Below are 115343 nucleotides of genomic sequence, written 5' to 3' on the forward strand. Positions count from 1 at the left end.
TATTTCTCCTTGTACAAGGTCACCACCCGTTCCTTGATTTCATCCGCCAGCGCATGGCTCGGTTTCCGACCCCGGTTTCCATGGGCAAGTTTTTGTGCGCCTCCTGTCTGGTAGTTTTTCTTCAACCGGATGACCTGGCGCTGCGTCATCCCCAAGGCTGCCGCTCCCTCCGCATTCGTCATATGTCCCTCAAGAATCTTCTCCACTACGTGTACCTTCTTCAGTTCGGCTTTTGTCAACGTAATTGTCTCCTGTCCCATAGTGACATTATCTCAGAACAGTTATGGGATGACATTATCACAGACGAATAACATAAAAACGTGAAAAAGTATTGACAGAAAAGCAATACGGGTATATATTGAAAACAAAATGTTTCCCTAGGTAAAAACTTTAGTACAACTTCATATTTATTTTCTTTGGGAAAATAAATTGTTGTAACGACAAAAAAAGAGGCGATCCATTTATGATACAAGTGAGAAATTTGAATGTCGATTATTTTGGCAATTCTGCTCTCCAACAACTCGATATCGATATCCCGCTCGGATATTCCGTTGGAATTATCGGGCCTAACGGAGCAGGCAAATCCACCTTTATCAAAGCACTGCTGGGAGTCATTCCAAGACGGAGCGGAACTATTCTTGTCAACGGGACGGACATCTCGCAAGTCAAAAAAGACATTGCGTATGTTCCCCAAAAAAGCGATGTCGATCTTACATTCCCGATCACTGTAAGGGACACCGTGCTGACCGGAACCTATCCAAAGCTGAGGCTGTTCCGCAGACCCGGCAAAAAGGAAAAAGAACATGTCGAGCGCTGCATGGAAATGGTGGACATTCGCGACCTTGCCCACAAACAAATCAGCAACTTGTCGGGCGGCCAGCTTCAACGGGTATTTATTGCCCGGGCGCTTGCCCAGCAGGCCAGTATCTTTTTTCTGGACGAACCGTTTGTAGGTATTGACCTGGTTAGTGAGAGAATTATTGTTGATCTTCTCAAGAAGTTACGCAAGGAGGGAAAAACCATTCTTGTCGTTCATCACGACTTGCATGAGGTCGAAGAATACTTTGACAAAACCATCATTCTAAATAAGAAGTTAATTGCGTTTGGCGATGTCGATACCACGTTTACAAGCCACAATATTCAATCGGCATATGGCGCTTCTCTGGGGAATGTGCAGATTAAAGGTTTGGGGGGTGTCCAGGCATGATTGAATGGATGGCAAATATGTTGAATGTGCCGATTTACGCCCTGAATGCCGGTCTGTCCGCCATCATTTTGGGTGTCGTATCCGGGGTGCTGGGAAGCTTCATTGTATTGCGCAAAATGTCCTTGATGGGCGATGCCCTCTCCCATGCAGTTTTGCCCGGCGTGGCGATTTCATACATTCTGGGAATCAACCTGCTGCTCGGGGCGTCCATATTCGGGCTGCTGGCTGCCGTATTGATTCAATTTATTACGAATCGCAGCACGATTAAAAGTGACACGTCAATCGGCATCATTTTAAGTTCATTTTTTGCACTCGGCATTGTCCTGATTACGTTTGCCCACAGCGGACTTGATCTGACCCATATCCTGTTTGGCAATATTCTCGCGGTTCCCAAATCGGAATTGCTGCAATCCTTTATCATTATGCTTATCGTCATTGCTGTCGTCAGCTTATTTTACAAGGAGCTTCTGATCAGTTCATTCGATCCGGTTGTTTCCAAAGCCTACGGACTAAAGACCAACTTTTATCACTACCTGTTAATGATGCTCTTATCCGTTGTGACGGTCTCCTCACTGTCCCAGGTCGGCATCGTGCTTGTTATAGCCATGCTGGTTATACCAGCCGCGACGTCTTATCTATGGACCAATAAACTGCTGCACATGATAATATTGGCCTCTGTTTATGGCGCAGCATGCGGTGTGGCAGGAGTCCTGATCAGCTTTACTTATAATTTGCCGACAAGTGCTACCATCGTTCTCGTCGGTGTAACGGGCTTTGGTATTTCCTTTATCATTTCGCCCAAAAACAACTTTTTTAAGAAGGGATTGAAAGTACATTGAAGAAAAATGCAATCTGGATCATCGCCTTGATGGCAGTATTCGTATCCGCATGCTCCAGTGGAAACAATGCACCCGCAGCCTCGGACGGAAAATTGAAAATTGTGGCAACCTATTCGATTATCGCCGATATGGTGGAGAATATCGCCGGAGACAAGGCTGAAGTATACAGCATGGTTCCTATTGGCACAGACCCGCATATGTATGACCCACTGCCTAAGGATACCCAGAAAGTTTCACAGGCTGATCTGGTCTTCTACAACGGTCTTAACCTCGAAACGGGGAAAGGCTGGTTCCAAAACCTGCTGGAGGTTACGAACAAAAAAGACGTTGCCTTTGTCGTATCGGAAGAAGTCACACCGATGCACCTGACTGAAAAAGGCCAGGAATCAGAGGAAGATCCGCATGCCTGGCTCGACATTCAAAATGGGATCAAGTATGTCGATGTCATAGCCAAAAGGATTATCGAAGCGGACCCGGACAATAAGGACTATTACCTGAAGAATCAAGCCGATTATGTAGCCAAACTTGAAGAAACCGATCAGTACGCCAAACAGGAAATTCAGAAAGTACCCGAAAACAAACGGATATTGGTTACCAGTGAAGGCGCATTTAAATACTTTTCCAAAGCCTACGGGTTTCAAGCCGCTTATATCTGGGAAATCAACACCGATAACCAGGGAACTCCGGACCAAATGAACCGGATCGTTGACATTATTAAAAGCAAACAGGTTCCTGCCTTGTTCGTGGAAACAAGCATAAACCCAAAGACGATGGAAACCGTCTCCACTGAAACCGGCGTTCCGATTCATTCAAAAATCTTTACGGACTCCCTGGCCAAAAAAGGCGAGCAAGGGGACACTTATATCACAATGGTCAAATGGAATATTGATAAGGTTATTGAAGGTCTGACACAATAAATTTCGAGGAACAGAGCAGCTTTTAACAGCGGCTCTGTTTTTTAGTAACTAAATACGAAGCCCAGCCGCGGAGTCTCAAAAAGATAATCACGGATTAATAATTGTCAGGCGGAGCACTTAATCTTGTTTCCGGCCTAAAGTATTTGATGTAGTTATGATAAAATGCCGTTTCTTTAAACCCGAGACTTTCATATAAGTTTTTTGCGAAATTACCTTTTACTACTTCCAGTACGGCCTTATCTTCCCCCCTGCCAACAATTTCATTAACAAGAAATTGAACAAAAGGTCTTCCATACCCTCGTGATTGATGTTCAATTGAAACCGCAACGATGCTTATTTTATTTCCATCGATTTTTCCTATGGCTACGATTGTATCATCAACAGTCATGACAAACATATTATCTTTATTCTTGGCAAACTGTTCCCGCTCCCATTCTACAGGGGTATAGAAATACGACGGGTACATACCTACACGCTGCCGCATATGGTAAAATGCCAATTCGCAAATCCGATCCCACGCCAAGTAATCCTCATCATCATAATTTCTGACCCTGATGTCAGCCTGAGGAAATAATTCTCCGGTACGTTCCATAATGTAGGATGAGAAATACAAGCGGTACCCCTGGTTCTCCAGAAGCTTAATAGAATCATCCGAACAATTAATAAATAGGGTATGCTCTACTTGTTCATTATGTATAAGCATTTTTTCATATTCTGTTACAAGTATGGAGCCGATGTTCATTGCATCATGCTCTTTGCTCACATAAAGCGTTGCCTGTGGTTTTCTGCCGAAGCCGTTAAAGGACAGAAATCCTGCAAGCACCGTATTTACAGAGGCTACCAAAATATTGTCCTTATTGCTTGCTTCATCCTTATAAAAATTAGTCAATAGATCTTTGCGGTTGAGCAACATATGTTCAATTCGTTCTCTATCTCGTGGAGGCTGATATTTTTCTATTAAAATTCCGTTCATTCGCTCCCTCCTTTTACTTCCATTATTAACAGGTTCTCTAGAATACCAATTTTATAAGGAAAAGTCCAGCACCTTCAGGATAAATTCCTTCCGAATCTGTCTGCCTGTTTCTTCAATAAATGTGGTACAGTACAATATTTAGGGAAACAATTGATATCACCTCAAAAAAACTTTTCAGCCGCTTGTGGCTTTTTACCCTTCTGCGGTGTCTAATCCTATGCAAGATCAAGAGGAGGTTCAGATATGTCCGGCGCCTATGACAACCGCCCTGTTTATCCGGATGAACAGAGCAGCATCCAACGATTTGAAAACAACTGCGAGCAATACCGCAGCAGAATCCGCAGCTATATTGCGCTAAAATTAAATGCAGCGGCAGCGGAGGACTTGACGCAGCAGGTGTTCCTGAAAGCCTTCGAAAACCTGCATACGTTTAAGGAAAACTCGAGTTTCTTTACATGGATTTTTAAAATCGCCGAAAACACGGTGAAAAACGAATATCGAAGCTTAGCTCGAAAAAAAGAAATGCCTTATGATTTTACAAGCTATGATTCATGGTCCGTCTCCCTTGATTTTGCCAAGTATATCGAAATTCGTATAGATATCAGCTCGGCGTTAAACAAGCTCAGCGAACTGGATCAGCAGATTATATCGCTCCGTTTTTTTCTGGACTGCACCTTGCAGGATATTGCACGTATCGTCAGCATGCGTGAAAGTGCCGTAAAAAACAGGCTGTACCGTTCGCTTGAGAAACTAAGAAAAGAACTGAAAGAGTGGGGTGACCTTGCCGTTATGTCAATACTGGATATGATTTCTATTGTGAGCAAAAATGAGGGCAAAGACTCGAAAGAGCATCAGGATCAGGTGCATCAGGATCTGTTCAATGTTCTGAAAGAAAATGTGGAACGGATTTCGTCCAAATTCAAGCATCGTCCTTCCAATAAAATTATTATTGAAATGTACCCGGATCTTCCGACCTTCCATCAAGCGGTTGGTGAGGCCGACGCACCGAATTGGTTCATGGGGACGATCGAGGGCAACCGCCTAAAAATCGTATCTCCCCTTAATCCTGGGCCGGAGCATACGTATCAATCGATTATCAATTCGACCTTGCACCTGTATACGATGTGGCTGATTGAAGATATTAATGCCCAGGCGCCGAAATGGGTGCGTCAAGGGATTGGCGGCTACGAAGCGAAGCAAATGACAGAAGCGTTCATCGCAAATACGACAACAGAAGCCGTTCGCCGCGGGAATATCCCGGCCTTCCATGAATTCAATAATGATACGTGGGATTTCGAGACGATGCTGGGCTTCCAATATTCCTATTTAATCGTGGAATTCATCATGGAAAATTACGGACTGGATGCGCTGAATCAAATTATCCGGGCGCCTCATGATTTCACTGGTGTCTTCAATCGTTCAGAGTCCGAGCTGCATGAGCAATGGGTTTCGTATATGAAAACCAAATTCAATATTTAATTGAAAAGAGCTGTCTTCCTTGTAGCAAATAAATCTGCTTGGGGGAGACAGCTTTCCTCTATTTATTCAGTACGCTAGTAATGGAGCAGGCGTTCGTTATCATGCCACTAATCCATCATGGTATCCCCGCCCGGTGTTTCAATTCGTTGCTTTGGAACATTATAGCATAAGAAGCTGTTCAACAACTTCCTCAAGCTTCAATCCCCTGGAGCCCTTAACCAATACAATTGAATTTGGTTGTATGATTAATTCTATTGCTTTCGCAATTTCTTCTTTCTGCCGGAATGCTGTCACATGCCCTTTTGGAAAAACTCCACTTGCCTCCAGTGCTATGAATTCAGCAAGTTTTCCGACTGTGAAAACGTAATCTACACATCTGGGGTCTAACAATCGCCCAATTTCCTGATGGAACCTGGTTTCGTTTTCCCCTAATTCCAACATGTCGCCTAAAACTACAATTTTTTGATTGTATTCGGAAAGTTTCTGAAAGGTTTCAATTGCACTTCTCATTGAAGTCGGACTAGCATTCCACGCGTCATTTATAATAGTGAAGCCGGATTTTGCTTTAGACTTTTCCATTCTCATACCCGTTATTTCGAGTTCTTTCAGACCCTTTGTTATGTTATCGCTGGTTACTCCCAAATGCTGGGCTACTGCAATAGATGCAAGTGCATTATTAACATGATGTGCCCCTAATAAAGGAAAACTATAGGGATGATCATTTAACACGAAGGTTGTTCTGTCAGACAAAACAGAAATTGAATCTGCAAAATAATCGTTCTGATTGGCCGTTCCAAAACGAATGAACTTAACGGATTCATGGAAGTGAAGCTTTTTCACACCCTCCTCCAACAACTCCTCGTCACCGTTGAAGACAAGTACACTATTTTCAGGCAAACCATTTGTGATTTGCAATTTTGCTTGGGCAATGTTTTCCCTTGATCCGAAATTGGATATGTGAGATTCACCTATCATCGTCAACACTACAACATCCGGCCCGGCGATGCCTGCTAATCGTTCCATTTCTCCGGGGTAACTAATCCCCATTTCCAAAACAACCACTTCAGCGTCTTGACTCGTTTCAAGTAACGTTAGAGGCAATCCGTATTGTCCATTCAGATTCCCTTTTGTCTTGTGTACTTTAAAAGTAGTGCTCAGTATGGAACTCATCATATCTTTCGTTGTTGTTTTTCCATTGCTTCCGGTTATTCCGATTATGATGGCGTTTAATTCCGTGCGGTATGCTTTAGCTAAAGCTTGTAATGCAATGAAAGTATCCTCGACAATAATTAAGGGAATTTTCGGAGGAGGATTTGGATGATTGCTTTGCCACAAAGAAGCAACTGCACCATTGCCTATTGCGTGTAAAATATATTTATGCCCATCATCATTCCTGATAATGGGTATAAAAAGATTACCTTGTTGTGTTGTTTTGGAATCAATGGACACGCCATTAATGATTATCGTTTGAGAATCGGGAAGCCATACTTTTCCTGATACCATCTTTGCAATATCATTCAAGTTTTTTTGTATCAAAATATATCCCCTCTCTATGTAATTCAACAAAAAAAGTGGATCGTCCATTTTGCACCTTGAATTCATTGATTACGGCTGAACTATAAATCATCCAGCATCAAATTGTATGATGCGTTATCGTTGGCCTGTAGTTATAAGTGGCGCTTATAATACATTTCAAAAGATGCTTTGGTCTCCTCGTACGGAGGAATATTCAAAAATTCAACTTGTTCAATATTCAAATGAAAGAAGTCTTTTGCTAATATTTTTATAATGTCTTCAATACTATTCATATCCCAATCCCTTGATAACTTTGACCAGACATAAATATAAATTGGCTTGTGCCCTTTGGAATTTATTGGAGCAAGATGAGGCACTTGGTCTGAAAGATCTTCCTCATCCCTTGGGTATATATAACTATATCCTACATCCAAGTCACTATTTAAAAACTCTTCAATTTCATCACAGAATTCTTTGTTCTCATTTCTATCAAGTTCGTGGTTTAACACATAGGTAAGAGAGGCCTGTGTATTTAAATCAAAGTATCCTAAAAAGGTATGTTTCTCCTTGTCTGAATATAAGGTGATTTCATCATTACGACTTTTGTCACAAAATCCATATACGCCATACCAAAATAGGGAGTGGCGGACATGTACATATATCGTTTTCATAGTATTCCACTAGCCTCATGTTCCGTTATTCGGAAAATTGAGTGAACAATCCTTTAAAAACCAGGATCAAGGAGCAAAGACCTCCGGATTATCGTTTCGCCAAGCCCCGATACAACCGATTAAACAGGCGGTGTAGCTTCTCATTCTCATTTGGGTCTCACTGTAAGCATATTCAATTGCGATATTGATTCCCGGCTTACGCCATGCTAGAAGACGACCGGAAAATCCAGGCCATTCACATTCTTCATCCAATTCAGGTTGCCCATATGCTTTTACCGACTCAATCGGTGTTGAACTCATCATAATTCCTGCGGGAAGGTTCCCGGGAAATGGAGATTTAATTCTGTCATCTGACCCGGGCGCCAGAAAGTGTATGGCTCCAATAATCCATTCATCCTGATTCGTATATCGGAGTCCGGTTAAATCATTTATTTTTGGCATGCGATAAATATCGATGCGGATCGATGATTTTACAGACCATATAATATCGTCGTTGAAATAACTGTTCGGGGCTGGCATTCTCTTGACACCAAAGGATTGCAGCACAGATTGGACATTCTTAGCGATATATGGATGTCCAAGCATTTCAATGAGCTGTTCAGATGCTTCGTTCATTCTTATAACCGTTCCTTTCAATCGCTCAAGGTGCGCAACGAGTTAAAGTCATTGCTGCCTTCAGCGAACTTTATTAGATCCTCAGTGCGCCGCGGAAGCCTCTTGCAGCATAGTAGGATTCTGCTCCATTGTGGTACACAAAGACTGTGTCATAGCGGCGGTCGCAAAAAATGGCCCCGCCGAGTTTGCGGATATTAGCAGGCGTGATGACCCAGCTCGATGTTTTTGTATCAAAATTGCCAAGCTTCTGCAGCTCCCGGTATTGTTCTTCAGTCAGAAGCTCAATGCCCATTTCAGCTGCCATTTCAATCGCATCATTTTTGGGTTTATGTTCTTTCCTGGACTCCAGCGCTTCACGGTCGTAACAAATACTTCTGCGCCCTTTAGGACTTTCCGCTGAACAATCATAAAAGATATATTCACCCGTCTTACTGTCATGGCCAACAACATCCGGCTCTCCGGAAGTTATTTCCATTTGATGAAGCGACCATAGCTTTTCAGAATTTGCTGCGAGCTTTGCCTGTACATCAGCCCATTCAAGACCTTCATGACGGTTCATGTTTTTCTCAAAACGGGCTTTCAATGACTTAAGTAGTTTTTCATGCTCTTCCGGTAACAGCTCCTTGCCGCTATCGCTTTTTTTACTCATGTTCATTTCTCCTTTCAAGATTTGTTGTTATCTAATTCTATCATTAAGACTACTGCTTTCAAAGAAGTGTCTTCTTGTTGCTTTTCGTGAAGCGGATTCAAATCGGGCAACAAGCTTTTTCCAAAAATAAGATAGAATTTCTGATCACAGTTCAAAAAGACACGGAAAAACAATTCCGCGCCTTTCAGAAGCAATTACGTTGTTGTAGTTACTTTCTCTTGTTATCCAAAATACAGATATTCACCTCTAGGGAGCACTTTATATGAATATGAATCAAAATTAACCTAAGAAAGCAATAGACCGTTTCACTTTCCTTGCAAATGCAATGGGATTATCGATCGACTCCCAGTGAATATACATAAGACGCGGGTTCTCAAACAGCCAATGATTATGGACTGCTGTTACTTTGATCCCGTTCTTACGAAGGTTTGACAGCAATTGATTAACTTGATTCTGGAAGAGGGCGGTTTCCCCTAAACAGAGTGCGCGGCCTGAACTGTCCAGTGATTCAAACGAGAACAGCTGATAACGAACTAATGGTGATGTGGTACGTCTTCCTAAAATTGTCGCGTTTATCTTTCTATTTCTGGAAACAAAACAAACTGGACCTTTTGTAATTTCATGTTCTGTTCCACCTAAAATCGTTGAGAATTGGTTACATAGTTTTTTAAAACGAGGACTTGCTTTCACTTGAGCTACCATAAGATATCATCCTTTCGTAATATGATATGAATACTGTTTCATCGCTTAGCCCCATTAACCCAAAAATGCAATGGATTCCTTCGTTTTTCTAGCAAAAACAATAGGATTCTCAATGGCTTCCCAGTGCAAATACATTAAACGAGGAGTTTCATTTAGCCAGTGATTGTGAAGCGCAGTCACTTTTATCCCACGTTTACGGAGATTCGATACCAATCGATTAACTTGATTTTGATGTACGGCAGTCTCGCCCAAACAAAGTGCGCGACCCGACTTATCAAGAGATTCAAACGAAAACATTTGCATTTGAACCAAAGGGGAATGCGTTCTTCTTCCCAGGATCGTCGCCTTTAAGTTTGTCATTCGCATGACAAAACAAACCGGACCTTCATCAATTTCCGATTCACCGCCAAGAATTTTTCCGAATTGGGTACAAAGTCTTTTAAATCGAGGACTAACGCTCACTTTTGCCGCCATATAAAGCCTCCTCTAATTATTTTCGAATAGTTTATGATCAGAGAAGTAAAGGTGTATGGGTAAAACACCATGGTACAAGTATAAGGTGTAACTTTAGGCTCCAATCACGCCATTAACTAAGTCAGTCCGTCCGCTTGCTCCGTTTGCAGCCTCCTCTAAAAATCTAAGTGTTATTGCTGTCTCTCGTTTCTCCAAAAAAGAAAAAGCCGAGGGGAAATCAGGTCAAACCTGAATTTCGTCGGCTTTGTGGTAATCCACTTAAATGTCCATTCGCACCGCAGTATTAGAGGAATATTCCCGGTCTAATCAAACACTCTCATCATACGCTAATAACCTGAAGTGGATAAATAGGGAACAAAAATATAATCATATTGATACCGTTGAAGAATGGATTCTGTCATCGAACGGGCAACCTCGAAAACGGCGTACATTACTCAATGAAATCAACCCTTTAAACTCCGATATTCTTTAGGCGTCTTATTATAATGTTTTTTAAAAGACTGAATGAAGTGATTAACATGATTGAAACCGACTCTATTAGCTACTTCTGTTATTGTAAATTCAGCAGAGTTTAATAACTCAGCACTTTTTTTGATCCGGTACTTAATTAAATAGTCATAAGGAGTCATATGAAGTGTTTTCTTAAAACTTCGGGTGCACTCCGAAACACTAAGATGTGCAGCATCAGCTATTTCTTGTAAAGACAAGTTATTCGCATAGTTTTGATGGATATAACTGATGATTAGTTGAATACGTTCTTGCTGCTGTTTGATGTGTTTAGGCGATTCCACCGTATCCAGGGAAATATTTGTTATCATAATCAACCATAACTGTACGGTCATAATAGAAACCTCATATTCCCAGCCCCAGTGTCCTTTAACGTTGAACTTATCCTTTAGCCCCCAGAGGATCTCCAACATCTTACTTTCCCATTCTGTCCCCGGTCTGATTATTAGCGGCAAAAATAAAGAGTTCGTATAAGGAAGCACATAATTTTTTTCCATATTACTGTCTGAATAAAAAGCAAGTAGCTTCTCCGGAAAATTAAAGCTTACATATTCACTATTTTTAACAACTTGTTTGGATACGTGCAATGCTCCTTTATTTATAAAAATAGCATGTCCAGCTTCCAGCTCATGAGTTACACCATTGACTTGCATAACAATCTTCCCTTCAGTAACCAAAGTAAACTGAAGTTCTTCATGCCAGTGTAATTCATTAAAGCCTCTCCCCTGTGGAATGCACGTTAATGAGGTTATGGTATACATGGCATAAGGAAAAGACATATCGGGATAATGATTGATCTCATGCAGTTTATTAGCCAAATAGATCCCCCTTTCAAATATGACGATATATCTATACTTTATAAGGATATTCTTGCAGAATTATAGTAATGATGATGGTATTATTATATCCTGTTAAGTGTTCCAAATGATATAGGCCTACACAGAAACCAAACATATAAGAAAGAGGTAACCATGAAATTAAATCATTCCAACACGGTAGTCCATCCATATATTTTGCTATTTATAAGTATTCTTGCTATTGCCATTTCATCAATTATGATTAAATCATCAAATACGCCCCCGTCCGTTGCAGGAATGTATAGATTATATATAACTGTACTAATCATGCTTCCTTTTGTGTCATGGAAAAGGCTTAGATTATCGCGATTAACTCTGAGTGACTGGAGCCTTGTTTTATCGGCAGGATTTTTTCTCGGATTGCATTTTTTATTTTGGATGGAATCTTTATCTTACACATCGGTAGCAAGCTCAATGGTTATTTTGACCCTACAACCCCTGTTTGTAATGATTGGGTCCTATTATATGTTTAAAGAACGAGTAAATAAACGAATGGTGTTAAGCATGATAGCGGCCGTATTCGGTTCTATCATTATAGCTTGGGGAGATATAGGAGTCTCAAGAGAAGCATTGATCGGAGATGCACTTTCATTATTGGGGACTGTTTCGATTGCTGCTTATATGCTGGCAGGACAAAAAGTGAGCCATAAAATACCGGCTAATGTATACAGCGTTATTGTATTTTTCATTGGTGGCAGCGTCATGCTGATATACAGCCTCATGAACAATGCTTCTTTGACAGATTATAGTTCCTCTGACTGGATGTATTTCGTTTTACTTGCCATAATTCCCACTATATTTGGACATTTTATATTTAATATGCTGCTAAAATCAATCGGTGCAACTACTGTTTCTGTTGGCGTTATAGGTGAACCTGTGCTTGCAATCATTCTTGCATACTTTATCTTGGGCGAAGCTGTCACCGCTTCTCAAATCATTGGAGGATTTTTGGCGATAGCGGGAATGGGATTTTATTTTTGGGTTAAGTCTAAAGATCACTCTCGCTCATTTTAATAAGCCCAGGGCAGCCAATTATTAGGCTGCCTTCTGTTGTAAAATTCATTGGGGGCAATTAAGTTTCAATGATTCTAAAGAAAAAGTTGTTTGTTTTTTATAACGTACTAAGCCGGAGTTCATAAAAATACTGCACAATGGGATGCTTTAACTTCATCTTATCGGACATGCTTAAAATTCGCTTTTTCCCAACTCGTCTATCTACCAAAGCTAGAATATTCAACAAAATATCCTTGCTCTCTATACTTTCCTCTATCGAGGCAGATAAAAACTTGGTAGCTACAACTGCAAAGTTCGATTTACTAAGTGTTGACTGTGCTGACAAGAGCTCCTTTGCCAATTCAGATCGTTTTTTACTTGCAGCCATTACTTTTAGACGATCCTCAGGAACTTTCCCATTCATAGCTGTTCTGACGGCTTCGATTTCTTCATCGCTGACAGGAATCTGAATTTCGGAATCTGTCTTAACTTCCTGCTCCGTCTGATACCATTTGATCAAGGTGGTTGCATCACTCATATTAAGTATGTTTTTTTTGTCTAGCGAAATATAACAAATCCCCGCTTTATCAGGTAAGTAACGGTAGCTGGTTGAACGATATTCCACCCTTCCATATAACGCAGGACTAAGAAAACTCTCCAGATTTTGCTTCATTTTGCTCCAGGACATGTAATCCTCCTCGTTTATTTTTATCGGCTCAAAACCGAAATTAGCAGTTGACGAATGCAAGTGAACGTAGAATGTAGTAGATAAAATGGAAAAACATCTGTAAATCCAGTATTGTTGTAAGTCCTACCCCACAACAAAATAGGGATTAACAGATGCCAATCCAGTATACCAACGAACTGCCCGGATTACCAGAGCTACAACTTGATAAATTTGTCGTCGTAAATGAGCAAGAGGTTCATCAAGTTCGACTGTTGTCAATGTGATGATCTCATGTCGTAATAGCAGTTGGGTTGACAATCTCAATAACGGTAATGTCACATATATTAATGTAGGCGTAGATGGCTATGCTGATACCAGAAGTGATATGATTTATGCGGGAGTTTAAGCAGTATTAACCTGCACCTCGTATGGAAAGTGTACAGTTGACAATTTACTTAAACATTCAACATGATAAACAAAATAAGCGAGGTATTGAAGGATGGTTAAAAAAAATCTTTTTACTGGTTTCACAACTACACTATTCCTTATTATCCTGATCATTAATTGTGTCATTGGCTACTATTCGAACGCTATTAACTCACAATTAATCATTATTTCGTTTTTTGCTACCTGTGTAATTACATATGTGAACGTAATATTATTCAAAAAGACGCTTAGATATCAGATGTCCGCTCTACTTACAAGTTTATTAGCGCTAATCATTTTAGTGATGATTACATTTTCTCAGTCACCAAGATATACATACATTGAAGCAAAAGATATTGTAGTAAATGATTTAACTGACGATAGCACCTTTAAATACATAGATTCAAGCACTAAAACAATCCGGTCTGCCCAAAACTTAAATTTCTTCATCAACAAAGGATATGTCATTCATTTACTTGTAAATGAGGAAAGTAAATCTTTCTTTTTCAATCCGATTAACGGCAATTATATAGAAATATTAGAGAATGTAAATATTACATTCTCTAATCAGAGTGTCGAGAAACCCCCGTTTTTTTAAAACGTTGGGTTTCTCTTTTGTTTTTTGAGCGTTCAGGAGGCGAACGAGAGGTGGGACATCCCCTTCATCCTCCCTTCTCGAGGTGGAGGGCGGTCTTTCGCTTGAATATGCACACGATAAAGCAACGCCACAACTGCTGCCATAATACATGGCGATCGGATCCAGATTCTGCTTCATTTTACTCCAGGACATGTAATCCTCCTTAACGCTACAATACCATTGGTGAACATACCGGCAATCAGCTCCACCTTGTTCGGATAGGTAACAAAATCACCTGCCGCGTGGATACCCGGAATATTGGTAAGCATTTGGTCATCTACCTGCATGTTCCACTCGTGCATATTAAGCCCCCAATTACGGATCGGACTGTAATCGCACCTCATCCCGTGACTGACGACCACCAACAACGGTAACATGCTCATTCTGCTTAAGTTATGCGAAACATTAAATCGCCACAAAAGTGGTGATTTTTGATGACTCGTGCACCTATGTAACTCATTGGATTGAATTCATTAACTCATAGAAATATTTGGATTCATTAGTTTTATTGAGACAATACCAGGCATCTAATGTTTTTGAAGAAAACACATCCAAAGCTTTTAAGACATGTACAGAAAATTCTAAGGGAGCTATTCCGGATGCAGTGATCAAATTTCCATCAGTTACAGCAGACTGCTTTTGGTAATACTTTTCACCTGTGTAAGTCGGACAGATCATTTTAAGATATTCCAGATCATTACTTGTATGCCCACATGAATTCAGCAACCCTGCCTGGGCAAGTCCCACTGTAGCACCGCAAATCGCTGCAACTAATTTATCTTCCTGCAAACATCTCTCAGCAATTTTTAAAATGGGCTGATGTATGGTTTCCGTCCATGTATCTCCACCGGGTAAAATCAATGCATCGACGCTTCTAATATTGCACTCATCCAGTTTGATGTCAGGCAGTATTTTCAACCCGCCCATTGTTGTTACCAGAGATTTTTCAATTCCTACGGTAACTATTTTTGATGGAGCCAGCCCCTGTTTATAATATCTCCCAGAGTTCAGTTCGGCAGTTACGTAACCTGTTTCCCAATCGGACATAGCATCAAACACATAAAGATATACCGTATTATTCATTTGTCAGTTCTCCTTATATACATCATCAAGTAACAGCAACCATCCATTAGTAATGAATGGTTATCATGATAATAAAACAACTTCACTGACATCTGTTGTCAGTGAAGTTGTTTTATTTGGTCGTATTCCTCGGCGTACGCACCACTTTTTTCAGTGTCAGCTCTGATTCACGCTTCATTAGCAAGATGTTCGATATCACCGATCCCGATGTTTCTTTAACCGGATTTTCTTTCGCTGTAATATGACTGGGCTCGACCCGGTACACCTGTACCGGTCCACATGCCGTGAAACAACCTCCGGGTCAGCACTCATGACCCGATTCCGTCTTCCCCCTGTTGCACCATGAAAATACAGCTTGTCATTGAACCAAACGAAATTAAGGGAGCAACATAAGGCATTTGACCATCAACCATTCCAAGATTCCCAATTCGGGCTTACTTCAGAAAAGCCTCGATTTTGCTTTTTCTAAGTTAGTATAACAATTAATGGAGTGAACTAAAAATCCATAATTATGGATTGATAGCAATCCAAAAAAAGAGATTATCATGAGGTCTGTTTTGATGTAAGCCACCCCGCATTCAACTTTTCATTACAAATTTCTCAATTGCCACCGCGACTCCATCATTATCATTTGAATCGGTTACGTGGGCTGCACAGTTCTTTAGTTCAATTATCGCGTTGTCCATTGCGACCGGAAATCCGGACATATGGAAAAGGCCTAAATCGTTAAAGTCATCCCCGAATACCATTACATTTTCTGATTTCACCCCGATATCGCTTAACACCCGTTGTACAGCTTTTTCCTTTGAAGCTGACTTATGCATAATTTGGACCAATACGCCTTCATCAGTTGCGATTACGTTTACATGATCACTGAACTGCTCGCAAATATCCCTCCATGTGCTGCATTCCAGAACCAATATTTTAGTCGGGGAAAGAGTATGAATATAATCTTTATCAACAACCTGGGGTTTCGGATCGTTCGGGCGAATACCCAATTGAGCGCATTGGGAGTCGGGAACTGGCCTACACGTATACCATAAATCATTAACCTCATATGAAATGATCGACTGGGGCATGCGTAACTCGATAAAGGCGTTAATCTGTTGACTAATCTCCATGGGAATACTGATGTGCCGCTCATTTTGTGCAGATTTGCATGTAACTAAAGCACCGTTGTAATAAACCATGTAGTCTACAAAAGGGAACATCTTCAAAAATTGATTAGCCGCTCTAGGCGGCCGCGCCGTGGCAATAATAATATGAATGCCAGAATCAAAACATCTTTTAACAGCTTGATAATTTCTGGGAGAGATCGCTTTATCACTACTGAGCAAAGTTCCGTCCAAGTCCAGTACAATGGCCTGAATATTTGACATCCATATTCTCCTAACAAAATAAGTTAAATTGGAGAAATAATACTACTTAATTAAGATGTCGTCAACAAAAAGTTGTATTTTCCTGCCTGCTAGCTTAATAACGGAACCTAAGTGTACACAAACATAAAAACCATGTATATTACCAGCTGTCCTTTTGCCAAATTAACTTACGTTCTCCAGATCTTTGATTTACCTCCTGAGAATAATTGCAGCTATTCATTTGGTATTGCTATATCTAAATTTCAAGTAGGAAAATGAAACCTTTAATTTCCGGTTAGAACAACTAAAAGCTTGAGCCGCACCGGCTCAAGCTTTTTTTTATTTCGAAGGTAAATATGACTTTCCATAATCATTGCCTTTCCAGCAACATACAGTACTCCTCCCCCCCTTTCGAGCCTTCAAAACAGGGGGGATACCCATGCTATTTTCGTTGACTGAAGTGATGATGTCCGACATCTTCTTGCTATCTTCGTTCTACCCAAAAGAACTAATGATCTTATGCAGCGCTACTCCCTCAGGCATCACCTCATCAAAAATAGCTTGATAGTTTTTATATGATCTTGCGACCGTACCTTTATCGATTCTTGAATATCGACCTTCTCAAATAATTGACTGGATGGAGCATTGCCGAGACGGCTTTCATGGGCAAATACATACAAGCCACGACATGCCATTCGGCCGCGTGCTGCCGAGTGGTCTAAATCCCACAGATTGTCTTTCTCCTCCCTCGGGTGCATTTAAGCAGATGAATCCTACCTGAAATAATCATTAATAGGACTGACTCCACATCGTTTGAGTAGTGGTGGCCGACATAAAGATGTATGGGTAGTCCCACCCTATTTTGCGAGGTGTGCATCCGCGCTTGGCAAGCTACTCCTGCAATGTACCTATGTCCAATGCTCCTTGAAATACACAATTTTCGGGTGTTACAGTTAGATCATATTTAAAAATGGAAGGAAGGCTCATCATATGGGAATATACGGATATTACTTTGCTATGGATGACAAGCTGGTGCAGCAAATCGCTGCAGGCGACATTGCATTGAAGACTTTGAAAATAGACGATTATCCGGGACTGGACATTGATCGGTCTTGGGAGGCGATTCACTACCTGCTTTGTGGAGATATTTCCGATGGAGAGCCCCCTCTTGGCTATGTTGTTCCATTGACATCAGATAAAGGCATTGATTTCGGTTCATTTGGGGCGTTTTCCTTGCGCGCCGGACAAGTTGCAGAAGCGCTCCAGGCCATCACCGAGCTGGATGAAGCGCAGCTTCGCTTGCGGTATAATTTCCCGGCCATGGTCAAGGAAGAGGTATATCCTCTTGAGCCTGGCACGGTTTCGGACGAGGACGAAGAAGCATTCTTTGCCTTTTTTCTGCAGCATTTTAACGAAATCCGGCGTTTCTACAGCCAAACCGCAGCCGAAGGCAAAGGTCTCATCTTCTATCTTTTCTGAAATTACACAGACTAATGGGAGCCTCACCTGACATGGCAATCACTTGGGTATATAGGGCAAATGGCTACAAAATGAAAACGTTAAGCAATAAATGAAGAGGGGCAATTGCCCCTCTTCATTGTATATGCCAATACATCTCCGATTTAATTGTCCTTCCGCACTTACAGTGAACAGCACTCCACATTTAAGGGTCTATCCTATTTCTCACTTCTAAACTCATTGATCAGTTCACGCACTTCACGGGTTGATTTGGCGTTCATTAAGCAGTTTCGGAGTTCACTTGCCCCTCGAAATCCGCGGACATAGATTTTGAAAAATCGGGTAAGAGAGCTGAACGAACGCAGTTCCATTGCTGAATACTGATCATGGAGATTTAAGTGCAACTGCAGCAAATCAAGCAATTCCTCACTGCTATGCTCCTTCGCTTCCTTTTCAAAAGCAAATGGATTCTGGAAAATGCCTCGTCCGATCATAATACCATCCACACCATATTGCTCTGCGAGTTTGAGTCCAGTCTGACGGTCAGGGATATCCCCGTTAATGGTCAGCAGGGTATGGGGTGCCACCTCATCACGAAGTTTCTTGATCTCCGGAATCAGTTCCCAGTGCGCATCCACTTTGCTCATTTCCTCTCTCGTCCGCAAATGAATGGACAGATTCACAATGTCCTGTTGCAAAATATGGGTCAACCAGTCGCGCCATTCGTCTACTTCAGTGAAACCAAGTCTTGTTTTCACACTCACGGGCAGTCCCCCGGCTTTAGCTGCCTGGATGATCTCTGCTGCAATAGCGGGACGGCAGATCAGGCCGCTTCCTTTTCCGTTTTCCGCTACATTGGGTACAGGACAGCCCATATTAATGTCGATGCCCTTGAAGCCTTCTTTGGCCATGCCGATACTCATCTCACGGAAATATTCCGGCTTATCACCCCAAATATGGGCCACAATAGGCTGTTCATCCGCAGTAAAAGTCAAGCGTCCGCGCACACTTTTGTTCCCCTCCGGGTGACAATAACTCTCTGTGTTTACAAACTCGGTAAAAAACACATCCGGTCTGCCAGCTTCACTTACGACATGGCGAAACACAACATCCGTCACATCTTCCATTGGCGCCAGTACAAAAAATGGCCGTGGCAAATCACGCCAAAAGTTCTCTTTCATCATTCAAAACCCCTTTATACCTGTCAGAACAATCATTGTCCGGAATTTAGTTGAACTTGTCCATGGAACATTGCTCAAACATCAGTATATATTAACCACGGATACATCTTAAAGTATATCACAAGCCCGAGAGTAGCAGCATACTCACCCGCGTTAATTCAATTAAAATAGAAGACAGTGAGATCACTCCTTCTCCTCTGTTCCTCTCATTCCTTATGCCAGACTGATAATTGTTCCGCCCGTTGGCGAGGGCTAGGCTTGGAGAGTTATTCCGGCAGATAATACCCCATATGCAAGAAAAGCCTAAGTGGGGCATCCACCTAGGCTTCATCATCTTACTATCTTGCTCATGAAAAAGTTCGGGCTTTCGACTAATTGAGGACATTGAAAGCTCTTTCAGTCATCAAAAGATGTCCGGCTGTATTTCACTTTTTACCATTACAATAACGATCTTAATTTTTCTTTAATACGATTTATAATCATTTGTCCCGTGTTTACTTCTGTAAGTGCTATATCCCACATCACGGCATTTGTAGCCGGACTTGGGTCATCATTCATTAATTTAATGGTAAGTTCATTTACTCCGTTTAAAGGGATTTGAAAGGCAAGCTGATTCGATCCGATTTCAGCTGATAAACCCAATGAATAAATTTCTGTGCCATCTGCAATAAAAATGATGTCACTTTTCCCATTGCTTGCAGTGTTGATTACATCATCCGGTATAGCGGCATTGCCTGCTATTCTTGTATATTTGCCATTTAAAAGATACGTAAACTCGTTAGTTCTTGTATTTTTTCTACTGTATACATTGATTTGAGGCTCAACCTTTTTCCCGACTGAAGTAAAACTTAAGAGGGTTTCATCCCACAGTACAGACCCGTCTTTTAATGTAAGTTCATTCAGGGCTGCGACTTCGCCGCCTCCATTATCTAAATAATTATTGATGCCGCCAACAATAGCAATAACTCCTATCGAAAGTACAATGGCTGTTAAAATGATTCGACAGATCCCTTTAAATTTATCCCGGTCACGTCGCACTAACCGCTGTGACCAAAATCCTACCGCCGCCCCTAATGTATTAATTATGATATCGTCAATATCAAAGGATCCTAAACGAGAAAGCATTTGTAAGATTTCAAGGATCGTAATAGACAGAATAAATAAGGTTATAAATCGAATGAAATGACAACGAAACAGAAGCGGGATGACAATTCCAAAAGGTATAAATGCGACAAAGTTGCCCAACTCAAAAAACCAAATTTGAAAGTTCCTTCCCATTGGAAAGTGTAAAGGAATCCCTTCAGGTATTAGACTATATCGCATACCAGAATCTTGAAGAAAAGAAGCTCTGCCGAAACCTAGATACAAAAAATATAAGGTCAAAATGGTGTATACTGCTAACATTATGATGGTAATTTTTCGCAACTTTCCTTGATACATAATTACATCCTTTCTTTTTTGCAAAACGACAGATGTACGTCCAATTCATTTTTGAGTCGTTGCTGCTTAGTTAGCGTACAATTTCTATACATGTACAAAGACGTAATGATACCATTTTAGAGAACAAAACAAAAAAAGATGTTAATCTTCTCTTAATTTATTTTAATGATTTCTTTGCCCTTCTCATTGTGATGGTGTTTTTACAGAGTTTCCCCCATTGAAACTGCTTGCTTGGCGCTGTCCATTCTGGCCAAGGCTGCCGCGGCAACAAAATCCCCTCCCAAGGTATATTGTTGCGAACCTGGCACCTCTCATTTTCTAACCATCAATATGACCGACTCTACATGGCTCGAGAGGACAGAACGAATGTCTAACTAATGTTCGATGGAACATGTCAGCTATCAGCATGCCAATTAAAGTTAATGAGATTTACAATACAAATAACATATGTTATTGTTAACCTATATTATTTGTATAAGAGGATAGTTATGTCAATTCAATTAGCAATATTAGGCATACTGAATTGAGTCCGTGAAATACGTCAGAAGTTGTTTGAAAATGCAGTTATGAAAGAAAAAGAGAAACTGAACTATCAAATTAGAGAAATAGAAAGAGAGGCGAATTATAATGGAAAACATATATAAGTCAGAAGTAGGCAAACAAGAAGTTTTAGGACAGTACCGAAAAATACTTGCTAGCTGGCCAGTGGAAAACCACCAATACGAAGTTGAGACAAGTCTTGGACCGACTTTTATCATAGAATCTGGATCAAAAAACAATCCCCCTCTGATCCTCCTGCATGGAAGCGTATCGAATTCTTACACTTGGTACAGCGATATAGCTTCCCTTTCTAAAACCCACAATGTCTATGCAATCGACATTATTGGAGAAGCAGGATTATCAGCGACAAGCCGACCAAGCTACAAAAGTGGTAAATATGCTCTATGGTTGAACGAAACAATAAATGCACTTAGATTAAGCTCCTGTACAATCGTAGCTATGTCATTAGGTGGTTGGATGGCATTGAGCTTCGCTACCACCTATCCGGATAAGGTTGACAATTTGATTTTGCTTTGTCCCGGAGGGCTTGCACATGAAAAAGCCAGTTTCCTATGGAAAGCAATGTTTTTCTCACTACTTGGAAAATGGGGTCAGCTACAAACACTCAAATTAGTGGGTGGTAATGTTTCTTCATCATCGTTATCCGGATTGGGAGAAGGTCTTACATTCGCATCGCTTACATTCAAATATTTCAAACCTCGAACGGCAAAAATGCCACTAATTCATGATCAGTCACTTTATCGATTGACTATGCCGATTTTAATGCTTTTTGGCGATTCTGATCAATTAATACCTGCAAGCAAGAGCATTAAGCGACTTCAACAATTTGCACAACAAGCTAGGATCGAGTTGCTGCCTGATACGGGACACCTAATTGTCAACCAAGCAGATAGGATACTAAAATTTTTGAAAAATAATGAGTAGTACACTCGCCGATTAGGGTTCTCTACTCCTTGATCAGCGGCTATTTTTCACTTGCAATTCTGTATCCATCTCAACACCCGATTTGAATTCAACGGTCAGCTTATCATCAACTACCGTAACTTATTCAAGAAGCCGCCTTACAGGCTGTTCATCATATTCCTCCAGCTTGTATGACTGTACCTGCATATTTCCAGTCCACATGTGTGGAGCATTTACGCTATATGCAGGTTGAGCATCGCTGCATCCACATTCAACTCAACTTTCTGCTTTACTACTATCGATGATACGATTCACCGTACCTGGTCTTTTGGCAAAAAAATGTGTTAAACTACTAAAAAGAGAACCTCCTATATACAATAAAGCAAGCTTCAAAAACGGATGCAGGCAGGTATTACGCCAAGCATGGTTAGAAAGGAACCACGATGAATAGTTTCCTGAGGCAAATGATGAAATCATGGATAGTACCGGTGATTCCCGGTGGAATCATTACCATCCTTATATTTTATCTGGATTACTTCCAATTCGAACTTGTTGAAAAATTCCTGCTGTTTGCGGCTTTCGTCATTGTACCTCTTGTGATTTTACTTTTGAACCATGACGAAAAGAATACACATCAAAGGATGATTTATGCTGCTATTAAGCTGCTTCAGTTTCCCGCAGCGCTTCTTGCCTTAGCCTCCGTAATGAGCAGTAAGATGTGGGGGTTAGGAAGCACGGCAATACCAGGTACTCTCTCCCTTGGGTGGCTGCTGTTAACATTTCTGATTTGCATCTATGGCTTGACCACTATTATTAATCATGAGGGAAGAACAGCGGAAATAGCGATCGGCGCGGGGCTCGTTTATTTTTTTATCGGAGGCATTTGGTTCACCTTATATCAGTATCAATTTAACCTCTTCCAAGCTAATCCTGCAACGCACGCACTAAGTTCAGTCCACTTTCATTTTTCATCTGCTATCGTTCCGATTTTTATTGGTGTACTGGGACGGATTATGACGAAGAAAACCTGGTATCCCTGGGTCGTAGCCATCGATATCATCGGCCCCATTCTGATCGCTATCGGTATGATTTTCTCCAAGCCGATTGAGTATATTGGTGTCACTTTGTTCGCCTGTAATATTGTGATTTACACCACTTATCTCCTAACTTACTTGAGGAGAAACTCTTTACACAATAAGGCAACCTTCTTTTTAGTCCTTTCTTGCATTGCCTTTTACTCAGTTGTCGTCCTTTCCATTTTCTATCCGTTACTGAAAAACAAGTTTTCCTTAACAATACTCGATTTCATTCCAATTTACGGAACGCTGCATGCGTTTGGTTTTGTTTTATGTGGACTAATCGGATGGGTGTACATGGCAGAATTTCTTAAGAAAAAAACGCTTGCCTATGAGAATATCTGAGTGGGCAGCAGTTCACCCGATTATCCTTTAACATACTAGAATTTATACCATTTGAGGGTGAAGCGGGCTTCACCCTCAAATCCGGCCAAGATAACCATGCGGCGGAGCGCCCGGCAATGCACTCGCAATCAAGCTGACAAAGATGGATTACAGCAGTTAGAAAGATCGGCGATCGCATGCTGTTCAGTTTCAATTATGTTCATCAAAATCCTCCTGATAATAGCATGATCGCCGTTTTCATGCTTATCCCTCCTTTAATTAGTGATTAATCAATCATTAAACAGCTTAATCTGGGATATTCCCGGATAGCGTACCTACTGTATAGGGGGTGGTTATCCCATAGTAATTGACCATCATGGTCATCCCGCTTGCTGCATGGTTCAGGTTGTGGCAGTGCTTCATCCAGAGACCGGGATTGTCGGCGACAAACGCAATCTCAAACGTCTCCCCTCCCTCAATGGGCAAGGTATCCATATAAATGTCGCTGGTTAATGGTATTCCGTTTTTACTAAGCACTTTAAAAATATGACCGTGCAGATGCATAGGATGCGTGCCTCCCCCATTATTCGTCATGGAGATTTTGACCAGATCGCCCTCCTCCACCATAATAGGCGGGATATGATGAAAGATTTCTCCGTTGATCGTATACGCCGCAAAAGCCTTTTGACTTAAAGACAGATGCTCCACCACATCAAACTCGGAGTCCAGTGAAAGCCCATCCGGCTTGGACGAGCCGTACGCAGTGAAATCAAACTTGCCTTTCGCCTGTCCACGCTCCGGCATGCTCCCCTGTCCGATATGGATATCAGGTAAACTCCGACTGTCTGCGGACGAGCTCTGCAACAGAATCCTTTGATCCGAAGGCACTTGAAACAGCAGGTCGTAGCGCTGTCCTGCTCCGATAAGCAGGGTTTGATCCTGAATGACTCCCGGACCCGGGATATCACTCCCATCAATGGAAACGACCTTAAATGAGCCCCCATACACATCCACATTTTGGGTGCGGCTATCGGCGTTCACCATCCTCGTGAGCTATGCAAATGCATCTCGCCCATGTTTACGGACTCAGGCTTATGGGCCTGATTGACTTGAATTGTCCAATACGCAAAAAACAAGAGAAATACACCGAGAGGAATGACGGTGAACATGCCGAATCCCATCCACCTTTTCTGCCGCTTACTCCATTTTTTCTTCACTAATCAATTACTTTTTCGCAAAAAATAAATAACCTCAGGCGGTTATTTATTTTCGTTGAACGCAAACAGCTCGGGAAGATCCAAAAAGTAAGAAATGTTGCACATCATGCCCATGGCGATAAAAATCGTTGCGTTTCTTTCTGCATCAGGCATGCCTGCTGCTTTATACTGTTCCAGGACATAGTTTCTGATGCGGGATAACCCCTCTTTGGTTACCGCCCGGATTGCTTCATCGGTGATGCCAATGCCGATCACCTGTAAAGCAATCTCATTGGGATATTGGGCCGACAATTGTTCATAGGCTTTGAGCATGTCGTTGTCCAACTGCTCCGGACTCGACTCGACATTTTTAAACGTTTGGAGTATCCGGTCGAACGCCCGATTCAAAACAGTGATGAACAGTTCCTCCTTCGTCGGAAAGAAACGAAACACATAAGGTTGAGAGATCCCGGCTTTCTCTGCGATAAGGGCTGTCGTAGTGTTATAGTATCCGCGCTCCGCGAATACCTCCAAACCTGCCTCAAGGATTTCCTCCTTGCGATCCTGTCCTTTCGACCTAGCCATAACAAGCCCCTTTCGTTAGTGATTGATTAATCGCATTATATCTGTCATTCAGCACCAACGCAAGGGGTGAGCTTAATTTTTTAAATCCCGATCCTCCACTTGGACTTTCGTGAGGACTCCATGATCCGTCAAAAAAGCACAGCCTCTTCAACTTTCTTGAAGAACTGTGCCTTTTTCTATGAGATTGAATTCCCAGTGGCCTTCAATCTTACTTTCTAAACGACACCCGATCTACCCTGCTGCTCTTTCCCGTTACTCATTCAAATACGTTGTCACCCGGTTCTGAATCAGCTTGCTGACTTCTTCTGCAGATTTCTGTCCGCTTTTAAAGCTTTCGAACTCCTCCAAAGTGATCGTTAACACTTTCATATCACTGGATTTTCGGACGCCCGCCTCTGAAATCAGCTTCTGTACCTCTGTAATCCGTTTTTTCGTCGTTTCTGCATCCGGCAAGTCTTCCGGGAACGGAGCATCCATCGTTCCGTTCTCGATTTGTTGCAAAACTTCATTCAATTTCTTATCAGTGGCGGCTTTATTTATCGGCAATCCAGAGAGATCCGGCGAAGCTTGCATTTCATCGGAAAGCAAAAACTTGATGAATTCCCATGCTTCCGGCTGAACCTCGGATTTGCTGTTCACCCCAAAACTGTACATGGACTTGAACGGCACGCCTTCCTGTTTTCCGCTCGCGTTCGGCTTCTGGTAATATTCAAAGTTTGAGGACATCGTCAGCGCTGCCGCAGGGTGGAATATGCCCACCATTTGAAATACCGCTTTACCCGGATCGGACGTAAAACCTTCGCTGAGCAAGCCTTCGTCGTATATCGACTTGATTTCCTTCATCATGTTGCGGAACAGATCCGAGTCGAAATTCGGCTTGCCCTGTCCGACAAGCTCCGCGTAGTTGTCCTCGATATAATCGTAGAGCAGCGGTGACATAATCAGGTTGTAGTATCCTTCGCGATTCCCTTGTTCCTTCAACTTCATGGCAACATCCTTAAATTGGCTCCAGCTCCAGGGTTTGTTTTTATCGACTGAAATATTCTCCTTCTTCAATACCCCGGTATTTCCCTGAACCATTTCGAGCGAAAAGGAGAGCGGCGTGACATACAGGCCATCCCCGTCTTGGGATGCCTTCAAAATATTGGCGTATAACGCGTTTTGATCAAGCGAGCTGTCTTTGGCCATAAGGTCGTATAAGTTGACCAACAGTTTATTGGCGACGAATTTGTTTTGGGGCAAGTTGTTCATGAGGATAAGATCGGACCCTTTGCCGGAAATAACCTGCGTCGTCACCGCTTGAACGTACTTTTCCAAGTCCGCCGCCTCCATGGCCTGGCCGCTTTGGGCGCCAGCAATAGCGCGCCACCACTCTGCTGCATCTGATTAAATGCTACAACACCAGCATTTTAAGCATCTTCAATAATGACTCGCCCTGTGGCCCGAATGTAATTACCCACTGCGCGATTGCCTCATCGTCAATCTTTTTAATGTTAGCGGATTGGACATAAGCCTTGATGCCTTCCAGCAGCGTAAGCCGAACGGGAGCCGGAACCAGACACTGAACTGCAAAATACGCCTCTCTCCCTTGCTCTGTCCATTCCTCGCCAAGCCCTAAGTCTGCCTCGTAAATCCGCCGACGCGTTTCCTTCTCCAAATGCAGGGTAGCTTGCCCGACAACTCCGTCCACCGGAATTCCAATACGCTCGAACTGCTCCAATGGCGCATCATTCTCCCTCATGATTTCGGCCATCAGCTTAATCATGCGGGCTTCTACCCGCTCATCCACGATCGGCGTTTGCTGGCGAGGGTCTAGCACCAAATCAAATAAGAGCGTCCCGTGCAAGTACGGATTCAAAAACGTATGCGCCTCAATCTCCAACGTACGGCAGCCCTTCGTGAAGGCAAACGGCTCCCGCAAGCGGAGATCGTTAAGCTCCTTGACCCCAAAACGATTGTGCATATGGGTCGGCATTAACGTATATTCTCGAAGCGGCCCATTATCGAAGTGCTGCGGTGCTCTCATATAGACATATCTGCCATCAGTCACATTGATATGACCGCCATGTATGCCAAAAATAGCTGCTTCCCGCAGCTTCGGATTGCCATCGCCATCTTTACCGTCAACAAGCCGGCTAAGCGGATTGCCCTGCATGTCGGGTGGAATAGGCGCACCGAAAAATTCGAGCAGTGTTGGCGCAATATCGATCGTTTGGACTAGCGCTTCCGTTCGCGAGCCTTTCTCTTGATGACGCGGGTCCCAGATGAAGAGCGGAAGATTGACAATTTCATTGTAGAAGGGCTGAATATTCTTTCCCCACCATCGGTGTTCCCCCAGTAGGAAACCATGATCCGTGTTGACGATTAACATTGTATCCTGCCATAGATTATATCTGTCGAAGATGTCCAGCACCTTGCCCAGATAGGTGTCGCACATGCTAAGTAAAGCCGCATACTCATAAATCGCATGCTGAATTTCTTCAGGCTTCTGCGTGGCTTTTCCATAATCAGGCCAATCGAAATGCTTGCCATCATAGAGATGTGGATACAAATCCTTATACTTCTGCTGCGTGAAAAATGGTTCATGTGGATCAAATGCTTCAATCTGTAGAAACCAATTATCCTCCAACCGGTTAGTCTCGATAAATTCGATGCCACTGCCGAAGGTTAAGGCAATCGGCTGCTTCTCCTCCGTATCCAGGTAAGCGCGATTCACCCAATCCTGACGCCATAAGCTGCCAATCTTAGGTCCCGATAACGAGTCGGGAATATGAGGGTCTTGGACATTGCCCTTCCATGGATCGCCCTCCTGCCCCCTTGCATACTCCCAGCTGTTAAAGCGGGGATGGTAAGTAGCGCCTCCGTCTTCGAAATAATGCGTGTGGTCTGTAGACAGATGTGTATACACACCGTTTTGGCGCAGCACGTCAATTACAGAGTCGTCGAACGGCTCCAGCGGCCCCCAACTGCGATGTAAAAAATTATGCCGTCCTGTATGCAGCTCCCTGCGAGCAGGCATGCACGGCAAACTGCCCGCATAGCAGCTGTCGAATGTTACAGTCGCCTCGGATAGCCTTTCAAAATTAGGGGCCTTGATCCATTCGCAGCCATAGTTCGGCAGCATATGCTTGTTCAAGGAATCAAACATGACCATTACAGCTTTCATTTCCCATTGCTCCCCTCTACTTGAATTCGAAAGATAAGAATAAGTCCGATACTGACATTATTACTGAAAGGTCGCTCCAACCCGAAACCCCATATTTCCGGCTGAACTGTCCGGGCTGTTCGAGCTTCGAGCCGCAACGCGGTACCGGTTGCAGTATGATTTGTGGCATAGATACGAGCCACCGCGCGTCGATCTTGCCTTTCCAGAGCTTGGTCCTTGCGGATTAATGCGCACATCCTGCACAGGCGAATACGGGCTGAACCAATCTGAACACCATTCCCATACATTACCGACCATATTGTATAGACCATAGCCATTAGGCGAAAAGGCATCCACAGGAGCTGTTGTTTCATAACCATCGGAGGCATTATTCTTATATGGGAACTTGCCCTGCCATATGTTGCATCTATGCTCGCCGTCCGGTTTGAGCAGATCTCCCCACGGATAGCGCTTCTGCACAAGCCCACCGCGGGCGGCGAATTCCCACTCCGCTTCGCTCAGCAAGCGTGTACCTGACCATGTGCAATACGCAGCCGCATCGTTCCATGAGATATGGACGACCGGATGGTTCATCCTTTCTCCAATATGTGAGCCGCTCCCTTCAGGGCAGCGCCAATTTGCGCCCTCGACTACCCACCACCAAGGGGTATTGCGGGCTGCACTGCGTACATCCTTCTCTGATTCTTTTGTCACATATAGATGAAATACGTACGACCAGCCCCATTGCTCGGCATCCGTCCGATAGCCTGTATCGGTAACAAAGGCTGCAAATTCCGCATTGGTCACAGCGTATGGCGAGATATAAAAAGGATCGACCCCCACCTCGCGAACAGGACCTTCCCCGTCTGCAGGAAATCCTTCACGATCTTCTGTCCCCATCAGAAAAGCGCCGCCACTGAGCAGCACCATTCCTTCATAAACGGTCCCCGGCTTCTTAGCAAGTACGCTTGGGCTTGTCTCGATTGCGTTCGTGATCGCTTCTGAGCCTCGGCCGACTTGACAGCAGCAACCGCCTGCTTTGTCTTTGACGACCGCTCCATGCATTCCTCGCTTAATCTGGTTGTTCATGTTTCTCCCTCTTGACGCCTGACTTCATCGTACCAAGCGGTAACAGCCTGCTGCAGCTCACGTACCTTATCTGGATATTGGTCGTGAACGTTAATGCGTTCCCCCGGATCATGCTCCAAATTGGACAGATGAACCGCCTCGGGCGCTCGGCGGCCAAAATCAAGCTTGCCGTTCATCACTAGCTTCCAATTGCCTTCGCGAACGGCAAGCTGTCCCTCATAAGCCCAGAACAGGCGCTCGTGATGCGGGTTAACAGGCTCACTTGCACCCTCTCGCAGCAAAGGCACGACGCTCTTCCCATCCACAACCCGCTCCGGCAGCTCGATTCCCGCCAGCTCCAGAAGCGTCGGAACAACGTCCATCATGGCACAAGGCTCGTGCCGGACAATTCCCCTGTTTCCCAGCAGCTCCGGATAGCTTAGAATAGCGGGTTCCCGAATCCCTCCGTCGAATAGACTCCCTTTGTGCCCGCGGAATATACCCGCTGAACCGCCATAAAATAAATCCTCTGTACCATCCAGGTAATTGCGCGACTCCGTTGACGGTCCATTATCGCTAGAGAAAAAAATAATGGTATTGTCGTATTGCCCTGTTCTGCGCAATGCATCCACGATCTCGCCGACACCATCATCCACAGCCGAGATCATCGCTGCCATAATCCGCTTATCAGGAGCCAGACCCTGATAGCGATCCACGTATTTCTGCGGTGCATGCATCGGATAATGCGGCGCGTTATAAGGCACATAAGCGAAGAACGGCTTCTCCTCTCCCTGCCCCCCGCCAGCTTCAATGAATGCTACAGCTTTAGCTGTAATCAGCTCGGTCATGTATTCACCGTCACTCCATACTTCCTTGCCGTTATGCCATAGGTCATGAACGGGGTTTACACCGCTCTGCTGCTCCCAATAGAAAATATGCGAGTAATAATCCACGCAGCCCGCGAGGAATCCGAACGACTCATCGAAGCCGTGGGCATTCGGATTCTGCTCCGGTGTTACGCCCAGATGCCACTTCCCGAACAGTCCAGTTCGATAGCCATGCGGCTTCAGCAGCGACGCCAATGTCTGCTCATCCAACGACAGTCCGACAGTGCCGCGCTTGCCGCTTAATATACGCTCAACACCCGTACGAGCTGGATAGCGGCCAGTCAATAACGATGCGCGCGACGGAGAACAGACAGGGGAGTTGGAGTACCAGTTCGTGAAGCGGACTCCCACATCTGCCAACCTATCCAGATGTGGTGTCTGGATATACTCAGAGCCATAACAGCCAAGATCCCCGTATCCCAAGTCGTCGCAATAAATAACGATCATGTTTGGTCTGCTCGTGCCCATTACTCCTCCCTCCTGCGCCACGGATTAGGCGACGCATCCAACAAGGTCTGCGTGTAAGCATGCTGCGGATTGGCAATAATCTGCTCCGTATCCCCTCTTTCAACGACTTGCCCGCCGTACATGATTAAAATATTGTCAGACATATATCTTGCACTTCCCAGGTTATGAGTGATCCATATCAAGGAAAGCTCATAGTCATTTTTTAAATCCAGCATTAAATTCATGATATCGATTCCTATGGATACATCCAGCATGGACGTTGGCTCGTCGGCGACTAGCACGCGCGGATTAATGCCAAGTGCCCTGGCGATCATGACCCGCTGCTTCTGGCCACCCGACAGCTGGGAGGCATATTTATCAATATAATCCTCTGCTGGCGCCAGGCCTACCTTCTGAAGCAATTCGAGCACACGCTTTCGAATATCCTCTCTCTCTCCGTGCAGCTGCAGCGGTCGGCCGATGACGTCTAGAATACGATGATTGGGATTCATAGTCTCGAACGGGTCCTGAAAAATCATTTGGATTTCCTTGGCTACTGCCTTACGATCCCTTGGTTTTCTGCTTATCGCACGACCATCCAGCAGAATCTCGCCGCTTGTAGGATCGACCAGGTTCACGATCATTCTCGCTAGTGTACTTTTACCGCAGCCGGACTCGCCAACAATTGCCAATACTTCACCCTTATGAAGCGTGAAGGAGACGTCCTTGACGGCATTGTGCCTGGTCTTTTTTAGAAAAGATCCTGATTCGAACGCTTTGCTAACGTGATTGACTTGCAGTAACGGCTTCATAGCTGTCCTCCCTGAAACCATATAGATGGCAAGCGACCATCCCTTTATCATCGTTGATTATGCTTGGCTCGATTCGCGAGCATGCATCGGCCGCGTGCTGGCAACGTGATTCGAAGCGACAGCCTGCCGGCGGCATAATGAGATTCGGAGGCGAGCCTGGAATGCCATCAATTCGCACCCTCGGACCGGTCAAGGATGGAAAAGAACGAAGAAGGCCTTGCGTGTAAGGATGGCGTGCCCCATACAGCAGCTGCTCGGCACTGGCAACCTCCGCCATTCGGCCCGCATACATAATACCGATCCGGTCACATATCTCAAGCATAAGAGGCAAATCATGGGTGATGAACAAGATAGAAAAACCAAGCTCCTTCTGCAGCTCGATAATCCGGTTCACGATCCCTTTCTGCGTGACGACATCCAGCGCGGTTGTCGGCTCATCCATAATAATGAGCTCCGGGCGGAGCGCCATCGCCATCGCGATAACGACGCGCTGCCGCATCCCGCCGGACAGCTCATGTGGATAGCTGGACAGCTTTGCTGCTGGTATCTCCACCAGGGCAAGCAATTGCTCGGCTCGGCTCTGCGCACCGCGGGCCGTTATGCCTCTTTCATGCGCAAGAATAACATCGGCCAGCTGACTGCTAATTCGCATTACGGGGTTGAGATTATTCATCGCACTTTGCAGTACAACCGAAATTCTCGACCAGCGGTAAGACTGAAACTCATGCTCTTGAAGCTTCGTTAATTCTTTACCGTCAAAAACAATACGGCCTCCAACCAGTCTCGCGGGCGGGCGCAGCAGCCTGCTGATGGCATAGGCGGTAGTCGACTTCCCGCAGCCGGACTCACCTGCCAGCCCGAAAATTTCTCCTCGCTCGATGGAGAAGCTGACTCCGTCGACCGCTTTGAACATTCCATTCGGTGCAGCATATTCTACTTGCAAATCTATTACGTCCAATAACCCCATCTATACCGCCTCCCTTGCCTTTCATTTCAAGAAAAATGCTGCTGCGCACCACGCTTCGCCCGGAACCTCTCTAGCGTCCCGTTGCCGAGCAGTACGAAGCCATAGCAAAAAAGTGCAATCGCTATGCCTGGCGGAATGATCCACCACCATGCATCGTACATAATCGCGTTGTTCGTATGCGCCAGGGTAAGAATCGTTCCCCAGCTCACGCTTCGCGGATCGCCGATGCCCAGAAAGCTCAGCCCCGCCTCCGCCAGAACGGCCTGCGTTGTCACGCTGACCAGATTGGCCGCGATGATCGGAAACAAATTCGGCAATATTTCTTTGGTCATAATTTCAAAATTGCTCATCCCGACGACCCGTGCCGCCTCCACATACCCGCGCTGCTTTTCTGATAATGTCTGGCTGCGAATGCTTCGAGCCATATAGAGCCAGCTCAACAGGCCAATGACGAGAATGATACTCGTGAGTCCCATCGACGGCAGGAAGGAAGCCAAGATGATCATGAGCGCGATAACCGGAATGATGAGCAGCAAATCAACGATGAACATCAATGCATCGCTTACCCATTTACGGTAAAAGCCAGCCGTAAGACCGACGAGAACACCGATAATCGTCGTAATAAAACCCGCTATAACGCCGACTAGAAACGAGGTTTGCGTACCATAGATGAGCTGCGAGAACACATCCTGTCCATAGCTGTCCGTACCAAGCAGATGCTTCATGGAGGGTGTCAGCCACGCCTCGAATTCAATATCGTTTTTGGGATAAGGAGCAATCAGCGGACCGATGAACGCCGCAGCTGCAAAAAAAGCAAGAATTGCGCCCCCTGCCAGCTGCTTGCCGTTCCATCTGCGGGAACCGTCCAGGGGTAGGTTGACCTTCTTCATTTCCGTTCCACTCCTAATTCAAATTGACACGAGGATCAATAAAGGGGTAAATCAAATCAGCAATCAAATTGACAGCAATGATGGACACTGCGATGACTAGAAATGCACCTTGAATTAGAGGATAGTCATGATTCAATATCGCATTATTGATCAACATGCCGATCCCCGGATAGGAAAATACAATTTCCATCGTAATCGCTCCTCCAACTACATGGCCTAGCGACAGCATGAAGCCTGTGAACGAGGGCAGGAATGCATTTCGTATACCGTAGTGGAACACACGCCTTCTGGCTGAGAGTCCCTTGGCCCGCGCGAGCACCATATAATCCTCCGACAATACCCGAATCAAGTTGTTGCGCAGCACGAGGATATGGCTCGCTACCGATGCCAAAGCAAGAGAGAGGACAGGCAGCACGGCATGATGGACAATGGAGCCAACCTTTCCCATTGGACTCAGCGTGTCGTAATCAACAGATATCGCTTGCCCCAAAGGAAACCAATCCAGCTTATAGGCAAAAATAACAATAAGCATAATGCCGATCCAAAAGTACGGAACGGAGTTAATAAAAAAACTGACGCCGAGCGCTGAATTGTCGAACCAGGAGCCTGGCTTCAAAGCCCCCTTGATACCGATCAGCCAGCCAATTGCATAGCTTAGCAAAGTAGCGATAACCACAGTTCCGAGTGTCCATGGTAAGGCGTTCCAGAGAACGTCCTTAACCGGCACCGGGTAATTAAAATATGAAATGCCTAAGTTACCTTGAAGCAATTGGGTGATATACTTACCGAACTGATGGATCAGGCTCGGATTATCGAGCCCAAACTGCTTTCTCAGCCCCTCTGCGACCTCGGCAGAACCGAGTGCCGTCTGTGAAGCGATCATTTCCGCAGGGTCACCGCCGATGAGTCGCGGCAGCAGAAAGTTCATGATGATCGCGGCGATGAGAGTCGCAATTGCGAATACGACTCTCCGAACGACGTAAGACAATTGAATCTTCATCGGTGCAGCTCCTCTTTATTTCTTCGTGACCTTCACTAACGAGAGCACTGAGGTTGCCGGAACATTAGTATCGTAATTTGTGAATGACGTCTCACTGTATGGCGTTTTGCCCGAGCTGTACAGCGTAACGACAGGAGCGAGCTCTGCAATTCTCGCCTGCACCTTCTTGTAGAGCTCCGTACGCTGCTCAGCATTAGCTGCTGAGCCCTCATCCAGCCATTCATCCACTTGCGAATCCCTGAATCTCGCCCAGTTCAGGCCCGAGGTATTCTCGCCAATAGGCGCCGTCATTTTGCTATGAAACACTTCAAGCGCTGCCTGCGGATCTGCAGGAACCGTGATCCCATTTTGGATCAGATCGTAGGAACCGGACATCGCAAGGCTAGTGAGCTCCGGCCAGGTAACCATCTTAATAGTTGTAGCGATCCCCGCCTGATTCAGCCAGCCGGTGATCATTGCTCCTTCTTTGTTCTGTGCCGGAGCATTAGCCGCCATATAGTACACAAAGGATAATTTGACTCCATCCTTCTCATAAATCCCTTTGCTGTTCTTCACATAGCCAGCATTTTCCAGCGTCTTGTTTGCTTGTTCAATGCTGAACTGCAGAGAAGGATCATCTGCAAGCTTCTCATTCACAAGACTGCCGAAAACTTGGGATAAGAAGCCATGGTTCCCGACAGTGGCTGCCCCCATCTCGCCTTTCTCTACCACTTCCTCACGGTTAATTGCCTGCTGAATCGCCTTCCGTACGGCAACATCGTTCAAGCCAGGCTTATCGTTATTAATAATGACTGCGAAGGTTGAAAGTCCTGGGAATTGCTGCAGCTTGTTGTCCTTGTTTTCGAGCAGCTTAGGCAGACTCGGCATTGCAATAGTGCCAGTCGTTCCTTGAATTTCTCCTTTTTGCAATGCGAGTGTGATCGCAGGAGAATCCTTGAAGCGTTGGAGCACAAGCTCTGTAATTTGCGGAGCACCTAAGTAAGACTCTGGATTCGCATCGAGCAGAATCGCACTTTCATTAATATTCCTGAACTTGAAAGCTCCTGTTCCAATCGGCGTCTTGTTTAGAAAGGTCTCCGGGTCTTCTTTCTCAAACAAATGCTTGGGCACGATATAGACCGTAGTCAGGTAGTTTGTAAGCGAAGGAAACGGATTGTTTAATTGAAAAACGACCGTATCGGAACTACTTGCCCTCACGCTGTTTAGACGAGTATCGCTCCACAAATGGTAGGAATCGAGCACAGGATGATCCTTCAGTACTTGGAAGGTATACACAACATCGTCCGCCGTAAAGGCTTCTCCGTCATGCCACTTCGCGGTGGTATTCAGCTTGACGGTCAATGTCTTCTGATCCTCAGACCATGTGCCGCTATCTGCTGCAAGCCGATTAATGAGTTCTCCCTTGACCGGATTGAAGTAATAGAGCGCATCATACACATAATCAAACAATGGACGATAATTGCCTGTATTTAAATAAGGATTAAAGTTATTGACCTGCTCCGTATTGATAATATCACCAATACGGTACGAGATTTTCTCAGCCTTGGCCGGCTCAGCTGACATAGATGAATTCGTTCCTTCACCTTTGTTCCCGGCAGGCTGAACGTTGCTAACATTACTGCTGCATCCTGTGAATAAGACGACCGACAATAATGCTGCGATACCTAATGGAACATACCTTTTGAACAGATTTACTCTCGATTTGCGAATACTCATACATAACCCTCCACTATTTGTGGTCTGCCGTCTCGTTTTCGATTGGCCAGCCAAATAAAAAACACAATACAAAGCTATCGCCGTCACGGAAACGCTGCTCGCATTGTGTCTCCGGTTGTCCGGTAGACTAATATTCTATAAGAATACTAGGTTATAAAACACTTCATCATCAGTAATTACTTAGGTCTCCCATAAAATTCGGAAGATTTTTTGCATGAAAATAAGGAATTCCGCGATGGAGTGTTTGATCTACCGGCCCCGCGCATCAAGGTGACCGAGCATCGCGCATAGAAAAAATGCTGCTGTGCTTGCGGACTGCATCAACAGGCGGCATTCCCAGAACAAGTAACCGCTCCGACGCAGTACGGGGAGGGATTAGCCGCATGGACAACCTAGAGACCAGTGAGAGCGGACGAAAAAGCAAAAGCAAAGCCGCCAACCTAGGCGCTCGTATGGCGTTTCACAAACCGGCCATTCTCCGGTTTCTTTGGGAGGTCCACCTCTCATTTGACAACAACCAGGCTGAACGCGATCTTCTAAGCGATTTGCCCGTATGCGCAGCTTCATTTCCACGCTGCTCAAATAGCATCGTCCCGTTCTTTCCTCCCTCACTGACGCGTTAAAAAGCCAATTTAGCTTCTAATGAACCTAAGTAGTTACCATAATTATACATTCGAATTAACAGACTGTAAATACCTATTTATATTTTGTTAACTTTTTTTCGCAAAATGGCTTATAATAAAATACAGAAGAGGCATTGGCAGTGAATGAACGATTTTGTAATACTATAAAACGTCGTAGAAATGAGGCTAGAGCGCTTTGAAAACATGGGATGAGGAATTAGATGACCTGCGTCTGAAACGCCGTCAGCAGATTCTTGAGGTAGCCAGAGAAATATTTTTGGAGAAGGATATATCCCAAATTACGATGGTGGATATCGCGGCGAAGGCGGGGATCAGCAGGGTTACGATGTATAAATACTTTAATTCAATACATGAAATTGTGTTTGAAATACAGATTAAAATCATGAAGGAAATTTCTCATTATTTTCAGGTGGACGGCGAATCCGGCAAGACTGGCGCGGATAAGCTGGGTATCATGCTAAATGGGTGGCTGCTGCTCTATCATGAGCAGCCCGATCATCTGCGCTTTATCGGGCTGTTCGATCACTACTACCGTAATTCTTTTCCCTCAGAGGAACTGCGCAAGCGCTACAAAAACTCGATGGAGGATCGCAGCGAGCGGTTTATAGCTGCCATTAGAGAAGGAATTCGCGATGGTTCGATTCAGCCTTCGTTTGATCCCATTGTTCTTGAGACCATGGTGCAAAATACGATTATCAGCATGATGCTGCGTATGGCCATGAGGGGGCACTTAATTCAGAAGCAGTGGGATGTGGACCCCGAGCAAATCCTGATTTATTTAATGAACTTCTTATCCCAGTTCGTTCGTACGAAACCGGATCCCAGTGTGTTCGAGCTAGGTCCTAGTCCCGTAACTGAGGGGTAGCTGTACTTCCCTTTGACGATTACCGAAGAATATTCGTCCAAACACTGTGCCGAAGAATCACTCCGATTATCCTACAGAATGGGATAGCCCGGATGAATCCTGGGATACTTTCATTCATACGTCACGGGAAGATGTGGCTCTTATTTAGTCACTCTGCTTCTGTCGTTGTTTATTAAGCAATCGAAGCCTTCGGGTACAGCTATAGAAGAGTGAGCATTCTGTGCAACCTTCGTTAATCGTCAGTTCAACCGCTTTAACGATGAATACGCTCGTATTGTGCAGGGAAATCATAATATCCTGCCTGTGCGAGCGTATTCTTTTTTACCCTCAGACTTTACTTCGACCTCCTGTCGTTACAGACAGCGCATCCCATATACTCATTAGCTACGTTATAGCGGCATTAATTGTCTCAAGCGAAACCACCTACTACTTGCATCTCATACAACGTCTCCACCATAGTTGCCAGTTTGGAATATGTTGCAAAATAGTAAAGCCCGAACGGTAATATGTTCGGACTCTAACAGGTAAATGCTGCCGCTCACCGTATTTTTTTCATTGTCAGTAATAGGAGTGTTGTTCGATCATGTGTTCAGTTAAAATCAAGGCCGTATTGCCCTGTTTATCAAGAATGCGCCAATGATGCCCGCCAAATGGCAAGATGAGCCGATATTAAAGTCCCTCATTCTCCTTCTCCTCGTCCCCTTACTTTTTATTCAAATCAGGGCGCCGCGGATTGACCTTGCCAAAGATATGATACGGTGTTATCCCATTTGCAAATAGGCTATCTACCAACTTGACCAATTCTTCCGACGATAGATCTTTGCCGTTGCGTATCCAAAGGCGAAACATAGATATTAATGTTGATATGTAAAACTCAATTATGTATGGTGCTAAGACATCATTTGTTGGAAAGTCAACAATCAATCTCTCAAAGGGAATTTCTCTTTTCAGGCGTTCAACAAAATGAACAGAACCATAGTCGCCCAAGAGGGCTTTAAGAACTGAAATTTCCTCTGCACTTTCCAAGCATTGAAGTGCATCTTGGAAAGTATGTGTAGAAAACTCTCTGCCTGCCATTTCCTCGTTAATGGATTTCAAAACACGCTCTTCAACGCAGTCCAACAACTCATAGATATCCGTAAAGTATTGATAAAATGTACTGCGATTATATCCTGATTGGTTAGCAATCTCTTGAATGGATATTTTTTCAATTGGTTTTTGGCTATATAAATCACAGAATACATTTATAAATGTTTGCCTTGTTTTGTCCGTAATTTCAGGTTGCTTTTTCATTATTTGCCTCCATTTTTCTGTTCAATCGATTATACGACAGATATTAAAAATCTGATGGTTGATGACCGTATAGTGAATCTATACAATAACATTATACAACACGTTGTTTGATCATCAACAAGGATTTATATATATTTTTTTGGGAGGCTAATATGAGAATTTTATTCTTCGGTAGAGGTGTAATATCGACCCAATATGCTTGGGCTTTTGAAAAGGCAGGGCATACAGTTGAGTTTTACGTTAGAAAAGGGAGAAAAGAAACCTTCGGAAGCAATATAGAGCTTGAAATGTGGGACGCACGAAGAGGGAAACAACTAATAAAAGAAAGCTGGAACGTCAACCTGCATGAGGAGCTGAGCCCGAATTATGATCTCATTATTGTGAGTGTCAACACGGAACAGCTTCCAGCAGCAGCCCAATTACTATCGACTGCTGCTGGAAACACCCCTGTCCTAATATTCAATAATGTTTGGCAAGATTTGAAATCATCGATCTCACCATTGTCTATGAACAATGTTGTCTTTGGGTTCCCAGGAGGAGGAGGAGGCATCGCGGACAATAGGCTTAGAGGCGGCTTTTTGAAAATGCTATTTCTGGAAAAACCACGGGGAGGCACTGAACAAATTAACAACAAGGTTAAAGAACTATTTGAAAGTGCCCATTTTAAAATTAGTTGGATAAAGGATATGCAAAACTGGCTATGGGGTCACTTTGCCATGAATGCGGCTATAGAGACCGAGGTGTTAAAACTGGGAAGTTTTCCAGCACTCATGAATCATAGTGACTCATTCGCAAATGTTGGTAAGAATATGAGGGAAATTATTCCTGTACTTAAAGCAAGAGGTGCAAAGATTGATACGATTTCTCTACTGTTAACTAAGATTCCACCAGCACTTCTCGGTACGCTTTTTAACAAGGTTATTTTTGCAAAGGGCAGCTTACCACGACTTTTCATCGAATACAATAATAGTAAAGCAGGTTTTGCGGTACTTGAAGTTGTGAGAGAAGCAAAAAAATTAGGTATACCTTTACCACGTCTTACTGTGGCATTTGAAAACAATGAACAACACAAAGCTATTGAAAATTCCATATCATAAAAATTTGCAGGATTCTCTGTCATCATGCGGATAATTTTGGCCTTAGATTTCTTAATGTGATATGCTCCCCATACGGTAGACAGGTGAAATAATGCAACCCTGTTACTGTATGGGGAGTTTTTTCATAAAAATGACTAACAATAACAAGAACAGGCTCGTACGAAAGAGTCTCATCAGCTATTGTTCCGCGTTCTGGAAATATTTATCAATTACTCCTTTAATCCTTCTAACTCCAGCAGAAGAAGATTGTTCTTTTTTAATACTGAACTTTCCTAAGTTTGTTGTATCTTCTACATGAGGACCTCCACATACTTCTCTACTCCAAACTTTCCCTTCGTTATCTTTGATTGTATAAACCTTAACGATATCCGGATATTTATCCCAAAAATTCCCTACAACATTACTTTCTTTCGCTTCAGTTTTAGGCAGCTCTGAAATATAGGTAATTGCTTTTGACGAAATCGCATCATTCACATACTTCTCCACCTCAGCTATTTGCTCTGGCGTAAGTTTTTCATCATGGTTGAAGTCAAACCTTAATCGTTCTGAAGTAATATTACTTCCTTGTTGATGAACATGATCACCTAAAACTTCCCTTAAACCAGCAAGTAATAAATGAGATACCGTGTGCAGCGCTGTTGTTTCCGTTGAATGTTCAGCTAATCCACCTTTAAATTTACCCGCAGAAGCAGTTCTGCTCTTTTCAGCATGTTTCTTTGCCGCCTCTACATAAGACGCCTTGTCCTCCATGCTATATCCACTTTCAGTTAGGAACTCTTCCGTCAATTCCAAGGGAAACCCATATGTTTCGTAAAAATAAAAGGCGTCTGCACCTGTAACTTTACCTTTATTCTTAAGATGTTTTTGTATTTCAATTTCTCCTTGCTGTAAAGTTCTATAGAAAAGATTTTCTTCCTTATTTACTATTTCGATAACTTTCTTTTTATTACTGATCAAATCTTCATAAGCTGTTGCTTCATCTATATAAACTTCAGACAACTCACCCACAAAACTTCCTCGTATACCGATTTTTTTACCTGCACGAATCGCCCTTCTTAATAACCTTCTTGTTATATACCCTGCATCACTATTAGCTGGCTCCGCACCATCATTAATTAGAAAAGTAGCAGCCCTCACATGATCAAGTATGATTCTAAACGACTTTAATTCATCAGTATATTGTTTACCACTTAACTCCATCAATTTTTTCTTGGGATTAAGGAAGAAAGCCGTATTATAAATATCCTTGTCACCATTAAGGGCTGTTGCAACCCTTTCTAATCCGCCTCCATAATCAATATTGGGATTTTGCATTTTTACAAATCCTGTGTCTTCTTTTTTGTAACACATAAATACGTTGTTCCCAATTTCTAAAAACCTCTCGCTTACAGAAGCAGGATGATCCAGTGAATCACCGCCTGGTTCAAGATCATAGAACATTTCACTATCAGGCCCACCTGGTTCACCAACAGGCATATCTAAGGGACTTCCGGCTCTACTCCACCAATTTTCTTTTTCATCGTATAAGAATATTTTCCCACCTCTAGATGTCCCATATTTATATGGATCATCCTCAATAATAGGTTCTATACCAACTGATTTGAATTTTTCTGACCAGATTTGAATGGCTTCCGTATCTTTCTGTATATTCAAATCATCACTTCCTATAAAAGCACTGATATACAGCCTGCCAGGATCAATTCCTAATTCGATAATATGCCAATTCCAAATGGCATCGATTTGCTTTTTCTTATAGTTATTTTCATTTGCTTTAAACTCCCATCGACCTATCATTTCAAAAAATGTTAGATGCGACGTATCTCCTACTTCATCAATATCCACTGTCCTTAAACACTTCTGAATATTAGTTATCTCATTACCTATCGGATGCTTTTCCCCCAATAAATAGGGAACCATAGGTTGCATTCCACTTCCCGTAAACAACGTTGAGGGATCATTTTCTGGTAACAAGCTAGAAGAGGGTACTTGGCTAGCCCCTATTCCTTTCATAAAATCAATATATGATTTTCTTAACTCATCTGGTGTCATTTTCACCATGCTCAATACCTCCATTTTAATTATTATTTATTCTTGGAAAATCCAAAAGTTTTTATTCTGCGAATATTCAAACGAAAAGAAATAAAACAAAAAAAGCCCTGAGCTGACATATTTCTTGTCAACTTAGGGCGAACTATTATGTCCGTGTTACCACCTAATTTCAGATTTCTCTGCACTCTATCAATACGGGATATCTCCGATATTGTTTCCTGAATAACGGTGGAACTCCGTTGAAGCCTACTAAGATTCCTCTGTTCGGTTCACAGCTCCGAGACTGCTTCACTATTAGATCAATGAAGATTCGCACCAACCATCTTCTCTCTGTGAGATCCCTAATACCTACTATTTCTCATCATAGCCTTTTCATTTTAAATTAAAGCGATTCTAACACACTCAACTTGCTCTGTCAATTTAATTCCACTATTTTTTATAAGGTATAAGTCTATCGATTCTACCATCAGCTTTGGCAATTCGGTTGCTTCGCATCCTCTGACTTCCCCGTTCGGAGGTGATGCTTATGCAATTTTCGCAGCTGCTTGAAATTCACGATTCATTACGTTCTCAGCGATATGTGTTTCCGAGGCTCTCACGTAGTTTGGACGCTTCCTGCGAATGACCGCCTTTAAACCGAGAGCTCTCATGATCCGGTAGTATCGCTTTTTGTTGTAACTCTTTTTAAGCTTACGGTTCAATTGGACGCGCATTTGACGATAACCCAGTATCCCTTTTCGCTTGTCATAGTGAAGCTTCACTTCTTTTGCTAGTGCAAGACGTTCAAGCTCTCGTTTGGACGGCTTCCACTTTAGCCATTTATAATAGGCAGATCTGGCGACTTTAGCAAGCTTGCATAGCGCTATGATGGCATAGCCCTTCTCCGCATGTAGTTCTTGAATTGCTTGATACAAGTCTACATGTCGAACAAAGGTTAGCGTGTAGGTCTTCGCCGGATCTCTGCTAACTTTTTTTCGAAGGCATTCTCCATTTCTAAATAAGCGTTGCGCGCTTCTAGCTCCTTGACCCGAAGTTTAAGACGCTCGTTCTCATCCAGTTCTTCCACTGGTTTATTGCGACCACGATGATCCCTAAGAGCCTCCTCACTGCCCGATTGATATTTACGAACCCATGCATACACCTGTTGGTAGGACACATCGTATTTCTTCATAGCTTTCTGATAATCCAACTGATTTGCAAGGGTATACTGTACAATTTCTACGCGTTCTTCAAATGTAGTTTTACGTCCTTTATTCATCCCGGATTTTCCTTTACGAGTCGGTTTAAGTTCTTCCCTACTAGTATACTTGGAAATCCATTTCTTCAAAACGCTTTTATCTGAAATGTGGTACTGCTTGGTCGCTTCTCGTATGGAATACGTTCCGGATAGAACATCTCTAATCGCGGCTTGTTTGAGCTCTCTCGAGTATACTTTCCAGGCCCTGGATTCCTTTAATCCTTCATAACCCTCTGCTTCATATTTCCTTATCCAATCCTTGACGGTTTCGTTGTCGATCCCCAGTTGTTTCGCTTCATAATGAGGATTTGAATCATGTTGCAGGCATCTTTTTACAACGTCTAGTTTTACATCTAATGAAATTGGACTCCTTTTCGACATCAAAAAAACTCCCATCATGGTAGTAGTAGAAGTTTTGTTTTTTCTACTGTCTACTATGTTGGGAGCATATCATTAGCGCCAAGGGAACGGGTTATTTTCTAAAGTCTCGCTGGGAGGCTTCCCACCCAAAATGTTGTGCAGAGAGTCGGATGGCCGTCCGGCTCCTTTTTCTATCCTAATCTTTTCTATCCTAATCATAATATGGCTATTTCATTCATGCGATTTATCTTCATCTCTATCCGCCAATACATCTCGCACTATTAGTTTTACTTCCTGACCAACAGTGAGCAACACTCAACATGTGCCGTCTTCGGAAACATATATCCGCTGCGATTCCGAACATGGTTTCTGATTTAAAAAGACAGATATCCTCGTCAACAGTTAATTTGAGGCAGAAGAAGGTTGTCGAAAAGGATTAAGAAACGGCTTGGGGATGTCTGTTTCAAAACGCAAGAGATCACCTTTTGTAGGATGTATAAAAGCTAACACACGAGCATGGAGACCGAGTCGTTTAATTACATTTAACTTCGAACCATATTTTTTATCCCCCACAATGGGATGTCCTATGTCTTGCATGTGGACGCGTATTTGATTTTTTCGCCCTGTTTCGAGTCGGACCTCCGCTAAGGTAAAGTTACTATTGGACTGAATAATTTTGTAATGTGTCACAGCGTGTTGACCGTCATTCGGACGATGACTGGAATACATTTTTAGTGTGCTGCTTTCTTTCAACCAAGACGAAATCGTGCCTTCCGTTTTCTTGATCTTTCCTTCAACCAAGGCAACGTATGTACGCTCCTTTACAGTGTCCTGCCAGGAGTTCTGAAGCAATTGCTGAACCCTCTCGCTCTTGGCGAACATCATCACACCGGAAGTATCTCGATCCAGACGATGAACAACAAAAACCCTGCTTCCAGGATCTTTAATTCGAACATGGGCCGTTAGCTGCCGGTAGGCTGTCATTTCGTTTTCTTGGGAAGAAGCGATCGACAGCAAACCGGCATTTTTCTGAATGACGATGATATCCTCGTCCTCATGCAGGATAGATAGCCCGACGAGCAGCGGTTCTTCAACAGGCTTATCCTTTCGAATGGTAACCGTTTGTCCAGGCACAAGAGGACAATTATATTCTGTCACGACCCGATCGTTGACCGTTACTTGTCCGCGGGCTAGTATGGCTTTAACGGAGTTCCGGCCGAGTTTGGATAGTTTTTGCAATAAAAAAAGCAGCAGTTCCGTCGGTTCTTTGACGGTATACTGACTGTAATTGGGACGGCTGACTTTAGGGTAGTTCGTTTTTTTCTTATGCATAATCGGAACCTCCTGCTTTAATTGGTTAGTGAACAGTACTCAACATGATTCGTCTGAGGGAACACATCCACCGGCTGCACGCTCTCCAGGCAAACCCGTTTTCCAACAAGTACTTGCAATCCTTCGCAAGTGCCGACGGGTTGCACGATACATATACGAGCCGCTTGGGCTTCGCCTGGACCAGCGCCTCAAGCAATGGGCGCTCGCAGCCGGTGCGCGGCGGATCGACAACAACGACATCAGGCCGAATGTCCCTCCCGATCCACTCCGGCAGTAGCATCTCTGCACGTCCTTCATAGAACAGCGCATTGCCCACTTCGCTCTCCCGCGCATTATCTCTGGCGTCTTGCACCGCCTCCGGGATCATCTCAATCCCCTGGACCTCCCGCCCATGCGGAGCCAGCCACAAGCCAATTGTTCCCGTGTGCTTCACGTACGCGCTGGATCAGCCTGCGAGAATCCGGCATACGGTCAATTTTCGTAATGCTTTCCCCGCTCCGTTTCCAACTGTAATCTACTTAATATATCATAAACATTACCCTTTGCCCAACCACAATTCATGTTCGTCACGAGGTCGAAATCCCTTCAAGCGACGTCCAAATTTCTTCCATTTTACGAACACCATAAATAATCTGCTCCTCAGTCAAATGAGGGAATCTGAAATAAGCGCCATAACGGATAGAACCCCAATCCTCTTTTTGAACGCTCGTCTCCGGCCAACAAATCCCGCTCTCCAGACAGGCCTGCCGGTATTTTACATAGTCTTCCGCGCTGCCCCGCCACCAGCCGAACAGGTTCAATCCCGCATCCCCTTCCACCCAGTTGAACAGGCCGGACAGACGGCTGTCCAGCTGCTCGCGCAGCAGCTTGAACTTCTTGCCGTGCACGCGCTTCATTCTCCGCAAGTGGCGCTCATACTCACCGCTTTGCATCCAGGCCGCCAACGCCCGCTGTTCCAGCAGATTGCATGGATGCGGATCGAACAATGCTTTTGCTCTTGCATAGAGGCGAACCAGAGAAGCAGGCAATACTGCATAGCCGATTCTCACATGTGACAGCAGCGTGTTACTGAAGCTCCCGACATAAATCACCCGTTCCTCCCTGTCCAGCACCTTGAGCGGCTCCAGAGATTTGCCGCGGTGGCGGAATTCACTGTCATAATCATCTTCTATAATAAGCGCATTATGCCGTGACGCCCATGCCAACAGTTCATGTCTGCGTTCCAATGACAGCACCGCACCCGTTGGGAACTGCCGGTTGGGAGTGACAAACAACAGCTTCGCATCCCAATCTTCCGGTATAATCCCCTCACTGTCTACAGGAGCGTGCAAGCATATGCCGCCCAAAGCCTGAAAAGCCCGGAGTGCTCCTCCATAACCGGGATTTTCGACAACGACCCTCTCTCCAGGGTTAATGAACAATTGAGCTGTCAAAGCCAACGCCTGCATGGAGCCATTAAATACAGCGATTTGCTGCGCATCCACGGCAATGCCTCTGGCACGGCGCACATATTGGGCGATGCTTTCCCTCAAGCCATCGTCACCCAATGTTGAAATCCGTGATCGGCTCCGCAGTCCATTCCCCTCAGCAAGTTGTCTGGACTCCGCATAGAGGAAACGATGCCATTCCTTGTCCGGGAACTCTGTCTCCGACCCCCATGCACCAAAATTAATGGTCTGTTTCTCGTTGCTCTGCACATTCGAAGCTTCTTCTTCCTTCCATCCCTGCAGCTCATGGATACGCTGGCCCCAATCTGCAAGCAAATATTCACTTCTCCCAGGTGATTCACCTGTCCTATGCTTGGGTGGCTGAAACGAGACAAAGGTTCCTTTCCCCACCCCGCCCGTGATATAGCCTTCAGAGGAAAGCATATCATATACCTGGCTGACGGTACCCCGTGACACATCATACATTGCAGCCAACTCACGGCTGGATGGCAGCCGGGTGCCGGCCTCCAGCACCCCCGAAACAATAGAGTCATATAGCGCATGATACAACGCAAGCCGTTTCTTCGAAAACTTCTCCGTATATACATGATATGGGATGTGAAATTGCATAGCATTCCCGCCTCAATTTAAATGGTCTAATAAAGTTAATGTAAATTGGATCTTTTTAATTGTCAATAACTACAGTAAGCTGGGACTCAAATATATTGTTCTATGGATTGAGGAGGGGCTTGTCTATGAGAAGAAAAGAATTTGAATTGATGGATGCTGCTGAAACCGGACAATTCCTGCAGGAGATGACATTCGGTGTGCTGGGGACGATTCATGAGGATGGCTGGCCGGAACTGACTCCGCTGAATTTTGTCTATTTCAATGACTATATTTATTTCCACGGCAGCGTCGCCGGACGCAAAATTAAAAATATAAAAGCCAATCAGAAGGTCACCTTTTCGGTAGCCAAGGAGTATTCGATCATCCCTTCATATTTTACAGATCCGAAGCTTGCCTGTCCGGCGACCGCCTTTTTCAAATCGGTCATTATTAAGGGCGAGGCTGAACTATTAACCGACCTTGAAGAAAAAGCGGCTGCTTTGGGGGCGTTTATGCGGAAGCTTCAACCAGAGGGAGGGTACGCTCCAATTGATCCCGCAGATCCGGACTATACCGGACAATTAAAAAGCACCTCGGTCGTGCGCATAACCGTCCGCGAGCTTTCAGCCAAGTATAAATTCGGACAAAACAAAAAAGCTCCGGAATTTGAACATATCCAAGAGCAGCTTGTGCAGCGCAATACTGAGCTTGATGCCCAGACGATTGCCATGATGGAAGCCTTCTGTCCCCATCACCAGAAAAAGGATGACAATCAGGCTTAATAATGGACAGACAAGCTGGCTGGTAAAGGAATGCCTTACTCACCAGCCAGAACCTAGTTTTTTCTAAACTTACTTAAATATCCAGTCTTTATGTATGCAAAAAAATGCGCACCTTCCGTTAACCTCTATGTTTCACCAGGCTTAACGGGAAGTGCGCGCTTTAACTTCTATTTAACGTTTCACTAGAATTGCATGGTCAGCCTTAGTGTGCATGAACCTGCTGCATTTCGCCTCCACTCTCAGGCTGAGTGCGTTTGAGGAAGAATAAGGCAAGTACGAGTGCGATCGCGACAAGACCCAGAGCAAGCAGGAATGCCTGTCTCATACCCGCAGCCAGTGATAGTGCCGGCAGATCTGCTGCTGCAACAGTTGCCGCAGCATCAGAAGCATATTGAGCTGCTCCTGTTGTCATAATCGTAACCAGCAGGGCCATGCCGACTGCTCCACCAACCTGTTGAATGGTACCAACAATTGCAGTTCCATGCGGGTACAGAGCTGGTTTCAAACCATTAAGCCCATTGGTCATAACTGGCATCATCAGCATGGAAATACCAAGCATAAACAAGGTGTTCAGCAGCATGATCGTGATATACGAAATGGACAGCGTCATGAACGCAAAGCCGACCAGACCGCCTGACAGCAGCAGCAATCCGACCAGCGCCAATCCTCTAGCTCCAAAACGGTCAAACAGCCTTCCGGTGATTGGTGACATAATTCCCATAACAACCCCGCCCGGAAGCATGGCAAGTCCTGCTTCAAGCGGCGAGTAATGAAGGGCATTCTGCAGGAAGATTGGAACAAGCATCATCGTTGAGAACATCGCCATCATGACAATCAGCATGATAATAACGGACAGGCTGAATGTAAATGATTTGAATGCGCGCAGATCAAGCATCGGCTGCTTCAAGGAAAGCTGACGCAAAACAAACCACAACAGAGCCACGCCACCCACCAGAATCGGAATCAGTACACCGGGACTGGACCAGTCCCCATGGCCCTCTCCTGCACTGCTGAAGCCATATACAATACCGCCGAAGCCAAATGCCGACAAAATTACCGATAGCGGATCAAGCTTCGTCGGATTGGATTCGGAGACGTTTTTCAATCTGAAAAATGCAAACAAAATGACGAAAATAGCAACCGGAAGAACGCTATAGAACAGCATCCGCCAGTTATAATGCGCAACAATAAAACCGGACAGCGTCGGTCCGATCGCCGGAGCGAACGTAATGACGATCCCAATCGTCCCCATTGCTGCCCCGCGCTTGGACATCGGAACAAGTGCGAACACGACATTCGTCAAAAGCGGGAACATTAGCGCAGTACCGCTAGCCTGAATAATTCTGCCTACAAACAGCGGCGGAAATCCGGAAGCAAGAGCAGCTATTAATGTCCCTGCCGTAAATAGCCCCATAGCCGTCAGGAACAAGCCTCTTGTCGTAAAGCGTTGAATCAAAAATGCGGTCGCCGGAATCAATACGGCGATAACCAGCAAATATCCCGTTGACAGCCATTGTGCGGTATTTGGTGATACACCCAGGTCTGCCATAATCGGAGTGAGTGCGACGTTAAGCAGGGTTTCGTTCAGAATCGCAACGAACACGCCCAGTACCATCACAAGCACAATCAAACGATTGCTCTTGCTGCCAAAGGCGGACTGCTTTTCTTGTTTGTGAGCAGATGAAGCCAATATGATTACCCCTCTCCATGATCCGGCAAGCCCGCAACATGCGGACATTCCATGCCGGAATGATTAATCTCGGCTGCTCGCAGCTTAAAACTGCATGTTTATCTCTAGCAGCAACTGTAAGTTTACCGTATAAATAATAAATTAGCTATCCATTTCTGTTAACGCACGAACAAATTAAATTTTGACAATTCGTACGTAAAATGGTTGGCGCTGTTCAACAACCTCTCAGGGAATAGCTTGTTCAACTTAGTGCTATTTTAGCATGATGCAGCCAGCTGCATTTCTCACAGATTGCTAAAACTACTGACCGATGAGCACGAACACATTTCCATCGGGAGCCTCTATCACGGCCACATGCCCCGATTCGGTCTCAAAGGGAGTTTTAATCCACTTCACCTCTCCATTTTGGCTCAAATGATGGTACACCTGCTGCACATCTTCAACCAGAATTTCTGCTTCCGTAAATTTATTCTGGGGATGATTGCTGAGCACAAGCTCGGAGCTGTCTGCTTGAGGAAATTTCAGGCCGATTAGCGTCCAGACAAATCCATTGTCCATCGTCCGTTCAATCCGCCAATTTTCCGTTAAGCCCATTGCCGTGTAAAAGCCAAGCGATTTTTCCAAATCCTCTGCGTACATACAAACACATTCCAGCTTCTTGAACATCTGATGCCGCCCCTTTTATGTATGAAGAACAAATGTTTGCATTATGGATTTTACTACCTTCTTCTCTGAAAAGCAATCTAATTTTTATCCCATCCTTTTTGGCCGCATTTATAGATTTTTATAAAAAAAGAACCGTCCGGGATATACCGGATGGTTCTCATGTCCTCATTAAAATATGGTATTAATCAGGTAAGACTGTTGACCAGCTTCATGACTGCCTGTCTCGTCAATTTATTGCCGCCCGCGGCAATCAGATTCAACGTCGCATGAGCCAGCTTCAACGGTATTTTGCAAAATTCCAGCGCCGGACCGCCGTTGAGCTCTTCATTATACGCATCGCCAAGCTTCAGATTATTACGGGTATACTGGATCATCTCCTTGGAGCTCCAGCCCTCAGGAAAGAAATCCACGCCCCGCTTCAAATCCTCATCCCGGTTGCGCAAAATATTAACCGCTTGCAATCCGCGCCCGAAAGCAACCGCTTTTAAAGGATCTGTTTGCGTCCCGTCATACCAATGCCAGATTTCGGACAGCATCTCGCCGACCATACCTGCCACACTATACGTGTACGCATCTAAATCCTCTACAGTACGAATGCTCCAGCTCCGCTCGACCCAGTCAGCCATTTGGCCCGCCATCTTGGACGTATAACGGAATACAACCTCAGAGACGGTATCCGGACACAGCTCTGCCCACTCCTGAAGCCTCCAGCTTACCTCCGGCAAAACCTCACGGTGAGGGGCCAGGTAGCGTTCAATTTCACCTGCTCCACCTTGCTCTGTTAGGATATGCTGTACGCCGCGCAGCAGCTCAATCTTCAATTCGTCCGCAATCGATTCATGATCTTCAATTTCATCTATAGCTCTCATGCACAAATAAGCAGAGGCTACAGCTTCCTTCAAACCTGGCACCAACCGATTAATAGGAATATAGAAGGTCCGGCTTGTTTCTTTCAGCACCATCATTGCGTCTTTCAAGAAAAATAATACCTCCATCGCGATACGCTGCTTTTTTATTTTCTACTTTTTATCATATCACATTTTGATAGGCACATGAAAATCGAATCCCCCGGGATTTGTGAAATACTATTGAAAATCGCATATTTTTAAACACTAGAGACATTTGAAATGTCGCAATGTGTAGAAAGAGGGTCAAAATGGAAGTGAAGCTTCATTCCCCTTCCCCAAATTCAGGAGCCCCGGCGTTCATCATTCCTCCCTTATTTAGCTTTTCTGCCATACACCAGATACAAAGTAAGCGACGAAATGATCATCAGGATGACAGAGTATACGAATACCATAGCCTTGGCATCCACACTGACCTGATCAGTGCTGCTGTTTTTAATCACGATGCCTAGCGGTTCAAATAATGGATGGTATAAAAATACTGCCAAATCGTAATCTGCCAGATGCCCGTTAAAGTTAAGCGCCAACACAGCCATAATCGAGGGAAATATAATGGGAAGCAGAACTCTTCTTAGTGTATAAAATGTCCCGGCCCCAAGATTTTTCGACGCATCCTCCAAGGAATGATCGATCGAGAAGAAAGCGGCTCTGAGCAGCCTTAATGTAAACGGGATTTGCACAATGACATAGCCGATTAACAGAATCCATACGGTCCCCGTCAGTACGTTGTTCAAAATGATAAGCTTCGGCGAATCATAGGTGATAATCAGACCAAGCGCAATCAGCGTTGACGGCAATAACCAGGGAATGAGCATCGCATACTCTAATACCGTGGACAGTTTGTGATTGTATTTATGAAGAATTCGCGCTACAACGAGCGTCAGAATCACTACGATGACGGCTGAAACCGCTGAATATACGATACTAACCAGGTATGGCTTGAAATCACTGGCCTGCGTGAACAGCTTGGCATAATTATCGAATGTAAAATGGTTCCAGGATAAGGTCGATGTCGTAATGCTGTAGCTGTCTGAAAATGAGAATAATACAATAATAATAACCGGCATGACATATATCAAAAATAACAAGTATGCGATGGCGTGCACGATTGCATTGGCCAGCTTGTTATTAATTTTCTGCTTTTTAAGCTCCGACTTCACCTTGGAAATGGATACATAATGGCCGCCCTTTTCGATTTTTCTCATGACCGTAAGTAACAGAAGTGTAAAGACACCTAAAATAATGGCTAACAGGGCAGCCATGTCCCTGGAGGTCACGCTTTGGCCAAAGGATAAAATCATCGGATTAATCGTCTGAAAATCTCTTCCTCCTAAAACGATCGGTGCCGAAACAGCACCCAGGCCTGTAAGGAACAGCAGGATCGTAACAGCGAATATCGTGGGCTTCAATACAGGGAATACGACTCTTCTTAATATGTAAAAGGTCGATGCCCCCATATTTCTGGCGGATTCAATGGTTTGATAATCCACTTTTTGAATCGCATTGGATAAGAAAATCACATGATTGGAGGTAACGGCGAAGGTCATGACGAACAACACAGCCCAATACCCTTTGAACCAGGTGACATCCAGGGACGGGAAGAGCTGTACGAGAAAATTCGTAATGACGCCGTGATCCCCATAAATGAATTTATACCCGGAGACCAGGACAATGCCGCTGTAAATCAAAGTCGTCATATAGCCTAAACGTAGCAGCTTTGCCCCTCTAATATCAAAATAATCGGTTACCAGCACCAAAAAGATGCCCACAATATTGACAGTGACAACTAGCGAAACCGCGAGCACGACACTGTGAAGCAGACTTTTCAATGCACGTGAAGAATGGAGCAATTTTTGAAAGGGCTCCAATGACAACCGGCCATCTGCAAAAAAGGTCAGCTTGAGCAAATTCAGATTCGGATATACGAGGAAGGCAACAATGAACCAGGTCAGAAAAATACCTATGATTATGCCGATCAGCTTTTTGGAGGATAATTGTCCTTTAATCTTATCTACTACATTCATCGCAGGTTGTTCCTCCTAAAATTGCATGATGTCACTAGAATGAAGATACAGATCGAGCTCATCACCTATTGAATAGATGGTCATGCCGTCCTCTTTTTCAATATTTTTAATGACAGCCCCATCGATATCAAACGCATACTTTGTATAGAGGCCAAAATATTCAATGTCCACGACTTTGGCTTTTAACTGAATAAAGTCCTTGCCCGTATCTTTAAGAGCTGTATGCACTCTCTCCGTTCTCACGTATGCAGCCTTCTTCAAATCAAACGGTTTGGCGGATTGAAGGTTTATTTTCTCCAAAACAGGCTGCGCCAGTTTATTGATGTCCCCGATGAAGTTGCATACAAATTCAGTAGCCGAATAATTGTAGATGTCATAAGGCGTACCTGCCTGTTCCACAATTCCTTTATTAAAAACAGCAATTCGATCCGACAGCGTCAGCGCTTCTTCCTGATCATGCGTAACATAGATCGTCGTAATTCCGAATGCCTTTTGAATTCGTTTCAGCTCTTTCCTCAATTGAACACGCAGGCTTGCATCCAGATTGGACAGCGGCTCATCCATGACCAGAATACTTGGCTTTAATACCAGTGCTCTTGCAATGGCCACACGCTGCTGCTGCCCGCCTGATAATTCAGAAACCTTCTTCATTAATTGCTCATCGTTTAAATCAACCTTGTCGGCAATATCTCTTACTTCATCATCGATTTGTTTTTTGGTCATTTTTTTCACTCGTAATCCGAACGCAATATTCTCATACACATTCATCGTTGGAAACAAGGCATAATTTTGAAACACCATGCTGATTTCTCTTTTTTCCACGGGTACGTTCGTAATATCCGCGCCTTTAACAAAGATTGAACCGCTTGTAGGCGTGACGAATCCGACCAAACTTCTTAGCGTTGTTGTTTTGCCGCATCCGGAGGGTCCCAATAACGTGAAAAACTCGCCTTCCTTTACCTCAAGATTCAAATTTCTAATCGCTGCAAAATTCCCGTAGTTAATTTCTATGTTTTTAAATTCAATCATGGTTCCCACTCCTTGCGTCCTTTGCATACGAATTCGAATAAAATAACACTCGTGCAGGCGGGTTCCGCTCTGCTTGTCCGTTATAGAACTTGTCCATAATCAGAACCCGCTGCATGAATGTCCTTTATAAAAATCTACGGCAGCAGCTCAAGCTCAATTTTTTCGATCCATTTATCCATATTTTTCGCAACAAACTGCCAGTCTATTTGCTGTGTTTTCAATGAAGCATCCAAATCCTTAATATCTTTAGGGGCGGCTTCCAGAGCCTTTTCATTGGCTGGCAGACTGGAGAACTTTTTGGCCCATTCCCCTTGAACCTCAGCGCTTCCGAACCAGTCAACAAATTGTTTGGCTGTATCCAAATTTTTGCTTCCTTTAACAATTGCAACGTGCTCTACAATATAAGGAACACCGATTTCCGGCTTAACAACTCCAGCTTTGACGCCATACTGTTCCTCACGGGATTGAATGCCGCTTGACCACATCGGGCCAAACGGGGTTTTTCCGCTGGCCAGATTCGCATAGAAATCTTCACCTTCGGCCTGATGGTAGCCGAATTTCAAATAATCCCGGATTTCATCCCAGCCCTCCTGGGAAATGCCGTACTGGCCGTTCGGATCCTGATAGCGTACCAGAATACCTGCAAGCACCGCTCTTGTAGTTCCGCCTCCAAATGTCGAAGGGGCATCATATTTCCCGTGGTATTCGGCCTTTTTCCAGAGATCGGTCCAATCCTTGGGCGCCGTTTTTTCATCGAACAGCTTCGAATTATATATCAGCACAATGGCTTGCTTTACCAGTGCATGGTAATAATCTTCCTTGTCGTTCAAGCCTTCGGCAACTTCCGATGCCCACACCGGCTTATACGCCTCCAGCAGGCTTTGTTCTTTAAAATTCTCATAATTGATGGTGCTTAATCCAAATACAACATCTGCAACCGGGTTGTTTTTTTCAGCGATTAGACGATTTGCGATATCCCCGCCGCCAGCTTCAACGAAGTCCAGCTTGAATCCATTTGCCAATGCCTGTTCTTTCAGCCAATCGCCTCTTCCGTCAGATAAAGAGTTCGAATAGACAACAAGCGATTTTGTTCCATCCTTGCCGGCATCGGCAGATGTCGTCTTGCCAGGTGCTTGGCCGCCTTCACCTGAATTTGCCTGATTCGTACTCGCACACCCCGATAACAGCAACGATGCAGACAAGACGAAGCTCAATACAATCAACAGTGGTTTTCTCACGTGTGTGTACTCCTTTGTTGGTTGAATTTCATTCTTTTCCAAGTTCTTTTCCACGCTAATCAACTGTCTCAGACATGAACAACAGATCGCTTCTTTTAGGCACCTCCTCAAAATTGGAACGTGTCATTTTCTCTCTTCAGTCCCCATTATAGGTATCGCCATTCTCACCGTCAATAAGGCTACAAACAATTAACATGCGTTTTACAATCGCTTTACATACCGGATTTTTGAACCAAAGAATGTTCCCGCAACAAAAAAAATGACCGTCCCTGATGAGGACGATCATGAATTGGAACTAACTTTTGGAGTCATGGAAGAATACGGATAAATCATGATTGATTTGATCAATGGCCTGCTCTGCATCTATAGCACCGCTTAACACACGTTCAATTTGCTGGCCTACGATTTGTTCGAATTGCTTCGCATTGAACCCTTTGCCGTCTGAAAATTTCGTGTCACGCACACCTGCAAAATTTGTTTTGCTCACTTCATAGAGCCAAGGATACAGTGCGCTTATCGTTTGATTATTGCTTACTTTGGCATTGGCCGTTGTTCCCCCAAGCAAACTGATTTGTTCGGCGATTTCAATGGTGTTGACCCAATTTAAAAAGCGCACGGCCTCATCCAGCTTGTCCGTATACTTGGAAATGCCGATTACCCCTCCACCCAATAACGGATTATTGCCGGGCACAGGAGCTGAGCCGATAAAATTGCCGAAATCACTATGTGCAATTCTGGAGACGTGGTTCATAAACCCGATCACCATGGCGGTTTCACCTCTGGCAAAGCTGTTGACCGCCTCTCCCCACCACGTTTCATCAAGCTGCTGGGCGACACTGACCACTTCCAGGTAGCTGCCGAGCGCTTTGACCGCTTTCTTTTTATTCAATTCCATCCCTTTATCACGGACCAGCTTGCCGTTGAGTGCATAATACCTGGTCAGAAATTCCAGAGCAATGAGCTCCGGCTTGCCCAATGTTACACTGGCCCCATACGCTGTCGGGGACGGTACAAACTGCGAGCGGGAAAAAAACTGGACCAATTCATTATACGCTTCAAAATCCTTAGGCAGGGACAGCTGTTTTTTATACTTCTCATAATACATGCGTTTAATCTTTGGGTCTTCAAATAAATCCTTGCGATAGAACAGCATTTGGATACTCGGGTCAAAAGGAATCGCATAGATGGTCTCTTCAATTTGTGAGTAATTATTTTTGATTTGCTGGGGAAGCTCATCAATGAGCTGATCCAGCTGGCGGTTCAAATGTATCAATGGCTGAAAAATATCTTTCCCGAACCACGGGAGCCACGCCATATCCATCCGGATTACATCATAGTCGTGAATATCCGCTTTATCATTGATGATTTGATAAATCTCATCATAGGACTTGATCGTCAAGGATGCTTTGATGCCTGTAGTCTTTGTAAAATGCGGCAGCAGCTTTAAGAGTGCATCAGTTGTCGGACTTGTCACCGTCAAAATCGAAAGCGAGCGTTCCTTATTCTCTTGAGTGGTAATGTCCCAATGCCTGATTCCGTCATTCTCCAAAAGGATTTTATTTTTAATTTTATAATTCTGGTTGACCTGATTGATGAGCAAATTCGCAATTTCGCGTCCCAGCAATTGATAATTTTGATGATAGACCATAAGTTTGTCTACATACATAGGCTGTACAGCCCCAAGACTTAAAATATTGGGCGCGGCCTGTACCGATCCAAAAACATGCGCCGTTTTCAATAAATAAGCTTTACTCAGACTTGAAGTCACAATAATTTCGGGAAGTTCCTCCTGGAACAGTTCAAACGACTTTTCATAGGACTGGTTCAAAGGCACATGAATGATTTTCACATCCTGCCCCTTTAAATGCTGTGCGATCGCATCGGCAAATGTTTTTTCATTGGAAAATTTGACTTCATCCGAGAAAATGCCAACCGAGCCATATTGGTTGTCCGTTATGAATGTTCCGATTTCTGCTCCTGCTTTATGAAAATCAAAAGAAATAAATTTCTCGGCATTGGGCAGCTCCCGGTTGACAAAGAGGATATTTTCTCTTGGAATGCTCATTTCCGAATAATATTCATTGGCATTATCCAGACAGGAAATCGTCACAATTCCCGTTACACGTTCTTCTGCAATTTCCTTAATCACATTTTTCTCGTTATTCGGCAGATCATGAGTTGTATATAAGTGGGTACGATATCCCAGTTTCGTTAGTGCCGTATCTAAACCCCTATACATTTGCGCATATTCTTCAGACTCGATGCTGGGAATGATAATGGATACGGAATTGGTTGCGCCTGATCTTAAAGATTTCGCTTTATAGTTGATTTTGTATCCTAATTTCCGGGCTGCTTCTTCAACCAATTGAATCTTTCGTACACTTACGTTTCCTTTGCCGTTTAACACATTCGAGACTGTGCCATGTGATACCCCTGCTTCTCTTGCGATATCTTTAATCGTTGGCATCTCAACCGTTGACCTCCCTAAATATGCCTCAACATTGTCCCTTCCATCTTAACTTATTTTAGTCTGTACGAAAACAAGCATTGCATACTTTCAATATTGACACGTTCCAAATTTAGATGTTACGATGGCGATAGTTCAAATCAGAGATGAGGATGGGAGCCTTATGACAGGAAAAAAAGAATATTTGGACATGAACAGCTTGTTGAATCAAAAACTGGATGAGCTTCAAGTTTTAATTGCCGTACACCGGGGAAGCCCTGGCGGCAATATAATTGAGAACACCATTCCCGCTTTTAAGGCTGCAATTCAGCAAGGCGGAGATATCATTGAACTCGATGTGATTCAATCCACAGACGGATTGTTTTATATTTTCCATGACGGAATGGAGGACAAGCTTTTCCACGAGCACGATAATATTAAAACGATGGACTCGGCCCGAATTCAGAATCTGGAGTACGTCAACAGCAATTATCAAAGAGTGAACTATAAAGCAGACCGCCTGGAGGATGTTCTTGCCTGCTTTGAAGGCCAAACTGTCATGATCAATATCGACAGAGCATGGGATTATTGGACTGAGCTGCTGCCTGTCCTCGACCAATTTCAGGTTGCCCGGCAAATCCTGTTAAAAGGGCCCGTCATCAAGGAGCAACTGGCATTCCTGAACGACTATGGGACGAAATATATGTTCATGCCAATCGTGCATTCCGTGGAAGACATTGAACTGACGTTAAGCTATCCAAATCTCAATGTAGTGGGCATCGAGTTGATTGCAGATACCAAGTCCCATCCTTTATTTCAGGATGACGTTATCCAGCGGCTGCACAGCTTGGACTTATTTGTATGGGTGAACGCAATTACGCTGGATGACAATGTAGTCCTGTATGCGCGGTTGGATGACGATGTATCCGTTATTCAAAACCCTGACCTGGGATGGGGAAAATTGTTTGAAAAGAAGATTGATATTATTCAGACGGATTGGCCTGCTATTCTGGCAGCTTACCGCAGCAGAAAATTAGGAATTTAATTGAAATATTATAAAAACGCCACTCTCATTCTTTCAAAGAAAGAGAGTGGCGTTTTTGTTCGTGCAGGAATACTCATCGTCTACATCATCCCAATTTAAGGATTGTATGTGCGCTTGTCAATTTACGCATTATACTCTGGGGCGAAAAGTTGGCTTCGTCTAAAACTAGTACAGTATGCGGCAAGCGGCTAAAGGATGGTGTTTGACATGGAGAGCAGTACAGTATTTTATTTGGCCCGGCACGGAAAAGCCGTTTCCAATGCGAAGGATGCTCCACTAAGCGCAGAAGGAATCACGCAGGCAGAGATGCTCGCTGAGTTCTTAGCCTCCATTGAGGGCCTGCAAATTGCCCGCCTGATTTCCAGTTCTTATTTGCGGGCTTGGCAAACGGCGGAAATAATTGAACGGAAGCTTGGAATAAAGCTTGAACCCCCGGAGAGCCGGCTTCGTGAACAAGGAGTAAGAGGTTTTGACGAGGAGGAGAGTGAGGAACAGGTCATTATGCGAGTTGCGAATCTGATGGAGCAATTACGCCATAGCGGACATCATTCCTTTCTTCTCGTTACCCATCGGCTAACCCTTACTTTATTGCTCCGCCACTATGCCCCTGAATTTGTATTAGGTACTGTAACATCCCCGGATCTGTACACTCTGACATTCCGTGATGGCGCATCACCGGAAGCCGGACGACTATGGATTCCAAATCAGCAGCCTGAAGTTTTATCAAAATTATAAGATATCGGAGGAACACATGATGCAGGGAATATTGGAACGGAACCGGATCACTTCTTTGACGAAACCGGATATTTCAAATATGCAGGCCTGTGTACAGGACATCAAGAAAGCAGTACTCTCTAATCTGCAAGGCCCGCCAGATATCCTTGATTTCCATGAATTGAGAGGCAGACTGCAAGCAGCAAAGGACAAGCTTCCGAAATTGTATCAGGATGCCGTCGTGAATCCGTTTATAAAAACATTGGATGAGTTGGGACAGCAAGGCTTTATGCAAATTCTCATTAGAGATCCGAAGCGAAACAGTACCGCAAGGCTGATGCTGGATATTGCCCAAAGCATATTGCAAAACGCCGAAGGCTATAATGCTATTGCTTCTGATGCATTTCAGGAGGTTGTAAGTGATCTTTATGACGGATTCCTTAGTGCGAGTGACCGGGCTGGCATCAAGCCGCCGGATTACAGCATTATTCCGCCGCTTGTAAAATGGGGACAGCCGGAGAGCGGGCCTTATACTTGGCCCATCGATGCGACAAGCAGCTTTGGCTTGAAAACGGCTGTTGTAAGTCTGCCTCCGGTACATGCCCATACCGGCTTATTATCCTGGTCCAGCATTCCGCATGAAGTATGCGGCCATGATATTTTGCATGCGGACGAGGGCTTATTGCAGGAACTGTCTGAGAAAGTACACACCGCATTAGCCAGCCAGAATATCGGACATGGACTGCCGGACTACTGGGCTTCGCGCATTGATGAGACAGCATCGGATGTGCTCGGAGTCCTTAACCTTGGCCCGGCGGCAGCTATTGGGCTCATCGGCTATTTCCGTGGTATTCGCGCGGCAATATCAGGGGATGCCCGGCTTCAAAACAATGGATCTTCAAATGATCCGCATCCCGCTGATATTCTAAGAGGCTATCTGGGCGCGTACGCCACCTCCCTGCTCGAGTTCGATGATTCCGCTGCCTGGGCACAAATCATTGAATCCGAAACAAATAAGGATTTATCGTCCATCCGCCTGAACGGCCGGGAAGTTGATCCGGAAACAGCCAAGCGCTCGGCCCGCATCGTTGCGGAGACCATTATGAAGACGAAACTGAGCAGCCTTGAGAATCACAGTCTGGATGAAATTCAAAACTGGAGAAATCAGGATGAACAGATTGTTGGCGTCCTGCGTCCATTGCTGCAAACTTTTGTCCCGCTTGATGACGAATTCCGTTCAGGCTACTACGCAGCCCATGTTGCCGCAGCAGCTGTGACTGAAGGTCTTACCCAGAATGCCGACCTGCAAATCATTTTCGACCGGATGCTGGCACTGCTGAAGATTATGCATGATACGAATCCTGCATGGGGACCACTTCACATTCATCATCCAGGGGATATTGCACCGCACTTCCTCTATCAGGCATCCGTTCCAAAACCGCTTCTGATTTAAGACAAAGCCCCGCAAGCTTTTGCTTATGCAGAAGCTTGCGGGGCTTTCAAATTGGAGAGACCCTTCCTGTAGAATCAAATTGCCCTTCCCTATAAAAACTTTAAATTATTCAGCCACTGGGTCAACGCCGCCAGCGGCCCCATACTAAGCTCTTCTGCAGCGGCAATCGCATCCTCAGGGTAATCTGTTATGATACCGTCGACACCCATGCTGAAGAATCGTGTCATGCTTTCTTTATTATTTACGGTCCAGACATAAACAGGCTTGTGATGCAGTCTCGCCGAAGCAATGACCGATTCTTTGACCATATATTCTTCCATAACGACAAAATCGGCATGAATCCGTCCCATATCCGGGACACCGGCGAACATAATATACCCCACCTGAAGCTCTGGTGCCGCGGCTTTGACTTGCTGCACAATTTCATAATCAAGCGATTGTACAACGCATTCCTCCTGAAAATGATTTTCGCGTACAATCCGGGTAAATGTATCCACCAGATTTTGTTCATTTCCATGTGTTTTGATTTCAATGTTTAACTTTATTTTGCCCCGGGCCATATCCATTACTTCTGCCAGGCTGCTAATCCGCCCTGTCAAACTTCCCTGCTTCACTTCCAGTTTTTTTAGTTCATCCATCGTCAGATCATACACCTGGGCATTAACACCTGTGAGCCGCTTTAGATTCGTATCGTGTATGACGGCAAGATCACCGTCCCTAGTCTCCAATACATCGATTTCTGCATAATCCGCTTTTGCCTCAATAGCGCCCTGAATCGCTTCGATCGTATTCTCCGGCCCCTTGGATATGTATCCCCTATGAGCCATAATCTCAACTTTTTGATCCGCCATGTCCAATTCACCGATAGCCGGCAGGACAGCAAGTGCCGTTGCAAACACAATAACAGTGCCAAGTACGATCAGTTTTCTTTTATGCTTGAGAAGCAGTCCTTGACTCTGAATAGAACGGTCTTCCTTGCTCTTGGGCTCGGGAAGCTGCAGCATGGCATGATCCGGATCTGCTTTCGCCATGTATATCCGGGTAAGCGTCGTAATATAAAGCGGCATAAAAAATAGCGTCGCCAGATAGAAGGATAGTACAGTGCTTTTCAAGGCAACGGTCCTCACAAGACCTGCAAATACCGTCTGCTTCTCCCAGAGGAAATATAGAAGGCCAATCCCGCCCATAAACAATACCAGCAGTAGAATGACAACGATCATGTACAATAGCAATACGGACACGATGACCACAGTTATGCGGATATATCTTTTTTTAAGGAGTGCAACGCTTTTTTTCGCCGCCTTCCAAAAGCTTGCCACCCCCTCGATCACCACAACATGAAGCAAAAAAGTCCAGCGGACATTGAAAAACAGCATAACACCGAGCACACCGGCAAGCAGCAGTGCTCCTCCGACTGTTTTTGACAGCTCGCCCGAGATAAAATTAGGAATTTCCAAGGAAGGCAGCAGCGTAGCGCCGAATCCCGCACCGAGCGGCAGAAACAGCAGCAGATAGATCGCCCATCCCAGAAATCCATACTTGAACAGCGATGGAAGGTAGGACAGCGATTGCAAAAACGCCGGGATAAGCCCGATCCGCTGTCTTTTGTGACCGTAATAAGAAAGGATAATGAGAACGGAAAACTCTAAAAAAATCAGCAGCGTGGCAATGGGAACCAAAATCAGCATGCATAACAAGCCATAGCCGCTTATCACAAATTGCAGCAGCTCATAATTGGTTGCACCCGCAAACCCTCCCAGCCGGAGAAGTCCGCGGAATATGAATGAAATCGCCGGAATGAAGATAAATAACGTTAGCGTCTTATAAATTAACTCGAAAACTATGATTTCCCGGTACGTAAAGGCCAGCGTCCGAAAAATATCGGCAATCTGCTTGTGTATAGGAACCTTATAAGCCTTGCTCATTATTAACACCTGCTTGTAAAGAGAATTATCCGTGAAGCCAGACTACAAAACTGTCAGGTTGAAATATCCTTCATTTTAACATAAAGCTGGAATACTTGTTAGAAGCCCTTCCTCTCTCCAGCAGTGATTTCCTTATCATCCATCATGTAGCGTTCTTGCATGGTATATCCTATAATAAAAATTAACCCCGAAATCAAGCTGCAAATTTCACAGATCCCGGCTACGGACAGGGCTTAACGCCTTCGCCAAGGAGAGATGGATCTTTGCATTGCCTTTCCCCTGTCATTCATAAGGATATTGAAGGCATCTTACGGAAGAAATTATGCTCGCCGTACCCAATCATCACTCTTTTGCCGAACGCAGCAGTATAAGCTTGATTGAAGCGAGCCATGAGCCGTTTATATGTATTAAAAGCGGAAATCCTGCCTTCCATGTCATTCGCATTGAGCAGCCTGTGTGCACGCGTACTTATCAGATTGCGTGGTCCAAGAGCGCCGTTACTTGTCCCAGGCTGCCTGTCTTTTCCGGGATTTTCCCGTTCAACGCTTTGCCGGAATATCCAAATTATAACCTGAACGATTGAAAGGGGTTGCAAGTCATGATTATTCGTGATGCCGGACAAGAGTTTATAATGATAACCCAGCATGAGCACGGACAGCTCTCAGGAGCATTTGCCCGTCATTTTCAACAGCGTTTCTTCATCGATCAGCGCTTCTATGAGGATCTAATGATTGCAGTCAGCGAGCATGACAGATGCTGGATCGGGCTCGATGATACCCCGATCTGGAATGATGCGGCGTCTGTACCCTACACATTTATCGACTATCCGCTGCTCCCCAAGCTGGCATTTTACCGATTCGGCATCGATGAGATCGAACAGATGAGTCCCTATGCCGCTCTGCTTTGCAGTCTGCATTTCGCCTCCTTTCTGGACCTTCAGACATCCGTTCCTCAGGCATTTGTTGACTTTTGCAATGATGAGCAGCGCAGACAGGAGCGAATCCGCTCTCAAATGCCACCTATGGACGAAGATACGATATACGCCCACTTCCGGTTGCTTCAGCTCTGTGACGATCTGTCCCTTTATGTTTGCCTGAATGAACCCGGCGCTGCCAAGAATGACGAGCATCCCTGGTTCCGGGATGGCTTCGACAAGGCGCGGGGCTTTGCGGGCGGAGAGCACCAGCAGCCAATGGCCCGGTGGGTGAGTCCGAATGAAATTGCGGTGGCACCATCCATTTTCGAACATTCCTTCTCATCCACTTTTCAGTTAAAACGCGTGCCGAAGCCGCTTGTTCACCAGCTTGGCATTGCCCAGGCTTATCAGGAGACAGATTGGACGGTACAAGAAGTTGTAATTATAAACGGATAATGGAGAGCTGCGGTTTCAAACATGAAAAATTTTCAGAATGTTCATTTTACACCCCCCTGTGTATACGTTATGCTTGTAATATAAGGTTTGAACAGCAATGCTTTACGGGGAAGGATTCAAATGAAATTTGATTTCGTTAAGTCATCCTTTTCACTTTTACTACAGGGAGGGGAAAGCCTTGTACGCAACATTGATAGCTGTAATGATGGTCGTTGGAGCTGCAATTATCGTCTATGGCGGCCGCGCAGTTGTAAGATTTGATGAGCAGGACGGCGAGTAAGGCCGGAATTTGAATAGTTATTCCTGACAAGTGTTTAAAGATCGCTAACCGCCCGGGCAGTTTGCCGGGCAGAGCGATCTTTTTCTTTTTGCTGCGGATATTTCAAAGCCTTCTTTAACCCCGACGGCTTTGAGTATTTAGCATCAGCATTTGCCGATTATCCCGCTAATTCATGTGCTTTTTCAAAAACGTGGCCATATCCGAATAAGCTTTCACTTTTGTCAGTTCCCCACGCTTCATATAACGTAACGGTTTGCCTATGGATTACACTGATGTTGCTTGCATCATAAATGTCCTATTGAACAGTATTATGAATGGAACGAGGCTTTCAACGCTGCGGCTGCCTCACGGATAACCGACCGTGCATCCTCATTATCATAAGCCAAATTAAAAAATTGATGAATCATTCCTTCACAGCATTTGTATTCAACCGCCACCCCTGCTTCCTGCAGCCGCTTGGCATAGGCTTCTCCTTCATCACGCAGCGGATCATATTGTGCAGTAATGACAGTAGCCGGGGGCAGCCCCGACAAATCTGCTGCCAGTAGCGGCGAAGCACTAGTATCCAGTGCATCCTCCCCGCTCCTCAAATATTGACTGTAAAACCACCGGATAGAATCGAGTGTAAGCAGGTAGCCTTCCGCGTTTTCTTCCATCGATGGAAAAAGAGTGCTAAAGTCCAGTGATACAGCCGGATAGATCAGCAGCTGATGGGCAAGTGAAGGGCCGCCCCGCTCCTTGGACAATCTCGTCATCACAGCCGAAAGGTTGCCTCCGGCACTGTCTCCCCCGACGGCAATGCGGGAGGGGTCTGCGTTGAGCCGGCCTTCAGCAGCGGCCTGTGCCACCCATTCCAGCGCAGCCCAGGCATCTTCAACTGCTGCCGGAAACGGATGCTCCGGAGCAAGCCTGTAATCTACAGAAACGACGATTACCTCAGCATCATTCGTGATCATCCGGCATATGGAGTCATGGCTGTCCAGTCCTCCCAATACGAAGCCTCCACCATGATAAAAAACCAGAACAGGATGCGGTCCTTCCTTCTCAGGTGTATAAATACGGACAGGCAATTCCCCTGCCGGTCCCGGGATCGTTCGATTCTCATTGCTGCCCACTGTTTCCAGACAGTCTGTCGACCAAGTGAATGTAAAATATTCACGAAGCTTGGCAAGTGTCAGCGGTTCATTTGGCAATGCAGCAGCGGCAGCAGCATAACGCTCCAGGAACTCGCGGATTTCAGGATTTAGGCTCATTGTGTTCCTTCCCCATTTCTTATACGATGGATTTGATTGTTAACGTGAACAATCTGCAATTTCTATTGTAATAATCGGGAGGAAAGGAACAACCATTAATCTGGCCAGCTCTGTGGAATTTCCGTCATATCCCTCCAATGTGTAGAATGTTGCGATCATTTCATATGAAAGTGGTGTCCATAATTGCAAAAGAATATGAAGTCAGACCGGCGTGTACGGCGAACCAGCCGCTATATTAGAGAGGCTTTCCTCCAGCTCATAGCGGAAAAGGGCTACCACGCCATAACCGTACAGGATATTACGACTGCCGCCGACATTAATCGTTCCACCTTTTATTATCACTATCGGGATAAGGAAGAACTGCTTGAACACAGTATGAACGATATGATTACTTTAGCCGAGCAGGAAATTATGGCTCCTGCTGCTCTTGAATACCAGGAGGCAGACAAGTTAACAGCTTATGATCCCAGCCGCTTCTACATCCTTATGTTTGAGCATATCGGCAAACATGCAGAGTTTTATCACGTGATGCTCAAATATGTCCCTCTTTTCGCCCAACGCTTCTCCGAAATCATTCAGCAGTTTTACAGGAACAGTATCTCTGCCCTGCAGCCCCGTGAGGAACAGCTCCTTGTATCCCGCGAATTGCTTACCACCTATGTAACGGGAGCCTATACGGCTGTTATCTTGTCCTGGCTGGAACAGGGCCTTCCCCATCCCCCCGCTTATATGGCCCAGCAGCTTTCCCGGATTATGATTGATGGCCCTCACCGTGCAGCCGGCCTGCAGTAAATAGCGCAGCTTTAATCTTAGATTTAACTATCAAGGGAACAAAATGTTCAGCCTAGCGTAATTGGAATTTGTCGTCCTTATAGCACGCGTAAGCTTCGTTTCGCGCAGAAAAAAACCGCCATTCCACGAAAAGTGGATTTGGCGGTTTCCTTTTATTCCTTTCCAGGCAGTACAATCCGTTGATAAAGGTTGACCGTAATCAGGTAGTACACGGAATAAATCATTGTAAATATCGCAACCGGCACCCAGATCCGATAGTACGGCTCAACCAAAATGAAGGAAAACAAATTCATGCCCACCAGCACATGGGACAGGCCCGCAAGACCGGGAAACAGAAACACCAGCAGCAGCTCATGCCGGATGGAGCCGGCAAGACGCTCCCTGCGGACGCCGATTTTGCGAAGCATCTGATACCGCTGAATATCCTTCGCCGCTCCTGTCAAAATTTTGAACATCAAACAGCTCGCCATCATGGTCAGAAATGCTATGCCGAGGAAAAAGCCCATAAATACCGTTCCGCTTGCGATGCCCAAGTAATTTTCATAAATGGAGAATTTGCTGTATACCGTCCAGTTGGATTGCGCAGCATCGAGCTTCTCCTGCTCCAGCCGGTCAAGTTCCCGCCACTTTGCCTTATAGCTCAGAAAATCTGCGGTTTTGCCAAGTACAATCCGTTGTTCCTTCGAGGCAAGCTCCTCGAACTGCTGCTTATTTACAACGCGATATTCTCCGTATGGCTGGTCATTTGGGGTCATATCAAGCAGGAACTGGTTCCACTGGGGATCGGGTGAATAATCTCCATTCCAGGAGGACCCGGCAGGAGGCGGTCCCTGAATCCGGATCAGACGATTCCAGGATTTGCTGTTGTACTCCTCTTTGATAAGAGGGCGCTGGCTCTCCAGCTCCTCCTGCACAAAGTACAACATTTCATGATCCACCTTATAATGGTACTCCAGTCTTTCTGTAAAGGTAATGGAGTTCAGCAGCCTCAATTGCTCCTGATTCGGATTGTGCACTTGGGTATCATAGACACTGGAGCTTTCCGCCGCTACCAGCGCATTGTTCATAAACGCCAATCCGCCGGCAATCGCACCTGCACCAAGAGCAATCAACATCGCTACAGTCGCCAGCATTTTCGTCAGCCCGTGAATCCGGAAGCTTAACTGTCCGAAAGTAAAGGACTTCATGCCGCGCAACATGCGCTTCTCATTCTTTTTCAGCCGGTCCAGCAGCGCGGGCAGTAAAGCCATGAACAGCAAATAGGTGCCCAGCGGTGTCATCACAGTCGCCGTCAGCAGTCCAAGTTCCCGCAGCTGTTCCATGAAGACAAGGCAAAAGTAGCCAATCCCGAGTGAAATACAACCGGCAATCGTCATCAAGACTCTTGCTGCTCCGCCTCTGGCCGGACGGTCCGCCTGCATATTCCCGTTCAGCAGCTGCAGCACCTGCCGTCTCGCCAGGCGCAGCCGGTTCCATACCGCAGAAATCAGAAACAGCACTCCGAAAAACAAACAGGTAAACAGTACCGCAGGCCAATACAGCGGATAGTAGCCTGACAGCTCGATCTCCAGAATATTGGACATCAGATGTCCCACTACGACGGACAGAAGCACCCCAAGCACCGTGCCGATCACAAGAGAGCATACGCCTACAACAATCGTCTCGATCAGCATCAGCCGCCCGATTTTTTCCTTCCTCGCCCCAAGCATCATATACAGGCCGAATTCCCGCTGTCTGAGCGACAGCAAAAAGCCGTTCGCATATAATATATAGAAAAAAGTGACCAGCGCCAGCAAAAAAGAGCCTACGCCGTAAACAAGCCGGATGGAGTTAATAACCGCATTTTCCTTAATAAAACCGGTGTTCCACGCCATCGTCTGAAACATATAAAAAATTGCAATCGACATAACCAGACCTGCCAGAAGGACGATATAGTCCTTGAGCTTGCTCCTCATGCCGGATACCGCGAGCTGAATCAGCATCTTTGCTCACCTCACTCCCCGCTGCTGCGCGCGGAGCCGTATTCACTGAGCACGCCCAAAATTTCCTGATAAAAGCTCTCTCTCGGTCCCAATCGAACAATTTCCTTTACCAGCCGTCCATCCTGGATGAACAATATCCGCCTGCAGTAGCTTGCACTCATTGCATCATGAGTCACCATCAGAATGGAAATGTTCTGCTCTTCATTCAGCTTCTTCATTGTTTCCAGCAAACTGGTGGCATTTTTCGAATCCAGCGCGCCTGTCGGCTCGTCCCCAAGCAGCAGAGCAGGCTCATGCACAATCGCCCGGGCGGCTGCCGTACGCTGACGCTGTCCGCCGGAGATTGTCGCCGGATATTTGTCCGCAAGCTCAGCAATTCCGAGGTTCTCCATCACATGCTTCACCTTTTGCTTAATCTCGGCTGCCGGAACATCTTGCAGGGAAAGAGGCAGCGCAATATTATCATGCACCGTCAAATTGTCGAGCAAGTTGAAATCCTGAAATATAAATCCAAGCTGCTTGGCGCGAAAATCGGACAACTGCCCGGATTTCATCCGGGTAATATCGGTCCCGGCTATCATAACTGTCCCTTCTGTCGCCTGATCCAGAGTGGAAATGACATTCAGCAGTGTCGTTTTCCCGGAGCCTGATGCTCCCATAATACCGATGAATTCACCCTCCACCATAGTGAAGGACACATTATTCAAGGCATAAACCTTATTTTCGTGCTTGCCGCCGTACAGCTTCGACACCTGCCTGATATCGATTACGGGTTTTGTCATTTTTATCAGCTCCTATATTTACCATGTGACTATTGTCTGCATAGCCACACCTGTTCATCGCCGTATTGTTCAAACCGACTTGCGCCAATCATGCGCTACCTGAACCAATATAGGCGATAGAGCTAAATATAACTTTACCGAACCTTAAATATTTTCTTAAGAATACAGGCACAATTATAAACTTCTTCTGCCTCCGGGGACTGAAACCCCCTGTACAGCAAGGAATATTGACCATGTAAATTCTTAAGATCCGCCATGATAAAAATCAAATAAATAGTTTCAGCGGCAAATAAAAGAGAGAGGGCATGATGCCCTCTCTCTTTTATTTGATAACCCATTCAGGGTGTAAACTCAAAAGGCTCAGACCCGGCAATTTTGCGGTTCAGCGAATCATTCACCTGAAAGGTGATTGTTAACGATCCGCTAATCTTGTCCGGAAGCTTCGCGTGAACCTCTCCGTCGTTGACAAAGGTCGTCTCTGCCACTTTGCCATTGATATACACAACGCCCGAGGATACAAAGTTGCTGCCCGTCAGCCTGATCAGTCCGGAAGGTTGTTTCTGCCCTGGCGAGCCATCCGCTACCGATTCCAGCTTCTCAGCCTTATTAATCGCAATTGTTCCGCTGCCCATTATAAATTGGTCGTTCGCTACCGGCCGATCCCCCCGATAGCTGAAGCCTTCCCCGAACAGCCTGTCATAATGAAGCAGATTGTAATGCTCCAGCATCTCTTCATTGATGTGAGCCTGCCCATAGAAGTCTTTTCTTGGCAGGAAGGTCATGCCTTCTTTGAACATGCCGCTCAAATAATCCGTCAGCTCATTGCCCTTTGCACCCGCCTTGGACAGAGCCATGTGTGCAAGATGAAAGGCGCTGATATACGTATTATCATAATTTTGGTGATCGGAAGAGAAATTATCCCACATGACGAACGGCACATTGTACATCTTCAGATAATCCTGATAGTCGATGCTGTCCTGGAAGTAACCAGCCTCCCTATAGACGCTGTATTCTTCTCCAAGCATCGGCAGATGGTCCCCGAAAAATACAATGATCGTCGGCTCATCGCTGTCCTTGAATGCATCCACCAGCATTTTCAGCGACTCATCCACATCGGTCTGGGCCTGGACGTACGTCTCCAGAATATTCGTCGATTCCTCGCTCAAGCCGGATACCTTGATCGTATTCTCCTCATTTTTGCCCAGACGGTACGGACCGTGATTTTCCATGGACACCGCATAAATAAAGGACGGCTTGTCCGTATTCTTGACTTCCTCAATAATACGCTTGGACATCTCCTGGTCCGCAATATAGCCGCTTCGCTTCTCCGCATTGCTAAAGAACTCCCCACTGACAAAGCGGTCAAAGCCGAGCAGGCGGTAAACCTCATTCCGGCGGTAAAACCAGTTGTGATACGTGTGAATGGCTGTCGTCTCATAGCCTTGTTTTTTCAGTATGGAAGCGAGTGACTCCTGCGGAGTCCGCACATAGTTGGCATATGCAATTGAACCTGAAGGCAGCAGTTGTGTAGACAGGCTTGTCAAGGCTTCAAATTCTGTATTGACCGTTCCGCCTCCATAGACGGGCACAAGCAGATTGCCGGTCGTCGATTCCTTTTCCAATTGGTGGAAAAACTGCAGCGGATCGCGGCTGAAGGTTACATTTTCAAGCCTGGTCGGGTCCCAAAAAGCTTCACTCATAATCATAATAATATTAGGTGCCTTCGGCGCCTCATGGTCAAGCTTCGGACTCGTGACAGGAATCGCTTCTACCGCGTCACGAGCATACTCCTTCGGCTCCTGAACTTCCATGTATTGTGCGCTCAGCAGCAGCCCGACAACCATGCCGTTCTGGTCATAGTTCATGCTCTGGTCCCAGTTGATCGCCTCCAGCGCGAACACCTGTCTGGCCTTCATTGTGCCGCCGAACATTCCGAACACAAGCACAAGGCCGGCAACCGCCAATATCAGTCTCGGCACCAGGCGGTAATTCGGAGATGGCAGCTTCCATACCATAACCAGTCCAATCACCAGAACAACTGCAATTGGCAGCAGCGTATGAAATATAGCCTGAAAGGAGAAGAACGTCGAGACGTCAAGCGCCTCCCCGCCGAGCTTGAAATCCCATGGCAGCAAAGGCTCCCCGCGATACTTCATCTTCATCCGGCTGATCGTGGCGACAGTCACACTTGCCAGACTAAGCAATATAAAAGCCCAGTAGACCCGTTTCAGCAGTAATAATAGCACAAGCAAAAGCCCAAAAAGCAGCAAATAGCCTGAAAACCACTGGCCGGGATAGGTAACCAGCCAGCCGAAGAAGCTGGAAAAGCTGGACCGGTGGGCAACCTCTGTAATCGCAAGGGTCAAAAAAGGCAGTAAGAGCAGCGGCAGTATATAGCCGATGCCGGATGCAAACTTTCGTTTACCAAAAACCATATTCTTCATATCTCCATTACCGGGCAATGCCTGCCCCATTTTATTCTCTAATTACTGTACACCCTTCGAGTTAACAAATCAAATATAAAACCTTAATCTTCCCTTAATGTTGATATGATTGCAGCGCCCGGATTATAGACAGGCATACCGAACCCACTACGAGAGCAGGATTCCATCCAAAATGCCCTGCCCCGATGGAAATAACATGAATACAATGTAAATGGCGAATTAGGATTCAATGAATGAATCGAGGTGAATGGACGCATGGACCCGAATAAAATCTGTTTTATCTACTGTGTAAACCAGAATCGGGTTTGGCAAGAATCCCTCCGCTATCTCAAAGCCCTGAATGTTCCGAAAGGCTATACAATGGAAATCATACCTATAGAGAAAGCAGCAAGCATGACCTCCGGCTACAATAAGGCCATGGAGCAGTCGGATGCCAAGTACAAAGTTTATCTTCACCAGGATGTTCATATTTTGAATCCGGATTTTGTTGAGGACATGGTAACGATATTTCAGCGAAATCCCAACCTTGGATTGATGGGGGTTATCGGAGCTTCCTACATTCCCTCTAGTGCGCTCTGGTGGGATTGCGGGGATAATTACGGCCTGGTACGCGGCAGCCATTCCGGCGAAATGGAGCTGCTTTCATACCAAAATTGTGATAAGGAACATGGTTATCAGCCTACCGCCGTTGTCGACGGCTTGCTGATGATGACGCAGACTGACATTCGCTGGCGTGAGGATCTGTTTCAACATTGGCATTTTTATGACTTGTCACAATGCATGGAATTTGTCCGGGCTGGGTATGAGGTCGGAATCCCCTATCAATTTGATCCCTGGGCGGTACATGACTGCGGCGTAGCAGACTTGTCCGGATTTGAAGAGAACCGGCTTCTATTTATTCAGGAATACCAGGAAGATATGCATCTTGGAATGGTGGCTTACTACGAGCGGGTATGCAATCAGCCATACTTCAATTGGCCTGACGGTGCGGACCAGTCTTTGATCCAAAAGCATCTGCAGGAGTATGGGGTGATTTTCGCTCATGAGCAGCTAACTAACCTCTCGAGGAGTGACTTTAACGCCATGAAAACCGACAATAAAATCAGAATTTCAGAAATGGTGCAAAAGGTTCGAGAAACAGAAGGATTTTTGATGGAGCTGGAAATGATCTCCCTGCTTCATTTACCCTCGCTCGTCGACCATCTGCCTGGAGAGATCGTCGAGATCGGGACTTTCAAAGGAAAAAGCGCAATTGCGCTCGGTCTCGGCAGCCAGAATCTGACCTTACAAAAACGCCCCATTCATGTCATTGATCCCTTCTATCATCCAGCTCTGCCTGCAAACTATGAAGAAGATTTCACCCTCAATATCCGCACTGCCGGTCTTGAACCTCATGTTATCCCGATAAAGAAACCCAGCCAGGAAGCCTATGACGATTGCCCGGCCACAATTGCCGCCCTGTTTATTGATGGTGACCACAGCTATGAAGGGGTTGTACATGATATTGTGCATTATGCTTCACGGGTTGTGCCTGGAGGAATCATAGCATTTCATGATTACTCTTACCAGGAATGCCCCGGCTATGAATGGGCGGAACTGCCGGGGGTGACCAGAGCTGTTGATGAAATGTGCGCCCAGGATAACTATACCTACCTGTGTGACTATTTAAGCATCCGGCTAGTCCGCAAGATCAAGTAGCAGTGACAAAGAAGCCTCCCATCCACAGTAAGCGGTCAGGGAGGCTTCCTTATGGCTTTAAATTACCAAGTATCGGCTTCTTCATAACGGCCGGAACACCTGCATACAGCATGCATTTAGGTACATCATCCTTAACGAAGGATCCGCCCCCAATAACCGACCAGCCACCGATTGATACTTTTTCACGAATGGCTGATCCGGTCCCGATAAAGACACCTTCCCCCACGCTGACATTGCCGCTAATGTTAACCCCGGGAGAAATCGTTGCATACGCAGCGATAGATGTGTCATGGGCTACCGTGACATTCGTATTAATAATAACAAAATCTTCAATGCGCACATTAATGCTAATGACACTCCCGGCACATACAATAGCGCCGATACCAAGCCGGGAACCGGGAGGCAGACGGACAGACGGATGAATTAACGGACCAGCGAGGCGCATACCGTACTCCCTTGTTTTCTGGACAAACTTCCTTTTTAATGCAGGATCTCCGACTCCCGCACAGACGACCGCAATTTCCTGCTGGCGCAGATCCATATCGCCCAGATCGACAAGAACGGGAATGCCATCGACGATTTGTCCGCACTCCTCAGGGCGTTCGTCGAGAAAGCCTACAACCTCCCGTCCCAATTCTTCACATAGATAGCGAATTTCTCTCCCCATGCCGCCGCAGCCCCATATGACCAGCTTCTCTTTATCCATCGGACAGACACCTGACGATTCTCTGAATCTGTTCTCTGCGAATATCTTCCCACACTGGCAAGCTCAGCATACGTTGGCTGACTTCATCTGTCACTGAGAGCCCCGTATGCGAATGATGACGGAACAATTCCTGGCGATGGCAGGGCGGAGAGAAATACGTTCGGACCTGAATGCCGGCAGCCTCCAGCTTCTGTACAAAATAAGTGTTAGTCTTGCCTGACGGACATAGCAAGGGATAAAATTGATACGCAATTTTATGTTCACTGCATTGGCTCTTCCAACCAGATTCAAGAAGCCGGTATTTTGCCAGCGCATCCCTGTACCAACTTGCAATTTGTGTTCGAATGGCGATTTTCTCTCGAAATACCTCCAGCGTCGCCAATCCGATTGCAGCGGTATATTCGGATATTTTACCATTAAGGCCGAAATTCCGGGATTCCCTACCACTGTCAAAGCCAAAATTAGATGCCCGCCGCAGCCTTTTTATTAGCCCGCTGTCCCCGCTGTAGATCAGTCCCCCTTCCCCAATCCCGAATGATTTCGTTGCATGGAAGCTGAACACAACCGCCCCCCTAAACCCCTGACCGAACTGAATCTCCTCTGTGGAGCCGAAGCTTGAGGCTGCATCAATGACAACGGGAATTTGCCTTTGGAGCAAAACTTCATAAAAATCCAGCCTCATCGGGACTCCGAATGCCGCATAAGGCACAACCACTGCCGCCTTATCGCCCAGCTTTTCCAACGCTTCTTTCAGCCGTTCTTCATCCATACACCAGGTGTCCGGGTTGATATCGATGTAGTACGGCTCCAGCCCGCACCACAAGGCGCTCAGCGGTGTAGCGGGAAACGTAAAGCTGGGCATAATTGCATATTTCCCCTGGCGCTTCGTATGGGCAATGGCCAGCATCAAGCCGGTTGTAGCATTATTGACGGTCACAGCATCTCCATCATTGGAGAAGTACTGCTCCATAATTTGTTTCTCGAGTCTTTGGTTCAACGGGCCGTTATTGCTATAGATTCTGGAGTTATCAATCTGTTCCATATAATCCTGAAATGCTTCCTTGGGCACAATTAATGGCTTCAGAAACGGAATTTCATCCACGGTTGATCACTTCTCCTTAATGCTTGTAGGTAAGCGGATCAGGGTAACGTGCCGTTGTCACCCCAAGCTCAAGCATTCGCCGGACCTTATTCCAATCGCCCGGCTCGTCAAGGAGATAGGATTGCGGGTCCCAGGGTATGCATTTCAGCCAGTGATGATAAAACATCGAGGAGGTTGTCACTTTGGCGCATATGAGTGTCTCTGCATCATTGACGACCCACCAGTCCGGCCCGATCGGGAAATAAAAAGGGTGGTAAATCAAATCAGCTCTCGTTTTCTTGGCGAATGCTACGAGCTTCTCTATCCGATCCGGCGTAAATTCATCGTCATCATCAAGATGGGTGATATAATGGCCGGTTGCCAATTGCAGCGCCTGATTAGTGGGAATGCTGCCGGCAACCTGCCAGCGTTTAAAGGGCTCATCCGGATAGTCGCCTCTAACCGGTAAATTTTCAAAGCGTATTCTCGGATCATTAAAACTCTGCACTACAGTTTCCGTATGATCCGTACAACAGTCTCCAACTACAATAATCTCAAGATTGCCGTAGGTTTGATCCACAGCCGATTTCAGACTGCGGCTGTGCAGCGTATCCGCACGGTTATAAGTCGGGATACAAATCGTCACCAAAGGCTCTTCAATGTCATAGATTGCCTGATATGCCTTCCTGGATGCCGCCTTCGTGTAGTCCGCTTTCTTCACCATTACAACACCTCTGCCCTTTTATCTGTATAGGTGTAGACATGAGTGAACTTAATTTTCTCGACCAACTGCTTGCTGCTTGTAAAATAAAGTCCCGGGCCTATCTTCCGGATTCCGTACACCGGCTCATCCAGGTAAGATCCAATGCAGGCAATAACAATGGTCTGGTCATTGCAATGCTCCAGCAGCCGGAGTTGCCATTCTGCCTTCGGATGTCCCCAATCGGTCGGACAATTCACAAGCACCGGGCGTTTTCCGCTGTCTGATACCAGTTCTGCAACTTTGCTGCTGTCGATGACATTAACAAACAGGGACAGGGGCATCTTCGGCTGCTTCCATTGCCGTCTCCATTTGGCCTCGAAGTACGCCCTGTTCTCCTTGAACAAAGCACTATATTTATCTTCCTCCCACTGTCTGAAGGTGGCACTCCCATGATGGTAGATAAAAGCATCCTCAGCAATCGCAAGGCGAAAGCCTGCATCGAGCATTCTCAGGCAGTAATCATCATCCTCGAACATGCCGATACCGTAGTTTTTGTCCAGATGGCCAATACGTGAGAACACATCTTTTTTAATCGCGACACAGAAAAATCCAAGTAAATCTGTATACCGGAACCGCTCCTCGTAAAGCCCATAGAACTCTTCGAGCCACTGCTCATTCGCACCACGCTTGGAATCCCCGACAAAGAAATCAAGCTTCTGATCATTTCCTACATGATTGGACATCGGCCCGACCGCCCCAATCTCGGGGTCTATCAGGAATGGGCGCAACATTTTTGGAATCCACCCTTTAGGAACGATCGTGTCATTATTAAGCAGGACCATGTATTCCCCTGTTGCATTCGTGATCCCAATCGTATTGGCTGCTGCAAAGCCGGTGTTTTCTGGCAGCAAAATCACTTTCATACCCGATTTCTGTAATTTCATTAGCTCTGTCGGGGTTTCATCCGAAGAACCGTTATCCACAATAATGATCTCAATCCTCGGATAATCACAGTTGCTAAGAAGGCTTTGAATGCATCTTTGGGTCATTTCCCAATTGTTATGAGTGACGATTGTAATACTGACTTTCGGATACAGTCTCTCAGAAATTAAAGCTTCAAAAGCTTGATAACGCTTCGTCCACGTATTTTCAGCGGCAAACAGCCGGCGCTTCTCCATCAGGACGGGGTCCTTTTCCCGAAGAGCCTGCCGGATCGCACTCTCAAACTGTGAGGTTCCCTGGGCAAGCCGGACATACTCGCGCATACTGAGCAATTCCGGCAGCTCGGTGGACACGACCGGTTTGCCTGCGGCTAAATATTCATACACCTTGACCGGATTGGTCGCCAGCGTAAGCGGATTAATGACAAACGGAATCAGGCATACATGAAACAGATGAAGATACTTGGGAAGCTCTGTATACGGCTTCTCACCCAATAAATAGACATTTGCCAGCTGTTCTACCTTTGACGTATCGCTGTAATACGTATTACCGATGAGCACAAAATTCCAATCCCGGTTGCGGACAGCCAATTCATAGACAAGCTTCATGTCAAACCAGTCTGCGATTGCCCCGATGTAACCAATAACCGGTCCTTTGATATCCAACAGCTCAGCAGGAGGTTCTTTCGGATTAACAGAGAAATGCTCAAATTCCCCTGCATTTTGTATGAGATAGGCCGACGAATTTAATAATCGGGCTTTTTTGTAAAGATACTCTGAGGAGGTTACAACAGCATCTGATTTGCTCAGCAAGTTCGGCTCAAGCGCGAGAAGCTCAGAAGACGTATTGGAAAATCCGGCATGTTCGTCCATGCAATCATAGATGATTTTGTTCTGCTTCAGCTCAAAAACAAGCGTGGACCAAAAAGGCAAATCTACGATGGATACCGTATGCCGGATGCCGAATTTTTGCTTTAAGGCTTCCAATGACCATTTCATAAACTTTTTGTCCAACGGATGCTTCAAGGAGTCCTGGTAGGCATTTAGCTTGGAATACGAGCACAGCTTGATCAGCCACACATTAGGTTCAACGTTATCAATCTTTATTTTCTTCGTAATATCCTGAAAGCTTGCGCTCCGGTCGTTGACCGCTGTCGTTTCGATACAAAAATAAAATACTCGCATGCCGTTTTGCGCAAATTGGCGGCATAACTGCTGTGGCCTTTGCCATCTGTAATGCCAATCTATAATCGGAAACCGGAACAGGTCAAGGCCAGGTCCAAGACAGGAAAGCTGTTCCCGGTGCAAGGCCTCCAAACTCTCTACTTGCGCTTTTACACTAGGAGCAGGCTCCAAGCTGCTATCCTGTCCCATTACTAAAGCGGATGAAGGCTGCAATACTGATTCGGGTGATTTTTGGGCAAGAGCCATTGCTTTCTTTGTCGTTGGGGCTTTTCTTGTTTTCTCCCAATATTCGATTTTGCGAAGCAGTCTCTTTTTCTGCAATTGCGCTCTCTTTTTCCCCTTCTTCCACTTTACGATCCCGCTTAGCATCCTAAGCAGCCTTCGCTGTTCTTTTGTATACACATTCATCCGCCTTTCCACTCCGTATTGTTGTGGTTACAGGCCCAGATAGCTGCTGATTACCTGAGGATGCCGGCCCGCAAAAGGAACAGTTCTGATTTGATACTCCTCATGCCGGTACGTCCAGTCAGGATCGCCTGTGTTATTGTATAGGTTTACGTCACCACGGCGGTTGTCATTGAACTTGAATCGTTTGCCGAGGGCATAGTGGTAGTGATAGATCGGAACATCCACTTTCTCCGCAGGCAGCGTCCATACATCCCCCGCCTGCCCCCGAAGCGTACAGTGATGCTTTTGATCCCGGTAACGAATTCCTTTTCCATTCCTCCACATTCGGACAATGTCGTTGGACCATCGCTCATCATTGGCCGTATTAACCCGTACGTTCCAAGGGTCCTTCCAGAAGTTAATGATCGGGAACAGGAACACATCAGCTTTGGTTGACGCCATTCTATGAGGCATAATCGTCTTCCAGGCATCATCAAATATTTCGTCTGCATCAATATTGGCTATCCAGTCTCCTTGTGCTTCATCAACCATAAAGTTCCTGACTTCGGATTCATTCCATTCATCGGAGTAGGCCGTTCCCTGCTTGTTGCGGAACAGTCGGACATTAAATCGTGCGGCATACGATTCAATAATCGAAATCGAATTGTCTGTACTTCCCCCGTCTACAATAATAACCTCATCCGCATATGAAGTTACGCTCTCCAGATATAGCGGCAAAAAGGTCTCCTCGTTCAACACCGGCGTAATCACGGTTAGTGACATTTATCCCCACACTCCATTTGTCATCTGCTCGCCATTGTATTCTCCAGAATTTGTCACGGAACAGTGGTATTTGCCTGTTTCGTGGTTCCGAGCATCATTTTCCATATAAATAGTCTCTTGTCCCTAACGCATTGCCACCGCCTATCATAACTTGGAGAAGATGGACTGAATCGTTCATGTAAAGGGGGGTGAAAAGTGAATACCGATCTCATCATTGTCACTTATAATTCCGCCCCATATATCGAGAAGTGTATCGACGCAATCGACACGCATACGCCCTCCAGTTACCAGATTATCGTCGTCGATAACGGCAGTACAGACGATACCGTTAACCTTCTCAAGAAGCTCCCTCATGTGGAATTGATAGAGAACGATATTAATGCAGGCTATGCCCGCGCAGTGAACCGCGGCATCCGGCAAGGAACCAGCGAAACAATCGCTGTAATGAACCCGGATGTATTCGTAACCGATGGCTGGCTGACTCCTCTTCATGAGCTTCTGTGGTCAGACGAGAAAAACGCTATTGTCGCGCCCAAGCTCATAAATAGCGCCAACCAGCTCGTAGGCGTCGGGACCAACTGGGATTGGAGCGCACCTTATTTCATGCTGCCCAACAAACCAGGGCTTCTGGAGGAAGTGAGAGAATGCATGGCTATCAATGGAGCCTGCTTTCTGCTCAAGAGGCAGCTTCTGGACACAATCGGCCTGCTTGATGAGCAATATTTCCATTATTTTGAAGAAACTGATTACTGCTTCAATGCCAATTATTGCGGTTATCGGGTCTTGTTCTGTCCGGCGAGCACCGTCATCCATGAGTATTACCCGAACCCGGAAAGGGATCAGGCAATTCATCAATACTGGGTACAAAGCGAGACAATCTTCAACCGCAAATGGAGCTACCGGGGCAACGGGGTTATTGCCAAAAATCCGTAAATCGAGGAGCGACTGGAGATGAATTTTAAGAACCTGCAATGGGGTTCGGACCGGCTTGTCATCCATGATCGGGTATTCAGGCTTGAATACAACAAGGACGATCTAAGCTGGGAGCTTGGCTCCGAATGCTTTCCGCTGATTAAAAATAAAGAAATTATGGACAGTTATGCCCGCTTTTTCACAAGCCGCCCTTCCTTTCACCCGCGTAACATTGTTGAAATCGGCATGTTTGGCGGCGGAAGCATGGCGCTATGGAATGAAATATTCAAGCCGGATAAGCTGATCGGAATTGATATCGACTTCAACAAGGAGAACGATTACTTCAGAAGATATCTTGCGGAGAACAGCACGGATCGGACAATCGCGGCCTACTGGAATACGGATCAGGGAGATAAGGCGGAGCTGGAGCGGATTTGTAGCGAGGTGCTGCAGGACGGGATTGATCTCGTATTTGATGATGCCTCCCATCTGTATACGCCGACCAAGCATAGCTTTGAGGCGCTTTTCCCTTTCCTGCGTCCAGGGGGCTTATACATTATTGAGGACTGGAATTGGGCGCATACCGCACCTTTTCAACAAGAAACGTCCATCTGGCGGAATGAGACGGCTCTGACACAGCTTGTATTTGAGCTTGTGGAAGCAGTAGGCAGTTCGAGACTGCTTGCCAATGTACACATATTTGACGGCTATGCGGTCATTGAGAAGGGCACCGAGCCATGGGAGCAGAGCCAGAAGTTTTTTCTCGATAACATGATTTCCAGAAGGCCGTAATCAAAAAAATCCTTTATAATGGACTATCGGACATCTCTCTTGTCTGAGCCACTATAAAGGATTTTAAGTTTATTGGCGAAGAAGGAGAACGGGCCTGCAACTGCCTGCTCATCAGGTCCTTAGCAAGCTGGCTTCCAGTTGGGCGAACGGAGCCTGATACAATGCCAGCCCATTGACGATGGAGCGGGACGCACCAGGCAGTGCAGTGAATTTCGTGAAAAGCCTTTCAAGCTCTGGAATCTCGGCGGGAGCCCAGAACTGCACTTGGCTTACGGCCGGGTTTTCCTGCTTCATCAGACCTGCAAGCGCCCGCATTCCCTGCAAAAACAATGTAGTTCCCCGGTACTCCTGTCGGATAAAGACAGTCTCGATCTGGCATACATGCTTATCTTCATATTGATTCGGCCCTGTGCCAAAGACGAAGCCAGCCGCCCCGACCACTTCATAAGGCTCCTCTCTAAGGATCAGCATGGCCTTTCCGGCAATGAGCGGACTGCTCAGAAAGCTTAATTTGACAGCAAATTCGTAAGGCAAATTAAGATTGTTATGGTGTTCGAGCAGAAACTGAATGTACAATTCATCATCCATCTCCAGCTCACATGGACGAAACATAAACTCCATTAGCTAATAGCCGCACGCAAGGAATCTTGAATCTGAACAATGTTTCCGAATCCGTTTTCTTTTTTCGAACTTTTGTCTAACCACGCTCTTGGTGTAATCATGTGCATACGCCCTCCTTTCATTCATCGCTGCAAGATGCTGTTGCCCTTCAATGACCTGATCCGTATTTTCTGCCCTAAACACGCTGGAACCTCTTCAAGTCTGCCTTCAGCTTGCTTATTTTTTCGGAGAAGACCACTTCCTCGCCGATCACCCCCTCACGGCTATGGCTTTTGTTCATAAACTTGGCATATAAGTTGCATATATATTGATTATCCTGTAAGCCGGCAAACCGGATCTCTTCGACCTCCGGATGATGTTCTTCAATCAGATTAACCAGAAAAATAAGTCCCTTTACGAACAGGCGGGTGCCCCTGCCTGCCCGGTCCATGATGGCCATACTGACAAACGCAACCTCTTGATCCTCAAAATTCCGCTCCTGTGTACCTATGTGGTAGGCTGAAGCTCCAAGCACTCGCCCATCGTCATTCGCGATACATACGAGATTCCCCTCCGTAATAAAGGAATACAGCAGCGCGACCATATCCATGGTCGTATATGCCGGATGAAGATCACGTCTGTTTTTGATAAAAAAATGGCTCACAGCCGCAAACTCTTCATCTGTGACGCACCGCTTGCAGGTCGTTTTCATCTGAACCTCCTCACTCTTTGCTGCCCGCGGCTCATAGCCGCTTGGCCAGCGACTGCTCCAGCATCTTTAATAATTGCGGGTACCGGGCCGTCAATTGGTGAAAGGCATCACGTCTGACCGATAAAAGTATCGAATGCCCCATCGCCTTGACCGTTGCGGTACGGGGAATATTCCGAAGCAAGGCAATTTCGCCGAAATGATCGCCATCCTGCAGTACCGCTACCCGCTGCTGCCCTTGGCCTGGAATTTGCTTCATAACCTCAAATTTGCCGCGAACGATGATGTAGAACTTGCTGCCTTCCTCCCCTTCAATTACAACAGCATCTCCCGCATGGCATGTTTCCGTCGAGAACAGCGCAGAGATTTCTTTAAGCACCGGGCGATCCAGCCCTTCGAAGAACGGCATCTGCGCCAAGCGTTCAATTTCCACCGTGGCATGAAGCCCGTCCTCGGACAATTGGAAGCCGTGCTGTTTCTGCCACAGGCTAAAATACAGGCCGCGAAACGCCAATAGCTCCTGATGTGTACCGGATTCCACAATTCGTCCCGACTCAAACACATGAATACGGTCAGCATGAACAACCGAGGCGAGACGATGCGTAACCGAAATCACGGTCTGCCTGCCGCGCATCTGTGCGATTAACTTATTAATATCAGCCTCAGAGGCAGGGTCCAAAGCGGACGTGACCTCATCCAGCAGCAGCAGTCCGGGCTTCCTTAGCAGAGCACGGGCAATAGCAATCCTTTGCCGTTCACCACCGGACATGGAGCCTCCTTCATGATGAACCGGTGTATCATAACCTCCCGGCCAGGATGCAATGACATCATGGATTTGGGCTTGCCGTGCGGCTTCGGTCATTTCTGCTTCCGTTATCGTCTCAGCCCTGTCCAGCAGCAGGTTCTCCCGAATCGTTGTATTGAACAGGAATGTATCCTGGGCAACGAGCACAGTTTGACTTCTCAATGAAGCCTCCTCTACTTGCCGCAGATCCGTTCCGTTAATGGATACAGTTCCTTGCTGCGGATCATAGAAGCGGGCCAGCAGTTGAAGAGCCGTACTTTTGCCTGAACCGCTCGGACCGACGAAAGCTTCATAGCTTCCGGCTGCAACCGACAGGCTGACCTGTTTTAGCTGATCGTTGCCTGCTGTGTACCCGAAGGTCACCTCATCCATACGGATATCAGGCAGGCCGGGCGGAATTCTAACAGGCTGTTTTGCCTCTGGCACATCCGGTTGCTCCTGCATGATCTCCCCGATACGGCGGAAGCTGATGGCCGACTCAATCAGGCCGGGAACCAGGAAGGACAGACTGGATACGGATTGGCCGACGGTCATGAATAGCGTAAAGAAGGCGACAAAACTGCCGACGCTCATCCCGTCCGTGAAAATCAAATAGCCGCCAAAGCCGATCATAACCCCGTTCAGAATCATCAAAGCTGTAAGCGGCAGCCGCTCCATCAGAGCGCCCGTCATATGGAGCTTCAACCCGGAGGCAAACAATTCCCGGATTTGCAGCTGTGCACGCTCACGAAAGCGGGACTGCTGATGCAGCCCTCTAATCGTCTTATGCCCTTTGACAACCTCATCGATTGTATTGGTGAAGCGTTCCTGTGCTTCCTTATAGTTCACATTGTCTGCCTCTGCACGGCGTTGAAGCAGCTTCGGCAGGGCAAACATCAGGACAGAACCTGCTGCCATTACGAGGGTCAATTTCCATTCGAGGGCAAACAGCATGGACAACCCCAGCAAAAGACTGAGTCCCTCCTTGATCAAGTAAGGGCTTCCAACACGAATCGCCCGTTCAATCGATCCCATATCCGCCCCAAAGCGTGTCACCAAATCACCAATCCGGTATCGCTCAAAGAAGGGCAGCGACTGCTTTTGCAAATGATAAAACAAATCCGTTCTCAGCCTGCGGATGATCTCGCCGCTCACTCTGCCAAGTGAATAATCTCCGCCCGCTCCCGCTACAATACTGATCAGCCCCCCGGCAAGCAAAATGCCCAGAATCAGAATAAAGGCTTGCAGGTTCCTCGGGGTAAAAGCTTCATCTATAAGGTATTTCAGGCTGAGAGGCGCAGCCACTGCATAAGCAACCTCAATGATAATACTGAATAAGAACAGGCTGCTTAACAGCTTGCAGGAAGCAAGATACTTCCCGATCGTCCTCATAACATTCACTTATGACCCTCCCTCCCCGAACGAGTAATTTTTCCACTATTCGACATTATATCATAGGTATTTAATCGTTAAATATAGTTATTTTTACGGAAATGCCCTCATTTACTTTACTATTCCTGCACTTAAATTTATGCTGGTATGAGGAATTTGTCTGGTGGTTCTACTCTATCTAACAATCCAGTAAAGGATGAAACCCATGATCAGACCTATTGTGATTTGTCTCCTGCTCATTGCACTTGCCACTGGCTGCGCCCAGCAGGATGATTTTATATTGAAGGGCAGCAAAGCCTCCAAGGGTACTCAACAGTCCATGCCCGATGAGACGCCTCAAAATCATCTTGGGCCGGTGGGCTTTCCACAGGGGGCTGCAGTATCTCCACCACCTCCCCCGGTATCTTCCCGTGACGATGACTCGTTAGAAGCCCCCGCCTGCTATTCTGAACTGCGAATGAAACAGGCGCCACTGGATGTACAGGCTATGGAAGGATTTAAAAAGGTCGAAGAAGCCTGTTATAGTTATTATGTTCCGGAAGAATGGTCCGTTGAAACGGACAAAGAGGTCCATGAGCTCGTCTTTAAGCAGAGAAGGCAAGTTATCGGACGCTCTCTCATTCTCGACTGGTATGTATCCGATACATCCGATAACCCGGCAAGCTACGGGCAAAATCATGCAGAGGTCAAGGCTATGAAAGTACTGGAGCCTCCCAAGATAGAAAATCTATTTATCCGTCCTTACCTGATCAAGCTCACTTTGACCAAGCCTGCAGCCATGCAAGACCCCGACTGGAGCAAGGACGAGCTTCACCTTCTCCTTTCTGTCGCCGAGCTGGAGCAATCTTTCGCTTTTATATTTGAAACCGAGATGGATGAGACGGTCATTCAGCAAATTGTATCCTCATTTCGATTCAAGGACTAATAAAACAAACCTCTGACACGTGCATCATGCAGGTGTCAGAGGCTTGTTGCGTGGTGTGGCTTTAAATTAGCGCTATCCTTGAAAAAGATTCGAATCACAAGTTCAGCCAACAAGATTAGCGTAAAGATAGCCCCCAGCACACCGATCGTATAGCTGTCCGTATAGGCTATTCCCACACCCTTATGAAAAATAAAGGTGTACAAATGAATGAACATATTCGTAAAGCAGAACGCATAGCTGCGTACCATCCATATCCGGTGCTTATAGACATCCTTCTTTTTTATTTTGATCACCGCTATGACTGTCATCGCGAGCCAAAGAATATTCACCATATTGAAGGCAATGCTGTTGATCTTTCCCCCGGTTGAGTAAGGAGCCATATAACCCGAGGTTAAATCCGTAATCGCAACACTGGTTACATACAGGTAACCGAGTATTTTGTGGAAAGTCCGGTTTCGCTGTATTCTTCCGGCAAAATTCAGACCGCCCGCAATCATTGCCAGACATGCAAAAATAACATGCACATACATCACTTTGAGCCACACAGATGTGTGCAGTTCACGCTTCAAATCCGTCTTATGGCTTAAAAACTGCTCTGCCTGAGGATCATGCACAAAATTCATGTAGGTGACATAAAAGATAAACATAATGGTGAAAAGCAGCATTAGAGCATACAGCCCCCGGCGCACTCTTTGATGCTTTACTAGCGGTACATCACCTGTATTTGCCATGCTTTTCATACCCCTGCCCCCAACAAGCCCGTTTTGCACCCGGTTTCATATGTTTTAATTATAGATGAGTTCTGGCTGTATTTCTCTGATTATATGTTACAATTTTCACACGATTAGCCGCATCAAGCGTGCCAATTGCTTGGCTGCAGGTTGGAGGGGCAGAAACTCGTCTTCTATCATTGAACAGTCGTTTTACGTTGAAAAGAGGGTTCGTTCAGCACCCATTGAACAGCATCCAGCACATTTTCTGCAATATGGTCCGGGGTAACCTCACTCCACTTGGATCTGTACGTTTCAAGGGAGTCTGCACCCCAGCCTGTTTTCACCAGAACTTTGCGGCATCCCGCTGCCGCTGCTGCAAGCATATCCGTAGAACCGACATCCCCGATGAATACACATCTTTTCAAATCAAGGTTCAAGTCCTCTGCTGCCTCTAACAGCATGCCGGGCTGAGGCTTTTTACAGGCACAAGCTTCATCCATGGCATGCGGGCATATGTACCACCCATCAAAGCCAAACGCACGGAACTCCTCTTCAAAGTCCTGTCTGCTGACAACCCCCGTCGAAATCCGATGCTGATTCGTGACAGCTACGATCTTAATGCCGTTCTCTTTTAGCAGTTGAATCGCCTTTTTAGAAAAAGGATACAAAGCAAACTGATTAGGATGAACAAAATGCCCGGTTCCGCCAATCGTTCCATCCCTGTCCAGAAATACAGCATCAATTTCATATGCACGTTGTTCTCCCATCAAAAAAACCTCCTTCAAGTTTGGATACACCTTCATAATAGCTGACATGAACCAAATTTCATATATTTCCTTTTATAAACATAAAAAAGAAACGGCCCTTTAAGGACCGTCCCGTTCAGCAAATGTCGCGTAGGGCCGCCGTGCGAAAGGTTCTTTCGATCGCTGGCTATCGACGTTTATTTCTTTTGTTCAACTGATATAAATACAATTATTTAAATATATTCATATTCCGTAAATGCAGCCGCTTGCCCGCAATGCACGCCCGCATCATCGACCAAATTCCATACGGTTGCCTTCTTGATATAAAAGCGCCGTCCGCTGCTGGAAATCCGGATACCCGTATAGTCGCTAACGTAGCCATGCTCCGTAACCTGAGCCAGAAACTGCGCCCGCTCCTCCCGCTCCATCGGCTCGGCGGTCAGACGTGACGGCGTGCTTGTGAACTGTTCCCACTCCATTTCCCATAAGCGCATCGCCGTCTTGTTGCCATAGTTCAGCACCGGATCGGACTGCAGTCCATGAGATAAAATAATGCCCGGGGAATTATCCAGCTGCGTCTTGATGCTTTGTCCGGGAACAAGCGGTATTAATTCCTTTCCTGTCCACTTGCGATAACAGTCCGTAAGCAGCTTCGCATGGGCCTCTTCTGCTGCATCTGCCTGATTGAATGCTGTCAATTCGATCGCTCCCTTGTCTTTCTGTATGTCTCCTTCATTCTACCATCTGACCAGAGCAAGCGACATATGCCATACGAAGCAGACTTCAACAAGTACCGTTGTTTGCAGAAGGGAGGAGTTTGCAGCCCCTGGAACAACAGCGAACAGAAGAATCTTTACACGGCAGTCCTATCAAAATTACGCCTTAATCAGGATTGCAGCGCAAGCCGTTTGCGGAATGCCCAATGGTTGGTCGGTCCATGACCGGAGCCGATACGGATGCCGTCCTCAATGGCAGCCTGGATAAATGCCTTCGCCTGCTGTAATGCAGCGTTAATCGCAAGCCCCTGTGCCAAACCGGATGCCAGTGCAGCCGAGAACGTGCAGCCGGTTCCGTGCGTATGCCCGGTCTTGACCCGTCTGCCTGCAAGCTCAGTAAAGCTGCGGCCATCATATAAAAGATCAATGGCCTCGGCTCCCTCATCATGACCTCCCTTGATGATGACATGCCGCGCTCCGAAATCCGCCAGACGCTTCGCTGCTTCCCTCTTGCTCTCTGCATTGCGAATCTCCATGCTTGTCAGCACTTCGGCCTCCGGGATATTCGGTGTCACGATCTCGGCCAGCGGGAACAGTTCCTCTCTCATCGCCTGCACAGCATCGTCCCGCAGCAGCGCAGCTCCGCCTTTGGCAATCATCACCGGATCTACAACCAGCCTGGTCCAGCCCTGTGCCTTCACTTCACCTGCAATCGCCCGGATAATTTCACTGCTGAATAGCATACCTGTCTTGAGCGCATCCGTGCCAATATCGCTGCCGATCGATCGAATTTGCTGGACAACTTCCTCCGGCTTAAGCGGATAGACCGCCTGAACGCCCGTCGTATTTTGAGCTGTGATTGCGGTCAAGGCAGACATGCCGTAGACGCCCAGTTCCTGAAAGGTCTTCAGGTCTGCCTGAATGCCGGCTCCGCCCCCACTGTCCGATCCGGCAATGGTCAGCGCGCGCGGCAATTTGTCATTTCCATGCCCGGTACTCATGTTTTGCCCCCTTCCTTTAACTCAGAATGAATAATAGCTTGCTGCTTTTCCGAAACGCTCCGGATTAAACGCTTCATTAAATGCCGGGTACTCTTTTCCCTCAATCATATCTGCTGCCAGCATTGCTGTAGCCGGACTTAGCAATATGCCGTTGCGGTAATGCCCCGCTGCCATGACGATCCTTCTTGCGGATGCCAGCTTTCCGATCAGCGGCAGCCCGTCCTGGGTAGCCGGGCGCAGTCCTGCCCAGCGATGAAACGGCTCCAAATGCTCCAAATGCGGGAACATCTGTTTATTCCACTTCTTGAGACGCTCAATTCCCCGTTCCGTTACGGAAGTATCATATCCGGCAACATCTTCGGAGGCCCCGCATACAACCGTCGAGTTTGCCTTGGCAACCAGATAGCCCTGCGGTCCGAATACCATATGTCTGACAGGCTGTTGGGCCTCCATCCGGTAAGCGCAGATTTGTCCCCGGATCGGATAGATAGGAATTCGTATGTCAAGCACCTCTGCCAGTTCTTGTGCCCATGCGCCTGAGCAGACCAGCAGCCGGTCTGAACGGAACGTCCGCCCGTCCGCTGCTTTTACGAGCACTTCCTGTTCAAATTCCATCAGCTCAAGCTGTTCCAATTCCTCGTGAATATCCACGCCCAGCCTGCGGCAGCCTTGCTCCAGCGCCTTCACAAAATCAGGGGCATACACATGGCTCTCCTCTGGCGTATACAGGCCGGCAAGCATTTGGCCCGAGAGCATGGGCTCCAGCTTTTGCAATTCGGCTCCCTCTACCAGACTGCCGGATGAACCGTACTCACGCTGCCAGAGCAGTCTCCCCTCAAGCACAAGCAAATCTGCCGCATGTCTGGCTACATACAAGCTGCCGGAAGCCGTATATTCGAAATCACATCCGGAAATTTCACGAACCGTCTGCTGCCAGGCCGGATACAGGCGCAAGCTTTCATGGCAGAGCCGGAAAAACTCATCCGGGCCCTCAACATTCTCCGAATATGGTGCGAGCATGCCCGCGGCAGCGCCAGATGCCTGCCCGCCGCACTGCCTGGTCTCCAATACCTTGACCTGATGGCCTCTTCTTTGCAGCTCAAAGGCGCAAGACAAGCCGATAATGCCTCCGCCCAGGACGATAATCGTTTCTGCCATTGCTGTCTCATCTCTTTTCATCAGTGGCGTTGCACATTATTTGACAATAAACTGCTCCAGGCCGCTGCTAGCGGTCGCATACTTCTTTTTAGTGATCCTGCCGGATAAATAAGACAACCGTCCAGCCTGGACAGCAAGCCTCATTGCATGGGCCATCATTACCGGGTCCTTCGCTTTTGCAACCGGAGTATTCATCAATACGCCGCTGACACCAAGCTCCATCGCCTGAGCGACATCACTGGCCGAGCCAAGCCCTGCATCTACAATAATTGGAACCTTCGCTTCCTCTACAATAAGCCCGATATGATACGGATTGAGAATGCCAAGTCCTGTACCGATCGGTGCGGCACCCGGCATAACGGCTGCTGCACCGGCTTCCTCCAGACGCTTGCAGAGAATCGGGTCATCCGAGGTATACGGCAGCACAGTGAATCCTTCCTTAACCAAAATTTCAGTCGCCTTGAGCGTTTCGATCGGGTCCGGCAGCAGTGTCCGCTCATTGGCGCTAATTTCGACCTTGACCCAGTCGCTTAAGCCTGATGCGCGGGCCAGCCGCGCGATCCGTACCGCTTCCTCCGCCGTGCGCGCACCGGAAGTATTCGGGAGAAATGTATAGCTGCCTTCCTCCAAATGCTGCAAAATCGAATCATCCTCGGTTGACTCCAGATTAATCCGACGAATTGCGAAGGTCAGCACCTCTGAACCGGAGGCTCGTATCGCTTCCTTCTGCACGAACGGATTCGGAAATAATCCCGTTCCGATAAAAATTCGGGATGACAATGTCTTGCCGCCGATTACCAGATTATCCTGACTCATGTCTGTCAGCCTCCCCCTACAAAATGAACGAGCTCAATCCGCATCCCTGGAGAAACTCGGGTCGATACCCACTGCCCGGATGTCAAAACCGTTCCGTCAGCCTCAGCAACGAGCGGCTTGCCCAGCAAGCCGAGCTCTCTGATCACGTCCTCAACCGTCTCGGCCTGCTCCATCACCTGCGTCTGTCCGTTAATGATCAGTTCCATATGCTTTAGTTCCCCTCTCCAATTTGCGGAGAAATGCCTCGCAAGTTTCTTTTACATGACTGCTGCCCACAATCTCGCTGACCGCACATATACGCGTTGCTCCCGCAGCAATGACTTCATCCACATTGTGCAGCTTGATTCCGCCTATCGCGACAAACGGAATCCGTATCTGCTCACTGACCTGGCGCACATAATTGACCGTTACAGGGTCGACCACATCCACCTTCGTTTTGGTAGGAAATACCGGGCCAACGCCAATATAATCCGCACCCTGTTCTTCAGCCTGCAATGCTTCCTCAATCGCATGGGTAGAGATGCCGATAATTTTGTTGCCGACGATTTTCCTCGCTTCCGCAAGAGACAAATCTCCCTGCCCCAAATGAACACCGTCCGCATCCGACTCCATGGCGATATCAATGTAATCATTGACGATAAAGGTAACATCATGCTTGCGCGTAAGCTCGCGCAGCGCCTTGGCCTTCGCCAGCACTTCATCACGGCTGCCCGTCTTGTCACGCAGTTGAATGATGTCCACACCGCCCAGAATAGCCTGCTCCATGACTTCAATCAGATCACGGCCCGGATGGAACTGCTCTCCGGTTATTGCATACAGCCGAAAATCCTTCATTGGCCCCACTCCTTCATTTAATGTCCGATATATCTGGCGTAAAGTGTCTTCGCTCTGACGATATCCTCCGTCCCCTGTACGAGCACGCGGCCATCCGGAAACATAACGAGCCGTTCTCCCTCAGGCAGCTCCACCCGCAGAAGGAATGGATTGAGCGTTACTTCCCTGGCAATGGGCTTCAGCCTCTCCTGCCATACAGGCAGATCCAGCTCTGCATTCCCTCTAATCTGTACGGTCTCCCTCCCGCACAGTGAAACGGCTGCTTCGCCTTCCTTCCACTCCAGCGCGGGATACTGCTTTAATTGACAGCAGGGACAGCCCGGCAACGGCTCTCCAAACTTCAATTCATAGAACCGGTTAAACCAAATGTCAAAAGTAACGAGACTGCTTCTACGATGATCCTCGGCGCCAACAAGCAGCTTCATGGCCTCGACCGCCTGGTAAGAGGCTACAATGTCGACGACGGGAGCAATGACCCCAATCGTATCGCAAGTCTCGCCGCCGGAATCTCCAGTCTGGATAAAACAGCGCAGGCATGGCGTACGTCCCGGAACAAATATGGCACTCATCCCCCGCGAACTTACCGCCCCGCCATACGTAAACGGGATGCCTGCCTTGTAGCACGCATCATTGAGCAAAAACCGGGTCTGGAAATTATCTGTGCCGTCGAGCACCAGGTCCATACCTTTCAGCAGGGCATCGATATTCCCGAGCGTCACATCGGCAACAATGGCTTCAAGGTTTACCATGGAGTTGACGCTGCGGAGTTTTTTCTCGGCGGCAATAACCTTGGGATACATGTTTATAACATCCTGTTCATCGTAAAGCATCTGCCGCTGAAGATTGCTCTTCTCGACATAGTCGCGGTCAACCATACGAATATGCCCAACCCCGGCCCGCACCATATGGTTTGCAAGCACCGTGCCTAATGCGCCCATGCCTACTATGAGTACGGAGCTGTTCATGAGCTTTCGCTGGCCCGCTTCGCCAATTGGAGGGAACAGCATCTGCCGGGAATAACGTTCTTTCATTTGCTCGCTGTCCATTTGCATCTCTTCCATAGAATGCCGCCTCCTTCCTGTTAAGTTGGCTGTATATTTTTCCTGTTGTGAACAGGCAGCGGCTTTAATAATTGGTTGCATCATTCATGAAAAACAATTAAAAAAACTTTTACAGATTTTTCGGTTCAAAGCAGACTGCAAAATGAAGGATTCCTCCGATTGCTGTTAAAGTCCGTTTTCTATAATTATAATTTGCAAGGTAAGAAAACGACCTTTAAAGGCAAACTCTTCGTTTCTCCAGAACCCTTCATTTCTCCGCCATTTTCCGAAAGTAAAACAAAAAACATAAAATTAATTCCATTTTTTTAACTGCACGAATTATTAATGTCATAAATTATTTAGGACGAAAAATTAAGTTTCAAACATTGAAACATGCAGGAGAACTAAACAGGGATGCAAAGAGGCAGCTCATTGAGGCCACCCCTCTGCTGTCGTACTATAAACCTTACATGCCTATCTAACAATTACAGCACTGTGGCAGCTACGACGATGTACATGCCTGGATATTCAAGCGCAGCTCCAGCGGTGTAAATGCTGGATTATTACTCTTTGCCTGCACACCCGCGGCCTGAGCCTACAGATTGCGGAACGCCTTTTCCACGTCCACATCGTTGCGAAGCTGGTCTTGCTTTTTCAACCAATCTACAACGGCCTGCCATGACTCTGCCGTTTGGCTGCCGAATTTTTCGGAGCCGGCATCCATCAGCGGCAACAGGGTTTCCAAGCTCTGTTTTTCAATTTCAGGATCAAGCGGGAAATCACTATTTTGCTTGTCCAGCAGTGTCTGCAGCGCCTCTTGCGGATGCTGCCTGGTATATTCCTGGCCTTTGGCAGCTGCTTCAAGGAACTTCTTGATAGCCGCGTTGTTGTTATTTACACCGTCTTCACTTGCTGTAAATACCAGCTCATAGTAATCCGGCACCCCGTATTTGGCAGGCTCAAATGCTAACAGCTTGATGCCTTCTTTTTCCAGAAGCAGCTTCTCATGATTGACATAGCCGCCAATGATGGCATCGACACGCTTGGTCGTCATCGCCGGGATCAGATCCCATCCGATATCAGTAAAGTTCAGCTTGGATGCATTCCCGCCATCACCTTCCACCATCGTCTTCACTATCGATTCATCGAGCGGTACGGACGGATAGCCAATAGACTTGCCCTCCAAGTCCTTCGGAGTTTTCACACCGGAGGATTCCAATACAAACAACTGGTTGAGCGGATGGCGTACAATTGAGCCCACTGATACAATCGGAATGTTCTCGGAGCGTGAAATAGCCACTTGCATTTGGTAGCTGATGGCAAGATCTGCTTTGCCGGTAGCCACAAGCTTAAGCGCATCATTGGTATCCGCAGGCGTTTGAAGCTTGACCTTGAGTCCTGCTTCCTTGAAGTAACCCTGTTCTTCAGCTGCGAACAAGAAGGAATGTACTGCGTTCGGATACCAGTCCAGCAACACGGTAAGCTCTGTTTCTTCCTGCTTCGCCGAGTCCGGCTCCGTTGCACCTCCGGTACCCGTTTGTGTTTCTGACTTGCCGCAGCCTGCCATCATGCCCACCACCAGCACCAGTGACAGTACCAGTCCGGCACGTTTTATCCAAGATTGAAATTTCATCGTATGTCTCCCCCTCTTCTATTTACAAGACAGCATAATTGCTGAATTCACTCAAATGACTCTTATTTTAGGCAGCGACCCTTATTACCCTGTTTACCCTGTAAGACTCCCTGAGCAAAACCTGTCTCACGTTACCTATTTGTCTGCTTCATCACTTGGAGCACGCTTGGCAAGCACCCTGCTTTCCAGCCAGCGGACTGTCAGGAACAGTATAATTCCCATAATTGAAAGCAGCAGCACACCGGAAAATACCGCCTCGCCCCGCAGCATGTTGGAAGCACGCTTCGTATAGACGCCAAGGCCGGATTCACCGCCAAGCCATTCGCCTAGCGCTGCCCCGCCTACACTTATTGTCGCTGCCAGCTTGAGCCCGGTGAAAAAGCCGGGCAGTGCGGACGGAAGCTTCCATTTCAGGAACAAGTCCCGTTTGCTCGCTCCCATCGTTTTCATAAGTTCGCCGATCCCCGGGTCGGCCGTACGGAACCCGTCCGATGTATTCACAGCAATCGGGAAAAAAGTAAAAAGAATGACAACCGATATTTTGCTCCAGATCCCATACCCGAACCACATCACCATAATTGGAGATAACGCGATAATCGGAATCGTCTGTGAAGCCATAATCAACGGATACAGTGTTCGTTTGGCAAGGCTGAACCGTTCCATCCATATAGCGACCGAAACTCCGACTGCTACAGACAGCGCCAGCCCGAGCAGCGCTTCACCCAAAGTAAGAACAAAGTGGCGTCCCAGCAGCGTCCGGTTTTCCCATAACGATATAAATACATCCGACAAGCGTGGAAGGATAAAATGCGGTACCTCAAATACGGTTGTAGCAAGCTCCCACAAGGCTGCCAGCAGCAGGATGAATATAGTTACAGGCAGCACTGTCTTGATCTGCTTCTTCATTAAACAATGCCTCCCCGTGTAGCGGGTGTGCGCCCCAACTGCTCCAGAACTTGCCTTTTCAGCTGAATAAAGGAGGGCTCCAGCACCGCGCTGTAATCACGGGGCCGAGGCAATGCGACCTCGAATTCCAGTAAAGATGAAATCGGGGACGACGATGCCACCAATACTCGATCGGATAGGAGCAGCGCCTCATCCACATCATGGGTGATAAAAAGAACCGTCTTGCGGTGCTGCTCCCATATTTGCAGCAACCATTCCTGCATCCCCGCACGTGTCATTGCATCCAGAGCGCTAAATGGCTCATCCAGCAGCAACGGATCACCGCCGCTAAGCAGTGAGCGGAGAAAGGATACGCGCTGCCGCATGCCGCCGGACAGCTCATGCGGCATCTTCTCTTCCGTCCCTTCCAATCCAAAGGAGGGCAGCAACTCGCGCACCTGCCTGCGCGCCTCCTGCCTGGATACACCCGACAACTCCAGGCCAAGCGCGGCATTATCAAGTACGCTTCTCCACGGCATCAGGCAATCCCGCTGCGGCATATACCCGATCCGGCTCTTCTTCCTTGGAGCCTTCGACTCGGACAGCCCGCCTAATACAATTTCACCCGCCGCCGGCTTTACCAGTCCGGCCAGCAGTCGGAACAATGTCGTCTTCCCTGCCCCGCTCGGGGCCAGCAACGCGACGAATTCTCCCGCCCGGATGCTGAAGTCCAGCTTTTCAAATAATACGGGCCCTTCCGGGAAGGAATAACTCAAGCCCCGAACTGAAAGTGCCGGCGTCGCTTTATTTGTTCGAATTTCGTTCAAAGCGGCCACGTCTCCTGACGATATGCCATATCCCAGAACAAATATTCAAACTTGGACGTAATAACAAAATGCTCCTCCAGCTTGGCAAGCTCACGCTCCGGCAGCCCCTCCGCCAATCGGTCCATCAGTGCAACTGTCCAATCCGTCAACTGTCCGAATTCCTCTGAGCTGTACATCAGAATCCATTCCTTATACAAAGGATGATCCAGACTGCCCGGATAGCGGGCAAACGCGGACCCTATTTCCCGGTAGCTCCACATGCAAGGCAGAAGCGCTGCAACGACCTCTGCCAGCGATCCGCTTGCTGCGGTATCCAACATATATTTGGTGTAGGCTACTGTAGTCGGAGCAGCGGTCGTCGCCTCCAGCTCTTCACGAGAAATACCAAAGCGCTCCGCATACTCACGATGCAGCCCCATCTCTACATTCAGTGTGGAATGCAGCAGCTCCGCAAACTTCGATATCGTCTCCAAATCGCGCGCCTTCAGGCTGCCATAGGCAAACATTTTGGCGTAGTCGATCAGATAGACGTAATCCTGTTTCATATAATAGACAAAGCATTCCTGATCCAGCGTTCCGTCCCGCAACCCGGTCAAAAACGGATGCGCATGACACTTTCCCCATACATCAGCTACCGAACGGTATAATCTCTCACTAAAACGTTCCATGATGAGCAGTTCCACCCTTCTTTTTTCATACTCTCTCTATATTTGTGCCGACTGAATTACCGCATGCATCTGCTTTCCTGCTTTTGACGGTTTCGGACGATTGCACCAGTCCGCAATAAATCCGATCATGACCTTCGTATAATTGACAAGTTCCTGCATATCCAGACTCTCATCCACCGCATGCGCCTTATCCAGTTCCCCTGGTCCATAGAGGACGGTTGGTATCCCGGCTCTTCCCAGCCAACCCGCGTCTGTCACCGTAGGGCTCATGCCCGTCCGGGGCGCTTCACCCAGCAATCCGGCATGCGCAGCCGACAGTGCCTTGACTCCTTCATGCTCGGTATCCAGCTCCAGGGAAGGAAATATCTCACCCCGCTCCTCCAGCATCGAACGTCCGCCCCAGCGGAATGAGGGCGGGTTATCACGCAGCCAAGGATCTGCCGCTGCCGCCCTGAGCAGGTGCTCCTCAATCTCGGCTGTCACAGCTTCAAAATCCTCATCCGGATAAAAATGAACCGTAATCCACAGGGAGCAGCGGTCCGCAATAAATGCCGCATGCCGCCCGCCTTCAATAACTGCCGGGTTAATCGTGCTCATGCCTGGCGGAAATCCCGGGTACGACTTCGTCACGGCCCAATGACGCTCAAGCTCCTGCAGCGCCGCAATCAGCTTTGCCATTTTCTCAATGGCACTAGCTCCATGAAGTCCGCCTCCGGCATGAATCATTCTGTGCCGCACGCCGTCATGGTGAGTGACCGGGCTTTGTATCGTCACCCAACCGGTAATGACACCGCCCTGTCCTTGAATTTGCATCGCACTTGTATCTGCAACAACGGCGAAGTCGGCATCGCATCCCCGTTCCGTGCATGACAGAGTGCCTGCTTCGCCCGCTTCCTCGCCGATAACTGATTGGAACAGCACATCCCCTTTAAGCTCCGCACCGGCCTCTTCCAGCAATTGCAGCGCGAACAGGAGTGCAGCCACACCGCCTTTCATATCTGCGGTTCCGCGTCCATACAGCCGTCCATCCTGCACCTTTAGCTTGAACGGATCAGACTTCCATTCCCGGTCATCGCCGACTTCCGCTACATCCATATGACCATTCAACAGCAAACTGCAATACTCTCCGCCTGCTATGCCCTTTTTGATTGCCGTAACATTCGGATCACCAGGGAAAACCTCCCACAGCTCGGCCTCAAATCCGCACCCTTCAAGGTGCTTCTTCACAAATTGCTGTGCAGCCATCGTATTGCGGGCTGGAGGGCTGACTGTCGGAAATGCGACCAGTTCCGACAGCAAGCTAACTAGCTCATCTGTTCTTGCCTCTGCCTGGCGCTGGAGTTGCGCGATTTTCTCATCCATCATGGTGCTGTTTTTCCTCCTTGAAAACCGGCGCCTTGCTAAGCGTAAACGGCTCCGCCGCGCATCGGCAGCGAAGCTCACGTTTCGCAGTGAAATCCGGTATTTGAGCTGGCGGGTTATTCGCCTGCAGTTCGGATTCCAATAAAAAAAACCATTCGAGAATAGACGAATGGTTTCAATTCGATACGTTCTCTACGCCAGCATTACCTGGTTCAGATTAACGGTCAGAAACATAAGGTTTCTATCTCAGCCAGACTTCATCCAGCACCCGTACTCCATATGAAGTTAGTTCTACTATAGCGTAATTTGCTCTGTTTTGGCAATACGGCGGTCCCTTATTTATCCTTCATTCAAGAAATCCGGGAACAAACAGCGATCGGAAGAACCTTTCACATGGCGGCCCTACTCGTAAATCATACGTTCAACTAATAATTTAGAAACAACCGGTTCAGCATGGCAAAGTTAGTACAATAAGCCTCGTTTAGACAACATCGCTGCCGGTCTCCAGCCTACTGTAAATAACTTCTCTCGCTTCATTCAAATCCTTGCAAATAAAATTTGGCCGATTCGACTCCGGGCATTGCTTATTCAGCCGGTTCAGCCAAATGGTTTGTATGCCGAGCGCCCCTGCGCCTTCAATATCGCTGCGAAGCGAATCACCAATATGAATCGCTTCCTCTGGTGCAAGTCCATATTTCTCTAGTGCAGTCTCAAACAGCTCCGGTCTTGGCTTATAAGCACGTACATCCTCGCTTGTCATGACGCCAGTGAATTTCAGATCATGAAATGTCATGGCAGCCTTAATATCAGATGTGTCAATATTGGATAAAATGTACATCGGCAGATACTCAAACTCCCGCAAAAACGGGAGCGTGTCCTCATAAATTCCGGGCTTCATCCAATGTTGAAATTGCGGCTGCACAATTTCATCTGCATTACAGTCGGACTTAAAATGTGCAATCGTTGCCCGCAAAGCCTCGAGCTCAAGCTCACGCTGCGGTTTGAAATCCGTACCGTAGCTGCTGCTGAATCTCTCAAAGAACTGCTGCCACCAGTGGTCCCCGATTACCTTTACCGGAACGGGCTGTGGGGAATGAAAACTGATTTTTTCGCAAATGCCTGGAATAATCTCGTCATCCTCATGAACCAAAGTTCCGTAAAAATCGAGAAAAATGGCTTTTAGATGCAATGCTGCCTGCCCCCTTTCTGAATTAAAGCACATCCAGCAGCTCGTTCAATTGGCGAATCGTCTTCAGCGGTTCAGCTTTAACGCCCTCGCGCCATGGTTGATTCACCTGTATCCAGACGGTCCTCATACCTGCTGCCGCTGCGCCTTCAATGTCATTTACAGGGTGGTCGCCGACAAAAATACATTGCTCCGGTTTGACATTCAGCCGGTTCACTGCCATTTCAAATATTTTAGGGTCCGGCTTTTTGATTCCTGCCTCTTCCGATACAATGATCGTGTCAAAATGGCTTCGCAGCTCCAACTGATCAATTTTGCCATATTGAATTAATGTTTGTCCGTTCGTAATCATACCGGTTTTGTATTTCGATCTTAAATGGCCCAGCACCTCAACTGCCTGCTCCATCAGGACCGCGCTTTTTACATACTCCGATTTATAAAACTCCATCAGCTCTTGCAATTCAGGCTTTTGCTCCCACGGGAGCTCATCCAACAACTGGGAAAACAATACACGCTTGTCCGTATAGCCGTCCTGATCCAGATCAATAATCCGGTTTGCCAGTTCCTCCGTTTCGTTTAGATGCGGCAGATGAGTCGCCAGAAATGCATTTGTAAATCTCCGGAATGTAATGCTTCGGTCCAGTAAAGTATTGTCCAAATCAAAAATGACAGCTTGAATATCCTGCATTGTTTTTTCCCCCTTATCTATCTCTCTTGAATCTTCTATACCAGGAATGAATTCTATACTTATACAAGAAATTCCTTCATTTTAAATAGATCAGACGATATACAATGAAGCTCCATTCAGAAAATGAAGCCTGCAACTATGCTATAATAAAGCTGGCACTGCTCAGGCAACCAACTGCGCAAAGGAGGCAAAATAATGAAGCCGGAGTATACATCCAAAACGCCTAAGACCATTCTGACCAAAGGAAACGGATTTCTATCCGGTTACAGCTACTCGCTGAATCCGTATGCCGGCTGCTCCTTTGCCTGTTCTTATTGTTATGTCCGCCAAATGCCGATCGCTGTTTTTCGCGGTGCGGATTGGGGAGCCTGGGTGGATATTAAGAAAGATGCGGCTCCCCTGCTCCAAAAAGAATTAAAGCGTGCCAAGGCTAAGGGGCCAGTGACGATCTTTATGTCATCCAGCACAGACCCGTATCAGCCTGTCGAGCACAAAGAGAGGATCACCCGCTCATTGCTGGAGACAATGGCAGATGATCCCCCAGATTTTCTGTTCCTGCAAACCCGCAGCCCGCTCGTCCGCAGGGATATTGATGTTTTGCAGCACCTTGGCAGCAAAGTCCGTGTAAGCATGACCATTGAGACCGATCTGGATCATATCCGCAAGCATTTTTCTCCGTATGCGCCGCCAATTGCGGCCAGACTCAAGACCCTTGAGCTGCTGCGCGATGCCCAGGTTCCGGCTCAGGCTACGATTGCCCCTGTCCTGCCAAGCAGCGAGCAATTTCCCCATATCCTCAAGCCGCTGGTGAATCGGGTATGCGTCGATGATTTCTTTATGGGCGACGGCAGCGGAGGCAAGCGAACCAGGCGTCTTGGCATTCAGGCCTTGTATACGGAAATCGGAATGGAGGAATGGTATCACCCCTCCGCCTGGCGCAAGGTCTATGACCGGATGAGACAGGTGTTCCCGGAGGAACAGCTTGGTGTGAATCTGGAGGGGTTTTCGCCTTAACCTACATCCGCCCGCTTAAAATAAATCGCCGAAACAGCAAATCCGAGCAGTGATACGGCAATGATAGAAATATAAGAATAATAGGCCGGATACTGGCTCACAAAGCTGCCTGTGGCAATCACATGTGGAATTGACCACGGAAACAATACCCGGTATTCCGAATTAGCGAGCGCGACATTGCCCATTGTAATTGCTGCTGTAAATATAATCGTTGGCACATAATTTTTGAATAGCAAGGTCACGAACATCGTTGGTGTCGTCATTAGAAAGAGCAGCGCACCACCAATAAGAAACTGCTGAATAGAATCCGTCACCACGCCAATACTTAAACCCTCGTAACCGGCTAAAAGCCCCAGCAGCAACACAAGTGACCAAGAGAACAGTGTAAGCATCAGCATCCACAGGAAGAGAAGCAGCAGTTTGCTGACCATAAGCCGGATACGCGGAACCGGAATGGTGAGCAGGTTTTTCAAAGTATCCTCCGCATACTCCCGATGAAACAGATAAGCTGTAATGACGCCGTACAGCAGAGTTCCGATCAGCAGTACCACATAAAGATTTGTCTCGGTAAAGGCATCCGCAAACTGCACAGGCTCGTCCGGCACCTTCGCCTTTCTGTCCAAATACCCGATAAAGATCATCAACGGGGCGGCAGCGGCACCGATAATACTAACCAGAAACATTTTGGCACGCTTGAGCTTCAACAGCTCCGTATACAGCAAATCAACCAATTGTCCCGCCTCCGATCAGCCTTACAAAATAATCCTCCAGTGTCTCTCCGCTAATCGCCATTTTCGTAACCTCCAGCCCCTCCTGGACAAATACTCGGTTTAAGTTCCCTTGCTGTCCAAGATGAGAATAGATACGAAGGCTCCCGTCGCCTCTCACTTCATAATCGGCAATGCCGAATTGCTGTTCCAGCAAAAGGGCGGCTTTGTTTTCATTGGAGACCTGAAACTCCATATAGGTCCGGTTTCTCTTCATCAGCTCTGCTAAAGATATCTCTTCCAATAGCCGGCCCTGATGTAAGATCCCCACCTGATCAGCCAACTGCTCCACCTCGGATAAAATATGACTGGAAATGAGGATGGTCATCTTCCGTTCATCAGCCAAAGACCGGATCAACCTGCGAATTTCCTTGATTCCGACAGGATCAAGTCCGTTGGTCGGCTCATCCAGTATAAGCAGCTCAGGATGATGCAGAATCGCCCTGGCAATACCGAGACGCTGCTTCATGCCAAGCGAATAATTGCCGACAAGCTTTTTTGTTTCCTGATGCAGTCCCACAATTTCCAAAGCCTCTGACAAAGCACTCGCCTTGTGAACACCCATTAGTCTGGCATTGATCATCAAATTTTCACGGGCAGTCAAATTTTCATAAAATCCCGAAAACTCCACAATCGAGCCGATCCGCTTAAGCAGCTCCTTCTGCTTGCCGCGCAGGGAATCTCCGAACAGCTCAATGTCTCCCGAGGTTGGCTTGATAAGGCCAAGCAGCATGCGGATTGTTGTCGTTTTGCCAGCACCGTTCTGTCCCAGAAAACCGTAAATTTGCCCAAGTCCTACATTCAAATCAAGGCTGTCCACCGCTTTGTAATCCCCATAGCTTTTCGTTAGACCGGTCGTCTTAATTACTGTACTCATGCACTACTCCTTCTGTTAAAAATTTGCAGGGTGTGATCAGGGATAGCGCACCACTTCCACTCATTGACCCTGCAACATTAACAATAAGCAAAGAAATTTAATTGATGCTTAACGAGTTTTTAACTGTTTCTTAACTCAGCAGCAGGAAGTGAGAGTGTGAAAACAGTCAATCTTCCGGGGTCACTTGCGACTGTCAAATGTCCGCCGTTCTTATCTGCCAGCCCTTTAGCAATCGCAAGCCCAAGACCACTTCCCCCATTCCACTGTTTGCGCGAGCCGTCCGAACGATACATTCTGTCGAATATATGCTCCAGGTCAGCACTAGAAATGCCCGTCCCACAGTCCCATATCTCCACATTCCAGCTCCCCCCGCTGCTGCTCATCCGAATGCCCAGTACGCCGCCTGAACTCCCATGCTGAATAGCATTCTGAATCAGATTGGCGAGTATCCGCTGCGTGCTGATACTGTCTGCGTCAACATAGCAAGGGGCATCGGGAATTTCAGCGTCCAGCTTCATTCCATACTGAGCCAGCTTTGCCATGAACAGAATAACAGCTTCTCTGGTTATTTCCGCCAAATCAAGCCGTTCTGTTGTAATGGGCATTTCGTCGGCATCGAGCTTGGCAAGCTGAAAGATATTATCAATTAGTGCCTTCAGTACAGCAGATTTTTCAGCTACAATCTCCACATACTGCTGGTGCCTGTCCCTTGTTCCACCGAGGTCATCCTTGATCGCATCCACATAGCCGATAATTGAAGTAAGCGGTGTGCGGATATCATGCGAGATATTCGCAAGCAAGCTTTTACGCGCCGCTTCGGACCTTACAGTACGAACCTGAAGCTTGCTCAATTGTTCGATGAGTTCATTAATCTTGAAAATAACATCATTTAACAGCCGATCCTCCTTGGCCAGAATCCGGGTATTCACGTTCCCTTGGACCGCACGTATCAGAGCCGTGCAAATTTCCTTCATTTTGCTTCTATATCTCAACTGCTGTCCAAGCAGCGCCAGCCCAATACCAATAGCGGCTGCCAGTAAAAGATGCTGTCCCGGAAAACCTGCCCCTGACGGCTGGAGCAGCGAGGCCATAATAGTACCCGTCAATAAAAGTATCTGAAAGAAAATAAGCATAATTATGCGGTCACGAATCATCGCGCTCACCCGCAAATCTGTATCCGATGCCCCAAACGGTCTGAATCAGCGCAGGTTCGGATGGATCATGTTCGATTTTTTTACGCAGCTTTCGGATATGTACCATAACCGTGTTGTCATCCTCCAAATAATCACTGTTCCAAACCTGTCTGAACAGCTGAATTTTCGTAAACACCTGCATCGGGTGGGAGGCCATAAATCGTAACAGTTCGAATTCCTTTGCCGTCAAGGTAATTGCTTTTCCATCCCGAACGACATGATGACGCTTCCTGTCAATAAGCAAGCCCTTGAAGCAAAGCAGCTCCTCCTCCGCTGTCGAGGCATCACTGCCCAGCACATAAAATCGTCTCATATGCGCCTTAACCCGGGCAATCAGCTCATGAATACTGAACGGCTTCGTGATGTAATCATCCGCCCCGATTCCCAGTCCCAGTACTTTATCAATATCCTGATCTTTGGCCGTCAGCATCAAAATCGGAATATTCGTTGTAATCCGCAGCCTGCGGCATACTTCAATCCCGTCTGCGCCAGGCATCATCAAATCAAGCAGCACCAAATTGTATTTACCCTGCCCGAACATGCGCAGCGCTTCATTCCCGTCTGCCGCTGTATCCACTTGGAACCGTTCGCGCTCCAGATACGTTTTAAGCAACTCTCTGATTTCCCGGTCATCATCAGCAACGAGCACCTTCATTGCTTCCACACCCACTGGCTTCATCTCTCTTTCTTCTAAATCATATTCCATTCAAACCCTATCGGCTCTATATTAAAATGAAGTGACGGACATTTTCATACTTGCAGGCAGCCTAAGGTAAAGTGAATCGTAATTCAGTTCTCCTGTCTCCTATTAATTTAAAACAGTTAACTTGCGCTTATATAGCATAGTCCATGAAATGCAGTCCGATCAACTTTACTTACAACGAATACATCGAGCAAAAAGGTTCCTGATCCCCTCTAGCATGCTTTCAACAAAAAGCCAACCTCAAAATAGGCCTGCCAGTAAAAGCTGGCTGTTCTGATTATACAAAAAAAGCCCCAGATCACCTCTGGGGCTCTAGAGCTTTGGTGTATTCCAAGCGTTAGCTCGCCGTTTTCACCATTCCGGCAGGCTTTATTTTCATGGACATCAGGGCAGCAATAAGGCAAATGAAGCCTGCCACAACAAAAGCAATGCTATATGTGCCCAGCCATTCTCTCACAGCACCGGCTCCAAATGCAGCGAGTGAAGCGCCCAACTGATGGGCGACCACGATCCAGCCAAAAATCATGCCGGACTTTTCCTTGCCGAATTCCTGTGCGGCCAGTTTGACCGTTGGCGGAACGGTAGCAATCCAGTCCAGCCCATAAAATACCGAGAAAATGATTAATGATGTCGGGCTGCCATCGAGCGCGTATGGCAGGAACAGCAGGGACAAACCGCGCAGCCCGTAATACCAGAACAGCAGCCAGCGGCTGTCGAACCGGTCGGACAGCCAGCCGGAGAGCGTTGTTCCGATCAGGTCAAATATCCCCATGAGTGCAAGCAATCCGGCGGCTGACACCTCAGGGATGCCGTGATCTCCACAAGCGGCAATCAGATGTGTCCCGATCAGCCCGTTGGTTGAAAATCCACAGAAGAAGAATGTCCCTCCAAGCAGCCAGAATGTTTTATTGCCAAGCGCTGAACCAAGCATGCGGATCGGTGTCATAAAAACATTCCCTTGAAAAGGCACCGGCTTGACAACCTCTTCCGTTCCATAAGGCGCCGCTCCGATATCATAAGGATGGCTCCGCATCCAGATCAGCACAACAAACAGCATAATCAGCACCGCACCGGCAGCCGTGAAAACGGCATATTGCCAGCCCGCCGAAACTGTAATTTGTGCCAGAAGCGGCAGGAACAGCAGTTGTCCGGTAGCGGCGCTCGCAGTTAATAGTCCGACTACAACCCCTCTGCGATGGACGAACCATTGGTTCGTGACGGTAACTCCAAGCACGTTAGCCATCATCCCGGTCGCCAACCCCGATACAACTCCCCATAGTATCTGGTACTGCCATAGCTCAGTCATGAGCGGCGTAACCAGCAGACTAAGTGCCAATACGCCCAAGGAGATGACCATCATCCTGCGGATTCCGAATTTGGCCAGCAGCGCCGCGGAGAATGGACCAACCAGACCATATAGCAAAATGCCAAACGATATGACACCCGATATACTGCTGCGGTTCCAGCCAAATTCCTTCTCAAACGGAAGCATCAAAATACTCGGCATCGAACGGATGCCCGCGGAAATTAATAAGGTAATAAAAGTAATCAATACTACGATCCATCCGTAATAAAACTTCGATGTTTTGACCTTGGCTACACCATTCATAAATGAATCACTCCACGTTTAGTTGTACAAACAACAGTAATATAAAATTTTATTGCTCCAGCTTTGCGCTCATTATTACCAGTTGACTGGACAGTTCTTCAGCCGCTTCCTTGCCCAGCAGATCTGAATAGCGCTGATGCAGCCTTTTGGATGCTTGAACAAATGAATCACCCAGCCCGAGTCCCTTTTCAGTCGGGTATACTTCTACAGTTTTTCCTTGCACCTTGCGTTCTACCAAATTTTTCGCTTCTAATTTATCCACAAAGCGCGTCAGTGTGGAAGGGGTCACGCAGAGCTTGTCGGCCAATTCTTTCTGTGTAATGCCTGGAGTCCCGTTGACCAGCCGGATCAAATAGCCGTACATCGGTGTAAATCCTGTTGAAGCAAACTCCTCTTCCGCCATTTTCGTAATGGCTCTGCTCAGCCGGTTAGCCGTGAAAAAAAGGCAGGTCTGAAGAAAGCTGTCATCCATACGTCATTCTCCTTTTTCCTTTGTATGTACAACAAATATACTTGAAGATATCGCCTCTGTCAATGCCCTGAATTTCAGCAAAAAGCATCATATAAATTTACCCCATATTTTAGATAATTGTATCCCTATCCATCTATTTACAGTTATTTAATAACTAAAGTAAAATTTTCATATACACCTGAGAATATATACACAAGTTTGCAAAAAAAATTATTTTCAAGGGGGATGTTAGCATGAAAAAAGCATCATTAATTCTCTTAAGCGTGCTGTTCGTATTCTCGATGTTTCTGGCTGCATGCGGGAACAAGCCGGAAGTCAAGAACAACACTCCAGGAAACCAGGTTCCCAAGGAAACGGATGTCAAAGAGGACCCGCCAAAGAAAGATGTCTCGCTTCGCGTATTCTCAACCTTCGGCGGTACCGACGCTGCCCGCGAATCTTTCCAAGGCGCTCTGGATGAGTTTACAGCCAGCAATCCGCATGTGAAAATCAACAATGATACGATGTCCGCCAATGATGACGGTTTCAGAACCAAGGTTAATACGGACATGAACACCGGCAATGAGCCTGACCTGTTGTTCTACTTTGTCGGTACTGACGCTCAAGGCTTTGTCGATGCAGGCAAAGTTGTCCCCCTGGATGATCTCCTTAATGAAGATGCCAACTGGAAGAATGGTTTCTCTCCAAGCGCGCTTGAAAACGTAAGACAAAAAGACGGCAAAATTTATGCAGCCCCATTGACAGGATTCTACGAGGGACTGTTCGTTAACAAAAAGCTGTTCAATGACAATAACCTCGAGCTTCCAACAAACTGGGATAACCTGAAAAAAGCCGTTGAGACTTTTGCTGCCAAAGGTATTATTCCACTATCTGTTCCATTTGATCAATCGCACTACGTTATTGAGCATTTTATCCTGACAGCTGCCGGTCCTGAGGGCCAGGCAAAAGGCCTTGCAGACGGAATTGACCCGAACTGGGAAAAAGGCTTTGCTGCCATGAAGGAGCTTTATGATTTGGGCGCATTCCCTAAAGATGCTGCAACGATCGATCTCGGAATGGCATCTAACTACTATGGCGAAGGCAAAGCAGCAATGATTCTGGAAGGCTCCTGGGCTTTCGGCGGCTTTACCAGCCAAGAAGTCAAAGACAATACGACTGTAATTCCATTCCCTGTCGTTCCAGGCGGAGCTGGCGGCGGAAACGACGTCATCGGCGGCTTCGGTACCGGGTTCTACCTGTCCAAAGCAACCTATGACAATGCAGACAAGAAAGAGGCAGCAATTGCTCTGCTCAAGCATATGACTTCACCTGATATTATCCAGAAAATCGCGACAGCAAACGGTGGTACTCCTGCGGCTAACGTAGAAATTACCGGCCTGCCTCAAGCGCAAGTAGACGGATTCGCAATGGCTGCCAATTCCGCTTCCATTACAACTCCGGTAGACAGCAAAGTTTCTCAGGAGACCTTCTCCACGCTGCGTGCTGGCGTTCAACAAGTTGTAACGGGCAAGAAAACACCAGCAGAAGTGATTCAAGAAGCTAAAAAGATCGAGGACGAAAACAAGTAATTCTTCGTCAACTGTCCGATCTCAAAGCCATGTTGATTACGCCGCCCCTCAATTCCAAGGCGGCGTAATCTTTTAAGGCCAGCCCCAAAATATGAACGTTAAAGGTGATAAAGATGAAGGGCGATCGAAAGTATATTATTTTATTCCTGCTCCCTACTGTCTTCCTGATGTCGGTCTTTCTCTACTATCCGTTTTTCAAAAGCTTGTACTTGAGCTTCTTCCGTACGAAGGGATTTTTCGATAAAAGATTCGTCGGCTGGGATAACTATGAGCGGCTGTTTACAGACAAACTGATCGGTGAAGCCACACTGCATACTCTGGAAATTATGCTCTATGTAATTGTGTTCCAGGTGGGTATTGCCCTTGTTTTAGCGGTAATGCTGGATAACATCTCGAAGCTTCAGAGCTTTTACCGCACCGTGTTCTTCTTCCCGGTCGTCATTTCCGGGACGGCGATTTCCCTGCTGTTCGTACTGTTTTACAACTACAATTTTGGCTTGCTCAACACCATTATAACGAACCTTGGCTTTGAGCGGGTACTGTGGCTCAGCGAGACGAATTCCTTGAAGGCCGTTGCTATCCCAACCGTTTGGCATTATGTAGGGTTCTATCTGGTACTGTTCCTGACGGCCATGTCCAAAATTCCATCGGATTATTACGAAGCTGCCAAGCTTGAGGGAATCTCCGGCATCCAGAAAACATTCAAACTGACTCTGCCGCTGATTTTAAGTGATATTAAAGTCGTCATTACACTTGCCATTACCGGAACGATGAAAGTATTCGAATTCGTGTGGGTCATCTCCCGCGGACAGAACGGAACAGAGGTACTGGGCACGTATATGTATAAAAAAGCGATTGTCGATCAAAACTTCGGTTACGGCTCCACAGTTGCGATTTACATGGTGGTCTTCGGTGTTTTGCTCGCTTTGCTGGCCAACCGTTTGTTGAAAAGTGAAGAAATCACCTACTAAGCTGCTGTTAGGAGTGTACGTTTATGCAACCAATCATTAGTAGTAAAACGCCAATTCGGCGCCGGAAGCCGGTCAAGTTTCGTCTGGGCAGCGCCCTGATATATATGATTCTGACCGCCTGGTCGCTGACAACCATCTACCCGCTGTTCTGGATTGTGAACAACTCCTTCAAGGTATCCAAGGATGTCATGAACAAATCGTTTGCTCTGGCACTGGACCCTGTCTTCATCAACTATACAACGGCCTTTGACCGAATCAACATTGGAAGAAGCTATATGAACAGCCTGATTATGTCGGGCTCCACGGTTATTCTGGTTCTGATTTTGGCCGGTTTTGCCGGATACGCACTGTCCAGATTTAATTTCAAAGGAAGAAGGCTGATCTATTCAATTCTCTATGCTACACTGCTTATCCCTGCCTTTGCCACGGTTGTGCCGGTATATGAAATTCTGATCAAAACAAGCCTCGTCAATACATACGGGGGATTAATCTTTCCTCAGACCGCGGGCAATCTGACCTTTGCAATTCTCGTCATTGCAGGGTACATGGCTACTATTGCCAAAGAGCTGGAAGAAGCCGCATTTATAGACGGTTGCAACCGGTGGCAGATGCTGATTAAGATCTTTTTCCCGGTGTCCCGTCCAGTCTTTGCTTCCGTCAGTATTTTCGTGTTCCTCTGGTCTTACAATGACCTGTTCTCGGCTTTGATTTTCGTCAATAAAGAAAGCGTCCGGCCGATCGTGGCCCTGCTCAGCGAGATCAGCTCCCAGTACGGAACAGACTTCGGCTTGATGGCAACCGCAGTCGCGCTCACTGTCATTCCGGTGCTGATTGTGTATTTATTCATCTCTAAATTTATCCAAAAGGGCTTGACGGAAGGTGCTGTCAAGGGCTGATTATGGGAACATAAAAAAACAGGCAAGTCAAACGAAGGCGACATTACCGCCTCGTATGACTTGCCTGTTTTCTGCTGTTTTTGTCCCAAATATTGCAACTCCGGATCATCAAGAAAGCACCGGACAAAGGCCGCCCGGCGCTATCTTGATTTCATTAAATTCCGGCTCTGCTATTAAAGCCCTGCCCATACATCCTTGGCGTAATGTCCATCCTCCTGCAACTGATCCAGCCAGCGGAACGCTTCATCCTCCGTTTTACCGTGAATTTCCCGGTAGGCTTCGCGCAGCGTGGCTTCTACATCAGGGGCCATTTTACTGCCGTCTCCACAAATGTACAGCTTGGCACCCCGGTCCAGCAAACCGATCATCTCCGCGCTATGATCCTTCATGATATGCTGAACATAGCATTTGGCTTGCCCGTCAATCCGCGAGAATGCGGTATGCAGCGTTACAAGTCCGTCCCGCTCGTACTGCTCCAGCTCACCCTGATACAGATAATCCTCCTCCGGGTTGCGGCAGCCAAAATACAGATGGGCTTCCCCAAGTATTTTCCCTTCCTGCTTCTGCATGCTGCGCGCCTGAAGGAAGCCGCGGAACGGCGCAACACCCGTGCCCGGCCCAACCATAATAATTGGCGTCTCCGTATTTTCCGGCAATTGGAACCCGGATTCCGGGGTACGGACGAACAGCACGATCGCATCGCCAGCGCGCCGCTCTGCAAGATAATTCGAGGCCACACCAAGGTATTCACCTTTCCCGCTTTTGGCCCGTCCGCGTACAACACTCACCGTAATACTTGCGTGCTCCGCATCCGCCTTTGGCGAGCTGGAGATGGAATAATATCTCGGCTTGAGCGGCGGCAGCAACTCGATAAATCTCTCGAACGGCAGTTCGCAGGCCTCGTACTGTTCCAGCAGCTCCAGCATTGTCAGCCGCTTTCGAAGCACTTGCTGCTGATAGCTTCCCTCCTCCAGAAGCGCCTCCAGCTCCTTCTTGTGCGGAGGGCAGACGGTGAACGCCGCAAGCTCGCGAAGCTGTGCCCGGGTTGCTGCCTCCTGCAGTTCGACGCTGTTGCTTAGCAAGTCCTTCATGCTGACTGGGCGGTCCAGCGGCAGATGGGCGGCGCTCCGTCCGCTGGCGCTAATCATGATGTGATCGCCACCCTTCAGTCCGTAGCGCTTCAGGACACGTTCCACCAGCCCGGCGGCATTTTCAGGAATGACACCAATGTGGTCACCCTCCTGATAGGTGACGCCTTCAGGCAGATTAATCTCCAAATGACGGGTGCTGCGGCCGCTCCCTTCCTTCTGCAGCTCATAATTGCCGGCAATTGTTGCATGCTGGGCATCATAGCTGCTGGCAATCGGCGTGCCCACAAGACCGCTGACGAACTGGACACTTAGTGTGCTGCGCTCCTGGTTGCGGGCGTCTGCATTCGTCTTTACGCGAAAAGCGGAAAGCACATCCGGCCACAGGTTATCGCCCCACTCCTCGACCTGCTTCTCGAAGTCCCCGCTGGCGTCAGCCTCCCCGCGTACAACAAGTCTCTTGGCGCCTTTGGCCGCCAGTTGCTCGTCAATCTGACGCGGCACTTGCTGATATGTGCTTGCCCAGTTATGGTCCCCGCAGCCGAATACGGCATAGGCTACCCCTTCCAGCTCACCCGGTTCCACATCCTCGAGCCATTGGACGAACTGGCGCGCATTGCTTGGCGGCTTGCCGTTGTAAGAGGCCGATACGATGAATACGGCGCCTTCCTTCGGCAGCTTGCCAATGCGGCTGTCCAGCGGGGCTACCTCACTGCTGAACCCCTGATAGCGTGCCGTATCAGCCAGTTCTCTGGCAATGCCTTCAGCCGTTCCGAGATTCGAGCCGTACAGCACTAGCAGCGGCGTGTTATGCGCCTCAATCCGGGAAGCTGCCGTATTCTCCGCCTGTTCCCCTGTCCGTGCCTGGGCAGCGTTCCCTGGAGCTGCCAATGCATAGCCCGTCTGCGTTTCGCGCGTACGTACCCGAATCGTGAAGTTATCCGGCTTTAGTGTCAGCGCCTCTTTCACTTTCAACTGATAATTCGTATGGTCAATCAATTCGAACTGCTTCAGCACCATGCCAAGGACCAGTGTCGCCTCCTGCAGCGCAAACTGTTGTCCGATACAAGCACGCTGCCCGTTGCCGAACGGCTTGAAGGCATGAAAAGGGATTTTGCTCGGATCTTCAAAGCGCTCCGGGCGGAACGCTTCTACATCGTCTCCCCATACCTCTGTGTCCCGGTGCAGTTTTGGAATCAGGACGTTAATGCCATCCCCTTTACTGAGCGGATACTTGCCCGCAAGCATCGTATCCTCCTTGGCATATAAGGAAAACAACGGGGCTGTCGGCCACAATCGAAGAGCTTCATTCAGTACCATGCGGACGTATTTCAGCTCACGCACCTGCAAGTAGCTTGGAATCGGATCTGTCAGGACCCGGTCCACCTCTTCATAAGACTTGCTCAGTGCTTCCGGATTTTTCAAGAGGTAATAGATTGCAAAGGACAGCAGGCCGCTTGTTGTCTCATGTCCGGCAATTAGAAACGTAATCATCTGATAACGAATGTTCTCATCATCCAGTGCTTCGCCTGTATCCGGGTCCTTGCCGCTGAGCATATGGGACAGCAGGTCATCCCCGCCTTCTGGGCCATGCGCCTTGCGCTCTGCAATAATTTTATCCACCAAGGAGAACATCACCTGAATGTCATGCTTGAACTGGCGTTTGGTCATAACCATCAGCTTATCCTGAATATTCAGCCGCTGAAGCTGGCTCATCGCTTCGCCAAGCCCCCGCACCATACTGGTAATAAACGGATGGGGCTGATCGCGGTAAAAGCTGTTAAAGCGGTAATTGAAGCCGCATAATCCGATCGTATCGAGCGTCAGCCGGGTCATGTCCTCCGGCACATCTACGCTCTCATCCGGGTTCAGGCGTGCCCATTTTTGCACAAGCTGCAGTGCCAGATCAACCATCATCGTATGATAGCCCTGCATGGCGCGCTGGCTAAAACTCGGCAGCAAAATATTATGAGCCTTCTGCCAGTTCGGCTCCGCGGTATGACTCGTGAACAAGCCGTCCCCGGCAAATGCGCGCACATTTTGCAATGCCTGCCCTACACGCTTGTCAAAGCGGGATTCATCACATGCCTCCTTTACAAGTTCGTAGCTGGATACAAAAATTTCACTTCTTCCCGGCATATCCAAACGGATGATCGGGCCGTACTCATTAGCGAGCTTGACGATCGACTGAACGGGCTCCTCCGAATTTATTTGCGGCAGGTTCCCAAGGGGACCAAAGGTTTTAGGCTGAGGGATTTTGACAGAGGAATTCATGCTGCTCATCCTTTCCTATTATGAATTTGGTATTATTTCAGTTGATTTTCCTATAGTTGCTAGTTTTCCAAAGAAGAGCCAATAGTTATGCATTTGATATCAATTAACGGAATGAATATTCATTCCCAATCTTGCAGAAGGACATTTACGGAGCTTCATCATCCGTAATGTTCTCCCCTTTAACGCCTTCACACATGCGAATATAGCTAACGCTATCCTTTCCGACTGCTGCTGCATGACTTGAGTGCTTTCTTCCTAATTGGAAAGCACCCGCACCGCATCCCAGCAGCACTCCTCAAGCTGGGAAAGCAGTTCCGTCGTCTCTTCCAGCTTGCCTGACCTAATCAATGTAAATACTCGTGTGAAAGCACCGAATACGATAGCAATCAGAGCGTCGGCCGGAAGCGGGCGAATCATGCCTTGCTGCTTGCCCCTGTCAATATAAGCGTGGAAGAAATCAAGCAGCTGCTGAAAGGTATTACGGCTTGTTTCATCCAGACAGTATGCATTGCTATGAGTCTCAATAAAATATTGCTCATGCAAATGCTTCTGTGCAAAGCGGACCATTCCGTAAAACAAGTGGGTGAATTGTTCCCGGATGCTGCCCTCAAAAGGATAATCCTGCATCATTGATTGATGTAACCGTTTGACGCCGTCTTGAAACAGCTCATTAACAAGAGCTTCCTTGTTCTCGAAATAACGGTAGATTGTCCCTGCTCCCACTTCCGCATTGTCAGCAATCATTGGAACCGTTGTCCCGTCATACCCGCGCTCCGCAAATAAAATAAGCGCTGCTTCGGCGATTTTATCCCGCTTGCTTATCGTGGCTTCCACTGCATCATCCCCTCTCATGCGGAATGAATATTCATTCCTTGTAGGCTTATTTTAACAAATCGGCACCCCCCAATGCAAATGTATGAAGGAGTGCACCAAAATAAGCATGTGGAATGACAAATTAAGTGAGGGCCAGCAGTAAATTTATCTGCCGCAAGCCCTCACTTTTCAACTTCTATGTATCTGGTAGTAACGCTTGCCTCTATTCCCCTGTCGGCGGGTCCGTGTGCAAATCTTCATCAGGGCTGGCAAGTACCCAGCGTGTAAAGACGACCTCAAGCCCGGCACGTGTCGGCGAGCAGACAAACGGGCCAGCCTGCTTGTCTGTCGCATAAGGAAAACGCGCTACCCGGATTGTGCGCCAGCCTTCAGACTGTGAGCGGGCTCTAATAATGACCGCGTCCTTTTGGCGTGAAGCACGAATGGTCACATCCTGGCCGACCCACTGCGGCGCAGGCGCAAGCGACCAGTCGGAGTAGCCGTCAGTCACCACCACAGCTACATGAGGCACGCCGTCATTCAGCTCAACGCCTGCCTTGATCCATTGCTGGGGACCATGCCAGAGCATCAGCCCAGCCTGATCATAGAGCTCTGTAAAAGAACTGAGCTTAAACGTGACTTCCATTGCACTGTTGTCTTCCCATGGCGCAAGCAGTGCATGTCCGTCTCTGTGCTCGAATTCGTACAGCGTCTTTTCCCAGTAGTCGCTCCCATGCTTTGCCCCTACGCGCAGACAACCGTCCTCGTGCTCTAACGATACAGGTGCAGTCGTCCATTCCCCCGTATCCCAAGGAATATTTGTATAGGACATCAACCTTCTCCTCCTCGGCTTTATCTACCCGTTATTTTTTGCTCAAGCTGACGGATGCTCAGCTTCCCACTTTGCCACTTCTTCACGGACGATCGGCGCCACCTTGGTACCCAGCAGCTCAATGGCCTTCATCACTTCGTCATGAGGCATCGTACCCAGCGGAACATGCATCAGGAAGCGGGTGACGCCGACCTGCTTGCGCAGGTGAATGATTTTTTGCGCTACAGTCTCTGGTGACCCTACATACAGGGCGCCATCAAAACTTCTGGCCGCATCAAAATTAGCCCGTGTATACCGTCCCCAGCCACGCTCGGCACCAAGCACATTCATCCGGTCCTGGGTCGACGGGAAGAACAAATTCGCCGCTTCCTCATCTGTATCCCATACAAATCCGTGCGAATGGGATGCGACCGGAAGCTGGCTTGGGTCATGCCC

The 115343-nt window shown here is 46.8% G+C and carries 105 protein-coding genes, 2 pseudogenes and 1 other annotated feature (1 of these 108 running past the window's edge); of the genes and pseudogenes, 26 read left to right on the plus strand and 81 right to left on the minus strand.

Translation table 11 applies throughout. The annotated features are described in order from the left end of the window. Positions 1 to 239 (minus strand): helix-turn-helix domain-containing protein (locus H583_RS32030; RefSeq protein WP_036708653.1); only part of this gene is annotated, 239 nt, incomplete at its 3' end. 227 nt (positions 240 to 466) lie between these two features. Here H583_RS32030 and H583_RS0105825 point away from each other — a divergent pair. From H583_RS0105825 to H583_RS0105835, 3 genes are read left to right on the plus strand one after another with little or no spacing between them, the layout of a single operon-like run. Continuing rightward, complete coding sequence (locus H583_RS0105825) at positions 467 to 1207, plus strand: metal ABC transporter ATP-binding protein (RefSeq protein ID WP_425414501.1); 741 nt, start codon at positions 467 to 469, stop codon at positions 1205 to 1207. Then, positions 1204 to 2046 (plus strand): metal ABC transporter permease, encoded by an 843-nt coding sequence (locus H583_RS0105830; RefSeq protein ID WP_081667005.1) that lies wholly within the window; start codon positions 1204 to 1206, stop codon positions 2044 to 2046. The genes H583_RS0105825 and H583_RS0105830 overlap by 4 nt, the downstream gene beginning before the upstream one ends. Continuing rightward, entirely contained in the window at positions 2043 to 2963 is a 921-nt protein-coding gene (locus tag H583_RS0105835) for a metal ABC transporter substrate-binding protein (RefSeq protein ID WP_028559652.1), read from the plus strand. The genes H583_RS0105830 and H583_RS0105835 overlap by 4 nt, the downstream gene beginning before the upstream one ends. A 94-nt stretch (positions 2964 to 3057) precedes the next feature. Here the strand turns inward: H583_RS0105835 and H583_RS35145 are convergent, their stop codons facing one another. Next, positions 3058 to 3936, minus strand: a complete 879-nt coding sequence (locus tag H583_RS35145; RefSeq protein ID WP_051236065.1) for a GNAT family N-acetyltransferase — start codon at positions 3934 to 3936, stop codon at positions 3058 to 3060. 243 nt (positions 3937 to 4179) lie between these two features. Here H583_RS35145 and H583_RS0105845 point away from each other — a divergent pair, with 243 nt between their 5' ends. Further along, positions 4180 to 5415, plus strand: coding sequence for an RNA polymerase sigma factor (locus H583_RS0105845; protein ID WP_028559653.1), 1236 nt, complete (start codon positions 4180 to 4182; stop codon positions 5413 to 5415). 159 nt (positions 5416 to 5574) lie between these two features. Here H583_RS0105845 and H583_RS0105850 read toward each other — a convergent pair whose 3' ends face one another. From H583_RS0105850 to H583_RS0105885, 7 genes are all read right to left on the minus strand, one after another. Further along, a complete protein-coding gene (locus tag H583_RS0105850) occupies positions 5575 to 6951 on the minus strand; it encodes a UDP-N-acetylmuramoyl-tripeptide--D-alanyl-D-alanine ligase (protein ID WP_036708656.1) in 1377 nt (458 codons plus the stop codon). 131 nt (positions 6952 to 7082) lie between these two features. Then, complete coding sequence (locus H583_RS0105855) at positions 7083 to 7601, minus strand: hypothetical protein (protein WP_028559655.1); 519 nt, start codon at positions 7599 to 7601, stop codon at positions 7083 to 7085. A gap of 66 nt (positions 7602 to 7667) precedes the next feature. Then, positions 7668 to 8216 carry a hypothetical protein gene (locus H583_RS0105860; protein WP_028559656.1) on the minus strand — a complete coding sequence of 183 codons (549 nt, stop codon included), beginning with the start codon at positions 8214 to 8216 and terminating at the stop codon, positions 7668 to 7670. A gap of 73 nt (positions 8217 to 8289) precedes the next feature. Beyond that, a complete protein-coding gene (locus tag H583_RS0105865; RefSeq protein ID WP_036708659.1) occupies positions 8290 to 8865 on the minus strand; it encodes a DUF4256 domain-containing protein in 576 nt (191 codons plus the stop codon). A 279-nt stretch (positions 8866 to 9144) separates the two neighbouring features. After that, positions 9145 to 9567, minus strand: coding sequence for a DUF1259 domain-containing protein (locus tag H583_RS0105875; RefSeq protein ID WP_028559659.1), 423 nt, complete (start codon positions 9565 to 9567; stop codon positions 9145 to 9147). Positions 9568 to 9621: 54 nt separating this feature from the next. After that, positions 9622 to 10041 carry a DUF1259 domain-containing protein gene (locus H583_RS0105880; RefSeq protein WP_028559660.1) on the minus strand — a complete coding sequence of 140 codons (420 nt, stop codon included), beginning with the start codon at positions 10039 to 10041 and terminating at the stop codon, positions 9622 to 9624. 443 nt (positions 10042 to 10484) lie between these two features. Next, positions 10485 to 11366, minus strand: a complete 882-nt coding sequence (locus tag H583_RS0105885; RefSeq protein ID WP_028559661.1) for an AraC family transcriptional regulator — start codon at positions 11364 to 11366, stop codon at positions 10485 to 10487. A 153-nt stretch (positions 11367 to 11519) separates the two neighbouring features. Here H583_RS0105885 and H583_RS0105890 point away from each other — a divergent pair, with 153 nt between their 5' ends. After that, positions 11520 to 12419 carry a DMT family transporter gene (locus H583_RS0105890; protein WP_028559662.1) on the plus strand — a complete coding sequence of 300 codons (900 nt, stop codon included), beginning with the start codon at positions 11520 to 11522 and terminating at the stop codon, positions 12417 to 12419. 97 nt (positions 12420 to 12516) lie between these two features. On the opposite strand, the gene H583_RS0105895 is transcribed toward H583_RS0105890, so the two are convergent. The 6 genes and pseudogenes from H583_RS0105895 to H583_RS37500 all read right to left on the minus strand — a co-directional run bounded on the left by H583_RS0105895 (position 12517) and on the right by H583_RS37500 (position 17327). Beyond that, the gene (locus H583_RS0105895; protein ID WP_028559663.1) at positions 12517 to 13086 is read right to left on the minus strand and encodes an SF0329 family protein; all 570 of its coding nucleotides are present in this window, start codon (positions 13084 to 13086) and stop codon (positions 12517 to 12519) included. A gap of 1176 nt (positions 13087 to 14262) precedes the next feature. Next, positions 14263 to 14505: an FAD-dependent oxidoreductase gene (locus H583_RS36495; protein ID WP_154665808.1), complete on the minus strand. Its 243-nt coding sequence runs from the start codon at positions 14503 to 14505 to the stop codon at positions 14263 to 14265. 79 nt (positions 14506 to 14584) lie between these two features. Then, the gene (locus tag H583_RS0105910; protein WP_028559665.1) at positions 14585 to 15211 is read right to left on the minus strand and encodes a type 1 glutamine amidotransferase family protein; all 627 of its coding nucleotides are present in this window, start codon (positions 15209 to 15211) and stop codon (positions 14585 to 14587) included. A 112-nt stretch (positions 15212 to 15323) separates the two neighbouring features. Further along, positions 15324 to 15666 (minus strand): annotated as a pseudogene (locus H583_RS37495) (pyridoxamine 5'-phosphate oxidase family protein). A 123-nt stretch (positions 15667 to 15789) separates the two neighbouring features. Further along, positions 15790 to 16590 (minus strand): Cof-type HAD-IIB family hydrolase, encoded by an 801-nt coding sequence (locus tag H583_RS0105920; protein ID WP_036708663.1) that lies wholly within the window; start codon positions 16588 to 16590, stop codon positions 15790 to 15792. A gap of 521 nt (positions 16591 to 17111) precedes the next feature. After that, positions 17112 to 17327 (minus strand): type I CRISPR-associated protein Cas7, encoded by a 216-nt coding sequence (locus H583_RS37500; protein ID WP_028559667.1) that lies wholly within the window; start codon positions 17325 to 17327, stop codon positions 17112 to 17114. 232 nt (positions 17328 to 17559) lie between these two features. On the opposite strand from H583_RS37500, the gene H583_RS0105930 reads away from it, so the two are divergent. After that, positions 17560 to 18048 (plus strand): YfbM family protein, encoded by a 489-nt coding sequence (locus H583_RS0105930; RefSeq protein ID WP_028559668.1) that lies wholly within the window; start codon positions 17560 to 17562, stop codon positions 18046 to 18048. Positions 18049 to 18245: 197 nt separating this feature from the next. On the opposite strand, the gene H583_RS0105935 is transcribed toward H583_RS0105930, so the two are convergent. Continuing rightward, the gene (locus H583_RS0105935; protein WP_028559669.1) at positions 18246 to 19208 is read right to left on the minus strand and encodes a tRNA dihydrouridine synthase; all 963 of its coding nucleotides are present in this window, start codon (positions 19206 to 19208) and stop codon (positions 18246 to 18248) included. A 438-nt stretch (positions 19209 to 19646) separates the two neighbouring features. Beyond that, complete coding sequence (locus tag H583_RS35970; protein WP_081667007.1) at positions 19647 to 20648, minus strand: VanZ family protein; 1002 nt, start codon at positions 20646 to 20648, stop codon at positions 19647 to 19649. 627 nt (positions 20649 to 21275) lie between these two features. Here H583_RS35970 and H583_RS0105945 point away from each other — a divergent pair. Together H583_RS0105945 and H583_RS0105950 are read left to right on the plus strand one after the other, a co-directional pair. After that, entirely contained in the window at positions 21276 to 22133 is an 858-nt protein-coding gene (locus H583_RS0105945) for an alpha/beta fold hydrolase (RefSeq protein WP_028559670.1), read from the plus strand. Positions 22134 to 22555: 422 nt separating this feature from the next. Continuing rightward, positions 22556 to 23533, plus strand: a complete 978-nt coding sequence (locus tag H583_RS0105950; protein WP_028559671.1) for a YndJ family transporter — start codon at positions 22556 to 22558, stop codon at positions 23531 to 23533. A 285-nt stretch (positions 23534 to 23818) separates the two neighbouring features. Here the strand turns inward: H583_RS0105950 and H583_RS32045 are convergent, their stop codons facing one another. The 11 genes from H583_RS32045 to H583_RS0106010 all read right to left on the minus strand — a co-directional run bounded on the left by H583_RS32045 (position 23819) and on the right by H583_RS0106010 (position 36225). Then, a complete protein-coding gene (locus tag H583_RS32045; protein WP_051236067.1) occupies positions 23819 to 24556 on the minus strand; it encodes a multicopper oxidase domain-containing protein in 738 nt (245 codons plus the stop codon). Between the two features lie 215 nt (positions 24557 to 24771). After that, a complete protein-coding gene (locus H583_RS0105965; protein WP_028559672.1) occupies positions 24772 to 25293 on the minus strand; it encodes a TetR/AcrR family transcriptional regulator in 522 nt (173 codons plus the stop codon). A gap of 252 nt (positions 25294 to 25545) precedes the next feature. After that, the gene (locus H583_RS0105970) at positions 25546 to 26610 is read right to left on the minus strand and encodes an ABC transporter substrate-binding protein (RefSeq protein ID WP_028559673.1); all 1065 of its coding nucleotides are present in this window, start codon (positions 26608 to 26610) and stop codon (positions 25546 to 25548) included. 76 nt (positions 26611 to 26686) lie between these two features. After that, on the minus strand, positions 26687 to 28459 hold the full coding sequence (locus H583_RS32050) for a sulfatase (protein ID WP_081667009.1): 1773 nt from the start codon (positions 28457 to 28459) through the stop codon (positions 26687 to 26689). Between the two features lie 60 nt (positions 28460 to 28519). Beyond that, a complete protein-coding gene (locus H583_RS0105980) occupies positions 28520 to 29503 on the minus strand; it encodes a formylglycine-generating enzyme family protein (protein WP_081667023.1) in 984 nt (327 codons plus the stop codon). A 20-nt stretch (positions 29504 to 29523) separates the two neighbouring features. Next, complete coding sequence (locus tag H583_RS0105985) at positions 29524 to 30861, minus strand: sulfatase-like hydrolase/transferase (protein ID WP_036708666.1); 1338 nt, start codon at positions 30859 to 30861, stop codon at positions 29524 to 29526. Further along, positions 30861 to 31652, minus strand: coding sequence for an ABC transporter ATP-binding protein (locus H583_RS32055; RefSeq protein WP_081667010.1), 792 nt, complete (start codon positions 31650 to 31652; stop codon positions 30861 to 30863). The genes H583_RS0105985 and H583_RS32055 overlap by 1 nt, the downstream gene beginning before the upstream one ends. Further along, positions 31621 to 32619 (minus strand): ABC transporter ATP-binding protein, encoded by a 999-nt coding sequence (locus H583_RS0105995; protein WP_028559676.1) that lies wholly within the window; start codon positions 32617 to 32619, stop codon positions 31621 to 31623. The genes H583_RS32055 and H583_RS0105995 overlap by 32 nt, the downstream gene beginning before the upstream one ends. 26 nt (positions 32620 to 32645) lie before the next feature. Continuing rightward, positions 32646 to 33509 (minus strand): ABC transporter permease, encoded by an 864-nt coding sequence (locus H583_RS32060; RefSeq protein ID WP_051236069.1) that lies wholly within the window; start codon positions 33507 to 33509, stop codon positions 32646 to 32648. 13 nt (positions 33510 to 33522) lie between these two features. Further along, positions 33523 to 34509 carry an ABC transporter permease gene (locus tag H583_RS0106005; RefSeq protein WP_051236071.1) on the minus strand — a complete coding sequence of 329 codons (987 nt, stop codon included), beginning with the start codon at positions 34507 to 34509 and terminating at the stop codon, positions 33523 to 33525. A 15-nt stretch (positions 34510 to 34524) separates the two neighbouring features. After that, positions 34525 to 36225: an ABC transporter substrate-binding protein gene (locus H583_RS0106010; protein WP_028559678.1), complete on the minus strand. Its 1701-nt coding sequence runs from the start codon at positions 36223 to 36225 to the stop codon at positions 34525 to 34527. Between the two features lie 383 nt (positions 36226 to 36608). On the opposite strand from H583_RS0106010, the gene H583_RS38080 reads away from it, so the two are divergent. Next, complete coding sequence (locus tag H583_RS38080; RefSeq protein ID WP_028559679.1) at positions 36609 to 36848, plus strand: IS66 family transposase; 240 nt, start codon at positions 36609 to 36611, stop codon at positions 36846 to 36848. Between the two features lie 196 nt (positions 36849 to 37044). After that, positions 37045 to 37734 carry a TetR/AcrR family transcriptional regulator gene (locus H583_RS0106020; RefSeq protein ID WP_028559680.1) on the plus strand — a complete coding sequence of 230 codons (690 nt, stop codon included), beginning with the start codon at positions 37045 to 37047 and terminating at the stop codon, positions 37732 to 37734. Between the two features lie 702 nt (positions 37735 to 38436). Here the strand turns inward: H583_RS0106020 and H583_RS0106025 are convergent. Further along, positions 38437 to 39027, minus strand: a complete 591-nt coding sequence (locus H583_RS0106025; RefSeq protein ID WP_028559681.1) for a TetR/AcrR family transcriptional regulator — start codon at positions 39025 to 39027, stop codon at positions 38437 to 38439. A gap of 152 nt (positions 39028 to 39179) precedes the next feature. On the opposite strand from H583_RS0106025, the gene H583_RS0106030 reads away from it, so the two are divergent. Beyond that, a complete protein-coding gene (locus H583_RS0106030) occupies positions 39180 to 40124 on the plus strand; it encodes a ketopantoate reductase family protein (protein WP_028559682.1) in 945 nt (314 codons plus the stop codon). Positions 40125 to 40301: 177 nt separating this feature from the next. Here H583_RS0106030 and H583_RS0106035 read toward each other — a convergent pair whose 3' ends face one another. From H583_RS0106035 to pdxR, 6 genes and pseudogenes are all read right to left on the minus strand, one after another. Beyond that, positions 40302 to 42182, minus strand: a complete 1881-nt coding sequence (locus H583_RS0106035) for an alanine--tRNA ligase (RefSeq protein ID WP_028559683.1) — start codon at positions 42180 to 42182, stop codon at positions 40302 to 40304. A gap of 121 nt (positions 42183 to 42303) precedes the next feature. After that, positions 42304 to 42547: a binding site (T-box leader), on the minus strand. A gap of 150 nt (positions 42548 to 42697) precedes the next feature. Continuing rightward, entirely contained in the window at positions 42698 to 43087 is a 390-nt protein-coding gene (locus H583_RS32065) for an IS3 family transposase (protein WP_081667012.1), read from the minus strand. Positions 43088 to 43107: 20 nt separating this feature from the next. Then, positions 43108 to 43791, minus strand: coding sequence for a helix-turn-helix domain-containing protein (locus H583_RS0106045; RefSeq protein ID WP_028559684.1), 684 nt, complete (start codon positions 43789 to 43791; stop codon positions 43108 to 43110). 381 nt (positions 43792 to 44172) lie between these two features. Then, positions 44173 to 45102 (minus strand): RluA family pseudouridine synthase, encoded by a 930-nt coding sequence (locus tag H583_RS32070; RefSeq protein ID WP_036708672.1) that lies wholly within the window; start codon positions 45100 to 45102, stop codon positions 44173 to 44175. 17 nt (positions 45103 to 45119) lie between these two features. Next, positions 45120 to 45526, minus strand: a pseudogene (locus H583_RS0106055) (class I SAM-dependent RNA methyltransferase); the annotation flags it as partial. A 142-nt stretch (positions 45527 to 45668) separates the two neighbouring features. Continuing rightward, positions 45669 to 47159: a MocR-like pyridoxine biosynthesis transcription factor PdxR gene (pdxR, locus tag H583_RS0106060; protein ID WP_036708676.1), complete on the minus strand. Its 1491-nt coding sequence runs from the start codon at positions 47157 to 47159 to the stop codon at positions 45669 to 45671. A gap of 125 nt (positions 47160 to 47284) precedes the next feature. Here pdxR and H583_RS0106065 point away from each other — a divergent pair, with 125 nt between their 5' ends. After that, positions 47285 to 47920, plus strand: coding sequence for a pyridoxamine 5'-phosphate oxidase family protein (locus tag H583_RS0106065; protein WP_028559687.1), 636 nt, complete (start codon positions 47285 to 47287; stop codon positions 47918 to 47920). A gap of 202 nt (positions 47921 to 48122) precedes the next feature. Here H583_RS0106065 and H583_RS0106070 read toward each other — a convergent pair whose 3' ends face one another. The 7 genes from H583_RS0106070 to H583_RS0106100 all read right to left on the minus strand — a co-directional run bounded on the left by H583_RS0106070 (position 48123) and on the right by H583_RS0106100 (position 57939). Further along, on the minus strand, positions 48123 to 49613 hold the full coding sequence (locus tag H583_RS0106070) for an MDR family MFS transporter (protein ID WP_425414502.1): 1491 nt from the start codon (positions 49611 to 49613) through the stop codon (positions 48123 to 48125). A 297-nt stretch (positions 49614 to 49910) separates the two neighbouring features. Further along, positions 49911 to 50276 carry a VOC family protein gene (locus H583_RS0106075; RefSeq protein WP_028559689.1) on the minus strand — a complete coding sequence of 122 codons (366 nt, stop codon included), beginning with the start codon at positions 50274 to 50276 and terminating at the stop codon, positions 49911 to 49913. Positions 50277 to 50461: 185 nt separating this feature from the next. Continuing rightward, positions 50462 to 51241: a squalene/phytoene synthase family protein gene (locus H583_RS0106080; protein WP_081667024.1), complete on the minus strand. Its 780-nt coding sequence runs from the start codon at positions 51239 to 51241 to the stop codon at positions 50462 to 50464. A gap of 254 nt (positions 51242 to 51495) precedes the next feature. After that, positions 51496 to 53205: an ABC transporter permease gene (locus tag H583_RS0106085; protein WP_028559691.1), complete on the minus strand. Its 1710-nt coding sequence runs from the start codon at positions 53203 to 53205 to the stop codon at positions 51496 to 51498. Positions 53206 to 53220: 15 nt separating this feature from the next. After that, entirely contained in the window at positions 53221 to 54234 is a 1014-nt protein-coding gene (locus tag H583_RS0106090; protein ID WP_028559692.1) for an ABC transporter ATP-binding protein, read from the minus strand. A 134-nt stretch (positions 54235 to 54368) separates the two neighbouring features. After that, positions 54369 to 55472, minus strand: coding sequence for an extracellular solute-binding protein (locus H583_RS0106095; protein WP_028559693.1), 1104 nt, complete (start codon positions 55470 to 55472; stop codon positions 54369 to 54371). 295 nt (positions 55473 to 55767) lie between these two features. Then, entirely contained in the window at positions 55768 to 57939 is a 2172-nt protein-coding gene (locus H583_RS0106100) for an extracellular solute-binding protein (RefSeq protein ID WP_028559694.1), read from the minus strand. A gap of 163 nt (positions 57940 to 58102) precedes the next feature. Here H583_RS0106100 and H583_RS0106105 point away from each other — a divergent pair, with 163 nt between their 5' ends. From H583_RS0106105 to H583_RS0106115, 3 genes are all read left to right on the plus strand, one after another. Beyond that, positions 58103 to 58963, plus strand: a complete 861-nt coding sequence (locus H583_RS0106105; RefSeq protein ID WP_161631191.1) for a glycerophosphodiester phosphodiesterase family protein — start codon at positions 58103 to 58105, stop codon at positions 58961 to 58963. Positions 58964 to 59170: 207 nt separating this feature from the next. Further along, positions 59171 to 59698 carry a phosphoglycerate mutase family protein gene (locus H583_RS0106110; RefSeq protein ID WP_028559696.1) on the plus strand — a complete coding sequence of 176 codons (528 nt, stop codon included), beginning with the start codon at positions 59171 to 59173 and terminating at the stop codon, positions 59696 to 59698. Between the two features lie 16 nt (positions 59699 to 59714). Next, positions 59715 to 61130, plus strand: a complete 1416-nt coding sequence (locus H583_RS0106115) for a hypothetical protein (RefSeq protein WP_245585853.1) — start codon at positions 59715 to 59717, stop codon at positions 61128 to 61130. 89 nt (positions 61131 to 61219) lie between these two features. Here the strand turns inward: H583_RS0106115 and H583_RS32075 are convergent, their stop codons facing one another. Continuing rightward, a complete protein-coding gene (locus tag H583_RS32075) occupies positions 61220 to 63055 on the minus strand; it encodes a glycerophosphoryl diester phosphodiesterase membrane domain-containing protein (RefSeq protein WP_051236073.1) in 1836 nt (611 codons plus the stop codon). Positions 63056 to 63377: 322 nt separating this feature from the next. Between H583_RS32075 and H583_RS0106125 the strand changes: the two genes are divergently transcribed. Both H583_RS0106125 and H583_RS0106130 read left to right on the plus strand, forming a co-directional pair. Then, complete coding sequence (locus H583_RS0106125) at positions 63378 to 63638, plus strand: hypothetical protein (protein WP_028559698.1); 261 nt, start codon at positions 63378 to 63380, stop codon at positions 63636 to 63638. 15 nt (positions 63639 to 63653) lie between these two features. Continuing rightward, positions 63654 to 64427: a DUF3891 family protein gene (locus tag H583_RS0106130; protein ID WP_028559699.1), complete on the plus strand. Its 774-nt coding sequence runs from the start codon at positions 63654 to 63656 to the stop codon at positions 64425 to 64427. A gap of 588 nt (positions 64428 to 65015) precedes the next feature. Here H583_RS0106130 and H583_RS0106140 read toward each other — a convergent pair. Then, positions 65016 to 65960, minus strand: coding sequence for an alpha/beta hydrolase (locus H583_RS0106140; protein ID WP_028559700.1), 945 nt, complete (start codon positions 65958 to 65960; stop codon positions 65016 to 65018). Between the two features lie 183 nt (positions 65961 to 66143). Here H583_RS0106140 and H583_RS0106145 point away from each other — a divergent pair, with 183 nt between their 5' ends. Beyond that, on the plus strand, positions 66144 to 66752 hold the full coding sequence (locus H583_RS0106145) for a TetR/AcrR family transcriptional regulator (RefSeq protein ID WP_028559701.1): 609 nt from the start codon (positions 66144 to 66146) through the stop codon (positions 66750 to 66752). Positions 66753 to 66904: 152 nt separating this feature from the next. Here the strand turns inward: H583_RS0106145 and H583_RS0106150 are convergent, their stop codons facing one another. From H583_RS0106150 to H583_RS32080, 3 genes are all read right to left on the minus strand, one after another. After that, positions 66905 to 68734, minus strand: a complete 1830-nt coding sequence (locus tag H583_RS0106150) for an FtsX-like permease family protein (RefSeq protein ID WP_028559702.1) — start codon at positions 68732 to 68734, stop codon at positions 66905 to 66907. 11 nt (positions 68735 to 68745) lie between these two features. Continuing rightward, complete coding sequence (locus tag H583_RS0106155; protein WP_028559703.1) at positions 68746 to 69516, minus strand: ABC transporter ATP-binding protein; 771 nt, start codon at positions 69514 to 69516, stop codon at positions 68746 to 68748. A gap of 338 nt (positions 69517 to 69854) precedes the next feature. Then, a complete protein-coding gene (locus H583_RS32080) occupies positions 69855 to 71951 on the minus strand; it encodes an LTA synthase family protein (protein WP_051236076.1) in 2097 nt (698 codons plus the stop codon). 264 nt (positions 71952 to 72215) lie between these two features. Between H583_RS32080 and H583_RS35155 the strand changes: the two genes are divergently transcribed. Next, on the plus strand, positions 72216 to 73658 hold the full coding sequence (locus H583_RS35155) for a glycosyltransferase (protein WP_051236078.1): 1443 nt from the start codon (positions 72216 to 72218) through the stop codon (positions 73656 to 73658). 49 nt (positions 73659 to 73707) lie between these two features. Here the strand turns inward: H583_RS35155 and H583_RS0106175 are convergent, their stop codons facing one another. From H583_RS0106175 to H583_RS0106195, 5 genes are read right to left on the minus strand one after another with little or no spacing between them, the layout of a single operon-like run. Further along, entirely contained in the window at positions 73708 to 74364 is a 657-nt protein-coding gene (locus tag H583_RS0106175) for an acetyltransferase (RefSeq protein WP_028559705.1), read from the minus strand. Then, entirely contained in the window at positions 74357 to 75466 is a 1110-nt protein-coding gene (locus H583_RS0106180) for a DegT/DnrJ/EryC1/StrS family aminotransferase (protein WP_028559706.1), read from the minus strand. Before H583_RS0106180 ends, H583_RS0106175 begins: the two co-directional genes overlap by 8 nt. 16 nt (positions 75467 to 75482) lie before the next feature. Continuing rightward, positions 75483 to 76169, minus strand: a complete 687-nt coding sequence (locus H583_RS0106185) for a glycosyltransferase family 2 protein (protein ID WP_028559707.1) — start codon at positions 76167 to 76169, stop codon at positions 75483 to 75485. Next, positions 76169 to 78682 carry a glycosyltransferase gene (locus tag H583_RS32090; protein WP_051236080.1) on the minus strand — a complete coding sequence of 838 codons (2514 nt, stop codon included), beginning with the start codon at positions 78680 to 78682 and terminating at the stop codon, positions 76169 to 76171. The genes H583_RS0106185 and H583_RS32090 overlap by 1 nt, the downstream gene beginning before the upstream one ends. 27 nt (positions 78683 to 78709) lie before the next feature. Beyond that, complete coding sequence (locus tag H583_RS0106195) at positions 78710 to 79444, minus strand: glycosyltransferase (RefSeq protein WP_028559708.1); 735 nt, start codon at positions 79442 to 79444, stop codon at positions 78710 to 78712. A gap of 195 nt (positions 79445 to 79639) precedes the next feature. Between H583_RS0106195 and H583_RS0106200 the strand changes: the two genes are divergently transcribed. Continuing rightward, positions 79640 to 80377, plus strand: coding sequence for a glycosyltransferase family 2 protein (locus tag H583_RS0106200; RefSeq protein WP_028559709.1), 738 nt, complete (start codon positions 79640 to 79642; stop codon positions 80375 to 80377). Positions 80378 to 80395: 18 nt separating this feature from the next. Beyond that, a complete protein-coding gene (locus H583_RS0106205; RefSeq protein ID WP_028559710.1) occupies positions 80396 to 81148 on the plus strand; it encodes a class I SAM-dependent methyltransferase in 753 nt (250 codons plus the stop codon). Positions 81149 to 81259: 111 nt separating this feature from the next. On the opposite strand, the gene H583_RS32095 is transcribed toward H583_RS0106205, so the two are convergent. The 3 genes from H583_RS32095 to H583_RS0106225 form a co-directional block, all read right to left on the minus strand. Further along, entirely contained in the window at positions 81260 to 81769 is a 510-nt protein-coding gene (locus tag H583_RS32095; RefSeq protein ID WP_051236083.1) for a hypothetical protein, read from the minus strand. A gap of 175 nt (positions 81770 to 81944) precedes the next feature. Then, positions 81945 to 82460: a hypothetical protein gene (locus H583_RS0106220; RefSeq protein ID WP_028559711.1), complete on the minus strand. Its 516-nt coding sequence runs from the start codon at positions 82458 to 82460 to the stop codon at positions 81945 to 81947. 31 nt (positions 82461 to 82491) lie between these two features. Then, entirely contained in the window at positions 82492 to 84633 is a 2142-nt protein-coding gene (locus H583_RS0106225; protein WP_036708733.1) for an ABC transporter transmembrane domain-containing protein, read from the minus strand. Positions 84634 to 84838: 205 nt separating this feature from the next. Between H583_RS0106225 and H583_RS0106230 the strand changes: the two genes are divergently transcribed. After that, positions 84839 to 85558 (plus strand): hypothetical protein, encoded by a 720-nt coding sequence (locus H583_RS0106230; RefSeq protein WP_028559713.1) that lies wholly within the window; start codon positions 84839 to 84841, stop codon positions 85556 to 85558. A 35-nt stretch (positions 85559 to 85593) separates the two neighbouring features. Here H583_RS0106230 and H583_RS0106235 read toward each other — a convergent pair whose 3' ends face one another. From H583_RS0106235 to H583_RS0106315, 16 genes are all read right to left on the minus strand, one after another. Next, entirely contained in the window at positions 85594 to 86298 is a 705-nt protein-coding gene (locus tag H583_RS0106235; RefSeq protein ID WP_245585854.1) for a DUF2306 domain-containing protein, read from the minus strand. 167 nt (positions 86299 to 86465) lie between these two features. Continuing rightward, a complete protein-coding gene (locus H583_RS0106240; protein WP_036708677.1) occupies positions 86466 to 87038 on the minus strand; it encodes an HAD-IIIA family hydrolase in 573 nt (190 codons plus the stop codon). Positions 87039 to 87250: 212 nt separating this feature from the next. Then, complete coding sequence (locus H583_RS0106245) at positions 87251 to 87715, minus strand: MEKHLA domain-containing protein (RefSeq protein ID WP_028559716.1); 465 nt, start codon at positions 87713 to 87715, stop codon at positions 87251 to 87253. A 188-nt stretch (positions 87716 to 87903) separates the two neighbouring features. Continuing rightward, positions 87904 to 88734 carry a bifunctional hydroxymethylpyrimidine kinase/phosphomethylpyrimidine kinase gene (gene thiD / locus H583_RS0106250; RefSeq protein ID WP_028559717.1) on the minus strand — a complete coding sequence of 277 codons (831 nt, stop codon included), beginning with the start codon at positions 88732 to 88734 and terminating at the stop codon, positions 87904 to 87906. A gap of 21 nt (positions 88735 to 88755) precedes the next feature. Then, the gene (gene thiO / locus H583_RS0106255) at positions 88756 to 89892 is read right to left on the minus strand and encodes a glycine oxidase ThiO (RefSeq protein ID WP_028559718.1); all 1137 of its coding nucleotides are present in this window, start codon (positions 89890 to 89892) and stop codon (positions 88756 to 88758) included. A 36-nt stretch (positions 89893 to 89928) separates the two neighbouring features. After that, positions 89929 to 90708 carry a thiazole synthase gene (locus H583_RS0106260; protein WP_028559719.1) on the minus strand — a complete coding sequence of 260 codons (780 nt, stop codon included), beginning with the start codon at positions 90706 to 90708 and terminating at the stop codon, positions 89929 to 89931. Positions 90709 to 90713: 5 nt separating this feature from the next. Further along, positions 90714 to 90914, minus strand: coding sequence for a sulfur carrier protein ThiS (thiS, locus tag H583_RS0106265; RefSeq protein WP_028559720.1), 201 nt, complete (start codon positions 90912 to 90914; stop codon positions 90714 to 90716). Next, a complete protein-coding gene (gene thiE, locus H583_RS0106270) occupies positions 90898 to 91542 on the minus strand; it encodes a thiamine phosphate synthase (protein ID WP_028559721.1) in 645 nt (214 codons plus the stop codon). Before thiE ends, thiS begins: the two co-directional genes overlap by 17 nt. Positions 91543 to 91559: 17 nt before the next feature. Beyond that, positions 91560 to 92603 carry a ThiF family adenylyltransferase gene (locus tag H583_RS0106275; protein ID WP_245585855.1) on the minus strand — a complete coding sequence of 348 codons (1044 nt, stop codon included), beginning with the start codon at positions 92601 to 92603 and terminating at the stop codon, positions 91560 to 91562. A 574-nt stretch (positions 92604 to 93177) separates the two neighbouring features. Continuing rightward, entirely contained in the window at positions 93178 to 94215 is a 1038-nt protein-coding gene (locus H583_RS0106280) for an ABC transporter substrate-binding protein (protein WP_028559723.1), read from the minus strand. Between the two features lie 135 nt (positions 94216 to 94350). Further along, entirely contained in the window at positions 94351 to 95121 is a 771-nt protein-coding gene (locus H583_RS0106285) for an ABC transporter permease (RefSeq protein ID WP_028559724.1), read from the minus strand. Then, a complete protein-coding gene (locus tag H583_RS0106290; RefSeq protein WP_245585856.1) occupies positions 95121 to 95927 on the minus strand; it encodes an ABC transporter ATP-binding protein in 807 nt (268 codons plus the stop codon). The genes H583_RS0106285 and H583_RS0106290 overlap by 1 nt, the downstream gene beginning before the upstream one ends. Beyond that, the gene (gene tenA / locus H583_RS0106295) at positions 95924 to 96595 is read right to left on the minus strand and encodes a thiaminase II (RefSeq protein WP_028559726.1); all 672 of its coding nucleotides are present in this window, start codon (positions 96593 to 96595) and stop codon (positions 95924 to 95926) included. The genes H583_RS0106290 and tenA overlap by 4 nt, the downstream gene beginning before the upstream one ends. Positions 96596 to 96631: 36 nt before the next feature. Next, a complete protein-coding gene (locus tag H583_RS0106300) occupies positions 96632 to 97960 on the minus strand; it encodes an acetylornithine deacetylase (RefSeq protein WP_154665810.1) in 1329 nt (442 codons plus the stop codon). Positions 97961 to 98438: 478 nt separating this feature from the next. Then, positions 98439 to 99146: an HAD family hydrolase gene (locus tag H583_RS0106310; RefSeq protein ID WP_028559728.1), complete on the minus strand. Its 708-nt coding sequence runs from the start codon at positions 99144 to 99146 to the stop codon at positions 98439 to 98441. 22 nt (positions 99147 to 99168) lie between these two features. Continuing rightward, positions 99169 to 99831 (minus strand): HAD family hydrolase, encoded by a 663-nt coding sequence (locus tag H583_RS0106315; protein ID WP_028559729.1) that lies wholly within the window; start codon positions 99829 to 99831, stop codon positions 99169 to 99171. A 195-nt stretch (positions 99832 to 100026) separates the two neighbouring features. Between H583_RS0106315 and H583_RS0106320 the strand changes: the two genes are divergently transcribed. Continuing rightward, positions 100027 to 100845 carry an SPL family radical SAM protein gene (locus H583_RS0106320; RefSeq protein WP_028559730.1) on the plus strand — a complete coding sequence of 273 codons (819 nt, stop codon included), beginning with the start codon at positions 100027 to 100029 and terminating at the stop codon, positions 100843 to 100845. Here H583_RS0106320 and H583_RS0106325 read toward each other — a convergent pair. The 6 genes from H583_RS0106325 to H583_RS0106350 all read right to left on the minus strand — a co-directional run bounded on the left by H583_RS0106325 (position 100842) and on the right by H583_RS0106350 (position 106466). Next, positions 100842 to 101576: an ABC transporter permease gene (locus H583_RS0106325; RefSeq protein ID WP_028559731.1), complete on the minus strand. Its 735-nt coding sequence runs from the start codon at positions 101574 to 101576 to the stop codon at positions 100842 to 100844. The two genes, H583_RS0106320 and H583_RS0106325, sit on opposite strands and share 4 nt — an antisense overlap. Continuing rightward, positions 101569 to 102489: an ABC transporter ATP-binding protein gene (locus H583_RS0106330; protein ID WP_028559732.1), complete on the minus strand. Its 921-nt coding sequence runs from the start codon at positions 102487 to 102489 to the stop codon at positions 101569 to 101571. Before H583_RS0106330 ends, H583_RS0106325 begins: the two co-directional genes overlap by 8 nt. Before the next feature lie 119 nt (positions 102490 to 102608). Then, positions 102609 to 103643: a sensor histidine kinase gene (locus tag H583_RS0106335; RefSeq protein ID WP_028559733.1), complete on the minus strand. Its 1035-nt coding sequence runs from the start codon at positions 103641 to 103643 to the stop codon at positions 102609 to 102611. Then, entirely contained in the window at positions 103633 to 104346 is a 714-nt protein-coding gene (locus H583_RS0106340; protein WP_028559734.1) for a response regulator transcription factor, read from the minus strand. The genes H583_RS0106335 and H583_RS0106340 overlap by 11 nt, the downstream gene beginning before the upstream one ends. A gap of 376 nt (positions 104347 to 104722) precedes the next feature. Next, positions 104723 to 105994, minus strand: coding sequence for an MFS transporter (locus tag H583_RS0106345; protein WP_028559735.1), 1272 nt, complete (start codon positions 105992 to 105994; stop codon positions 104723 to 104725). A 49-nt stretch (positions 105995 to 106043) separates the two neighbouring features. Continuing rightward, positions 106044 to 106466: a MarR family winged helix-turn-helix transcriptional regulator gene (locus tag H583_RS0106350; protein WP_028559736.1), complete on the minus strand. Its 423-nt coding sequence runs from the start codon at positions 106464 to 106466 to the stop codon at positions 106044 to 106046. A gap of 233 nt (positions 106467 to 106699) precedes the next feature. On the opposite strand from H583_RS0106350, the gene H583_RS0106355 reads away from it, so the two are divergent. The 3 genes from H583_RS0106355 (at position 106700) to H583_RS0106365 (ending at position 109901) form a co-directional block, all read left to right on the plus strand. Beyond that, positions 106700 to 108034: an ABC transporter substrate-binding protein gene (locus tag H583_RS0106355; RefSeq protein ID WP_028559737.1), complete on the plus strand. Its 1335-nt coding sequence runs from the start codon at positions 106700 to 106702 to the stop codon at positions 108032 to 108034. Between the two features lie 113 nt (positions 108035 to 108147). Then, positions 108148 to 109005: a carbohydrate ABC transporter permease gene (locus H583_RS0106360; RefSeq protein ID WP_028559738.1), complete on the plus strand. Its 858-nt coding sequence runs from the start codon at positions 108148 to 108150 to the stop codon at positions 109003 to 109005. 23 nt (positions 109006 to 109028) lie between these two features. After that, positions 109029 to 109901, plus strand: coding sequence for a carbohydrate ABC transporter permease (locus H583_RS0106365; protein ID WP_028559739.1), 873 nt, complete (start codon positions 109029 to 109031; stop codon positions 109899 to 109901). 173 nt (positions 109902 to 110074) lie between these two features. On the opposite strand, the gene H583_RS0106370 is transcribed toward H583_RS0106365, so the two are convergent. The 4 genes from H583_RS0106370 to H583_RS0106385 all read right to left on the minus strand — a co-directional run. Next, a complete protein-coding gene (locus H583_RS0106370; RefSeq protein ID WP_028559740.1) occupies positions 110075 to 113263 on the minus strand; it encodes a bifunctional cytochrome P450/NADPH--P450 reductase in 3189 nt (1062 codons plus the stop codon). A 255-nt stretch (positions 113264 to 113518) separates the two neighbouring features. After that, on the minus strand, positions 113519 to 114097 hold the full coding sequence (locus H583_RS0106375; protein WP_245585857.1) for a TetR/AcrR family transcriptional regulator: 579 nt from the start codon (positions 114095 to 114097) through the stop codon (positions 113519 to 113521). Positions 114098 to 114299: 202 nt separating this feature from the next. Then, positions 114300 to 114908, minus strand: coding sequence for a DUF1349 domain-containing protein (locus tag H583_RS0106380; RefSeq protein ID WP_028559742.1), 609 nt, complete (start codon positions 114906 to 114908; stop codon positions 114300 to 114302). Between the two features lie 42 nt (positions 114909 to 114950). Beyond that, on the minus strand, positions 114951 to 115343 hold the end of the coding sequence (locus H583_RS0106385; RefSeq protein ID WP_028559743.1) for an LLM class flavin-dependent oxidoreductase. It continues 666 nt past the right edge of the window; 393 of the gene's 1059 nt are visible here — the last part of the coding sequence; its start codon lies off the right edge, out of view; its stop codon occupies positions 114951 to 114953.

The sequence above is a fragment of the Paenibacillus pinihumi DSM 23905 = JCM 16419 genome, from assembly GCF_000422505.1.
Lineage (GTDB): Bacteria > Bacillota > Bacilli > Paenibacillales > Paenibacillaceae > Paenibacillus_D > Paenibacillus_D pinihumi.

Excerpts from the sequence above, each read along its gene's own strand:
- H583_RS0105830 (WP_081667005.1), top strand. The coding sequence starts at position 1,204 with ATGATTGAATGGATGGCAAATATGTTGAATGTGCCGATTTACGCCCTG.
- H583_RS35145 (WP_051236065.1), bottom strand. The coding sequence starts at position 3,936 with ATGAACGGAATTTTAATAGAAAAATATCAGCCTCCACGAGATAGAGAA.
- H583_RS0105845 (WP_028559653.1), top strand. The coding sequence starts at position 4,180 with ATGTCCGGCGCCTATGACAACCGCCCTGTTTATCCGGATGAACAGAGC.
- H583_RS0105855 (WP_028559655.1), bottom strand. The coding sequence starts at position 7,601 with ATGAAAACGATATATGTACATGTCCGCCACTCCCTATTTTGGTATGGC.
- H583_RS0105860 (WP_028559656.1), bottom strand. The coding sequence starts at position 8,216 with ATGAACGAAGCATCTGAACAGCTCATTGAAATGCTTGGACATCCATAT.
- H583_RS0105865 (WP_036708659.1), bottom strand. The coding sequence starts at position 8,865 with ATGAGTAAAAAAAGCGATAGCGGCAAGGAGCTGTTACCGGAAGAGCAT.
- H583_RS0105875 (WP_028559659.1), bottom strand. The coding sequence starts at position 9,567 with ATGGTAGCTCAAGTGAAAGCAAGTCCTCGTTTTAAAAAACTATGTAAC.
- H583_RS0105880 (WP_028559660.1), bottom strand. The coding sequence starts at position 10,041 with ATGGCGGCAAAAGTGAGCGTTAGTCCTCGATTTAAAAGACTTTGTACC.
- H583_RS0105890 (WP_028559662.1), top strand. The coding sequence starts at position 11,520 with ATGAAATTAAATCATTCCAACACGGTAGTCCATCCATATATTTTGCTA.
- H583_RS0105895 (WP_028559663.1), bottom strand. The coding sequence starts at position 13,086 with ATGTCCTGGAGCAAAATGAAGCAAAATCTGGAGAGTTTTCTTAGTCCT.
- H583_RS36495 (WP_154665808.1), bottom strand. The coding sequence starts at position 14,505 with ATGTTACCGTTGTTGGTGGTCGTCAGTCACGGGATGAGGTGCGATTAC.
- H583_RS0105910 (WP_028559665.1), bottom strand. The coding sequence starts at position 15,211 with ATGAATAATACGGTATATCTTTATGTGTTTGATGCTATGTCCGATTGG.
- H583_RS0105920 (WP_036708663.1), bottom strand. The coding sequence starts at position 16,590 with ATGTCAAATATTCAGGCCATTGTACTGGACTTGGACGGAACTTTGCTC.
- H583_RS37500 (WP_028559667.1), bottom strand. The coding sequence starts at position 17,327 with ATGCACCCGAGGGAGGAGAAAGACAATCTGTGGGATTTAGACCACTCG.
- H583_RS0105930 (WP_028559668.1), top strand. The coding sequence starts at position 17,560 with ATGGGAATATACGGATATTACTTTGCTATGGATGACAAGCTGGTGCAG.
- H583_RS0105935 (WP_028559669.1), bottom strand. The coding sequence starts at position 19,208 with ATGAAAGAGAACTTTTGGCGTGATTTGCCACGGCCATTTTTTGTACTG.
- H583_RS35970 (WP_081667007.1), bottom strand. The coding sequence starts at position 20,648 with ATGTATCAAGGAAAGTTGCGAAAAATTACCATCATAATGTTAGCAGTA.
- H583_RS0105945 (WP_028559670.1), top strand. The coding sequence starts at position 21,276 with ATGGAAAACATATATAAGTCAGAAGTAGGCAAACAAGAAGTTTTAGGA.
- H583_RS0105950 (WP_028559671.1), top strand. The coding sequence starts at position 22,556 with ATGAATAGTTTCCTGAGGCAAATGATGAAATCATGGATAGTACCGGTG.
- H583_RS32045 (WP_051236067.1), bottom strand. The coding sequence starts at position 24,556 with ATGGTGAACGCCGATAGCCGCACCCAAAATGTGGATGTGTATGGGGGC.
- H583_RS0105965 (WP_028559672.1), bottom strand. The coding sequence starts at position 25,293 with ATGGCTAGGTCGAAAGGACAGGATCGCAAGGAGGAAATCCTTGAGGCA.
- H583_RS32050 (WP_081667009.1), bottom strand. The coding sequence starts at position 28,459 with ATGAAAGCTGTAATGGTCATGTTTGATTCCTTGAACAAGCATATGCTG.
- H583_RS0105980 (WP_081667023.1), bottom strand. The coding sequence starts at position 29,503 with ATGCATGGAGCGGTCGTCAAAGACAAAGCAGGCGGTTGCTGCTGTCAA.
- H583_RS0105985 (WP_036708666.1), bottom strand. The coding sequence starts at position 30,861 with ATGGGCACGAGCAGACCAAACATGATCGTTATTTATTGCGACGACTTG.
- H583_RS32055 (WP_081667010.1), bottom strand. The coding sequence starts at position 31,652 with ATGAAGCCGTTACTGCAAGTCAATCACGTTAGCAAAGCGTTCGAATCA.
- H583_RS0105995 (WP_028559676.1), bottom strand. The coding sequence starts at position 32,619 with ATGGGGTTATTGGACGTAATAGATTTGCAAGTAGAATATGCTGCACCG.
- H583_RS32060 (WP_051236069.1), bottom strand. The coding sequence starts at position 33,509 with ATGAAGAAGGTCAACCTACCCCTGGACGGTTCCCGCAGATGGAACGGC.
- H583_RS0106005 (WP_051236071.1), bottom strand. The coding sequence starts at position 34,509 with ATGAAGATTCAATTGTCTTACGTCGTTCGGAGAGTCGTATTCGCAATT.
- H583_RS0106010 (WP_028559678.1), bottom strand. The coding sequence starts at position 36,225 with ATGAGTATTCGCAAATCGAGAGTAAATCTGTTCAAAAGGTATGTTCCA.
- H583_RS38080 (WP_028559679.1), top strand. The coding sequence starts at position 36,609 with ATGGACAACCTAGAGACCAGTGAGAGCGGACGAAAAAGCAAAAGCAAA.
- H583_RS0106025 (WP_028559681.1), bottom strand. The coding sequence starts at position 39,027 with ATGAAAAAGCAACCTGAAATTACGGACAAAACAAGGCAAACATTTATA.
- H583_RS0106030 (WP_028559682.1), top strand. The coding sequence starts at position 39,180 with ATGAGAATTTTATTCTTCGGTAGAGGTGTAATATCGACCCAATATGCT.
- H583_RS0106035 (WP_028559683.1), bottom strand. The coding sequence starts at position 42,182 with ATGGTGAAAATGACACCAGATGAGTTAAGAAAATCATATATTGATTTT.
- H583_RS0106045 (WP_028559684.1), bottom strand. The coding sequence starts at position 43,791 with ATGTCGAAAAGGAGTCCAATTTCATTAGATGTAAAACTAGACGTTGTA.
- H583_RS32070 (WP_036708672.1), bottom strand. The coding sequence starts at position 45,102 with ATGCATAAGAAAAAAACGAACTACCCTAAAGTCAGCCGTCCCAATTAC.
- pdxR (WP_036708676.1), bottom strand. The coding sequence starts at position 47,159 with ATGCAATTTCACATCCCATATCATGTATATACGGAGAAGTTTTCGAAG.
- H583_RS0106065 (WP_028559687.1), top strand. The coding sequence starts at position 47,285 with ATGAGAAGAAAAGAATTTGAATTGATGGATGCTGCTGAAACCGGACAA.
- H583_RS0106075 (WP_028559689.1), bottom strand. The coding sequence starts at position 50,276 with ATGTTCAAGAAGCTGGAATGTGTTTGTATGTACGCAGAGGATTTGGAA.
- H583_RS0106080 (WP_081667024.1), bottom strand. The coding sequence starts at position 51,241 with ATGATGGTGCTGAAAGAAACAAGCCGGACCTTCTATATTCCTATTAAT.
- H583_RS0106085 (WP_028559691.1), bottom strand. The coding sequence starts at position 53,205 with ATGAATGTAGTAGATAAGATTAAAGGACAATTATCCTCCAAAAAGCTG.
- H583_RS0106090 (WP_028559692.1), bottom strand. The coding sequence starts at position 54,234 with ATGATTGAATTTAAAAACATAGAAATTAACTACGGGAATTTTGCAGCG.
- H583_RS0106100 (WP_028559694.1), bottom strand. The coding sequence starts at position 57,939 with ATGCCAACGATTAAAGATATCGCAAGAGAAGCAGGGGTATCACATGGC.
- H583_RS0106105 (WP_161631191.1), top strand. The coding sequence starts at position 58,103 with ATGACAGGAAAAAAAGAATATTTGGACATGAACAGCTTGTTGAATCAA.
- H583_RS0106110 (WP_028559696.1), top strand. The coding sequence starts at position 59,171 with ATGGAGAGCAGTACAGTATTTTATTTGGCCCGGCACGGAAAAGCCGTT.
- H583_RS0106115 (WP_245585853.1), top strand. The coding sequence starts at position 59,715 with ATGATGCAGGGAATATTGGAACGGAACCGGATCACTTCTTTGACGAAA.
- H583_RS32075 (WP_051236073.1), bottom strand. The coding sequence starts at position 63,055 with ATGAGCAAGGCTTATAAGGTTCCTATACACAAGCAGATTGCCGATATT.
- H583_RS0106125 (WP_028559698.1), top strand. The coding sequence starts at position 63,378 with ATGCTCGCCGTACCCAATCATCACTCTTTTGCCGAACGCAGCAGTATA.
- H583_RS0106130 (WP_028559699.1), top strand. The coding sequence starts at position 63,654 with ATGATTATTCGTGATGCCGGACAAGAGTTTATAATGATAACCCAGCAT.
- H583_RS0106140 (WP_028559700.1), bottom strand. The coding sequence starts at position 65,960 with ATGAGCCTAAATCCTGAAATCCGCGAGTTCCTGGAGCGTTATGCTGCT.
- H583_RS0106150 (WP_028559702.1), bottom strand. The coding sequence starts at position 68,734 with ATGCTGATTCAGCTCGCGGTATCCGGCATGAGGAGCAAGCTCAAGGAC.
- H583_RS0106155 (WP_028559703.1), bottom strand. The coding sequence starts at position 69,516 with ATGACAAAACCCGTAATCGATATCAGGCAGGTGTCGAAGCTGTACGGC.
- H583_RS32080 (WP_051236076.1), bottom strand. The coding sequence starts at position 71,951 with ATGGTTTTTGGTAAACGAAAGTTTGCATCCGGCATCGGCTATATACTG.
- H583_RS35155 (WP_051236078.1), top strand. The coding sequence starts at position 72,216 with ATGGACCCGAATAAAATCTGTTTTATCTACTGTGTAAACCAGAATCGG.
- H583_RS0106175 (WP_028559705.1), bottom strand. The coding sequence starts at position 74,364 with ATGGATAAAGAGAAGCTGGTCATATGGGGCTGCGGCGGCATGGGGAGA.
- H583_RS0106185 (WP_028559707.1), bottom strand. The coding sequence starts at position 76,169 with ATGGTGAAGAAAGCGGACTACACGAAGGCGGCATCCAGGAAGGCATAT.
- H583_RS32090 (WP_051236080.1), bottom strand. The coding sequence starts at position 78,682 with ATGAATGTGTATACAAAAGAACAGCGAAGGCTGCTTAGGATGCTAAGC.
- H583_RS0106195 (WP_028559708.1), bottom strand. The coding sequence starts at position 79,444 with ATGTCACTAACCGTGATTACGCCGGTGTTGAACGAGGAGACCTTTTTG.
- H583_RS0106205 (WP_028559710.1), top strand. The coding sequence starts at position 80,396 with ATGAATTTTAAGAACCTGCAATGGGGTTCGGACCGGCTTGTCATCCAT.
- H583_RS32095 (WP_051236083.1), bottom strand. The coding sequence starts at position 81,769 with ATGGAGTTTATGTTTCGTCCATGTGAGCTGGAGATGGATGATGAATTG.
- H583_RS0106220 (WP_028559711.1), bottom strand. The coding sequence starts at position 82,460 with ATGAAAACGACCTGCAAGCGGTGCGTCACAGATGAAGAGTTTGCGGCT.
- H583_RS0106225 (WP_036708733.1), bottom strand. The coding sequence starts at position 84,633 with ATGAGGACGATCGGGAAGTATCTTGCTTCCTGCAAGCTGTTAAGCAGC.
- H583_RS0106230 (WP_028559713.1), top strand. The coding sequence starts at position 84,839 with ATGATCAGACCTATTGTGATTTGTCTCCTGCTCATTGCACTTGCCACT.
- H583_RS0106235 (WP_245585854.1), bottom strand. The coding sequence starts at position 86,298 with ATGAAAAGCATGGCAAATACAGGTGATGTACCGCTAGTAAAGCATCAA.
- H583_RS0106240 (WP_036708677.1), bottom strand. The coding sequence starts at position 87,038 with ATGGGAGAACAACGTGCATATGAAATTGATGCTGTATTTCTGGACAGG.
- thiD (WP_028559717.1), bottom strand. The coding sequence starts at position 88,734 with ATGAGTACCGGGCATGGAAATGACAAATTGCCGCGCGCGCTGACCATT.
- thiO (WP_028559718.1), bottom strand. The coding sequence starts at position 89,892 with ATGGCAGAAACGATTATCGTCCTGGGCGGAGGCATTATCGGCTTGTCT.
- H583_RS0106260 (WP_028559719.1), bottom strand. The coding sequence starts at position 90,708 with ATGAGTCAGGATAATCTGGTAATCGGCGGCAAGACATTGTCATCCCGA.
- thiS (WP_028559720.1), bottom strand. The coding sequence starts at position 90,914 with ATGGAACTGATCATTAACGGACAGACGCAGGTGATGGAGCAGGCCGAG.
- thiE (WP_028559721.1), bottom strand. The coding sequence starts at position 91,542 with ATGAAGGATTTTCGGCTGTATGCAATAACCGGAGAGCAGTTCCATCCG.
- H583_RS0106275 (WP_245585855.1), bottom strand. The coding sequence starts at position 92,603 with ATGGAAGAGATGCAAATGGACAGCGAGCAAATGAAAGAACGTTATTCC.
- H583_RS0106280 (WP_028559723.1), bottom strand. The coding sequence starts at position 94,215 with ATGAAATTTCAATCTTGGATAAAACGTGCCGGACTGGTACTGTCACTG.
- H583_RS0106285 (WP_028559724.1), bottom strand. The coding sequence starts at position 95,121 with ATGAAGAAGCAGATCAAGACAGTGCTGCCTGTAACTATATTCATCCTG.
- tenA (WP_028559726.1), bottom strand. The coding sequence starts at position 96,595 with ATGGAACGTTTTAGTGAGAGATTATACCGTTCGGTAGCTGATGTATGG.
- H583_RS0106300 (WP_154665810.1), bottom strand. The coding sequence starts at position 97,960 with ATGATGGATGAGAAAATCGCGCAACTCCAGCGCCAGGCAGAGGCAAGA.
- H583_RS0106315 (WP_028559729.1), bottom strand. The coding sequence starts at position 99,831 with ATGCAGGATATTCAAGCTGTCATTTTTGATTTGGACAATACTTTACTG.
- H583_RS0106320 (WP_028559730.1), top strand. The coding sequence starts at position 100,027 with ATGAAGCCGGAGTATACATCCAAAACGCCTAAGACCATTCTGACCAAA.
- H583_RS0106330 (WP_028559732.1), bottom strand. The coding sequence starts at position 102,489 with ATGAGTACAGTAATTAAGACGACCGGTCTAACGAAAAGCTATGGGGAT.
- H583_RS0106335 (WP_028559733.1), bottom strand. The coding sequence starts at position 103,643 with ATGATTCGTGACCGCATAATTATGCTTATTTTCTTTCAGATACTTTTA.
- H583_RS0106345 (WP_028559735.1), bottom strand. The coding sequence starts at position 105,994 with ATGAATGGTGTAGCCAAGGTCAAAACATCGAAGTTTTATTACGGATGG.
- H583_RS0106350 (WP_028559736.1), bottom strand. The coding sequence starts at position 106,466 with ATGGATGACAGCTTTCTTCAGACCTGCCTTTTTTTCACGGCTAACCGG.
- H583_RS0106355 (WP_028559737.1), top strand. The coding sequence starts at position 106,700 with ATGAAAAAAGCATCATTAATTCTCTTAAGCGTGCTGTTCGTATTCTCG.
- H583_RS0106360 (WP_028559738.1), top strand. The coding sequence starts at position 108,148 with ATGAAGGGCGATCGAAAGTATATTATTTTATTCCTGCTCCCTACTGTC.
- H583_RS0106365 (WP_028559739.1), top strand. The coding sequence starts at position 109,029 with ATGCAACCAATCATTAGTAGTAAAACGCCAATTCGGCGCCGGAAGCCG.
- H583_RS0106370 (WP_028559740.1), bottom strand. The coding sequence starts at position 113,263 with ATGAATTCCTCTGTCAAAATCCCTCAGCCTAAAACCTTTGGTCCCCTT.
- H583_RS0106380 (WP_028559742.1), bottom strand. The coding sequence starts at position 114,908 with ATGTCCTATACAAATATTCCTTGGGATACGGGGGAATGGACGACTGCA.